Raw genomic sequence first — 88,462 nt, forward strand, 5'->3', positions numbered from 1 at the left:
GCCCTCGGCGGCAAACCACCCATCAGTCGACTGTCACCAACCTGATGGCCGAGTACAACTAGGGCGGCGTTCGGTGCGGCTGCACGTTCCCATCCGGCTGCGCTGGAGCGACCTGGACGCCTACGGCCACGTCAACAACGCCGAGATGCTGCGCCTTCTCGAGGAGGCGCGCATCCAGGCGTTCTGGGTGAACGACGAGAGCGTCGAGGGCGAACGCGCCGCCGGCGCGAGCACAGCGGTGCTCGATGGCCGGCCCGGCGCGTCCACGCTCACGCTCATCGCACGCCAAGAGATCGAGTACCTGGCTCCCGTGCCGTACCTGCGCGAACCCCTCGACGTGCAACTCTGGGTGGGGCGCTTGGGAGGCGCGAGCCTCGAGGTCTGCTACGAGGTGCGCAGCCCGGTGAGCTCACCCGAGGCCGTCGTCTACGCCCGTGCCGCGACGACGATCGTACTCGTCGACGCCGCGAGCGGGCGACCCCGCCGCATCAGCGAGCACGAGCGCTCGGCGTGGACGCCGTACCTCGACGAGCCGGTGCAGTTCGCCAAGCGCAGCTGAGCGCTACTTCTGCACCGGGTCCTCGCTGAACGAGCCCTCCCACACTGCCCGCGAGCCCGACTCCCCGATGACGATCGTGCCGATGATGCCGGCCGGCACGACGACGACGGCGGCGACCGCGAGCACGATCGCGATCACGCGCCGTGCGAGAGGGGACGGCGACTCGTTGTCCCGACGGCGCTCCGCGTACCGGTACCAGCCGTAGACGAGAACGGAGAGGATGCCGAGCGCGAGGGTCCAGGGCCAGAGGGTGTCGCCGAGCGCGGCGTGCGCCTGGATGAGCGGGGCATCGGGAAGCCGGTCCTGCAGCCACGCTCCCGCCTGGGTGACGATCGGCACCAGCGCGGCGGCGAGCAGACCCGCGATCGGGGTGAGGATGCCGAACCAGCGTCGTGCACGTGGCCACACCGCGGCGAGCAGCACGATCACCGCGGCCACCGGAATCAGGATCACCGCAACGTGCACGAGCAGGATGTGCAGCGGCAGCCCCGCGAGAGAGTATCCCTGCATCAGGCGCTCGCGCTCACGTCGTCGCCCGTGACGGTGACGGTGAGCTTCTGCAGCGGCTTCGGGGCGGGACCGCTGAGCACGTCGCCGGTCGCCGCGTCGAAGCTGGACTTGTGGCAGGGGCAGTCCAGGTGCGCGCCGGCGGCCGCGACCACGCAGCCCTGGTGAGTGCAGATCGCGCTGTAGCCCACGACGGTTCCTGCGGTCGGCTGCGCCAGCAGGATGGGCGCGTCCCCGAGCCTGGCGTCGATGCTGCCGCCCACCGGGATGTCGGAGAGCTTGGCGACCGATCCGGTGCCAGAGGGCGTGCCGCCGGGCGTCGCATCCGCCCCGCCGGAATCACCGGAAGAGTCGCCGGAGCCGGTCGGGCTGCTCGGTGCGCAGGCGGCGAGCGCGATGGCAGCCGCTCCCGCACCGCCGATGCTCAGGATTCCGCGGCGGGTGAGGTCGGTGGTTCCGCTCATGGCTCGTCATACCTTTCGTCGTTCTGCCGATCAGCCTTTCAGGCCCACCTATGAACACGACGCAGGGGAGCAGACGGTTCACCGGATCGGGGAGTGAACCCGGGGCGGCCTACCCTCGTGTTAACAACGGAGGAAGCCATGAGCGATCAGCGCGCCGAGCTGCTGCGAGCGCTGCACGACGAGCACGCGCCCGCGCTGTGGCGCTACGTCGTGCGGCTGACGGGAGATCGCGCCCTCGCCGACGACATCGTGCAGGAGGTGCTGTTGCGCGCCTGGCGCCGCCCTGCCGTGCTCGACCAGTCGGAGGGCTCCGCACGGGCGTGGCTGTTCACGGTCACCCGCAACCTCGTCATCGACGACCGCCGCAGTGCCCGGGCCCGCTCCGAGGTGGGGCCGGAGGGCCTGGACGAGATGGCCCAGGCCGACGCCACGGATGCGGCCCTCGACCGCTGGCTCATCGCGGATGCCCTCGGAGACCTGAGCGCCGAGCATCGAGCGGTGCTCGTCACGGTCTACTACGGCGGTCGCTCCATCGCCGAGGCGGCTCACGAGCTCCGCATCCCGGCCGGAACCGTGAAGTCGCGCCTTCACTACGCCATGCACGCGCTGCGGCTCGCGCTGCAGGAGCGGGGGGTGACGCAGCGATGACCGAGAGCGATCGCTACGTCGACTGGGACGCCGCCTACGTGCTCGGGGCGCTCTCGCCCGCCGAGCGCCGTGAATTCGAAGTGCACCTGAGAACGTGTCCGCGCTGCTCGGCCGCGGTCGCCGAGCTGGCCGGCATGCCCGGCCTGCTCGCCCAGGTGCCCGAAGCCGATGCCCGCTCGCTCGATCAACCGGAGCCGGAAGGCCCCTCGCCTGCGGTGCTGTCGGGCGTGCTCCATGTCGCCCGTCGGCGCCGTCGGGTCACGCGCTGGCTCGTTGGGGCACTGGGGGCGACGGCGGCCGCCAGCGTCGCCATCCTCGTGCTCGCGCTGACGGGGGTGCTCGGCGACCTGTCGGGCGGCCTGGGCGGCGGCGGCGCACTGAGGGTTGAGCTCGTGGCCGAGTCGGCGGCGCCGGTCAGCGCGGAGGTCCGCCTCATCGAGCACGACTGGGGCACTGCCGTCTCCGTCGAGTGCCGCACCAAGCGGGCTGGCGGGGGCCCGGCCACGCCGCCGGCGACCACGGGCGGCTCCTATGGCGATGGCGGCGAGTACGGGCTCTACCTCACCGATCGGTCGGGGCGCACGACCATGGTCTCGAGCTGGCGCGCGGCAGCCGGCAAAGACGTGCGCACCAACGGGTCGACGGAGGTTCCGCTCGCCCAGATCGCCCGGCTCGACATCCGCGACATGAGCGGCGGAGACGTGCTGCTCTCGGCATCGGTCGACGGCTGAGGTCGCGCAACCGCCTCGAAGGGTCTTAGCGGTGTGCGCTCGGGATGCGCACCATGCCCTCCTGCGCGACCGTGGCGACCAGGACGCCATCACGGCTGAAGATGCTGCCCTGCGAGAGGCCCCGGCCGCCGCTCGCGCTCGGCGAGGTCTGGGCGTAGAGGAGCCATTCATCGACGCGCGCGGGCCGGTGCCACCACATCGCGTGGTCGAGGCTCGCGATCTTGATGCCGGGGGTGGCCCATGCCACTCCGTGCCGGCGCAGCACGGGCTCCAGGATGGAGTAGTCGGTCGCATAGGCGAGGGCGGCGCGGTGCAGGTTGTCGTCATCGGGAAGGCGCCCCATCGCCTTCATCCAGACCGCCTGCTGGGCCACGTGCGGGCCCTCCACGGCCAGGTAGACGGGCGACTCGACGTGGCGCACGTCGAACGCGCGGCCGTTGGCCCAGTAGCGCGCTGCGGGATGGTCGATGTGGCCGATGAGGTCCGCGGTCGTCGGCAGCGACTCCGGATCGGGGAGGTCGGCGGGCATCTGGATCTGGTGCTCGGCTCCTTCGTCCTGGTCTTGGAACGAGGCGATCATCGAGAGGATCGGCAACCCGTTCTGGTAGGCCTGCGTGCGCCGTGTGGAGAACGATCGCCCGTCGTGGATGCGGTCCACCGAGAAGGTGATCGGGTGGTTGACGTCGCCCGGGCGCAGGAAGTAGCCGTGCATGGAGTGCACCGAGCGGTCCTCTGCGACGGTGCGCTGCGCGGCCACCACGGACTGCGCGAGCACCTGCCCGCCGAAGACCCGGCCGAGCGGCATCCACTGCGATGGCCCCGTGAAGATGTCTTCGCTGGTTCGCGCTCCGGTGTCGCTGAGATCCAGCGTTCGCAGAAGGCCATCGATGGGATCACTCATGCAAACCTCGCTTCGCCCGGAGTGGGGGTCGGGTGCGGTGAGAAGGGCCCGCATCCTTCGGTAGTTTAGAGGGCAGATGCCTGCGTTCTTCCCCCTCATCGATACCCTCGCACTCGAGGACCTCACCACCTACCTCTCCCGTGCCGCGCGCGTGGAAGACGGATCGGTGCGCCTCATCGCGGGTTCCGGCGTACTCGCCGCCTACACCGCCATCCTGTATCCGCGCGGACTGCTCGACGGAACGCCGACCGTGCTCGGCCTGCGCACGTTCGCGCTGACCGAGCCGGTCGAGTTCGACGCGGTCGTGCCCAGCCGCTCCCTGCTCGATCGGCTGGCCCGCGCGAGCAGCGCCGGCACCACCGCGGTCGCGGTACCCCACGAGGTCGGCAGCGTGACGTGGGCCGGCATCTCGCCACCCCGGGGCGGCTGGGTCACGCAGGGGTCGACGGATGCGGCAACCCTCGAGTCCGTGGCCCACGCCGGCATCGCGGAGATCGCCGCGGCCGTTCCCACGGGTACCGGCGAACAGCTCGTGCAGCGGGCCCGCGCCGAGGTCTGGTCCCGTCCCATCGATGGCTTGGACTACGTTCCGGCCGGCGCCGCCTTCGCGGCGATGAGCCTCGGCTTCCTCGCCGCAGACGATCCCGTCAACGTGCTCGAGACGGGTCCGTGGACGCGCCTGAGTACGCGTCGCGGCCACGTGCTCGTGCGTCGCAAGGCATGGTCGCTGCGCGGCTGAGGGCCCGTTACCGCGCGGCCACCGCTCGGCCGGCCTGTCTGCCCGAGAACAGGCATCCGCCGAGGAAGCTGCCCTCGAGAGCCCGATAGCCGTGCATGCCGCCACCGCCGAAGCCGCTCGCCTCGCCCGCCGCGTACAGCCCGGGAATCGGCGATCCGTCCGCCCCCAGCGCGCGGGCGTCCAGGTCGGTCTGGATTCCGCCGAGGCTCTTGCGGGTCAGGATGTGCAGCTTCACCGCGATGAGCGGGCCGGCCTTCGGGTCCAGGATGCGATGCGGCGCCGCCACCCGGATGAGCTTGTCGCCGCGGTAGGAGCGGGCTCCGCGCACCGCGGTCACCTGCGGGTCCTTCGAGAACGGGTTGTCCAGTTCCCGGTCGCGGGCGACGATCTCCGCCTCAAGTGAAGCGAAGTCGATCTCGACGTCGGGGGAGAGGCGCTTCATGCCAACGAAGAGCTCGGGGAGCGTGTCGGCGACGACGAAGTCCTCGCCCTTCTCCTTGAACGCCTCCACCGGGCCCGGAGCGCCCGAGCCAAGGCGCTGGGCGAGCAGGCGCAGGTCCTTCCCGGTCAGGTCGGGGTTCTGTTCGCTGCCCGACAGGGCGAACTCCTTCTCGATGATCTTCTGCGTCAGCACGAACCAGCTGTAGTCGTGCCCCGTCGCCACGATGTGCTCGAGGGTGCCGAGGGTGTCGAATCCCGGGTAGAGCGGCGTCGGCAGCCGCTTGCCGGTGGCGTCGAACCACAGCGACGACGGGCCGGGCAGGATGCGGATGCCGTGCTTGTCCCACACCGGCGCGTAGTTGGTGATGCCCTCGGTGTAGTGCCACATCCGGTCCTCGTTCACCAGGCGTGCGCCGGCCGTCTGCGCGATTCCGAGCATGCGTCCATCGACATGGGCGGGCACGCCGGAGAGCAGCGTTGCGGGCGGCTCGCCCATGCGGGCCGGCCAGTTCTGCCGCACGAGGTCGTGGTTGCCGCCGATGCCGCCCGAGGCGATGATCACGGCGGGCGCCGAGAACGAGAACTCGCCGACGACGTCGCGATTGCTCGGGGCGCCGCGCTCGGCATCGTCGGCGGCGAGCACGCTGCCGCGTACGCCGGTGACGGCGCCATCCGTCACGAGAAGCTCGTCGACGCGATGGCGGTGACGGATGCGCACGAGCCCGGCGGCCTCGCCGGCCCTCGTGCGCCGCGCGAACGGCTCCACCACGCCCGGACCGGTGCCCCACGTGATGTGGAAGCGCGGAACGGAGTTGCCCGGCCCCACGGCACCGGCGCCGCCGCGCTCGGCCCAGCCGACGATGGGAAAGAAGCGCACGCCCATGCCGTGCAGCCAGTCGCGCTTCTCGTAGGCGGCGAAGTCGAGGTAGGCATCCGCCCAGCGGCGCGCCCAGTCGTCCTCGTCACGGTCGAAGCCGGCCGACCCGAACCAGTCCTGCCCGGCCAGTTCCCGGGAGTCCTTGACGCCGAGCCGGCGCTGCTCGGGCGAGTCGATGAAGAACAGCCCGCCGAACGACCACCACGCCTGCCCGCCGAAGGATGCCGCGGGCTCCTGCTCCACGAGCAGCACGCGCTTGCCCGCGCTGACGAGCTCCGCGGTCGCGACGAGTCCGGCCAGTCCTGCCCCGACGACGATGGCGTCAGCGGATTCGGTCGTGGTTGTCATGGAGCTCCTTCACTCCTCGGCCCAGAGGGCAGGCTGTTGTGCGGCGCCGCCGCGGTCTCACTCCTCGAAGGTGTTGACCATCGCGAAAGCGGCGCGTTCGAGATAATCCCACAGGGCCGCCTCCTGCACGGGAGGCAGTGCGAGTGTGTCGAGCGCGTGCCGCATGTGGCGCAGCCAACGGTCGCGGGCGTCGGGGTTCACCTTGAACGGGTTGTGCCGCATCCGCAGCCGCGGATGCCCGCGGGTCTCGCTGTAGGTGCCCGGGCCGCCCCAGTACTGCTCGAGGAACAGGGTGAGCCGGTCGATGGCCGGCTCCAGGTCCTGCTCCGGATACATCGGGCGCAGTACGGGGTCTTCGGCGACGCCGGCGTAGAACGCGCGCACGAGGGCACGGAAGGTCTCGTGACCACCGACCTCCTCGTAGAAGGTGCGCAGCACGGCGTCCCCGTTCTGGCCGGATCGAAGGTGCACGTTGGCTGGATCGCTCATTGGCTGGGCTTCCTCGGTGCGCGCACCTTGCGGGCAAGGCGCGGGGCGGTGTTCTCGGGAACGGGTGTCGGTTTGGTCTTGGGGGCTCGGGCACCGCGCACGCTCGCGGCCCCATCGAATCCGGCCAACACGACGCTGTTGAGCGCCGGAAGCTTCACGTCCATCTCGTCGAGGGCGCGCTTCAACCGCATCCGCAGCTCGCGGCCGACGTCGTCGCGTGCAGAGGTGCGCACCTTCATCACGAGACGCACGACGAGCGCGTCGGCCGAGATCGACTCGAGGCCCCAGACCTCGGGGCGTTCCAGAACCAGGCTGCGCCACTTCGGAGCGGTCGCGAGTTGCTCGGCCGTGCGCAGGATGCGCTCCTGCACGGCGTCGAGATCCGCGTCGTAAGGCACGGCGAGGTCGATGACGATGCGCGCCCAGCCCTGCGACATGTTGCCGACCCGCAGGATCTCGCCGTTGCGCACGTACCAGAGGGTGCCGTTCACGTCGCGGATCTGGGTGACGCGGATGCCGACGGCCTCCACGACTCCGGTGGCCGAGCCGGTGTCGACGACGTCGCCGACACCGAGCTGGTCCTCCATGACCATGAAGATGCCGTTGAAGGTGTCCTTGACGATGTTCTGGGCCCCGAAGCCGAGCCCGGCACCGATCGCGGCGGTCAGCAGCGCGAACGATCCGAGCACGTCGGGGCTGATCGTGTTGATGATCATGAGCACGGCGACGATGAAGATCGTGACGTTCACCACGTTCGTCAGCACGGAGCCGAGCGTGCGCGTGCGCTGAACCACGCGCACCGCGGCGAGCGGCGACGCGGCCGCGATCACCTGGGTGTCGTCGGTCTCCTGGCCCTTCTTGACCCCGCTGACGATGCGGCGCACGACCTTGTCGATGACGACGTGCAGTGCCCACCGAAGTGCGAACGCCAGCAGCACGATGACGATGATGGCCAGCAGCTTGCCCCAGAAGTCCGCCCAGAACTCCGGTCCGAATCGGTTGCCGACCGTGCTCCAGAAATCGTTCCACCACTGCATAGGACTGGGAGTCTACCGAGCGGCCTCGTGCAGAGCCTGAGTATCGCACTCCTGTGCCGCGAGGGCGCGCTCGAGCTCCGAGAGCGCCTCGACGATGACCCGGCGCAGTGCAGGCGGGCCGTCGTTCTCGGCCAGCCAGGCCCGGGTGCGCTCGGCGACGGCGTCGGAGACCAGCGGCGCCGGAAAGAGCCCGTCGACGACGATCTCGGCCATCGTGAAGCTGCGCTGGGCCCAGACCTGCTGCAGCATGGTGAAGTACGGCTCGACATCGGCTGCCAGCAGGTCGGCCGGCACGGCCCGTCGCCAGCCGGTTGCGATCGCCCGGGCCTCATCGTTCGAGAGAGTGGCGTCGGTCGCGACCTGCAGCCAGGCCGCGTGCTTTCCAGCGGCGTCGGGACGGGCGGCACGCGCTGTCGCGGCGTTCAGTCGTCCCTTGGCGGTGTCGTCGGTCGCGAGCACCGCCGCGATGGCCTCGTCGGAGGTGCGGCCGCCGGTCGCCAGGGCGATGAGCAGCTCCCAGCGCAGGTCGGTGTCGATCTCGAGACCCGGCAGGGTGAGCGAGGCATCGAGCAGGCCGGCGAGGAGGTCGAGGTGGGCAGGGGCGATGGCGATGTGGGCGAAGGTTCGCACCAGTTGCAGTTGCAGGTCCGACCCGGCTGCGGCCAGCTCGGTCAGCGCCCAGAGGGCGTCGCCGCTCTCGGTGCGGATGGCGTCCGCGTGTTCGGGGGAGAGGTAGCGCTCGAGCACCAGCTCGAGCTTGGCGAGCGCACCAGCGCGCGCGGCCGACTGCGTCTCATGCGCGACATGGGCGAGTACGAGGCGCGCGAACACCGATGGCGCCACCTCGGCGTGCCTCACCGCATCCCACACCGACCCCCAGATGAGCGCTCGCGCGACCGGGTCGGGGATGCGGTCCAGGCTCTGCAGCGCGGTGGCGAGCGAGCGCTCGTCGAGCCGGATGGTGGCGTAGGTGAGGTCGTCGTCGTTGACCAGAACCAGCGCGGGCCGCCGCAGTCCGACCAGCGCGGGAACCTCGGTCCATTCGCCCGAGACATCCAGCTCGACGCGGTGCTGGCGCGAGAGCTGATCGCCCTCCACGTCGTAGAACCCGATGGCGAGGCGGTGCGCGCGCAGCGTCGGATACTCGGGTGCCGCCGTCTGCTGCACGCGGAACGCCGTGATCACGTCGTCGGCGTCCGTCTCGATGACCGCCCGCAGCGTGTTCACGCCGGCGGTCTCGAGCCACTCCGCGGCCCATCCGGTCAGTTCTCGCCCGCTCGCGGCCTCGAGCTCGTCGAGCAGGTCGCGTAAGGTCGCGTTGCCCTCTCGATGCCTGCGGAGGTACATGCCGATTCCGGCATAGAAGTGCTCGAGCCCGACCCACGCCACGAGCTGCTTGAGCACAGAGGCGCCCTTGTCGTAGGTGATGCCGTCGAAGTTGACCTCGACGTCTTCGAGGTTCTCGATGCTCGCGACGATCGGGTGGGTCGAGGGCAGCTGGTCCTGTTCGGCCGCCTCGGTCTTCTCCACCGTCGTGAACGTCGCCCAGGCATCCGTGTACTCCGTCGCCTCGGCCGTGGCGATCATGGAGGTCCAGGTGGCGAACGACTCGTTCAGCCAGAGGTCGTTCCACCACCGCATGGTCACGAGGTTGCCGAACCACATGTGCGAGAGCTCGTGCAGGATGACGATCGTGCGCTGCTGCTTGCGCGCCTCCGACACCTTGGACCGGAAGAGGTAGCCCTCGTTGAACGTCACGGCGCCGATGTTCTCCATCGCGCCCCAGTTGTACTCGGGAACGAAGATCTGGTCGTACTTCTCGTACGGGAAGGCGACGCCGTAGCTCGCCTCGTAGTAGGCGAGGCCGCGCCGCACGGTCTCGAACATGACGGCGGGCTCGGCGTAGCGCGCGAGCGAAGCACGGGTGAACAGACCGAGCGGAATGCGCCGGCCGTCCACGGATTCCGCTTCGCCCGTCCACTGCACATACGGTCCCGCGATCAGGGCGACGATGTAGCTCGACATGACAGGCCCGGGAGCGAAGGTGAAGCGTGCCTCCCCGGCCCCGAGCGGCTGAGGGGGAGCCCCGACCGTGGTGCTCAGCACCTGCCAGTCGGCGGGAGCCGTCACGGTGATGCGAAAGCTCGCCTTGAGGTCGGGCTGGTCGAACACGGCGAAGACCCGGTTCGCCTCGGCGACGGCCAGCTCCGTGTAGAGGTAGGGCTGCCCGTCCACCGGGTCGACGAAGCGGTGCAGGCCCTCACCGGTGTGCGTGTAGCTGCCGTCGAAGACCACGCGCAGCACGTTCTGCGCCCGTAAGCGCTCCAGGCGGATGCGGGTGCCATCGCTGACGCGAGCGACGTCGAGCCGCTCGCCGTTCAGCTCGATCTGCAGCACTCGATCCGAACAGGCCTCGATGAACGTCGAGCCCTGCTCCTCGGCGTCGAACCGCACCGTCGTCTCACTGCGGAAGTGCTCGTCTCCGCGTGAGAGGTCCAGTGCGATGTCGTAGTCGTGCACGCGCAGGCTCGCCGCCCGCTGCTCGGCTTCGACGCGTGTCAGGTTGGCGGCTGGCATGTCGGCGCGCCCCGTCTACTCGGCGACGGCGTCGCGAGCCTGGGCCCGAACCGCTCGCTGCACTCCCGCCATGCTCTCGATCACGAGCCGGCGCAGGGCCGCCGGCTTGTCGGCGTTCGCGTCGAGCCAGGTCTGGGTGGCGTCGACGAGGGTTTGGCTCGCGAGCGGCGACGGGTAGAGCCCGTCGACGAGCTTCTCGGCGATGGCGTAGCTGCGCGTCTTCCAGACATCCGAGATCATGTCGAAGTACTTCGGCACGAACGGCTCGAGCAGGCTCGTGTCCGCAGCCCGCAGGAACCCGAGCGCCGTGACCCGCACGATCGTGTTCGGGGCGGTGTCGACGTCGACGAGCGACGCCCACGCGCGCTGCTTGCCCTCGGGCGTCGGAATCGCGGCACGGGCCTGGGCGGCGGCCTGTTGGCCCGTCGCCGTGTTGTCGGTGGCCAGCCGGGCATCGATCTCGTCGTCGCCGGCGGCGCCGGCCGCCACGAGGCCGATGAGCAGTTCCCAGCCCAGGTCGGTGTCCACCGCGAGCCCGTCCAGCGCGAGGTCGCCGGCGTAGAGGGCCGCGAGATCTGCGACGTGCGAGGAGTGCTCGGCCAGTGCGGCGAAGTTCTTCACGAACTGGAACTGCGCATCGCTGCCCGCCTCCGCCTGCTGGGCGAGAGACCAGTACGCGTCGGCGAGCGCGGCGATGGTCTCGGGCCGGTGCTCGGGAGCGGTGTAGGCGGATGCCGCGAGCGTCGCGTTGCCGAGAACGATGCGCAGCGTCGTCGACTCCGTCTCGCTCGCGATGTTGCCGAGCACGAGGCGCACGAAGTCGCTCGCCGAGGTCTCGCCGTCGCGCGTCGCATCCCAGATGGCGCTCCAGACGAGCGCACGAGCGAGGGAGTCCTCGATGGAGTGCAGGTCGGCGAGGGCGACGGCCTGCGAGGCCTCGTCGAGCCGGATCTTCGCGTAGGCGAGGTCGTCGTCGTTCACGAGCACGAGGGCCGGGCGCGCCCGTCCGACGAGCTCGGGAACCTCGGTGCGCTCACCGTCCACGTCGAGTTCGATGCGGTGCGTGCGCACGAGCTTCTCGTCCTGCACGTCGTAGAACCCGATCGCGAGGCGATGCGGCCGCAGGGTCGGGTACTCGGCAACGGCGCTCTGCAGCACGCCGAACGCCGTGATGACGCCGGACTCGTCGACCTGGATGTCGGTGCGGAGCGTGTTGACTCCGGCCGTCTCGAGCCAGGTCGCCCCCCCACTGGGAGAGGTCGCGCCCGCTCGCGGTCTCGAGCTCGGCGAGCAGGTCGGCAAGGGTGGTGTTGCCCCAGTTGTGCTTCTTGAAATAGGCCGCGACCCCGGCGAAGAAGGCGTCGATGCCGACCCACGCCACGAGCTGCTTCAGCACCGAGCCGCCCTTGGCGTAGGTGATGCCGTCGAAGTTGACGAGCACGTCCTCGAGGTCGTTGATGGTGGCGACGATGGGGTGCGTGGAGGGCAGCTGGTCCTGGCGGTAGGCCCAGCTCTTCTCCATCGCGTTGAACGTCGTCCAGGCCTCGTGCCACTCCGTGGCCTCGGCCGTCGCGATCGTCGAGGCCCACTCGGCGAACGACTCGTTCAGCCAGAGGTCGTTCCACCACTTCATGGTCACGAGGTCGCCGAACCACATGTGGGCCAGCTCGTGCAGGATGGTGACCACGCGACGCTCGCGGATCGCATCCGTCACCTTGGAGCGGAAGACGTAGGTCTCGGTGAAGGTGACGGCTCCCGCGTTCTCCATGGCACCCGCGTTGTACTCGGGAACGAAGAGCTGGTCGTACTTGTCGAACGGGTAGGCGTAGTCGAACTTCTCCTCGAAGTAGGTGAAGCCCTGCCGCGTCTTCTCGAAGATGTAGTCGGAGTCCAGGTACTCGGCCAGGCTCTTGCGGGCGAAGATGCCGAGGGGGATGGTGCGGCCGTCGCGGCTCGTGAGCTCGCTGCGCACCGCGTGATACGGGCCGGCGATGAGCGCCGTGATGTACGAGGAGATGCGCCGCGTCGGCTCGAACGCCCAGGTGGCGACGCTCCGCTCCTCGTCGAGGTCGCTCGGCTCGGGCGTGGGGGAGTTGGAGACGACCTCCCAGCCGGCAGGCGCGGTCACGGTGAAGCGGAAGGAGGCCTTGAGGTCGGGCTGCTCGAAGACCGCGAACATGCGGCGGGAATCGGGCACCTCGAACTGGCTGTACAGGTAGACCTCGCCGTCGACGGGGTCGACGAAGCGGTGCAGGCCCTCGCCGGTGTTCATGTAGACCATGTCGGCATCCACCGTCAGCTCGTTCTCGGCGGCGAGGTCGTCGAGACGGATGCGCACCCCGTCGTTCACGGCCGCCACGTCGAGCGCCTGACCGTTCAGCGTCACGGCGTGGACGGTGCGGGTGATCGCATCGATGAACGTGGAGGCTCCCGCCGTGGCCGTGAAGCGCACGGTCGTCGTGCTGCGGAAGGTCTCCGGCCCCGTGGTCAGGTCCAATCGCACGTCGTAGCTCTCGACGCTGAGCAGTTCGGCGCGTTCGCCGGCTTCGATGCGGGTGAGGTTCTCTCCGGGCACAACGGCCTCCTGATTCTGTGGGATCGTGTCCAACGTCCCACCCTAGTCGCCCGCCCCACGGGCCGGTCGAGCAGGTCGCCACGACTCCTAGACTGACTTCATGCGCATCCACATCGCGACCGATCACGCCGGACTGGACTTCAGCAGGCACCTCGTGGAACACCTCGGCGCGGCGGGTCATGAGGTCATGGATCACGGGCCGACCAGCTACGACCCCCTCGATGACTATCCGGCGTTCTGCATCAACGCGGCCCTCGCGGTCGTGCGCGACCAGCAGGCCGGCGTACAGGCGCTCGGCATCGTCTTCGGCGGCTCGGGCAACGGCGAGCAGATCGCGGCCAACAAGGTCAAAGGAGTGCGCGCCGCCCTGGTGTGGAACCTGAGCACGGCGCAGCTGGCCCGCCAGCACAACGATGCGAACGTCATCGCGATCGGCGCCCGCCAGCACTCGGTCGAGGACGCGACGAGCTTCATCGACGCCTTCATCGCCGAGCCGTTCAGCTACGAGGAGCGCCACGTGCGCCGCATCGCACAGCTTGCGGAGTTCGAGGCCAGCGGCGACATCGCCGGAAAGGGCGTCGACTCCTCCGCGCGGTCGGATCGGCCCAGCTGAGATGCCCGAGGGCCATTCCGTCCACCGCATCACCCGTCAGTTCGCGGCGAACTTCCTCGGTGAGGCCGTTCGCGTCTCGAGCCCGCAGGGACGGTTCGCGGCGGATGCCGCCCTCATCGACGGCCGCGTGCTGACGCAGGCCCGCGCCGTCGGAAAGCAGATGTTCCTGCAGTTCGACAATGGCCTCTGGCTGCGCGTGCACCTCGGCATGTACGGCGCATGGGACTTCGCGGGCGAGATCGCGTGGGATGCCACGATCGCCTCGGCGAACGGACGCATGGGGCAGACCAACCAGCGCGGAACCCTCCTCACAGACGAGGAGGGCGACGATGCCGCTTCTGCCGAGCCCCGCATCCTGGATTCGGCCGGGGAGAACTCCGTTCACTCCATCGGGGCGCCGCGGCGCACACGCGTGCGCATGGCGGAGTCCGAGAGCCTTCCGCCCGGCCGAGGAGGAGCGGCGGCGGACCAGTGGCCCCCTGAGCCGGTCGGTGCCGTGCGCGCGCGCCTGCTCACCGAGACGGTGTGCGCCGACCTGCGCGGCCCGACCGCCTGCGAGGTGATCGACGAGGCACGCGTCGCCGAGATTCTCGCCCGACTCGGTCCCGACCCCCTGGAGGGGGATTCCCCCGAAATCGAGGAGCGCTTCGTGAGTGCCGTTCGCCGCAAGCCGACGCCGATCGGCCTGCTGCTCATGGACCAGTCGGTGGTGAGCGGCATCGGCAACGTCTACCGCGCGGAGCTGCTCTTCCGCGCCCGGCTGAACCCGCACACTCCGGGCCGGAACGTGCCGGAGGAGACCGTGCAGGCCCTCTGGCGCGACTGGGTGCACCTGCTCGGCATCGGGGTCCAGACGGGCCAGATGATGACCATGGACGGGCTGGACCGCGAGAGCTATCGCGCGGCGATGGCGAACCGCGCCGACCGGCACTGGGTCTACAAGAGGGAAGGGTTGCCGTGCCGCGTCTGCGGAACGCATATCGTTCTCGAGGAGATGGGCGCGCGAAAGCTCTACTGGTGCCCCAACTGCCAGGCCTGAACCACCCGGCCACCTGAGATCAAGGACAGGAACGCATGAGACGCACACCCGGCTTCGCCCTGCAGGACGAGCAGGTCATCCGCCGTCTCATTCGCGAGAACCCGTGGGTCACCATGGTCTCGGCAACGGATGCCGGACTCGTCGCCTCGCACTACCCGGTGATCCTCGATGAGACCTCCGACGACATCGTGCTGCTCAGCCACGTCGGCCGACCGGACGAGCGCCAGCACGAGCTCGGCGAGCACGAGCTGCTCGTGATCGTGCAAGGGCCGCACGGGTACATCTCGCCCGGCTGGTACGACGCGACCCCCAACGTGCCCACGTGGAACTTCATCACCGCGCACCTGTACGGCGTTCCCGAACTGCTGAGCGACGAGAAGAACCTGCTCGTGCTCGAGCGACTCGTCGATCACTTCGAAGACCGTATGCCGCATCCGCGGCGCATGAACGGAACCCTCGAAGACGCCGCCTACGCCGCGCGCATCGTCTCGGGCACCGTCGGGTTCCGCATGCAGGTCCAGCGTTTCGAGGCGAAGATCAAGATGAGCCAGAACAAGCCCGACGAGACCGTCGAGCGCATCATCGCCGAACTCGAGCACGGCACCACCGAGTACGCCAGTCCGGCCCTGGCGCGCGAGATGAGACGCGCACGGGGCGAGACGGCATGAGCCTCGTTCTGGCCGGCGGCCGCCTGCCGGGCCGGGACGTATCGGTCGACATCACGGTGCGGGAGGGCAGGATCGCCGCGATCGCGCCCGCCGACGCGCGGATGAACGGCGACCGCGTCGACCTCGACGGACGCTTCGTGACTCCCGGCCTGTGGGACAACCACGTGCACTTCACCCAGTGGGTGCTGCGTTCCCGGCGCCTCGACCTCGGCTCGGCCCGTTCAGCCGTCGAGGCCGCGGGCCTCGTGGCCGAGCGCGTGAAGGCAGGGGCCGCAGAGGTCGTCGCGGCCGGATTCCGTGACGCGCTCTGGCCCGACGAGCCGCTCCGCCAGGTGCTCGACGCTGCGGCCGGGGACGTTCCCGTCGTCGCGGTGAGCGCAGACCTGCACAGTGCCTGGCTCAATTCGCCCGCGCTGCGCGACCACGGCTTCCCGAGCGATGCCGACGGCCTGCTGCGGGAGCGGGATGCGTTCACCGTCGTCGGCCGGCTCGAATCCGTGTCGACGGAGGTCACCGACGGCTGGGCGATCGAGGCGGCCGCGGCGGCAGCGGAGCGGGGCGTGGTCGGCGTCGTCGACCTCGAAATGGAGTGGAACCTCGAGGCCTGGAGCCGCCGCATGGCGGAGGGCTTCGACGGACTGCGCGTCGAGTTCGGCGTCTACCCGCAGCACCTGCAGCGGGCGATCTCCCTCGGCCTGCAATCGGGACAGGTCATCGAGGCAACGGGCGGCCTGCTCACGGTCGGGCCGTTCAAGGTGATCACCGACGGCTCGCTCAACACCCGAACGGCGTACTGCTTCGATGCCTACCCCGGCCTGGATGGCGAAGACCGCTTCGGCCTGCTGACCGTGAGCCCGGCGGAGCTCGTGCCACTGCTGGAGTCCGCGACCCGCGGCGGACTCCGGGTCGCCGTGCACGCGATCGGCGATCACGCCAACACGCTCGCCCTCGACGCCATCGAGCGCGCAGGAGCGCGCGGATCCATCGAGCATGCACAGTTGCTCTCCCTCTCCGACATCGCGCGGTTCGCCCGCCTCGGCGTGACGGCGAGCGTGCAGCCGGAGCATGCGATGGATGATCGTGACGTGGCCGACCGGTATTGGCCGGGCCGCACGGATCGGGCCTTCCCGCTCGCGGCGCTGCACGCGGCCGGGGTGGCTCTCGCGTTCGGCTCGGACGCTCCGGTCGCGCCGCTCGATCCGTGGGTGAGCATCGCCGCCGCGGTCGGTCGCAGCCGCGACGGGCGGGCGGCGTGGCATCCGGAGCAGGCCATCGACGCCGCGGTGGCGCTGGAGGCGTCCAGCCGGACCCGGGTCGCCGAAGGGGAGCCGGCCGACCTGGCCATCCTCGAGCGCGACCCCCTCTCCGCCGATCCCGAGGGACTTCGCGAGATGCCGGTGGCCGCGACGCTGCTCGGCGGCCGGTTCACGCACCGCGCCCTCTGAGAGCGCTGGGGGGATAACCCCACCGCCGATCCGGATGCCGGCACCATGGGCGCGGCGGCGCCCGGCGACGAATCTGGAGGCATCGAAGAAACGCGTCATCGGGCCGCAGACCGGCTCACGCGCGAGAATGAGCCGAGGAGATCCATCATGAGCATCACCGCCACCGCGGGCGAGAACCTCGCCCCTACGACCCGGCAGGGCTGGAACTACGGCGCCCTCTGGCGCGCTGTTCCCCGCCACCTGGGATTCCTGCTTCTCACCATGCCGATCGCCATCACGGGACTGGTCGTCATGAGCACCCTGTTCTGGACGGGACTGGGAACAATCGTGCTGGTCTTCGGCATCTTCGTGCTCGTGTCCGCGCTCTACGTGGGCCGGGGTTTCGGGACGCTCGAGCTCGTGCGACTCGACTGGAGCGGCAGCCCCGCCATCCGTCGCCCGCACTGGCGAACGGCGCAGGGCGAGGGGTTCTGGCGCCGTTGGGTCTTCGGGCCCTTCGCCGACGGTCACTACTGGCTCTACCAGCTGCACGGCCAGATCATCTCTCCCATCGTGAGCACGGTGACCTGGTCGATCACCGTCGCCTGGGTCGCGACGGGACTCGGCGGCACGACCTTCTGGATCTGGTCGCGCTTCCTTCCCGACCGCAACAACGAGTTCTGGCTCCACCAGGTGGTGCTCAACTGGATGGCGCCGGGGAGCACCGCGGGCCTGGAACCCCACCTGGGCGAGAACCTGTTCGAGCTCGCCGCGGGAGTGCTCTTCCTGCTCACCCTGCCCTACGTGACCCGGGGACTGGTTGTCGCCCACCACGGCATTGCGCGGGGGCTGCTGGGTGCGTGGCCGAGTGAGAGCCTGCAGCGGGAGGTGGCCGCACTCGACGCCTCACGCGGCGCGGCCGTCGCCGCGGAGGACCAGTCGCTGCGACGCCTCGAGCGTGACATCCACGATGGCCCGCAGCAGCGGCTGGTGCGTCTTCAAATGGACCTCGCCGCCGCCGAGCGCCGGCTGGAGAGCGATCCCGACACCGCACGATCCATGCTCGCGGAGGCGCGTGAACAGGCCCGTGACACCCTCGAGGAGCTGCGTGCCCTCTCCCGCGGATTCGCGCCGCCCCTGCTCGAGGACCGGGGTCTTGCCCGTGCAGTGGAGTCCCTCGCCGGGCGCAGTCCTATCCCCGTGGAACTGGAGGACGGCCGCCTGGATGCGGACCTGCGGCTGCCGAACGAGATCGAGCGGAGCGCCTACTTCGTCCTGGCAGAGCTGCTCACCAACGCGGCGAAGCATTCGGGCGCCAGCGCGATCCGGGTGCGGATGGCGATCGACGAGCAGGACGACGCGTCTGCGCTGCAGATCTGGGTCGTCGACAACGGCCGTGGGGGAGCCACCAGCCTCCCCGGACACGGCCTGAGCGGCCTCGCCGAGCGACTTCACGGACTGCGTGGAACCCTGAGCGTGCAGAGTCCGGCCGGCGGGCCGACGACGATCGGCGCCCGCATCCCGATTCCCGGAGCAGCCGTATCCTGAGTGACGTGAGCACCGAGTCCCTCCGCATCGCCATCGCGGAGGACTCGGTCTTGCTGCGCGAAGGGCTGGTCAGGCTCTTCGACGAGGCGGGCTATCGCACGGTGGGAGCCTACGGCGACGCCGAGAGCCTGCTCGCCGGCATCGGCGCGTCGCCGGCCGACGTCGTCGTGCTCGACGTGAGGATGCCGCCCACCTTCCGTGACGAAGGGGTGCAGGCGGCGATCGCTCTGCGCAGCAGGATGCCGCACCTCGGCATCCTGCTGTTGAGCCAGTACGTGGAGGCCACCTACGCGGCCGAGCTGCTGGGTTCCGGCGAGGGCGGCCTCGGTTATCTGCTGAAGGACCGGGTGGCTTCGCTCGACGAGCTGCGCGACGCCGTCGAGCGCGTGAACAGCGGCGGGACGGTGCTGGACCCCCAGGTGGTGCGCGAGCTGCTCGGTCGCCGCTGGGATCCCCGCGCGGCCCTGACACCGCGCGAGGCGGAGGTGCTCGCCCTGATGGCCGAGGGGCGCAGCAATGCGGCGATCGCGCAGCGGCTCTTCATCGGAATCGGGGCCGTCGAGAAGAACGTGACGGCGATCTTCGCCAAGCTCGGCCTCGAGGACTCCGGTTCGGACCACCGCCGCGTGCTCGCGGTCCTCGCGTTCCTGCAGGGCTGAGGCCCGGTCCCGGTGTCAGCGCAGCGCGCTGACACTGGCCACCAGATCGCGGGCGTTCTGCAGCCGACGCTCGTACCGTGCCGCGAGCGCGATGAGGATGATCCCGCCGATTCCCAGCCAGACCCACCATTCGACCGACTCGTAGAGCACCCGGATCCAGGGCCACAACTGGGCGAGGGCGTGCCAGAGCAGTACTCCGGCGCCGAGCAGGAACGGTGCCTGCAGCCGGGCCCGGAGGCCGTACAGCAGCACGAGGAGTGCCGCGACACCGAGGCCGACGACGCGCCAGAGCGGCGTCGTGGCGGCGTAGTCGGCGATGAGCGGTGGCAGGAGCAGGAGGGCGAGACCGGGACCGAGTGCCGGCCAGCTGCCCGTGGTGCTCCGACGCAGCACGAGCCAGCCGTGCACCAGCATCCCGAGCGCGAGCGGAGCGGTCACGAGTTCGAACGGGTCGGCGGCGCGAACCGCGAGCAAGAGCAGGGCCGAGCCGGCCGCGACCACGTAGCCGACCACACCGACCGAGACGGCCAGCGGAGAGCGTCGCACCACGAAGCAGGCGACGGCGAGCGCGGTGGCGCACGCCACGACGAGGGTCGGCCGGGCGGCGTTCTCTGGAGAGTCGAGAATCAGCAGCGATTCGAGCGCGCCGGTCAGAACGCCGGTACCGCCGAGCAGAACCGCGGATGCGCGTTCGAGAGCAGGATGAGAAGTCTCGTCGGCGAGGCGTGCCAGGCCGAATGCGCCCACGCCGAGCACGAGTGCCCCGATCGCGACCCACACGTCTCCCGCTCGGCCATCGACATGACGCGACATGCTCAGCGCCACGCCCACGGCTCCCGCCGCTCCGGCGGCCACGCGCACGCTCGCCCAGAGCGGTGACGGGGCGACGAACGCTCCGAGCACGAGCAGGCCCGCGAGCGCTCCGACGGTCACGGCGCGCACCGACGGCTGGGTGTCCGCGAGACTGAGGGGTGCCAGGGAGATCAGGAGCGCGAGGAACACGAGGGCGCCGACGCCCCATCGATCGGTGGCCTCCGTCGTCCTCCGCCAAGCGAGAAGAGCGGCGATCAGGAGCAGCCCGACGGTCACGGGCAGCAGATACGGCTCGGGTTCGCTCACGCGGTTCGTCGAGAGTGCGCTCCAGAGCCCGAGCGTTCCGAGCGCAACAGCAAGCCAGCCCAGATGACGCCGCCACGACCGCGAGGCGAACAGCCCATCCTCGCTCAGCGCGGCGAACGCGGCCGCGACGGCGTAGAGCAGGAGGGCGACCCAGAGCAACGGATCGCCGAAACGGGTGATCGCGGCCAGACCGAGGACGGCGACGGTCGCGGCGCCGCCGTCGAGCCAGTCCCGGCCGGAGCCCAGTTGCCGTCGCAGGAACAGGCCGAAGGCGCACGTTGCGAGCGCGGCGAGCGCCGGCAGCATCCACGTGGCGCCGACCGCGGCATCCCACCCACGGGCGAGCTGCAGGGCGTCCGCGAGAAGCAGCCACACGGCCGGCGCCGTGCCGAGGGCCGCGACGGACGCGGCGACGCCGGAGCGGTCCTTCGGGTGCAACTGCCAGAGGATCGCGGCAGCCGTGACCGTTGCCGCCGCGACGAGATCGAGCACGGCCGTCTCTCGCGTGGCGGTCCCCCCGAGGCTCGACGCGATCCTCCCGCTGAATGCCGCGGCCGCGAATGCGGCGATGGCGACGACCCAGACGACTTCGCGATCGGCGCGATCCAGCGCGCGTCGCACGGGGAACGCGCTCGCGAGCGCCAGGAGGGCCGCGGAGACGCCGGTCAGGGCATCGGAGCCCGGGCTCTGCACACCGAGAACGGCGAGGGCGCCGGGCAGGAGTGCGACCCCGGCCAGGGCGAGGGCCACCGCTACCCCGAGCAGCACCCGGCCGACGGCGACGGGCGCGCCGCGGCGCAGCACGGTGAGCAGGGCGATCACCCCGACGGATGCCGAACACCAGGTGATCGGCTCGGCCCACGAGAGGGCGTATCCCAGTGCTGCAGCGGTGACCGCGATCCCCAGGGCGAGCCGGCTGTCGGCCGGCCGGGCGGTGAACCGTCGTCCGAGAAGGGCAGCGACGACCACCGCGGCGAGGGCCGCCACGATCGCCGCCGGCGAGCGCAGGAGCGCGGTGCCGCACACGGCGACGTACCCCACGAGCAGCCCGATCGCGACCCGGCGTTCGGTGCCGAGCGGCCGGCGAGCGGCGCGGACGGCTCCGGCGGAGAAGACCGCCGCTGCAAGCGCCACGAACGCCAGGCCCACGAGCGCCGCGACGGAGACGGGCTCGGCGGTGACCAGGGGCGTCCACGGCGAGGCCCGCCATACCGGTGCGACGTTCTGCAGCGCGTCGCTCGCGGGCACGGCCGCCAGAAGCAGGGCGGGAACAGCCGCGAGGCCGGCCGCGACGCCCGCTCCGATGCTCGCACCGCGCAGGGCGGTCCGCGCGGCGCCGGAGCGCCGCTGGACTGCGGCATCCGTCGCCAGTGCGATCAGTGCGGCGGGAACCAGGCTCGCGCTCACCATGGTCACGGGGCTGTAGAGGCGGAAGCCCGTGACCACTCCGGCGAGGGAGGGAAGCAGGCTCACGCCGGCGAGCGTGAACGCGGCGAGCACCTCACCGCCACGCGGACGCAGACGCAGAAGCCCCACGGCATGCACCACGCCGACGACGGCGAGGGCGCAGAGGGTGACCAGGGGTGCCCAGTCGAGGTCGGACGCCACGAGCGGTGAGACGAGGGCGCACGCCGTCGCACTGAGGCCACCCACGACCCACAGGATGATGCGTTCGGCCTGCAGGCCGCCGGGGGCGCCGACGGATCGGGCCAGAGGCAGGGTGAGGGTCCAGAGGAGGGAGACGGTGAGGGCAACGAGAAGCCCGATGGTGAGATCCAACCCCGGAGCGGCCGCCTCGGTGAGGCCGCCCGCCAGCAGACCGGAGCCGACAGGCACCGCTGCCAAGCCCGCGACGGAGCCCGCGCGCAGCCGGGACCAGCGGAACCATGCGACGAGCGGCGAGCCGGTGGCGAGCAGGCCGGCACCCCAGTAGACCGCTCCGTCGATGGCGTCGGCGCCGAACATCCCGTTCGCACGCACCGCCCAGAGGTCGAGGGCGAGCAGCGCCACGCCGAGCGCGCCGATGCCCTCCGCCGTGGAGATCAGTCCTCGCCGGCGCAGCAGCGGCGCGAGCAGGAACATCGCGAGTGTGAGGGCGCCGATCACGATCGATCGGAAGGCGAGGCCGTTCTGCACGAAGGCGATGATGAGGAAGACCACCGCGGCCACGGCGACGAGGCTGACTCCCACGATGAGAAGGATGATCTGCACACTGGAGCGTCGTCGCCCGCTCTCGGCGGGCGGTGGGACGGCGGAAGGCGGGGTCGGCGAGGAGGCAGGGGTCGGTGCGGGGACAGGCGTCGGCGCCGGGACAGCGGCCGGTGCGGGTACAGGGGTCGGTACGGAGACGGGCGCCTGCGACAGTGTGGCGAAGCGCAGCCGACCGATGAGCGACACCCGATCGGCGAGCGCGGTCGCCGCATCCCTCGAGCGCTTCAGGAGCAGGGCAGCAGCCTCGCCCTCGAGAACGAGGCCGCAGGTGCCGCACTGCGCCGACGTGAGTCGCGCGAAGCAAGCAGGGCAGCGGCTCGGGTCACCCAGGGCGGCGATGCCCGTCGGCCAGTCGACCCTCCCTGCGAAGCGCGCGAAACCCGCATCCTCCGTCTGATCACTCACGAAGCCCCCTCGACTCGGCCGACCTTGGCGCTCACGCTAGCCGCCACGGGCGGAACGGGACCCCGGGGCTTCCCCTGATGTGGATGCTCTCGCCCCGAAAGGGGGTCTGCAGGCTCAGAGCAGCCCGAGCGGCTCCAGCTGGGCAGCGAGGCCCGATCCGTCGGGGGCGTACACCCACGGGATCTGCGGATGCTCGGGGCGCTCGTTCTTCGAGCGCCCACCGGCGAGCACGGCTTCACCGGGGGAGAGCTGCCGGATGGCGACCGCCGCGACACGCTGGGGGTTCTCGGCGGCGAACTCCCGGTAGATCTCCTCGTCGCGCTGGCCGTCGTCGCCGATGAGCAGCCAGCGCACGTCGGGGAACTCCCGCGCGAGCCGCTGCAGGTTGTCGTGCTTGTGCGCCCGGCCGCTGCGGAACCACCGGTCGTGCGTGGGCCCCCAATCCGTCAGGAGCAGCGGGCCGGAGGGATAGAGGTTGCGCGAGAGGAAGCGTGTGAGAGCCGGGGCGACATTCCAGGCTCCCGTGGAGAGGTAGACCACTGGCGCGCCGGGGTGGGCCGTCGCCAGCCGCTCCATGAGCACGGCCATGCCGGGGGTGGGTATGCGGGCGTGCTCGTTGAGCACGAAGGTGTTCCAGCCCGCGAGGAAGGGCCGCGGTAGCATCGTGACCATGACAGTGTCGTCGACGTCGGAGACGACACCGAATCGGCAGTCCGCCGGAATGACCTGGACGGGCGCCTGCGAGCTGCGCCCGTCATCGGTGGTGAGCGTCGCGACATGCCAGCCGGGGGTGAGCGAGACGTCGAGCTCGATATCGACGACGCCACCGCGATCGGCGACGACCTCCGTCTCGTGGCCGTCGATCTCGATGCGTACCCGGGCGAAGGCGACCGGGCTCGAGATGAAGCTGCGCCAGCCGCGCAGCTGCTCGCGGCGGATCGCCCGCCGCCGGTCGGCCGCGGTCGGCGGATCGGAGGGCGGCTGCACGGGCTTGACGAGCAGCACCCGGCAGAGCACCCGTACCCGGTCGACCGAGCCGTACCCGGTGTACGGGATGATCGAGGGAACCCGACCGTGCCGGCGGGCGCAGCGCTCGCGATGCCCGTGGAACCAGTCCTCGATGCGGGCCGCGCGATGCGTCGACGCGTCCCGCGCATCGGGGAGGTGCTCGGCGTCGACCATGCGCCCAAGTCTGTCATGTCGCCGTGCGCCGGCCCGACGGGAGCGGCAGGCACCCGCTCTGGGGGTGAGCTTCATTCAGGGCGCCCACAGGTCGCCGCGTAGAATTATTCGGTTCTAGTTCTAGGAGGAACAGTGTCGACCCTCAGCACCATCGACGTGCCCGCATCCACCCTCGTGCGGACGGAGCCGGTGCAGCAACGCAGCGCCGACCGCCTCAACTCGCTGCTCGACGCGGCCGCCGTCGTCGTCGACGAGATCGGCTTCGACCGCATGACGACCGCGATGATCGCCGAGCGCTCCGGTGCCTCGATCGGCACCGTCTACCGGTACTTCCCCGACCGCATCGCCGTGCTCCAGGCACTGCGCGAGCGCGCCACCGAGCGCTTCCGCGCCCGTGCCGAGGAACTGATGCGCACGGAGGAGCCTGCGACGCTGTGGGAGGGCGTGGACTGCGGCATCACCGCCTATGTCGAGCTCTACCGCACCGAGCCCGGCTTCCGCATCATCCACTTCGTCGACAGCGAGCGGATGCCGCTGAGCGCCGCCGAGTCCGAGCCGAAGCTCGCCAAGCGGTTCGCGAGCGTCTTCCGGGAACTCTTCGAGATCCCCGGCGAAGACCTCGACTTCCGCATCGAGATCACCATCGAGATCGCCGACTCGCTGCTCTCGCGGGCGTTCGCATGGGACCGCACGGGCGACGAGCTCTACATCGCCGAGTGCCGCCGCATCCTGCACGGTTACCTCGAGTCCTACTACGGAGAGCTCACCTCCTGAGCCGAGAAGCGCTCCGAGCCGGCGACGGCTGAGGGCCGGGCACCGCTTCCTTCCGGGAATGCGGCGCCCGGCCTTCTTTGTTGGCACGTATGACGGCAGGGGCGTCGCTTTGCGTCACCGGATGCAATCTCCTTTGCCACCGGCACCGAAAGGTGTTTGTGTAGAGGTCGGCGAGGCACGTCGGTCACGAGAGAGGCGCCCATGATCGAGTTCCGTTCAGTCTCCAAGCGCTTTCCCGATGGAACGCTCGCGGTGGGCGAGATCGACCTGGTCATCCCTTCGCGCACCATCACGGTTCTCGTGGGGTCATCCGGCTCGGGCAAGACCACCCTGCTGCGCATGATCAACCGCATGGTCGACCCGTCGCAGGGAAGCGTGCTCATCGACGACGTCGACGTCTCGACCCGCAACCCCGTGGAGCTGCGCCGCAGCATCGGTTACGTGATGCAGAACTCCGGCCTGCTTCCGCACCGAACGGTCATCGACAACGTCGCGACCGTTCCGGTGCTGAACGGGGTTCGGCGCAAGCAGGCGCGAGAGCAGGCACTGGAGCTGCTGGACCGCGTGGGCTTGGACCGCTCTCTCGCGAACCGTTACCCGAGCCAGCTCTCCGGCGGCCAGCAGCAGCGCGTCGGAGTGGCGCGAGGCCTCGCGATCGACCCGAACATCCTGCTCATGGACGAGCCGTTCGGAGCCGTGGACCCGATCGTGCGGTCGGAGCTGCAGCAGGAGCTGCTCACCCTGCAACGCGAGATCGCGAAGACGATCGTGTTCGTGACGCACGACATCGATGAGGCCTTCCTGCTCGGCGACCAGATCGTCATCCTGCGCACGGGGGCCGAGATCGCCCAGATCGGCTCGCCGACCGAGATCCTCGCGCATCCGGCCGACGACTTCGTCGCCGGGTTCATCGGTGCCGACCGCGGACGACGTGCACTGCACCTCAGCGAGGTCGACGGCACACGCGTCGTGCTCGACTCCGAGGGACGCCCGGCCGGGATACTGTCGGCATGACCTGGTTCCTCGCCAACATCGACCTGGTGTGGCGGCTCGCTCTCGTGCACATGGCGATCGCCATCCCGCCGATCGTGCTCGGCTTCGTGATCTCGCTGCCGCTCGGCTGGCTCGCCGCCCGGTACCGCGGCAGCCGCGCCGTGCTGCTGACCCTCGGCACCATCCTCTACACGATCCCCTCGCTCGCGCTCTTCATCGTCATACCGGTGCTGCTCGGCACGACGATCATCAACCCGGTGAACCTCGTGGTGGCCCTGACCATCTACGCCGTCGCCCTGATGGTGCGTGCCACCGCCGATGCCCTCGCCTCCGTCGACGCGGACGTTCGGCAATCGGCCACGGCCGTCGGATTCTCGGGCTGGCAGCGGTTCTGGCGCGTCGAACTGCCGCTCTCGGGACCGGTCATGCTCGCGGGACTGCGGGTGGTGTCGGTGACCACTGTCAGTCTTGTCAGCGTGGGAGCGGTCATCGGCGTCACGAGTCTCGGCTACCTGTTCACGAACGGCTACCAGCGCCGCATCATCGGCGAGGTCGTGACGGGAGTCGTCTCCATCGTGCTCATCGCACTCGTCTTCGACGTGCTGCTCGTGCTGCTCGGCCGGCTTCTGATGCCGTGGACCAGACGGATGCCCCGCAGCGCTCGCGCGCCGCTGCCCACCCTCCCGAGGCTCGACGGAGGCATGGCGTGAACCTCTTCCTCGACGCCCTCCAGTGGATCTTCACCCCGTCCGCGCATTCCGGGGCTGATGACCTGTGGTTGCGCATCGGCCAGCATCTCGCCTACACGTTCGGCGCCACCCTGATCGCCGCCGTGATCGCCGTGCCGCTGGGCTACCTCATCGGCCACACCGGACGCGGGCGCGACCTGGCGGTGTTCATCAGTGGCGGCCTGCGCGCACTGCCGAGCCTGGGCGTGCTCATCCTCATCGCCTTCGGCGTCGGCATCGGCTTCCGGGCGCCGCTCGCGACCTTCGTGATCCTGGCCATCCCGCCGCTGCTCGCGGGCGCCTACTCGGGAGTGCAGGCCGTCGACCCGAAGACGGTGGATGCGGCCCGGGCCATGGGCATGACGCCCTGGCAGGTGCTGACCCGCGTCGAGGTGCCCCTCGGCCTGCCGCTGCTCATCGCCGGCGTCCGCGCCGCGATCCTGCAGGTCGTGGCGACGGCGACCCTCGCCGCCTACGTCAACGGCGGAGCCCTCGGCGCCTACATCTTCCTCGGCGTCGCCACGCGCGACTACACGCAGATGCTCGGCGCCTCGATCGTCGTCACGGTGCTCGCCCTGGTGCTCGAGGGCCTGTTCGCTCTGATCCAGAGACTCGTCGTGCCGCGCGGTGTCGCCGTCGGCCGACCCGCAGATGTCCGCTCGCACCGAACCCGGTCGCGTGCGGTGGTGGGATCCCCCATCGAAGAAGGGAAATAGGAATGTTCGGTTCAGGAAAAGGCCGGCGCTCGCGCATCGCACTGGCGGTGGGCGTCGTCGCGGTCGGGGCGTCAGTGGCCCTGGCAGGGTGCTCGTCCGGTTCGCCGTTGGATACCGGCGGCGATGGCAAGACCAGTGCGGGCGCCGACGGGTCCACTCTCGTCGTCGGGTCGCAGTCGTACTACTCCAACGAGATCATCGCCGAGATCTACGCCCAGGCGCTCGAGGCGAACGGCTTCGAGGTGAAGCGCAGCTTCAACATCGGCCAGCGCGAGGCATACGTGCCCTCGATCGAGAACGGCGACATCGACGTGTTCCCCGAGTACACCGGTGACCTGCTGCAGTTCTACGACAAGGACACCACGGCACGCTCCGAGGATGACGTCTACAGCGCCCTCACCAAGGCGCTGCCCGACGGACTGCGAGCGCTGGACGCGGCGGATGCCTCCGACCAGAACTCCTACGTCGTGACCAAGAAGTTCGCCACCGACAACGACCTGAAGTCGCTGGCCGACCTCGCGAAGGTGTCGACGCCGCTCACCCTGGGAGGCAACGCCGAGCTGAAGACGCGGCCCTACGGGCCCGACGGGCTGAAGAGCACCTACGACGTCACCGTCGGCTTCGCCGAGATCGACGACAGCGGCGGATCCACGACGGTCGACGCGCTGTCCTCGAACCAGATCCAGCTGGCGAACGTCTACACGGCCGACCCCAACATCAAGAAGAACGACCTGGTCGCGCTCGATGACCCGAAGAACCTGTTCCTGGCATCGCACGTCGTGCCGATCGTGAGCAAGAAGGTCAACGAGAAGGCCGTCGGCGTGATCAACTCGGTGCAGGGGGCCCTCTCGGCGAGCGACCTGGTCGACCTGAACGACCAGAGCGTCAACGGGCAGAAGCAGCCCGACGCCATCGCCAAGGCGTGGCTGGCCGACAAGAAGCTGTTCTAGCAGGGCGGCCGTCGGCCGCGGTTCTCAGAACACGAGCGAGAGCATGAACGCCGCCGGAAAGGCGACGAGCAGCGCTGCGATCGCGAGAACCGCGGCCACGGCTGGTGCGGAGAGTGCGGGTGCGTCCGACGCGAGTCGGCGCACCCGCACGCGTATGACCTCCGCATCCGGAGAGGCGACCGTGCTCGCGCCCCCGGAGGCGTCGGGGGCCTCCCACGAGGTGCCGACCTTGAGAATGGCGTTCGACAGGGTCGCCCGGTCGACCCGGCGGCGGGCGTCGTCATCGGCGAGCAGCTCGACGAGCACCGCGACCGCCCGTTCCGCGCGATTGGCGATGGGAAACCACGGCAGCGCGTTCCTCCAGGCCCGAAAAGCCAGCAGCACGAGGTGATGGTACTGGCGCAGGTGGGTCTGCTCGTGGGCGAGCACCGCCTGCAGCTCCTTGGCGTCGAGCAGTCCGATGAGGCCGTTCGAGAGCACGGTCTGGGTGCGCACGCCCGGAAGGCAGTAGGCCATCGGCGCGGGATGGTCGAGCACGTGGGTGCGCGGAGCATCCGCCGATGGCGTGCTGAGCAGCGTCACCAGTTCGCGATGCCGACGACGCTCGCGTTCGGTGCGGATGGCGGTGTCGGCCAGGTTCAGCAGCAGGTCCAGGGCCAGCAGCACCGCCGCGCTGAGCAGGAACAGGTGCAGCGCGCCGAAGGCGACCGGGAGCGGCCCATGCAGGAATCCGGCGGCCAGCGCTCCGAGCGCTGCGGGCAGGTCGCCGCCTGCCGGCGCGAGCCCGAAGCCGAGCAGCGCCCCGATCATCGACAGACCACCGCCGAGCGCGATCGCCTGCCAGAGGGCGAGCGCGACACCGGGGGAGCGGGTGGGCCACTGCGCCCGTGAGAGGGCGACGGGCACGGGCCAGGCCAGGGCGACCGCGAGGGCAGCCAGCACGCCGCTTGCCAGCAGCATGCCTCAGCCGAGCAGGCGACGCAGGGTGGCGGCCTCGCCGGGAGGAACGCTACCGACGAACCGGGCGAGCGCGGCCTCCCGGTCGGTCGAGGACGCGAGCAGCTCCGCCATCAGGTTCGCGGTGTGATCGGCGAGCGTTCCACGGGCACGGAAGGTGCGCGGACGCGTCCCGCGTTCACTCGAGACGAAGTGCTTGGACTCCAGCCGTGAGAGCACGGTCAGCACCGTGGTGAGCGCCAACGGCTTGCGTCCCTCGGTGGCGGCCGCCGCGTTGATCCGCTCGAGCAGTTCCTTGGCGGGCATCCCGTCGGGGGCGCTCCAGAGTTCGTCCATCACGACGCGCTCGAGCTCTCCCAGTGTTGCCATGAGATCAGGATACTCGATTTCCGCACCTGCTCTACATTCCGTAGAGAAATGTTCTACGGTGTGTAGAGAAGTTCTCTACGAGACGTAGAGTGCGATTCGTCCACCGAGAGGAGTCCCATGGACTGGCTCGACCCGCTGCTGCTCTCCCGTTGGCAGTTCGGTCTCACCACCGTGTACCACTTCCTGTTCGTTCCGCTCACGATCGGACTCTCGCTCACGGTCGCTCTCTTCCAGACGGCCTGGGTGCGCAGTGGCAAGCCCCACTACCTGCAACTGACCCGGTTCTTCGGCGGCATCTTCCTCATCAACTTCGCGATGGGAGTGGTGACGGGCATCGTGCAGGAATTCCAGTTCGGCATGAACTGGTCGGACTACTCCCGTTTCGTCGGCGACGTCTTCGGAGCGCCGTTGGCACTGGAGGGCATGCTGGCGTTCTTCTTCGAGGCGACCTTCATCGGCCTCTGGATCTTCGGCTGGGACAGGCTTCCGCGGTGGGCGCACCTCGCCACCATCTGGGCGACCTTCTGCGGGTCGGTGCTCTCGGCGTACTTCATCCTCGCGGCGAACGCCTTCATGCAGAACCCGGTCGGGTACCACATCAACGAGGCGAAGGGCCGCGCCGAGCTCACCGACATCTGGGCGCTGCTCGGCAACAAGGTGGCCCTGGCGGCCTTTCCGCACACGATCTTCGCCTGCTTCATGGTGGCGGCGGGCCTTGTCATCACCGTCGCGGCCTGGCACCTCGCACGCGGGCAGCACCTGGACACCATGCGGCCCGCCCTGAAGCTCGGCCTGTGGATGATGGTGGTCTCCGGCGCCCTCACCACGCTCGCCGGCGACCAGCTGGGCCTTGCCATGGTCTCGACGCAACCGATGAAGATGGCAGCGGCCGAGGCGCTCTACTCCACCTCGACCGGGGCGGATGCGTCGTTCTCGATCTTCACGCTCGGCACGCCCGACGGCGTGCACGAGCTCTTCTCCATCCGAGTGCCCTACCTGCTCTCCTTCCTCTCCACGCACACCTTCGACGGCACGGTCGAAGGCATCAACGACCTGCAGGCGCAGTACAGCACCCTCTACGGGCCCGGCGACTACACGCCGATCATCTGGGTGACCTACTGGGCGTTCCGCTGGATGATCGGTCTCGGACTCGTTCACGTGGCCGTCGCGGTCCTGGGACTCTGGCTGACGCGTCGTGGGCGCCTTCCCCGCAATCGCTGGGTGTGGCGGGCGGCGGTCTGGGCATTCCCGCTCTCGCTCGGTGCGATGATCCTCGGCTGGGTCTTCACCGAGATGGGTCGTCAGCCCTGGCTCGTGTTCGGCCTGCTCAAGACGGCCGACGGGGTCTCTCCGGGGACGACCGGGCTCGAGGTGCTGATCTCGCTCGTCGCGTTCACGCTCGTGTACGGCACGCTCGCGGTAGTGGAGTTCCGCCTGATCGTGCGCGCCGTGCGCAGGGGGCCGGCACCCGCCCCGGTTCCGGATGCCGAGACGGGCGAGGTACGCCCGCTCACGACGGTCTACTAGGAGCAGCGCATGGACCTTCCCACCCTGTGGTTCGCCATCATCGCGTTCCTCTTCATCGGGTACTTCGTCCTCGACGGCTTCGACTTCGGCGTCGGGATGTCGCTGCCGTTCCTCGGTCGCGACGACGTGGACCGGCGCGTGCTGATCAACACGATCGGTCCGGTCTGGGATCTGAACGAGACCTGGGTGATCGTGGCGGGCGCCTGCCTCTTCGCCGCCTTCCCGGAGTGGTACGCGACCCTGTTCAGCGGGTTCTACCTGCCACTGCTGCTCATCCTGCTGGCCCTCATCGTGCGCGGCGTGTCGTTCGAGTACCGGCACCAGCGCGATGACGCCCGCTGGCGTTCGCGCTTCGACGCCATGATCTTCATCGGCTCCGCGGTGCCCGCCGTGCTCTGGGGGGTCGCCTTCGCGAACATGGTGCAGGGCGTGCCCCTGAACGCCCATCACGACTACATCGGCACCGTCTTCGACCTGCTCAACCCCTACGCCCTGGTCGGCGGGCTGACCACCCTGCTGCTGTTCTTCACGCACGGCGTGCTCTTCCTCACCCTCAAGACGGAGGGGGAGCTGCGGTTGCGCGCGCGACGCCTCGCACGGGCAACGGGACTCGCGACGATCCTCGTCGCGGCTCTCTTCCTCACGTGGACGGCCCTGATCACGGCGGCTTCCCCGGTCTTCCTCATCTGCGCCGGCCTCGCCGCCGTCACCCTCGTCGGCTCGTGGTGGGCGAACCGCGATAACCGGGAACGGCTCTCGTTCGGCCTGGGCGCTGGGACCATCGCCCTCGTGGTCATCGCCCTGTTCGTGGCGTTGTTCCCCGCGGTCATGCCGGCCTCGAACGACCCGGCCAACAGCCTCACGATCCAGAACGCCTCGAGTTCTGGCTACACCCTCGGCGTGATGAGCTGGGCGGCGCTGATCTTCCTGCCCCTCATCCTCGTCTACCAGGGCTGGACCTACTGGGTCTTCCGCACGCGCGTCAGCCGCGCCCACGTCGAGGCGGTGACGCACTGAAGCCCCTGGACCCCCGGCTGCTGCGCCGCGCCGGCGCCGCACGCGGCCTGCTGGTCGCCGGAGCGGCCATCGCACTCGTGCGCACGGCGGCCATCGTGGCATCGGCCTACTTCCTCGCCGCACTGGTCAGTACGCTCGCCGCTTCGCGTTCGCTCGCCGGTATGGGGGGCATGCTGGCGGGCTTCGCCGCGGCCGTGCTGATTCGGGCGGCCTGCGGGTGGGCCATGGATGCGGCCTCGGCCGCCGCATCCGCCCGGGTGAAGCAGCAGCTGCGCCTCGCGGCGAGCGCCGCCCTGGAGCGATTGGGACCGGGCGGCGTTCGTGCGCGCACCGCAACCCGGCTCACCACGATCCTCGGCACCGGTCTGGACGCGCTGGACGCCTACTTCGGCAGCTACGTTCCCCAGCTGATCTCGACAGCCGTTGCGACTCCGGTGCTGGTGCTCGCCATGCTGTGGAGCGACCCGCTGAGCGGCGTCATCGTGATTCTCGTGCTGCCGCTCATCCCCGTCTTCATGGTTCTCGTCGGATGGGCGACGCAGTCGGTGCAGACGCGGCAATGGGCGGCGCTGCACTCACTCTCGGGGGCGTTCGTCGAGGTGGTGGGCGGGCTCGCGACCCTCAAGATCTTCGGCCGCGCCGCCCGGCAGCGCGATCGCATCGCGACGGTCACGGAGCAGTACCGCGCCACGACGATGCGCGTGCTGCGGGTGTCCTTCCTCAGCGGATTCGTGCTCGAACTGGCCGCCAGCCTCTCCGTCGCCCTCGTCGCCGTCCAGATCGGCCTGCGCCTTCTCGACGGGTCGCTCGGCCTCGCAGTGGGCCTGTTCATCCTGCTTCTCGCGCCCGAGGCGTTCCTTCCCCTGCGCGGCGTCGGCACGGCGTTCCACGCCGCGGCGGACGGCATCGCCGCGAGCGACGACGTGCTCGCCCTGCTCGAAGACGCCGAGGCGAGGCCGGCACGTGAGGCCGTCGTCGGCGGTTCCCCGCGAGGTTTGGAGCTCGTTCTCGACGAGGTCGGCGTCGAGGTGGGCGGCGACGTGCTGCTGGCTCCGACGAGCGCGCGGCTCGCATCCGGGTGCGTCACGGCGCTGGTCGGAGCAAGCGGGGCAGGCAAGACCACGCTTCTGCGAGCCATCGCCGGGCTCGTGCCGCACTCCGGTGCGGTGCTGCTCGGGGACCGGCCCGTCACGGGCGATCGGATCGCTTGGGTGCCGCAGCAGCCGCACCTGCTCGCCGGCACCGTCGCGGCGAACGTGGCGATCGGCCAGGCACGCGACGACGCGTCCATTCGCGTCGCACTCGCGGATGCGGGGCTGCCCGGCATCGACGTCGAGTGGCCCCTCGGCGCCGAGGGCGCCGGCCTCTCGGGCGGCCAGGCGCAACGTGTCGCCATCGCGCGTGCGCTCTATCGGGCACGCGTACAGGGCTGCGAGGTGCTGCTGCTCGATGAGCCGAGCTCCGCACTGGATGCGCACGCGGAGCAGCATCTGCTGCGCACCCTCCGCAGGTTCGCCGATGACGGCGTGCTCGTGCTGGTCGCGACGCACCGGCCTGCGCTCATCGAGGCGGCGGATGCGATGCTCGCCGTCGGAGAGGCCGTTCATGCCTGACCAACTCTCCGTGCACGATGTTCTCCGGGCGGCGCAACCGCGTGCCGCCCGCTCGCTGCCGGGGCTGCTCGTCGGCGTGCTCGGAGCGGCCAGCGCCGTCGCGCTGCTCGCGACCTCCGCCTGGCTGATCACCCGCGCGTGGGAGCAACCCGCCCTCATGTACCTCTCCGCCGCCGTCGTGGGCGTTCGCGCGTTCGCGATCGGCCGCGCCGCTCTGCGCTACCTCGAGCGCCTGCTCACCCACGATGCCGCCTTCCGTCAGCTGGGATCGCTCCGGGTCGGCATGCTCGAGCGCATCACCCCGCTCGCGCCCGATGGCCTCACAACCAGGGGGAAGGGCGAGCTGCTCAGTCGCTTCGCACGCGACGTGGACGAGCAGCAGGACCTGCCGCTGCGCGTCGTGCAGCCGCTGCTCGTGAGCGCAGTCGTCTCGGTCGGCAGCGTGGCGGCGATCGCGTTCCTGTCCGTTCCGGCCGCGGTTGCCCTGGCATGCTGCCTCCTGCTCGGCGCCGGGCTCGGCACATGGGCGCAGTCGGCGCTCGCCTCTCGCTCCGAGCGCGCGCTCGCGCCGTTGCGGGCACGACAGGGGCAGGCGCTGCTCGAGACCCTCGGCGCGTTCGAAATGCTGACCGCATTCGGCGCCGTCGGCGAGCGGATGCGGGAGCTCGCGCTCATCGACGAGGCCCTCCGACGCGCCGAATGGCGCTCAGCCATCGGTTCCGGGCTCGCGGGCGCCGTCTTCGCCGTCACATCCGGGGCGGCGACGGTGCTCGCGATCGTGCTCGCGGCGCCCGATCTCTCCGCCGGCGTACTCGGCGGCCCGGGTGTCGCCGTGCTCGCGCTCGTTCCTCTGGCCGTTTTCGAGGCCTGCGCCGGACTGCCGGCTGCACTCGGAGCCTGGCGACGCGTGCGGGCCGCTGCCGAGCGCATCGCCGAGGTCGTCCCGGCCGTGCGCCCCGCCGAGATCCCGGCCGAGATCGCGGCCGGGATCTCGATGGAGGAGCCGGGCCTCGAGCCCTCTTGGCTTGCCGGCCACATCCCGGCGATCCACCTGCGCCGCTTCACGGTTGACTGGCCCGGCGGCCGACCCGGAGTGGGTCCGCTCGACCTGGACATCTCTCCGGGCGAGCGCCTGCTCATCACCGGGGAGAGCGGAGCGGGCAAGACGAGCGTCGCCCACGCCCTCGTGCGCTTCCTCGAGCACGGCGGCGACTACCTGCTCGATTCCACGCCGGCGAACTCACTTGCACCGGCCGCCGTGCGCCGTATCGTCGGCCTCACCGAGCAGGTGCCCTGGTTGTTCGACGAGAGCATCCGGCAGAACCTGCTGTTCGCCCGCGACACCGCGGACGATTCGGCGCTGCTCGCCGTGCTCGACCGTGTGGGCCTGGGGGAGTGGGTGCGTCGCCGCGGTGGCCTGGACGCGCCGGTCGGCGAACGCGGCGCGGCCGTCTCGGGCGGTCAGGCGCAACGGCTCGCGCTCGCCCGTGCGCTGCTGGCCGATTTCCCGGTGCTCATCGTCGACGAGCCGACCGCCGGCGTCGACGCCGCCCATGCCGACGCCCTGCTGCGCGAACTGCTCGGCGCTGCCGGGCAACGCACGATCCTCCTCATCTCGCACACGCCGGTGCCTCCCGGCCTCATCGACCGGGTCCTCACGCTTCCCCCGGCACGGAGCCTCGTCGGCTGAGCCCTACGCTGAATCCATGCTCGTTGCCCGTCGCCATCCGCTGCCCGGCTGGCACGATCCCGAGGCGGTGTTCCGTCGCCTGTTCGCCAGGGAGCGCACCGCGTTCTGGCTCGACGGCGGAGCGGATGCGGTCGCCGGCCGCAGCTGGATGGGGTCCAGTCGGGAGTGGCTCACCGCATCCGTCAGCGGCGGCACGGTCACGCACCACGGCCCGGCCGGAGAGCGCTCTCGGCGAGCCGGCATCTTCGAGGCCCTCGCGGACGAGCTCGGCGAGGCGAGCCCGGCCTTGGATGCCGTGATCGGCTGGGTGGGATGGCTCGGCTACGAGGTCGGGCAGCAGAGCGCCGGCGTGCCCCTGCCTGCGTCGCCGTACCCGGACGCCGCTCTTCTGCGCGCGACCCGCGTCATCGGCTTCGACCACGGGCGGCGCATCGTCGAGCTCGTCGGGCTGGACGATGACCCGGGCTTCGAGGCCTGGGCGCTCGAGGTGCAGGCACGGCTCGATGACGAAGACATAGTGTGGGACGCGGAATCGCCGCTTCCCTCGCCGGGTACGCCGGTCGCACGCTGGCGCCACGGGGAGACGGACTACCTCGCGGCCATCGACGCCGCGCAGGCCGCGATCGCGCGCGGCGACGCCTACCAGCTGTGCCTCACGAACTCTGTCACCGTGCCGGGCGTCTTCGACCCGCTCGAGACCTACCGACGTGTGCGCGCGTCAAGCCCCAGCCACCACGGCGGCTTCCTGCGCTTCGGCGAGATCGCACTGCTGAGCGCCTCGCCGGAGCAGTTCCTCCGGGTGGACGCGGGCCGAGGGGTGCGCACGCGGCCGATCAAGGGCACGCGGCCCCGCGGCGGGACCCTCGCGGCCGACATCGCAATGCGCGCCGAGCTCGAGGCCAGTGAGAAGGAGCAGGCCGAGAACCTCATGATCGTCGACCTGATGCGCAACGATCTCGGCCGGGTGGCACGGCTGGGAAGCGTCCGGGTGAGCAGCCTGCTCGCCGTCGAGAGCTATGCCCACGTGCACCAACTGGTCTCGACCGTCGAGGCCGACCTCGCGGACGGCAGGAGCGCCCTCGACGCCGTGCGGGCGTGCTTCCCGGCCGGCTCCATGACGGGGGCTCCCAAGATCAGCGCCATGCGCATCCTGAGCGATCTCGAGAAGGGGCCGCGGGGCGTCTACTCCGGCGCCTTCGGCTATCTCGGCTTCGATGGAACGGCCGACCTGGCCATGGTCATCCGCTCCATCGTGCTGACACCGGATGCCGCAGCGATCGGCACGGGAGGCGGCATCACGGCGCTCTCGGTGCCCCGTGAGGAGGTCGACGAGATGCGCCTGAAGGCGCGTGCGCTCCTCGCCGCCCTGGGTGTGGACGCCGACTGATCGGGTGCGACGGATGCGGGTGGGAGTTCGGTACTCTGGAAGCTCTGGTTACGGCCGTGTTTCGCGCCGTCACCGAGACCGTGAGCAATGACGCTTCCCCGCACCCCGCACGAATGAGAGTCACGTGGCACACGAGCACGATTCCGCCGAGACCGGCGCAGAAGAGGTCTACGACTTCGCTGCCCTGCAGCGCAAGTGGCAGCCGGTCTGGGAAGAGCTGAAGCCGTTCCGCTCCGGCGACCCGGGCGACAAGCGGCCGCGCAAGTACGTGCTCGACATGTTCCCCTACCCCTCCGGCGACCTGCACATGGGGCACGCGGAGGCGTACGCGCTCGGCGACGTGATCGCCCGCTACTGGCGCCAGCAGGGTTTCAACGTGATGCACCCGATCGGCTGGGACTCGTTCGGCCTGCCGGCGGAGAACGCCGCGATCAAGCGCGGGATCGACCCCCGCGGCTGGACCTACGACAACATCGAGCAGCAGAAGCGCAGCATGAAGCTGTACGCGACCTCGTTCGACTGGGATCGCGAGCTGCACACGAGCGACCCCGAGTACTACAAGTGGAACCAGTGGCTGTTCCTGCAGATGTACAAGAAGGGCCTGGCGTACCGTAAGGACAGCTGGGTCAACTGGGACCCGGTGGACCAGACCGTGCTCGCCAACGAGCAGGTGCTCCCCGACGGCACCTCGGAGCGCTCGGGCGCGGTCGTTGTGAAGAAGAAGCTCACACAGTGGTACCTGCGCATCACCGACTACGCCGACCGCCTGCTCGATGACCTCAACCAGCTCGAGGGCCGCTGGCCGGCGAAGGTGCTGCACATGCAGCGCAATTGGATCGGCCGCTCGATCGGCGCCGACGTCGAGTTCGAGATCGAGGGCCGGGAGCAGCGGGTGACGGTCTTCACCACCCGCCCCGACACGCTGTGGGGCGCGACGTTCATGGTGGTCGCACCCGACAGCGATCTCGCGGCCGAGCTCGCAGCCGGCGCGAGTGACGAGGTGCAGCGGCGCTTCTCCGACTACCTCACCGAGGTGCAGAAGAGCACCGAGACGGAGCGCCAGAGCACCGACCGCCCCAAGACCGGTGTCTTCCTGGAGCGCTACGCGGTGAACCCCGTCAACGGCGAGCGCCTCCCCATCTGGGCGGCCGACTACGTGCTCGCCGACTACGGCCACGGCGCCGTCATGGCCGTTCCCGCCCACGACCAGCGCGACCTCGACTTCGCGCGCGCCTTCGACCTGCCCGTGCGCGTCGTCGTCGACGTGCACGCGCCGGTGACGGGCGTGATCCCCGTGATCGAGACGGATGCCGATGGCCTGCCGCTCCTGCCCGAGGAGTCGGTCTCCGATGACCCGGCCTCCACCGGCATCGCCCTCTCCGGTGACGGTCGCCTGATCAACTCGGGGCCGCTGGACGGACTGTCCAAGTCCAATGCCATCAAGCGGGTCGTCGAGCTGCTGCAGGCGCAGGGGCGCGGCCGCGCAGCCAAGAACTACCGCCTGCGCGACTGGCTCATCTCGCGCCAGCGGTACTGGGGAACCCCCATTCCGATCATCCACGCCGAGGACGGCACGGAGATCCCCGTTCCCGAAGACCAGCTGCCCGTGCTGCTGCCTTCGGCCGAGGGCCTGGACCTCAAGCCGAAGGGCACCTCGCCGCTCGGCGCCGCCGAAGACTGGGTCAACGTTCCGAGCCCGATCGACGGCAGTCCTGCCCGGCGCGACGCCGACACCATGGACACGTTCGTCGACAGTTCCTGGTACTGGCTGCGCTTCCTCAACCCCGACGACGACACGAAGGCCTTCGATCCCCGCGAGGCCGAGAAGTGGGCTCCGGTCGACCAGTACGTCGGCGGCGTGACCCACGCCATCCTGCACCTGCTGTACGCGCGCTTCATCACCAAGGTGCTCTTCGACCTCGGCTACCTGAGCTTCACCGAGCCCTTCACGGCGCTGCTGAACCAGGGCATGGTGCTCATGGACGGCTCGGCCATGTCGAAGTCCAAGGGCAACCTCGTCAGGCTCTCCGACCAGCTCGAGGAGCACGGAGTGGATGCGGTGCGCCTCACCATGGCCTTCGCGGGCCCGCCGGAGGACGACATCGACTGGGCCGACGTGTCGCCGGTCGGCAGCGCGAAGTTCCTCGCCCGCGCCTGGCGCCTGGCCAAGGACGTGACGTCCTCTCCCGACGTGGAGTGGAAGAGCGGCGATGTCGCGCTGCGACGCCAGACCCACCGCTTCCTCGCCGATGCCCCTGGCCTGGTCGAGTCGTTCAAGTTCAACGTCGTCGTCGCGCGCCTCATGGAGCTCGTGAACGCCACGCGGAAGGTGATCGACTCGGGCGCCGGCCCCGCAGATGCCGCGGTGCGCGAAGCGGTCGAGGTCACGGCCATGGCCCTGAACCTGTTCGCCCCGTACACGGCGGAGGACATGTGGGCCCGGCTCGGTTACGAGCCGACGGTCGCGCTCGCGCAGTGGCGCAAGCCCGACGCCACGCTGCTCGTCGAGGAGTCCGTCGTGGCGATCGTGCAGGTCGACGGCAAGCTGCGCGACAAGCTGACGGTCTCGCCTCAGGTGAGCGCGACGGACCTCGAGGCGCAGGCCCGCGCATCCGCCGCCGTGCAGCGCGCGGTCGGCGAGCGCGAGATCGTCAACGTGGTCGTGCGCGCTCCGAAGGTCGTCAGCATCACGACGAAGGCCTGAGAGCCGACTCCGACCGGGTCGCGCCTCCTGCACAGCCGAGCACGTCGGCCGGCGGGTTCGAGACCGGGGGAGGTGTCGGTCGCCGGCGCCGCGGCCGCGCCTAACCTGACGGCGTGGCAGGCGGGCAGCACGAGGCGACGCGGGAGCTGCATCCGCGCTCCCAGGCTCCGCCGCGATCGAGGGTGCTCATCTCCGGCGCGATCGTGCTCGTCGTCGCCGCACTGGCCGCAGCCGTGCTGGTGGCCCTGCTCGGCTCCGGGGGTGGCACTCGAGAAGTCACGGGCGGCGCGAGCCTGCCTGCCGAACTGGACCCGGCCGCGACGCCCACCGCATCCGCGTCACCGGCCGTCGAGCTGTTCGTGCACGTGCTCGGCGCCGTCGCTCGTCCGGGACTGTATCGTCTGCCTCCGCAGGCGCGGGTCGTCGATGCGGTGGCCGCGTCCGGCGGGTTCACCGCCGCCGCCGACCAGGGCGGGGTCAACCTGGCTCGGCCCGTGGCCGACGGCGAACAGGTCTACGTTCCGGCCGTGGGCGAGGTGCCCCCACCGGCCGCGGACACCGCGGGTGCGGGCGGCGCGGATTCCGGGGCGCCGATCAACCTCAATACGGCCAGCGCGGAGCAGCTCGAGACGCTGCCCCACATCGGGCCTGCCCTGGCACAGCGCATCCTCGACTGGCGGGCCGCCAACGGACCCTTCGCGAGCGTCGACGACCTGCGCGAGGTGGCCGGCATCGGTGAGAAGACCTTCGCAGACCTCGCGCCCCACGTGACGGTATGACGCGCCTGCCGCTCATGCTCGTGACGGCAGGCGGCGCCTGGCTGGTGTGCTTCGTGCTCGTCGGAGCCCCCGACGCTGCGGCTCCCGTCGCCGCGGCCTGGGGAGGTGTCGCGGTCGTCGCGGCCGTTCTCGCCGCGGGCCGCCGCTCCGTCGCGGGGAAGCGCGCTGCGTCGAGCGCCGCGGCATCCTTCTTTGTCGCCCTCGCGCTCTCGGCGGCCGCCGGCAGCCTCGTCGCCTCGATCGTCGCCGTACAGGCTCCGATGCGGTCGCCGGCCGTGCTCACCGAGGCCGCACGTGCCGGGACCGCCCTCGATGTGGACATCGAGGTGATCGGACGGGCCGAACCTGCCGGGGGAGCCTCCTTCGGTTCCTCCGCCGAGAGGATGCGGTTCGCCGGTGTGCTCGTCAGTGCGTCGGCGGCGGCGGGGCGCACCCTGCGCGCCCCGGCGCTCGTGTTCGCCGACGGGCGGACGGCTCCGCGCATCGGCGAGCGGCTCCGGATGCGGGCCGCCCTGCAACCGGCGGCTGCCGGCGAGGCCAGTGCCTATCTCGTCTTCGGCGACTCACGTCCCGTGCTCGTCTCGGCGCCGCCCTGGTATCTGGCGTGGGCCGATCCGCTGCGCGAAGGCCTTCACGGCGCCGCGCTCGGCTTGCCGGGCGACGGCGGCGACCTTCTGCCGGGGCTGGCGATCGGTGACACGGGTGCCGTGACGGCCGCTCTCGACACGGCGATGAAGCGCAGTTCGCTCAGCCACCTGACGGCCGTCTCGGGGGCGAACTGCGCGGTGGTCGTCGCGGCGATCATGGTGCTCGGAGCGGCGATCGGCCTGCCACGGTTGGTGCGCACTGCCTGCGCCCTGGCGGCGTTGGCCGGGTTCACCGTGCTCGTGACCCCGGAGCCTAGCGTGCTGCGCGCGGCCGTCATGGCCACCGTCCTGCTGCTCGCACTGGCGAGCGGTCGCCTCGGCGAGGGCGTGGCGGCGCTGGGCCTCGCCGTGCTCGTCATCCTCCTGAGCGACCCGTGGCTCTCGCGCAGCTACGGGCTGGCACTGTCCGCCCTGGCGACGGCCGGGTTGCTGTTGTTGTCCCGGCCGCTCACGAAGAGTCTCGCCCGTTGGTTGCCCCATCCGCTGGCCGCAGCCGTCGCCATTCCGCTTGCCGCGCAGCTCGCGTGCCAACCGGTTCTCGTGCTGCTGGATCCGACCCTCCCGCTCTCCGGGGTGCTCGCGAACCTGCTCGCCGAGCCGGCCGCGCCGCTGGCCACCGTGCTCGGACTTCTCGCGTGCCTGCTGCTGCCCGTCGTGCCGCCGCTCGGGGTGCTGTGCCTGCGCCTGGCGTGGGTGCCCTCCGCCTGGATCGCCCAGATCGCGCGCACGGTCGACGCGCTGCCCGTCGGACGGCTGCCGTGGATCGGGGGCCTCGTCGGGCTTCTGGCGACGAGCCTCATCGTGGCAGCGGCTCTGTCGATGATGCTCTCGCGTCGGGGAGCGCGCCGGCGGCCCGTCGCCGGCGCGGCGGTCATCCTCCTGCTCGGAGCGGGAGCGTGGGGCGGGGCGGTCGCGGCATCGGGGCTGTGGCGCGCACTCACCGTGCCGCAGGACTGGATGATCGCCGCCTGCGACATCGGTCAGGGTGATGCCATCGTTCTGCACGACGGAGAGCACTTCGGCCTCATCGACACCGGTCCCGACCCGCGCCCGCTGGCCCGATGCCTCGACGAGCTCGGCATCCGCCATCTCGACCTGCTCGTGCTCACGCACTACGACCTCGACCACGTCGGCGGAGTGGATGCGGTGATCGGCATGGTCGGCACCGCACTCGTCGGCCTGCCCGAGAACGCGGCCGACGCCCGCGTGCCGGCCAAGCTGCTCACCGGCGGCGCCGTCGTGCGTCGCGGTGCGGCCGGTGAGAGCGGGTCGCTCGGCGCGCTCGACTGGAGGGTGCTCTGGCCCGGGAAGCAGAAGAAGGCCATGTCGACGGGCAACGCGGGCAGCATCACCCTGCTCGTGCGGGGCCACGGCCTCGGCGCGCTCTTCCTCGGGGACCTCGGCGAAGAGGCGCAGGACGCCCTGCTGCGCTCCACGCCCGTCCCACCCGTCGACGTGGTCAAGGTGGCGCACCACGGGAGCGCGGACCAGAGCGCCGAGCTCTACCGCCGGCTGCACGCCCGTGTCGGCCTCATCTCCGTCGGCATGGGCAACAGCTACGGTCATCCGACGGCTCGCCTTCTCGGCATCCTGCGCTCCGTCGGCACCTCGGCGGAGCGCACGGACCGTCAGGGAAGGGTGCTCGTCGCCCCCGGCTCCCACGGCGGTCTGCGCATCTGGTCGGAGCGACCGCCGCCGGGCGACGTCGGTGTTGGCGGATAGGCTAGGGGCCGTTCCGAGGAAAGGATGCCCGTGGCCGCTCGCACCGCGTCACCCGCACGCGCCCGTGTCGCCATCGCCCAGCTGGGCTGGAACCAGGTGCGCCCGGCTCCCGTCGTGCTCGTCTCGGGCACGGAGACCTTCCTCGCCGAGCGCGCCATCCGCGACCTGCGCGACTTCCTCAAGTCCGAAGACCCGAGCCTCGAGATCGTCGACATCGCCGCCGACTCCTACGCCCCGGGCGAGCTGCTCACCATGGCGAGCCCGTCCCTCTTCGGCGAGCCCCGGCTCATCCGGGTCAGCGCCGTCGAGAAGTGCTCCGACGCCTTCCTCACCGAGACCCTCGCCTACCTCGAGCAACCCGCCGACAGCACGACGCTCGTGCTGCGACACGGCGGGGGAGTCCGCGGCAAGAAGCTTCTCGACGCCATCCGCTCCGGCGCAGGCGGCGGCATCGAGGTGGTCTGCACCGAGCTGAAGAAGGACGCCGAGAAGTACGACTTCGCGGCCGGTGAGTTCTCGCGCGCGTCCCGGCGCATCTCCGCGGGCGCCCTTCGCGCACTGGTTTCCGCCTTCTCCGACGACATCGCCGAACTCTCGGCCGCGTGCCAGCAGCTGATGAGCGACGCATCCGCCGAGATCACCGAGGCGACCGTGGAGCGCTACTACGGGGGCCGGGTCGAGGTCAACGCCTTCAAGGTCGCGGACGCGGCCATCGCCGGACGTCTCGGCGAGGCGCTCATCGCCCTGCGGCACGCGATCTCGTCTGGAGAAGACCCGGTGCCGATCGTGGCGGCGTTCGCGGGCAAGGTGCGCACCATGGCAAAGGTCTACGGCGCGCGGGGCGGCTCGGGCCAGCTCGCATCGCAGCTCGGACTCGCGCCCTGGCAGGTCGAGCGGGCCCAGCGGGAGGTGCAGGGCTGGAGCGAGGACGGCATCGCGCGGGCGATCACGGTGCTCGCCGAGACGGATGCCGCGGTCAAGGGCGCGCAGCGCGATCCCGTGTTCGCGCTCGAGCGCATGATCTCCGTCATCGCGACGCGCGGCCGCTGAGCAGCGCATCCCGAAGACGCAGAAGACCCCGCCGGTGATACCGACGGGGCCTTCGAGAAGTACTGCTGCTTAGAGCGCGGCGACCTTCTTGGCGAGAGCCGACTTGCGGTTCGCGGCCTGGTTCTTGTGGATGACGCCCTTGCTCACGGCCTTGTCGAGGCGCTTGGACGCCACGGCGAGGGCGGCGATCGCCTTCTCCTTGTCGCCTGCTGCTGCGGCGGTGCGAGCGGAGCGGACGGCGGTCTTGAGCTGGCTCTTGACGGCCTTGTTGCGCTCCTGTGCCTTCTTGTTGGTAGCGATGCGCTTGATCTGCGACTTGATGTTTGCCACGTTGAGTATGTCTTTCGTTTGGTGTGGATCGGATGTTTGCCGCACGGCGGTAGAGGGGCGCCGACACGGCTCAATCGTGTGAGGTGGGACCCACACGCAAGCCAACAGGCCACTTTACCAGCAACGCGCGGGCAGGACCAATTCGCGCGCGGGCGATGCACGCCCGCCGCCGCGCAGGGGCGCCGCGAACTCTCCGGTGCCGGGCATGGGAGAATTGAGCCACAATGTCCCCACGTGCCCTGAAGAGCCTCGAGCCCGCCGCGACCGACCCCTCCTTCATCCGCAACTTCTGCATCATCGCGCACATCGACCACGGCAAGTCCACGCTCGCCGACCGCATGCTGCAGATGACCGGCGTCGTCTCCGACCGCGACATGCGCGCCCAGTACCTCGACCGCATGGACATCGAGCGCGAACGCGGCATCACGATCAAGAGCCAGGCCGTGCGGATGCCGTGGTCGATCGACGGGCAGTCCTACGCCCTCAACATGATCGACACCCCCGGCCACGTCGACTTCACCTACGAGGTCTCGCGCTCGCTCGCCGCCTGCGAGGGTGCCATCCTGCTCGTCGATGCCGCTCAGGGCATCGAGGCGCAGACGCTCGCCAACCTCTACCTCGCCCTCGAGAACGACCTCACCATCATCCCGGTGCTCAACAAGATCGACCTGCCCGCGGCAGATCCCGACAAGTACGCCGCCGAACTCGCAAGCCTGATCGGCGGCTCGCCCGATGACGTGCTGCGCGTCTCGGGCAAGACCGGAGTGGGCGTCGAGGCCCTGCTCGATCGTGTCACCGAGCTCATCCCCGCGCCCCAGGGCTCGAAGGACGCCCCCGCCCGGGCCATGATCTTCGACTCCGTGTACGACAGCTACCGCGGCGTCATCACCTACGTGCGCATGATCGACGGGCAGCTGAACCCGCGCGAGCGCATCCAGATGATGTCGACGAAGGCCACCCACGAGATCCTCGAGATCGGGGTGAGCTCCCCGGAGCCGACGCCGAGCAAGGGCCTCGGAGTCGGCGAGGTGGGCTACCTCATCACCGGTGTGAAGGACGTGCGCCAGTCCAAGGTCGGCGACACCGTCACCACCGCAGCCAAGCCGGCGACGCAGGCCCTGCCCGGATACACCGAGCCGCTCCCGATGGTCTTCTCGGGGCTCTACCCGATCGACGGCAGCGACTACCCCGAGCTGCGCGAGGCGCTCGACAAGCTCAAGCTCTCGGATGCGGCCCTCGTCTACGAGCCCGAGACCTCCGTCGCCCTCGGCTTCGGCTTCCGCTGCGGGTTCCTCGGCCTGCTGCACCTCGAGATCGTCACCGAGCGTCTCGAGCGCGAATTCGGGCTCGACCTCATCACGACCGCGCCGAGCGTGATCTACGAGGTCACGACCGAAGACAAGAAGACCGTCACCGTGACGAACCCGAGCGAGTTCCCGAACGGCAAGATCGTCGCCGTGAGCGAACCCATCGTCAAGGCCGCCATCCTCGCGCCGAAGGACTACGTCGGCGTCATCATGGAGCTCTGCCAGGGCCGGCGCGGCACCCTCCTCGGCATGGAGTACCTCGGCGAGGACCGGGTCGAGATCCGCTACACGATGCCGCTCGGCGAGATCGTCTTCGACTTCTTCGACAACCTCAAGTCCAAGACGGCCGGCTACGCGTCGCTCGACTACGAGCCGGCGGGTGAGCAGGAGGCCGATCTCGTCAAGGTCGACATCCTGCTGCAGGGGGAGCAGGTCGACGCCTTCAGCGCCATCGTGCATCGCGACAAGGCCTACGCGTACGGCGTGCTGATGACGGGCCGGTTGCGCGAGCTCATCCCGCGCCAGCAGTTCGAGGTGCCCATCCAGGCCGCCATCGGCGCGCGCATCATCGCCCGAGAGTCCATCCGCGCCATGCGCAAGGACGTGCTCGCCAAGTGCTACGGCGGTGACATCACCCGTAAGCGCAAGCTGCTCGAGAAGCAGAAGGAGGGCAAGAAGCGCATGAAGATGGTGGGCCGCGTCGAGGTTCCGCAGGAGGCGTTCATCGCCGCGCTCTCGGGTGACACCGAGAAGAAGGAAAAGAAGTAGCGATGCCCCGCTCGACCTTCGTCGGCCAGCCGGTGACCTACGCCGCCATCGGCGGAACGCTCGCGCCCGACCTCATGACCTACCCGCCCGACGGCTTCCGTCCCGAGGAGCACTCCGTGCGCTTGGGCAGCGGCGCCGAGCGGTTCGCGACGGCCTCCGCCTCACTCATGACGTGGGGCGTGCAACGCGGAAGCGGCATCGAGGTCACCGACACCCGCCCGGGAACGGGCATCCAGTACACCGGCCTGTCGTTCAATCCCGACGGCACGCCCCTTCCCGAGCAGCCGCAGCAGCACGCCGAGGAGCGCTTCGGACCCGACGGCTCGCCCTACATCACGCCCGGAATGACCGCCGTGCTCAAGCTGCGCCTCTGGCGGCTGAGCGTCGAGGCGCCCGTGCGGGTCATCTACGTGATCGATGAGCCCGACCGGGCCGGCTTCGCCTACGGCACCATGCCCGGGCATCCGGAGAGCGGCGAGGAGTCGTGGATCCTGGAGCACCGGGAGGATGACTCGGTCTGGCTGCTCATCCGTTCCTTCTCGCGCGGCAGCACGTGGCTCTATCGGCTGGCCTCGCCCGTGCTGCGCGCGGTGCAGAAGCGCTACACCCGGCGCTACCTGCGCGCCCTGCATCCCGTCGCCGCCGCCTCGGCGTAGCTTTCCGATGCCCAGCGCCCTTCCCCTCGCTGATCCCGCACCGGCTGACGGATCGCTGCCCGCCTCGTCGATCGACGGCGCGGGCGAGCGCAGCTTCGGGGTCTACCTGCACGTGCCCTTCTGCCGGGTGCGGTGCGGCTACTGCGACTTCAACACCTACACGGGCACCGAGCTGCGCGGAGTGCGCCAGGCGGACTACGCGGAGCAGGCCGCCCTCGAGGTGGGCCAGGCGCGGCGCATCCTCGACGCCTCCGGTCTTCCTGCCCGCCCGGCGTCCACGGTGTTCTTCGGAGGCGGAACGCCCACCCTGCTTCCCGCCGCCGACCTCGTGCGCATGCTCGACGCCGTCGGCGAGCACCTCGGGCTCGCCGACGGGGCCGAGATCACGACCGAGGCCAACCCCGACTCCGTCGACGCCGCCTACCTGCGCACCCTCGCCGGCGCAGGATTCACGCGGGTCTCCTTCGGCATGCAGTCGGCTGTGTCGCACGTGCTGGCTGCGCTCGAGCGCACCCACGACCCCGAGCGCATCCCGCTCGTGGTGGAGTGGGCCCGCGATGCCGGTCTCGACGTGAGCCTCGACCTCATCTACGGCACTCCCGGCGAGAGTCTCGGGGATTGGGAACGCAGCCTCGAGCATGCGCTCGCACAGCAGCCCGACCACCTCAGCGCCTACTCGCTCATCGTCGAGGACGGCACGAAGCTCGCGCGCCAGATCCGGCGTGGCGAGCTCGTGCAGCCCGATGAGGACCTGCAGGCCGACATGTACGAGCTGGCGGATGCTCTGCTCGCCGACGCTGGCTACGACTGGTACGAGGTGAGCAACTTCGCCCGCTCGGACGAGCACCGCTCCCGGCACAACCTCGCGTACTGGCGTGGCGGGGACTGGTGGGGCGTCGGCCCCGGAGCGCACAGCCACGTCGGCGGAGTGCGCTGGTGGAACGTGAAGCATCCCGCGGCGTACGCCGACCGGGTGCTCGCCGGCGTATCGCCCGGGGCGGGCAGGGAGACCCTCGACCCGGCGACGCGGGAGACCGAACGGGTGCTGCTCTCGGTGCGCATCCGCGAGGGGATCGCGATCGACTCGCTGGAGGCAACCGCCCGCGAGGGCGTCGCCGGACTTCTCGCCGACGGGCTCATCGACGCGAAAGCCGCCCTGTCTGGATCAGTGCGACTGACCCTGACAGGGCGGCTGCTGGCGGATGCCGTGGTGCGGCGTCTGCTGCCCGAGGGCTAGCTGACGAACTTGATCGCGAGCGGGTAGGTGTAGGGCTGGCCCTGGTTCGCCTTCATCGCGGCGATGATGCCGAGCACGATCGAGAGCACCCACGCGGCGAGCAGGATGAACAGCCCGACGACGACCAGCGAGAGGACCCAGCCGACCACGTAGGCGATGACGAGCGTGATCTGGAAGTTCAGCGCCGTCGCGGTGTGCAGGCGGATGAAGGGCCCGCGATCCCTCAGCACGAGGTAGCCGATGAGGGCGGGCAGGAACCCGAACAGGATGCCGCCGATGTGGATCAGCGTCGCCCAGAGCTTCTCATCCGCGGGGCTCAGCGGCGTGGCCCGCTGATACGGGTCTCCGGGCGGAGGGGGAGGAGGTGTTGCGCCAGACATTGTTACTCCTTGTCAAACGTGCCGGACGGGACGGAGATGGTGCAGTGCAGTGCCACCCTACTGTCCGGCTGTCTTCGGCGATGGTGTGTGACGCGGCGTGTGACGCCGGATCACTTGACCAGGCGAACGGCGAACGGATAGCGGTAGCTGCCACCCGCGTTCACACGCACGCCGGCGATGATCGAGAAGACCACGTCGATGATCACGAGTGCCCAGCCGACGAGGGCGAAGAGGAACGAGACGACGAACCAGGCGCCGACGGGAAGCGTCCAGAAGAGCGCGGCAAACAGGATGGCGGAGAGGATGGCCCAGATGATGATGGCTCCCACCATGGTGATCTGGAAGTTCAGCGCCTCCTTGGACTCCTGGCGGGTGTGCGCGCCGCGCTTTCCGTAGACGAGGTAGATCACGAGTGCGGGCACGATCGCGAGCAGGGCGAACCAGCCCACGAAGAACGCCAGGATGGAGATGGCGCCGCCGAAGTGCGCCCATGCCGCCCACTGCTTGTCCTCGCTCGGAGTGAGATCGGCGGGCGGGGTGGCGGTCGGCGTCGTGCCATAGGCCGGCGGCTGCGGAGCGTGCGGCTGCGGTGCTTGCGGCTGACCGCCGTAGCCACCCGCGGCCGGTGCAGCCGGGGGAACGGGCGCGGCTGGCGCTGCCGGGGGCGGCGGCGGGGACGCGGGCTGGCCGCCGCCGGCGGCCGGGTCAGGCGGCAGGGGGGTGTTCGGGTCGCTCACGGCGGGCCCCTTTCGTTGAGAATGAGCCGTCTGCTGCGGCGCGCACGGGCGTCGTCGCCGACGCAGGTGAGATCACGGTAGCGCGTCGAATCACCGGCGGGCAATCATTTCCGGGCAGCGAGTGGCGTTAGAATTGGCACTCGGAAACAGCGAGTGCTAACGGCGGGAGGGTGCGGCCATGGTGTCGGAACGCAGTCTGTCCGTGTTGCGCGCGATCGTGCACGACTACGTCGCCTCGCGCGAGCCCGTCGGTTCCAAGGCGATCGTCGAGCGGCACGCGTTCGGCGTCTCGGCCGCGACCATCCGCAACGACATGGCGCAGCTCGAGGAGGAGGAGCTCATCACGGCTCCGCACACCTCGTCGGGGCGCATTCCGACCGACAAGGGGTACCGCCTCTTCGTCGACGGGCTCGCCGACGTGCGCCCGTTGACGCCGGCCCAGCGTCACGCCATCGAGACGTTCCTCGGTTCCTCGGGCGACCTCGACGACGTGCTGGCCCGATCGGTGCGGCTGCTCTCGCAACTCACCCACCAGGTCGCTCTCGTCCAGTATCCCAGCCTCGGGTCGGCGCGCATCCGTCACATCGAACTCGTACGCCTGAGCGAGACCCGCCTGCTCTCGGTGCTCATCACCGACAACGGCCGGGTCGAGCAGCGACTGGTCGACCTCGACGGCTGGGTCGACGAGGCCGCGCTCACCTCGTTGCGCACCCGGCTGAACGAGTCCCTCGTCTCGCTCTCGATGACGGATGCCGCCGAGCGGCTCGCCGGCATCCGCGACGAGGTGCCCCTGCCGGAGCGCCCCCTGGCCGACGCCGTCACCGCCACGCTCGCCGAGCAGGTGCTCGCCCACCGGCAGGACCGGCTCGTGATGGCCGGCGCCGCCAACCTCGTGCGCACCGAGAGCGACTTCACCGGAAGCATCTTCCCGGTGCTCGAGGCCATCGAAGAGCAGGTGGTGCTGCTGAGGCTGTTCGGCGAGATGGCCTCGGAGCAGCACGGCGTCTCGGTGAGCATCGGGCGCGAGAACGCCGCCTTCGGGCTGGGGGAGACCTCCGTGCTCACGAGCGGCTACTCCGCCGCGCGGGGCGACATCGGTCGGCTCGGCCTGCTCGGTCCGACCCGCATGGACTATTCGAACAACATGGCGGCGGTTCGCGCCGTCGCCCGCTACCTCTCGAAACTGCTCACGGAGAGTTGACGAGACCACGGAAGACCCCTCACGCGCACATCCGGTGAGGGCGGAAAGGAAGCCGCGTGGCTGACCACTACGAAGTCCTCGGCGTGTCGCGAGACGCATCGATCGACGAGATCAAGAAGGCGTACCGCAAGCTGGCGCGCGAGCTGCACCCCGACGTGAACCCGGGAGCGGAGGCGAGCGAGCGCTTCAAGCTCGTCACCCACGCCTACGACGTGCTGAGCGATCCCCGCCAGCGCCAGCAGTACGACCTCGGCGGCCAGGACTCGCCGTTCGGCGGCGCAGGCGGGGCCGACTTCGGCGGCTTCGGCGACATCTTCGAGACCTTCTTCGGGGGCGGAGACGGCTCGGGTCGGCGGGGACCGCGCTCCCGCCGTGAGCGCGGTCAGGACGCCCTGCTGCGCGTGGAGGTCGACCTCGACGAGATCATCTTCGGAACGCACCGCGACATCGAGGTCGACACCGCGGTGCTGTGCGAGACCTGCCACGGCTCGTGCTGTGCGCCGGGGACCGCGCCGGTCACGTGCGACATCTGCCACGGCACCGGCTCCATCCAGCGCTCGGTGCGCTCGCTGCTCGGCAACGTCATGACCTCGAGCCCCTGCGGCACCTGCCGCGGGTACGGCACGGTCATCGCGACGCCGTGCGTCACCTGCCAGGGCCAGGGTCGCGTGCGGGCACGTCGAACCGTGCCGGTCGACATCCCCGCCGGCGTCGACACCGGCGTTCGGCTGCAGATGCCGGGCAGCGGCGAGGCCGGTCCTGCTGGCGGACCCAACGGCGACCTCTACCTCGAGATCAAGGTGCGCCACCACGACGTCTTCAGCCGAAACGGCGACGACCTGCTCTGCACGCTCGAGGTGCCGATGACGGATGCGATCCTCGGCACCACCGCGACCGTGCACGCGCTCGACGGCGACGTCGAGATCGAGCTGCGCCCCGGAACCCAGAGCTCCGAGATCATCACCGTGCGCGATCGCGGCGTGACCAAGCTGCGCGGGTCGGGCCGCGGCGACCTGAAGATCGGCGTGCAGGTGGTCACGCCGATGAAGCTGAACGGTCGTGAGCGCGAGCTCATCCAGCAGTTCGCCAAGAGCCACAAGGCCGGCAAGCCCGAGCTCTCGCACTTCCAGCAGGGACTGTTCGCCAAGCTGCGCGATCGCTTCCTCGGCTAGGTTCGCCCCTATGAGCTCCCTCTACCTTCGCGAGGACCTCGAGGTCGACGACGTCGGGGCCGCGGTCAGCATCCTCGGCGCCGAGGCCCGTCATGCGGTGACCGTCGGTCGTACGCGGGTCGGCGAGACGATTTCCATCGGCAACGGCCGTGGGCTCGTGGTGACCGGGGAGGTCACCGCGGCCGCGCCCGGCGAGCTCACGATTGCCCCGCGCGTCGTCGAGACGGTGGAGGCTCCGCGGCCACGAGTCGTGCTCGCCCAGGCTCTGGCCAAGGGCGATCGCGACGAACTCGCCGTGCAGGCGGCCACCGAGCTGGGCGTCGATGCGGTCATCCCCTGGGCGGCCCGGCGGTCGGTCTCCCGTTGGGAGGGACCGAAGGTGCAGAAGGGCCGCGAACGCTGGGCGCTCATCTCCCGCGAGGCGGCCAAGCAGTCCATCCGGCCGTGGCTTCCCTCGGTGGGCGACCTCGCGACGACGAAGGATCTCGCCCGGCTCGCGGCGACGGCCCGGGTGCTCGTGCTCGAGCCGACCGCATCCGAGGCCCTCACCGAGCTCTCGAGCGATGACGACGAACGTGACATCGTTCTCGTGGTGGGCCCGGAGGGCGGCATCGCCCCCGAGGAACTGGACGCACTGAGGGATGCGGGCGCGTCGCTGCTGCGCCTGGGCACGTCGGTGCTGCGCACCTCGACGGCAGGCCCCGCCGCGATCGCGGTGCTGAACGGCATCCTCGGCCGCTGGTGAGCCGGCACGAGCCCGCACTTTGTGCGGGTCCCCTCGCATCGACCCCGCACTTTCTGTGGGTGGAGGGCCGCTCCCACCCGCAAAATCTGCGGGTTCGACGAGGTGGTGGAGCGGGATGCGCATCCGGCGCTCGCGCCGGCCCCTCACACACCGAGCCCGCACTTTGTGCGGGTCTCCTGGCATCGAACCCGCACCTTTTGTGGGTGGAGGGCCGCTCGCACCCGCAAAATCTGCGGGTTCGAGCCTGCGCCGACGGATGATCGCTCGACCGGCCGAAGCGTCGCGGGCTCGCATTAAGATGGAGGGATGGCAGAGCCCAGCGTCTTCACCCGCATCATCGCGCGGGAAATCCCCGCGACCGTCGTTGCGGAGACCGATCGCGTGATCGCCTTCGACGACATCGCCCCGCAGGCGCCCGTTCATGTCGTGATCGCGCCCAAGACCGAGCAGTACAGCAACGTCGTCGAACTGGCCGCGGCCGACCCGCAACTCCTGGCCGAGATCGTCGACACCGCCCGCTCCATCGCCGAGCAGCGCGGGAACGGCCAGTTCCGCCTCATCTTCAACACGGGCGAGGATGCCGGCCAGACCGTGTTCCACGTGCACGCCCACCTGCTGGCCGGCGGCCTCGAGGAGGGCACCCTTGGCGAGCACTGACAACCAGCCGGCCGAGGCGCGGCTGCACATCGACGGCATCGCGATGGTGCGGTTGCTCGGTCCTCAAGACCGACTGCTCGGCACCATCGAGAAGCAGTACCCCGACGTCGACCTGCTCGTCCGCGGCAACGAGATCACCCTCACCGGCCCGGTCGACCAGGTCGAGGCGGTGCGCCGCCTCATCGAGGAGCTGCAGGCGATGGTGCGCAACGGCCAGGACCTCGGGCCCGTCGAGGTGACCACCTCGGCGCGGATGCTCGATGCCGACGCGAGCGCGAGCCCTTCGGAAGTTCTCGGCCAGGCCATCCTCAGCACGCGCGGGCGCAGCATCCGTCCGAAGACGCTCGGTCAGAAGGAGTACGTCGACGCGATCGACGAGAACACCATCGTGTTCGGCATCGGCCCGGCCGGAACGGGAAAGACCTACCTCGCCATGGCCAAGGCCGTGCAGGCGCTGCAGCGCAAGGAGGTCACCCGCATCATCCTCACGCGTCCCGCGGTGGAGGCGGGGGAGCGGCTCGGCTTCCTTCCGGGAACGCTCACCGACAAGATCGACCCCTACCTGCGCCCGCTCTACGACGCCCTCAACGAGATGATGGATCCCGAGCTCGTGCCCAAGCTGCTCGCGGCCGGCACCGTCGAGGTCGCCCCGCTCGCCTACATGCGCGGCCGCACCCTCAACGACTCCTTCGTCGTGCTCGACGAGGCGCAGAACACCACGCCCGAGCAGATGAAGATGTTCCTGACCCGCCTCGGATTCGGCTCGAAGATGGTCGTCACGGGCGACATCACCCAGGTCGACCTTCCCGCCGGCGCCTCGGGCCTGCGACTCGTGACGCGCGTGCTCAACGACATCGACGACATCCACTTCTCGCGGCTGACGAGTGACGACGTCGTGCGCCACTCGCTCGTCGGTCGCATCGTGGATGCCTACAGCGAGTACGACGAGAAGCGGCAGGCACAGCGCTTCGAGCGCGAACAGGCCAGCGAGTTCGCCAATCGCGCCGAGCGTCGCGCGGCGGCGCCCCGAGACCACCTGCCCCGACGCAGCAACCGATAGGACCTCATGAGCATCGAGATCAACAACGAGTCGGCGATCGAGGTCGACGAACCCGCGTTGCAGCGCCTCGCGGTGTACGCGCTCGACGTCATGCACGTCAACGCCGACGCCGACCTCGCCATCGTGCTCGTCGACGAGGGCGCCATGGAGCAGCTGCACGTGCAGTGGATGGACGAGCCTGGCCCCACGGATGTGCTCAGCTTCCCGATGGACGAGCTGCGACCGGGCACCGAGGAGGATCCGGCGCCCGCGGGGCTCCTGGGCGACATCGTGCTGTGCCCGCAGGTGGCCCAGGGCCAGGCCGAGACGGCCGGTCACTCGCTGACCGACGAGCTGCTCCTGCTCACGGCCCACGGGGTGCTGCACCTTCTCGGCTTCGATCACGCGGAACCCGACGAGGAGAAGGAGATGTTCGGCATCCAGCGCGACATCCTCATCGGCTTCGCAGTACAGGAGCGTCGACACTGACGGAGATGAGCTGGCTGTTCATCGCCGCGGCCATCGCCCTCGTCGCCTTCGGAGGCCTCATGGCCGCCCTCGATTCGGCCATCACAGGGCTCTCGCGGGCCGATATCGCCGAGCTGGCCGATCTCTCCCGCGCCGAGCGCTCGCTGCGCGCCATCAGTGCAGACCCGGGCGCACACCTGAACGCCGTCAACTTCGTGCGCATCATCGCCGAGACGACCTCGGCGGTGCTCGTCACGCTCGTGTTCGCCTTCTCGCTCGACAGCGTCTGGCTGGCACTCCTCCTCTCGGCGCTCATCATGACGGCGGTCTCGTTCGTGCTCGTCGGCTCCTCGCCGCGCAGCGTCGGGCGGGCGAACTCCGCCGTGCTGCTGCGATGGTCGGCGCCGCTCGTCCACGGCATCCGCGTGCTGATCGGGCCGATCGCGAGCGCTCTCGTCGCACTCGGCGATCGGGTCACGCCGGGCCGTCAGCGCCTCTCGAGCTTCTCGTCCGAGGAGCAGCTGCTGAGCATGGTCGACGAGGCAGCCGAGTTCGACGTGCTCGAGGAGGACGACCGCGAACTCATCCACTCCATCTTCGAATTCGGCGACACCCTCGTACGAGAGGTGATGATCCCGCGCACCGACATGGTCTCCATCGACGCGCAGGCAGACCTCAGCACGGCCATGGGCCTCTTCCTCAGCAGCGGCGTGTCACGGATGCCGGTCGTCGCCGGCGAGGTCGACGACATCGTCGGCGTTCTCTACCTGCGGGATGTCGCCCGGTTCGGGTTCGAGCGGCCCCTCGACGAACTGCGCATCGCCGTGGCGGAGCTCGCCCGCCCCGCGGCGTTCGTGCCCGAGTCGAAGAAGGCCGACGAAACCCTGCGCCAGATGCAGGCCGAGTCCAACCACCTCGCGATGGTCGTCGACGAGTACGGCGGCATCGCCGGCCTCGTCACCCTCGAAGACCTCATCGAGGAGCTCGTCGGCGACATCTCCGACGAGTACGACCACGAGGTCGTGCAGGTCGAGACCATCGGCGAGGGCCGCTACCGCGTCAGCGCCCGGTTGCCGGTCGATGAACTGGGCGAGCTGTTCGACCTGGAACTCGACGACGACGACGTCGACTCGGTCGGCGGACTGCTGGCCAAGGCCCTCGGCCGGCTGCCCGTTCCGGGAGCGCAGGCGCGCACGAGCGGGCTCATCCTCACGGCGGATCGCACCGAGGGGCGCCGCAAGCGCATCAGTACAGTGATCGTTGAACGCGACGCAGCGCTCATCGACGCGGAGACGGCATTCGCCGAAGGAGAGAACCATGCCTGAGCAGGACTATCGCGCGGGCTTCGTCTCGTTCGTCGGACGCCCCAACGTGGGCAAGTCCACGTTGACCAACGCCCTCGTCGGCGAGAAGGTCGCCATCACGAGCTCCAAGCCCCAGACCACCCGCCGCGCCATCCGTGGCATCGTCCACCGGCGGAACGGCCAGCTCATCCTCGTCGACACCCCCGGCATCCACCGGCCGCGCACCCTGCTCGGCGAGCGGCTCAACCAGCTCGTGCAGTCCACGCTCGGCGATGTCGACGTGATCGGCATGTGCCTTCCGGCCAATGAGCCCATCGGCCCCGGCGACCGCTTCATCAACCAGCAGCTGGATGACTTCCCGCGCGCGAAGAAGGTCGCCATCGTCACGAAGATCGACGCGTCGTCGAAGCAGAAGGTGGGCGAGCAGCTGCTCGCCGTGAGCGAGCTGCGCGAGTGGGATGCGATCATCCCGCTCTCGGCGCTCACCGGCACGCAGCTCGACGTGCTCGTCGAGGAGTTGCTGAAGCTGCTGCCCACCTCGGAGCAGCCGCTCTACCCCGACGAGGCCGTCACCGACGAGGCGCTCGAGGAGCGCATCGCCGAGTACATCCGCGAGGCAGCCCTCGAGGGAGTCAGCGACGAACTGCCGCACTCGATCGCCGTCACGGTCGACGACATCGTCGAGCGCGACGACAAGGACCTCGTCGAGATCTACGCCAACCTGTTCGTCGAGCGCGACAGCCAGAAGGGCATCATCATCGGCAAGGGCGGGAGTCGGCTGGCGGATGTCGGTACGCGGGCACGCGCGCAGATCGAGCCCCTGATCGGCTCGAAGGTCTTCCTGTCGTTGCGGGTGAAGGTCGCCAAGGACTGGCAGCGCGACCCGAAGCAGCTCGGCCGACTCGGCTTCTGATGGCGGCGCGGGAACGCGCGCCGGCGGGCTGGTTCCGTTCGCTGCGGCGCTACCAGCTCATCGTCGACATCGCGGTCGGCCTGCTGCTGCTCGCGGCCGGTTTCGCGGCCGCGACCGCAGCGAGCGGCGCCGACGTCGCGGTGCTGCTCATCCTGAGCGCTGCCCTCGCGCTGCGCCGCCTGTCGCCGGGCCTGGCCCTCGCCGTGGCCTGGGTCGGCGCGATCGTGCAGTTGCTCGCACTGCGCGATGTGAGCCCCGCCGACCTCGCCATCCTCGGCGTGCTGTACACGACCGCCTGCTACGGGGAGCGACTCGTGAGGTGGCTCGGACTCGTGTCGGCGGGGGTCGGCGCAGTGCTGGCCACCGCCTACCTCGTCTTCATCCTTCCCGCCCTCGCGCCGGCGGACCGCGCCACGGTCGACACGTCGGGCGCACCGGGCCGAGCTCTCATCCTCTGCCTCTTCATCGGCGTGGCGATGCTGGCGGTGCTCGGGCTCTCGTGGACGCTCGGCCTGCTCGCCCGCACCGCCCGTATCGGCCGTGAGACCCGCATCGACGCGCGTATCGCGGCCGAGCGCGCGGACTACGAGGTCGCCGTCGAGCAGGAGCGCACCCGCATCGCGCGCGACATGCACGACGTCGTCGCGCACTCACTCGCCGTGGTCATCGCGCAGGCCGACGGCGCCCGCTACGCCGCTTCGACCGACCCGCGACTGGCGCCGGCCGCACTCGAGACGATCGCCGGAACCGCCCGCACCGCCCTCGCGGACGTGCGCCAGCTGCTCGCTGAGCTGCGCAAGGATGGGCTCGACGGCCCGCAGCCGACCTTCGCCGACATCGACCGGTTACTGGCGCAGATGCAGGAGACCGGCCTCGTCGTGCGGGTGAGCCGGTCGGGGGAGCCGATGCCGCTCAGTGCCGGCTCGGAGATCGCCGCTTACCGCATCGTGCAGGAGGCGCTCACGAACGCCCTGCGGCACGGCGATACCGCCGAGCCCGTCGAGGTCGAGTTCGCCTGGCTCGCGGATGCGCTGCGCATCCGGGCGGTGAACGGCGGGGCTGCGACGGAGCCCTCCGGCGGCCACGGGCTGCCCGGCATGCGGGAGCGGGCGGCACTGGCCGGCGGCATCCTGACCGCGGGGCGGGATGAGCACGGACGCTTCGTCGTCGACGCGACCCTCCCCGCCCTCGGGGAGCGGGGGGAGTGATGGCCGAGCGCATCCGGGTCGCCCTCGTCGACGACCAGGCGCTGTTCCGCGCCGGCGTGCGCATGCTCGTCTCCTCGCAGCCCGACCTCGAATTCGTCGGCGAGGCCGCCGACGGGCGAGAGGCCATCCGGCTCGCGGAGATCGCGGCTCCCGACGTCATGCTGATGGACATCCGGATGCCGGAGCTCGACGGCATCGCCGCCACCGCCGCCATCGTCGCACGGGAGGGCGGCGACGGCCGGCCGCGCATCATCGTGCTGACGACCTTCGACCTGGACGAGAGCGCGGCGCGCGCCATCGAGGCCGGCGCGAGCGGCTTCGTGCTGAAGGACGCCGACCCCGAATTCCTGCTCGCCGCCATCCGCACCGTGCACGCGGGAAACGCGGTCATCGCGGCCTCGGCCACCCGCCGGTTGTTCGCCGAATTCAGCAGGCCGGCTCCGGCCGTGCCCGGTGCCTACGAGAGGCTCACGACACGGGAGCGGGAGATCTTCCTGCTGGCGGCGCGCGGCTTGAGCAATGCTGAGATCGCCGGCGGCGAGTTCCTCAGCGAGGCGACCGTGAAGACCCACATCTCGCGCATCCTCGCCAAGCTCGCGCTGCGCGACCGGGTGCAGCTGGTCGTCTACGCGTACGAGCACGGCCTCGTGGACTGAGACGTCATCCTTGCGATGTACGCGAGACCCGTCCCGCGGCGGACGCCCCCGCGGCGCGCGGACCGTAACGTCGAAGGCATGCAGATCCAGACCTCCGACCTCGGCCTCGTCGCCCGGGTCGCCGACCTCACCAAGTCCTTCGGCACCGGTGCGGGAGCCGTCCGCGCCCTCGACTCCGTCTCCATCGGCATCCGCCGTGGGGAGTTCACCGCCATCATGGGCCCGAGCGGTTCGGGCAAGTCGACCCTGATGCACGTCATGGCCGGACTGGACTCGCCGACGGCGGGCCGGGTCTGGCTCGGCGACACCGAGATCACCGGCCTGGGCGACAGCGAGCTCACGCTGCTGCGCCGTCGCCGGGTCGGCTTCGTCTTCCAGTCCTTCAACCTCGTGCCCACGCTCGACGTGCGCGGCAACGTGATGCTCCCGTTCGAACTCGACGGCCGCAGGCCCACCGTGCAGGAGGGCGAGTGGATCGACGGGCTGCTCGGCTCGCTCGGGCTGCAGTCGCGGCTCACCCACCGCCCGCACGAGCTCTCGGGCGGTCAGCAGCAGCGGGTGGCCATCGCCCGGGCCCTCGCCACGCGTCCCGACCTCGTCTTCGCCGACGAGCCCGCCGGAAGCCTCGACTCCCGCACCGGGCGCGAAGTGCTCGCGCTGCTCGCCACTGCGGCCAGGGAGTACGGCCAGAGCATCGCCATGGTGACGCATGATCCGACGGCGGCGAGCCATGCCGACCGCATCCTCTTCCTCGCTGACGGACGGGTGGTCGATGACCGGCCCGCCGCATCGGCCGATGAGATCTCGCGCATCATGCTCGGAATGGAGGCGGCAGCGTGAGCGCGCGCTCCCTGACGACTCGCCTGCGCGACCACGTCTCGACCATCGTCGTGACGACGGTGAGCGCCCTGTTCGGAGTCGTGCTCGTCGAGGCGACCGGCGTGCTCGCCACGGCCATCGGCTCGGATGCCGCCCTCGAGCAGTCGAACACCGTTCGGATCGTGCTCGGGGCGGTGACGAGCGTGTTCATCCTCATCGCCGTCTACGTCGGCGCCATCGTGACGGCGAACACCTTCTCGACGATCATCGCCGGGCGGGTACGCCAGATCGCCCTGCTCCGCCTGCTCGGTGCCCAGTCGCGGCGGCTTCGCCGTTCGATCGCCGCGGAGGGCCTGATCGTGGGTCTGCTCGGTTCCCTGCTCGGCCTCGTGCTGGGCGTCGCCGTGACCGCCGGCACGGTCGCCATCGGCGTCGCGGGCCGGTGGTTGCCTGAGGCGCCGTACTCGTTCCTGGACCCGGCGACGCTGCTCCCGGTGCTCATCGTCGCGCTCACCACGTGGGCGGCCGCGTGGGTAGGTTCCCGCCGCGTCACCGTGGTAACGCCCCTCGCGGCGACCGGCGCCGCCGTGGAGCAGGCGCACGAGCGGGCGCCCCGACGGCCCGTGCGCACGGCCTTCGCTCTCGTGCTCGGCGTTCTCGGCGTTGGCCTCATGGCGCTCGGCGTCGTCGTCGGCCTGCTGTCGCCGCTCGGTCTGGTCATCGCCTTCTTCGGCGGGGTGTTCTCCTTCACCGGCCTCATCGTCGGTGCGCACGCCGTGATGCCTCCCGTGCTGCGACTGGCCGGTCGAGCGCTCGGGCAGCGTCCGCCCGCACGCCTCGCGGCAGAGAACGCGGTGAGGTTCCCCGAGCGATCCGCCCGCGCCACGATCGGCCTCGTCATCGGCGTCACGCTCGTGACCATGTTCGCCGTTGCCATGGAGAGCTACCGCTCGACGATCCTCGCGAACTTCGACGGCAGCCCGGCCGCGCGTGCCGCCGTCGATCAGTCGCTGACGGCCACGACCGCCATCTTCGGCGCCCTCGTCGGCGTCTCCGCGATCATCGCGGCGATCGGCATGGTGAACAACCTCTCGCTGAGCGTGCTGCAGCGCACGCGGGAACTCGGACTGCTGCGGGCTCTCGGGTTCACCGGGGGCCAGGTGCGTCGCATGATCGTGGCCGAGAGTGCGCAGATGAGCCTCGCCTCCGTCGTGTTCGGCATCGTGCTCGGAGTGCTCTACGGCTGGGTCGCCGCGCAGTCCCTGCTCGGCTCGATCACGCACGGCATCGGGGCGCCGACGCTTCCGTGGCTCTTCCTCGCGGTGCTCGTGGCGTGCGGTGCGGTGCTTGCGATCGCGGCATCGGTCGCCCCGGCGCGACGGGCCACCACGATCTCACCGGTGCTCGCCCTCGCGATCGAGTGAGCGGGAAGGGGGCGCGGGGCCGGGGGAGCGGCGAGTCCGGTTGTCCCTCTTGTGAGGGGTGCTGACGCGGTGATAGCGTCGATGTACCGGGGTTAGTAAAGAGCAGTTACAAATTCGGCAGCGCCGCCATCGTTCAGCATCGAGCTCGGTTTCCCCCGCTCGCCGTTCACCTGGAGCATCCCATGAAGCGCGTCTCACTCTCCCTCGGAATCGGCGCGGTTCTCGCCGCCGCGTCCCTTCTCGCGGCGGTCGCGCCGGCGAGTGCCGCAGACTCGGCGCCAACGGCATCCGTCTCTCCGATAAGTACGCCCAAGCTGCTGCCGCTGCACTTCTCCGCTCCGTTCGTCGATGTCACCTCCGTCGGCAGCATCGCCGACGTGGCGAAGCAGTCGGGCGCGAAGTACCTCACGCTCGCCTTCCTGCAGACCGAGAAGCCGGGTTCGTGCGACCTCTACTGGGCGGGCAACGTGAACGCGCCGGTCTCCGCGGACATCTTCGGCGATGACATCAACGCGATCAGGGCGGCCGGGGGAGACGTCATCCCGTCGTTCGGTGGGTATGCCGCCGATACGACGAACACCGAGATCGCCGACAGCTGCACCGATGTGCACAAGATCGCGCTCGCCTACGAGAAGGTCATCACCACCTACAAGGTGCAGCGGCTCGACTTCGACATCGAGGTCGACGCGATCAGCAACACCGCCGGAATCGACCGGCGCAACAAGGCCATCCACGAGCTGCAGGGCTGGGCGCTGAAGAACCGCATCCCGCTCACCATCGCGTACACGCTGCCCTCGACCCCGCAGGGCCTCGGCGCGACCGGAGTGGCGTTGCTGCAGTCCGCCGCCGACAACCACGCCTACATCGGTGCGGTCAACATCATGACGTTCGACTACTGGGACGGCCAGACCCACGACATGGTCGCGGATGCGAAGACCGCGGCTGCCGGCCTCGTGAACCAGATGAAGGCGACGATCGATCCGTACATCCCGCGTGCCCTGCTCTGGTTCAAGGTCGGCATCATCCAGATGAACGGCATCGATGACTTCGGCCCGCAAGAGACCTTCTCGCCAGCCGAGGCGGCCCCTTTCATCACCTGGGCGAAGTCCAAGCACCTGAACTTCGTGAGCTTCTGGGCGATCGAACGCGACAACGGCGGATGCCCTGGCGTCAAGGGAGCATGGAACTGCTCGGGTGTCGTGCAGGAGCCATGGGCATTCACCCACGCGTTCTCGACCTTCACGGGTTGGTGGATCTGATCGCGCCGCCCCTCGGCGCATAACGAAACGTGCCGACCGTGGCCACGCGCACGGCGGCGATGCTAACCTGAACACGTGTTCCACGGCTTGCTCCTTCTTAGCTGCCGCGACGAGTCCTAGCAGGGGCCTTGCTCGTCGCGGAGTTCGTTGTCGGCTGACACCCATCGCGAAGAGATCGAGAAGACCATGAAGAACACCCAGAAGCCATCGTCGATGCCGGTGCACCGGTATTCGCCCTACCAGGAGCAGTTCCGCATCGAACTGCCCGATCGCACCTGGCCCGCCGCCCGCATCACGACGGCGCCGCGGTGGTGTGCCGTCGACCTGCGCGATGGAAACCAGGCCCTGATCGACCCGATGAGCCCAGAGCGCAAGCGGGTGATGTTCGACCTGCTCGTGCGCATGGGCTACAAGGAGATCGAGGTCGGGTTCCCGAGCGCGAGCCAGACCGACTTCGACTTCGTGCGCAGCCTCATCGAAGAGGACGCCATCCCCGACGACGTCACGATCCAGGTGCTGACGCAGGCGCGTGAGCACCTCATCCGCCGTACCTACGAGTCGCTCGTCGGTGCGAAGCAGGCCATCGTGCATCTCTACAACTCGACGAGCATCCTGCAGCGCGACGTGGTCTTCCGCACCGATGAAGACGGCATCGTCGACATCGCCCTCAGTGGGGCGCGCATCTGCCGCGAGATGGAGAGCCTGGTTCCGGGAACCGTCGTCTACTACGAGTACTCGCCCGAGAGCTACACGGGCACGGAACTCGAGTTCGCCGTGCGCATCTGCAACGAGGTTCTCGAGGTCTTCGAGCCGACGCCGGAGCGCAAGGTGATCATCAACCTGCCTGCGACCGTCGAGATGGCCACCCCCAACGTCTACGCCGACTCCATCGAGTGGATGAGCCGGCACCTGAACCACCGCGAGAACGTCATCCTCTCGCTGCACCCGCACAACGACCGCGGAACCGCGATCGCGGCCGCTGAGCTCGGCTACCTGGCCGGCGCGGACCGCATCGAGGGCTGCCTGTTCGGGAACGGTGAGCGCACGGGCAACGTCGACCTGGTCGCGCTCGGCATCAACCTGTTCACGCAGGGCATCGACCCGCAGATCGACTTCTCGGATCTCGACGAGATCAAGCGCACGGCCGAGTACTGCAACCAGCTGCCAGTGCACGAGCGCAGCCCGTGGGCGGGGGACCTCGTCTACACGGCGTTCAGCGGATCGCACCAGGACGCCATCAAGAAGGGCTTCGAGCGCATGGACGCCGATGCCGAGCATCGCGGCATCCCGGTGGAGCAGCTGGCCTGGGCTGTGCCCTACCTGCCCGTGGATCCCAAGGATCTCGGCCGCAGCTACGAGGCGGTCATCCGGGTGAACTCCCAGTCGGGCAAGGGCGGCGTCGCCTACCTGCTGAAGACCGACCACGCCCTCGACCTGCCGCGCAGGCTGCAGATCGAGTTCTCGGGGGTCGTGCAGGCGAAGACGGATGCCGAGGGCGGCGAGGTCTCGAGCGACGACATCTGGCGCAGCTTCCGCGACGAGTACCTTCCGGCACCGGCGGAGCACCCCGAAGAGAAGTGGGGCCGGTTCGAGCTGCTGTCGGTGCGCACGTCGAGCGAGCTCGACGGCTCGGTGGCGCTCAGCGTGGGCCTGCGAGACGGCGAGGACCGCGTGCAGGTCGAGGGCAGCGGAAACGGCCCCGTCGACGCGTTCCTCGACGTGTTGCGCCGCGAGGGTGCCGATATCCGGCTGCTGGACTACTCGGAGCACGCGCTCTCATCGGGCGGCGACGCACTGGCGGCCGCCTACGTCGAGACGGTGGTCGAGGGTCGCACGCTGTGGGGCGTCGGGATCGATGCCGACATCTCGACGGCGACCCTCAAGGCCGTGATCTCGGCGGTGAACCGGGCCCTGCGCGCCCGCGCGCGCGACCTGGTGGGCGCCGCCTCCGCCTGATCCGCGGTCATCAGCCGCGACGCCACCGCGTCCACGAGCCGATGGCGCGCTGCTCGGGCAGGCTCCACCCGAACCTGACCGCGAGCAGACGCAGCAACGCCGTCACGACGACGCCGGCGATCCCGGCGAGGGTGTTGCTGACGCCCGCCGCTGCGAGCGCGACCACGAGAATCGTGCCCGCCGCGGCCGCGACCGCATAGAGGGAGCCGACGTGCATGAGCGCGATCGGCAGGTTGAGCATCATGTCGCGAAGGATGGATCCGCCGACCGCCGAGACCACCCCGATGAAGACGGCCGGCACCACCGGAACGCCGAACGCGAGCGCCTTCGTCGTTCCGATGGCGCCGAACAGCCCGATCGTCACGGCGTCGAGGGCGATGATGAGCGGCCCGAGACGGTTGAAGGCGCGTTGCAGCAGCATCCCCACGAGCGCGGCGAGGGTCGCCACGATGAGATACCAGTTGTTCTGGGTGAGCGAGAGCGGCGCGTTCAGCAGCACGTCGCGCAGAAGGCCGCCGCCGAGCCCGACGACGACGCCGATGATGCTGACGCCGAGCAGGTCGATGCGGTGCTCCTTCAGCCGGCCCGCGAACATCGCGCCCTGGATGGCCCCGACGGCGACCGCCGTGAGGTCGAGGCCGAGGGGGATCGTGAATAGCGCGACGGGCACTCCTCGGTTCTACCACGCGCCGTCGGCACTGCCCGTGCGCCGACTTCTCTCGGGCCGCACGACGGCGCCTCCCGGATGCGGCGACGGGAACGGGGATAATCGAGGGGTGCCCGTCTACCGTGATGAAGCCGTCGTGCTGCGCACCCACAAGCTGGGCGAAGCCGACCGTATCGTCACCATGCTCACGCGGGAGCACGGCAAGGTGCGCGGTGTCGCGAAGGGTGTGCGGCGCACCGCGTCCAAGTTCGGCGCCCGGCTCGAGCCGTTCATGGTCGCCGACGTTCAGCTATGGGAGGGCCGCAGCCTCGACGTCATCACGCAGGCCGAGACCCTCGGCTCCTACGGTGCGACGATCGCGGGCGACTACGAGCGCTACACCGCAGCAAACGTGATGGTGGAGACCGCCGACAAGGTCACCGAGAGCGAGGGTTCGCTGCAGCAGTACCTGCTGCTCGTCGGCGCGCTGCGCTCGCTCGCCCGCGCGGAGCACGCGGTCGGCCTCACCCTGGACTCCTACCTCTTGCGCGCCCTCTCCGTTGCCGGATGGGCGCCGAGCTTCCAGGACTGCTCCCGTTGCGGCGCGCCGGGCCCACACAACCATGTCGTCGTGCAGCTCGGCGGCGTGGTCTGCGACGCGTGCGCCCCTCCAGGGGCTCCCCGCCTGGACCCGGCGGCGATCACCCTGCTCGGCGCCCTGCTCACCGGCGACTGGGAGCTCGCGGATGCGGCCCCCGACGCCATCCGCTCGCAGGCCAGCGGCGTCGTCGCGGCCTACACCCAGTGGCACCTGGAGCGCGGCCTGCGCTCGCTGCCGCACGTCTCCCGGGAGTCGATCCGCTCGTGACGCCGAAGCCGTACACCCACAGGGATGCCGTTCCCTACCGGCCCATCGACTGGACAGGCCTCTATCCGCCGAAGCTGGGGCGCAAGGCCGTTCCCGACCATGTCGCCATCGTGATGGACGGCAACGGACGCTGGGCCAACGGCCGCGGGCTCACCCGCATCGAAGGTCACAAGGCGGGCGAGGCGGCGCTGCTCGACGTCGTGGCCGGCGCCATCCAGATCGGCGTGAAGCACCTCTCGGTGTACGCATTCTCGACCGAGAACTGGAGCCGCTCGCCCGAGGAGGTGCGCTTCCTCATGGGCTACAACCGCGACGTGCTGCACCGGCGGCGGGACCAGTTGAACGAATGGGGCGTGCGCATCCGCTGGGCCGGTCGAAAGCCGCGACTCTGGAAGAGCGTCATCGAGGAGCTGCAGTTCGCGGAGCAGCTCACGGCCGGCAACAACACCCTCACGCTCACGATGTGCGTCAACTACGGCGGTCGCAACGAGATCACGGATGCGGTGACGCGCATCGCCGAAGACGTCGCAGCGGGACGGTTGAAGGCATCCGCGGTGTCGGAGAAGCAGATCGCCAAGCGGCTCTACGTTCCCGACCTGCCCGACGTCGATCTGTTCGTGCGCAGTTCGGGGGAGCAGCGCACCTCGAACTTCCTGCTCTGGCAGTCCGCCTACGCCGAGATGGTCTTCCTCGACACGCTGTGGCCCGACTTCTCGCGCGAGCAGCTGTGGGAGGCGATCGGCATCTACGCCTCACGCAACCGCCGTTTCGGCGGCGCGGTCGACGCACCCACGACCCCGGCGGTCGACGCCACCGGAATCTGACGCCACGGGCCGCAGGGAATATCGGCTGGTGGGGCTCCGTTCCTCTCAGTGTGAGTGAACCGATCAAGATCGACATCTGGTCCGACGTGGCCTGCCCCTGGTGCTACATCGGAAAGCGCCACCTCGAGAGCGGCATCGCAGCCCTCGGCGAGGACGCACCCGACATCGAGATCGAGTACCACTCCTTCGAGCTCTCGCCCGACACGCCGGTGGACTTCGAGGGCAGCAATGCCGACTTCCTCGCCCAGCACAAGGGCATCCCCCTCACGCAGGTGCACCAGATGCACGAGCGCGTCGCGGGCATCGCCGCGGAGGCCGGGCTGGACTACCACTTCGACGACGTCAAGCAGACCAAGACGCTCAAGGCGCACGAGCTGCTGCACTTCGCGAAGGAGAACGGCAGGCAGCTCGAGCTGAAGGAGCGCCTGCTGAAGGCGTTCTTCGTCGAGGGCGGCCACGTCGGCCATATCGAGGACCTCGTGCGCTACGCCGAGGAGGTCGGGCTCGACGGCGCTGCCGCGCGCGAGGCTCTGGAATCCGGCCGGTACGCCGCGGCCGTGCAACAGGACATCGCACAGGCCGGCGCCTACGGCATCCAGGGCGTTCCCTTCTTCGTCTTCGACGGCACCTACGGCGTCTCGGGCGCCCAGCCGGCCGAAGTCTTCAGCCAGGTCATCACGCAGGTGGCCACGGAGCGCGCGGGAGCGCTCGCGTGAGCGCCGAGGCCGTCGAGACGACGGCCACGGCGACCGTCGCCCAGCCGACGCTGCGTCCGCTGCTGACGCTCACCGGAAACGCCGACGCACCGACCTGCGACGGCGAGACCTGCAGCCTGTAGGACTTTTCGGCAGACCCCGCAACCGGATGGCAGTGCGTTCCAGCGCATGATTGGCTGGAGCCATGAACGATGTGATCGGCATCGACAACGTGCTCTTCCCGGTGGGAGACCTCGACGAGGCGCGCCGGCTGTACGGCGGCACGCTCGCCTTCGACGAGGACTTCGCCTTCCCCGAGATCGGCATGGTCGGCTACAAGGTCGGAGCAGAGACGCCCGGCCTCATCATCCGGGCGGCGGATGCGCCGCGCTCGTCGGTCGCGGCGGGGCCGCGCCTGCTGCTGGAGGTGCCCGACGCCCGCGCCACCTACGAATGGCTCGGCGCGCGCACCGGCCTGCCCGGCCGGGTGTACAGCCTGCGCACCGGTTACGCCTTCGAATTCGTGGACCCGTGGGGCAACGCCATCGGCTTCGCGGACTACGCCCTCGCCCCGCACAAGGCACGCCCGAACTGAGCGGTCATGCCCTGCTCGGACTTACTCCGGCTCGGAGATGTCGGCCACCTGCGCCGCGAACGCCTCGACCATCGCATCCGCGTCGACGAACAGGCTGTAGCCGTGCGCTCCCGCGCCCATCGAGATGCGTCGACCGGCGATGCTCGCGTCGGCGATGACCGGCCACGGATGCGATGAGCCGAACGGGGTGATGGTGCCGCGTTCGTAGCCGGTGGCCTCCAGCGCCTGGCCGGCGTCGGGAAGCTGCAGCCGATTCACGCCGAGCAGCCCACGCAGCTTGGGCCAGGAGATCTTGCGGCCGCCTGGAACGAGGGCGAAGACGAAGCTCTGGTCGGCCTTCTTCACCACGAGCGACTTCACGATGTCCCCGGGCTGCAGCCCCATCAGTTCCGCGGCCTCATGCAGGCTGCGTGCGGCCGCCCGCTCCACGATCTCCACGTCGAGGCCGCGTGCGGCGGCATCGGCCCGGACGCGCTCCACACCCTCGAGGGACCCGGATTGCGGCTCTGCGCTCATCGTTCACCGCCGTCTGAGAGAATCGAGGGACATGTCTACCGCAACCCTAAGCCCCGCACCCCTGAGAATCGGGCCCCTGGCGCTCGACGTCCCCGTCGTGCTCGCGCCCATGGCCGGTATCACCAACACCGCGTTCCGCCGGCTGTGCCGCGAGTTCGGCGCCGGCCTGTACGTGAGCGAGATGATCACCTCCAGGGCCCTCGTCGAGCGCACACCGGAGTCGATGCGGCTCATCACCCACCACGAGTCCGAGACGCCTCGGTCCATCCAGCTCTACGGCGTCGACCCGAAGACGGTCTCCGAGGCCGTCACGATGCTCGTCGCCGAAGACCGCGCCGACCACATCGACTTGAACTTCGGATGCCCGGTTCCCAAGGTCACCCGCAAGGGCGGGGGAGCGGCGCTGCCGTGGAAGCTCGGCCTGTTCCGCCAGATCGTCGAGGGCGCCGTCGCCGCAGCCGGCGACGTGCCGCTGACCGTGAAGATGCGCAAGGGCATCGACTCCGACCACCTCACCTACCTCGAGGCGGGCAAGGCAGCCGAGGGGGCGGGCGTCGCCTCCATCGCCCTGCACGCCCGCACAGCCGCCGAGTTCTACTCCGGACACGCGGACTGGTCGGCGATCGCCCGGCTGAAGGAGAGCATCACGGGCACGCCCGTGCTCGGCAACGGCGACATCTGGTCGGCGGCCGACGCGCTGCGCATGGTCGAGGAGACCGGATGCGACGGCGTGGTCGTCGGCCGAGGATGCCTCGGGCGCCCCTGGCTGTTCGGCGACCTCGCGGCCGCGTTCCGTGGCCAGGAGCACATCGCCCAGCCCTCGCTCGGCGAGGTGGCCGCGACGTTCCGACGCCACGCCGAGCTGCTCGTCGAGTTCTTCGAGAGCGAGGAGCGCGGCTGCCGCGACATCCGCAAGCACGTCGCCTGGTACTTCAAGGGCTACCCGGTGGGCGGCGAGCTGCGCGCGCAGCTGGCCACGGTCGGTTCGCTCGCCGAGCTCGACGACCTGCTCGGCACGCTCGATGCCTCCCAGCCCTACCCCGGCGAAGGCGCCGAGGGGCCGCGCGGACGCGCCGGCACCCCCAAGAAGCCGGCGCTGCCCGACGGGTGGCTCGCATCCCGCGACCTCGAGAGCACCGAGCGCACCACGCTGAACGACGCGGAACTGGACACGAGTGGCGGCTGAGCCGCCTCGCGGCGGTTACGGCGACAGGGACGCCGAGCGCTGGCTGCCCGAGATCCACAGCGCCCCGCGCAGCGATTTCGCGCGCGACCGCGCCCGTCTGCTGCACTCCAGCGCGCTGCGCCGGTTGGCCGCGAAGACGCAGGTGCTGAGCCCCACGGCCGGTCTGGACTTCGCCCGCAATCGGCTCACGCACTCCCTCGAGGTCGCCCAGGTCGGACGCGAGCTGGCCACCAGCCTGGGCCTGGCCCCCGACGTCGTCGACACCGCCTGCCTGGCCCACGACCTCGGCCACCCGCCCTTCGGCCACAACGGCGAACGCGCGCTCAACACCTGGGCGGCCGACATCGGCGGCTTCGAGGGCAACGCCCAGACGCTGCGGCTGCTCACCCGCCTGGAACCGAAGGTCTTCGGACCCGATGGCCGCAGCTACGGCCTCAACCTCACGCGGGCGAGCCTCGACGCGAGCTGCAAGTACCCGTGGCCGACGGATTCGAGCGTCGCCGACCCGAGCGGCCGTCAGAAGTTCGGCTTCTACGCCGACGACGCCGAGGCCTTCCGCTGGCTGCGGGCCGAAGCTCCGCCGCGACGTCCCTGCATCGAGGCCCAGGTCATGGACCTCTCCGACGACATCGCCTACTCGGTCCACGACTTCGAGGATGCAGTCGTCGGCGGATTCATCGACGTGCCGGCCCTCGCCGACCCCGGCACGCATCCGGGGCTCATCACCGCCATGATCGACTGGACCGGGGGAGAGTACGGCGCCGACGAACTCGTCGACGCCTTCGGCCGCCTTCGGGCGCTCGAGCTCTGGTTGAACGACTGGGACGGCGGTCGCGCCCACCAGGGCCGGCTGAAGAACCTCACGAGCGAACTGATCGGCCGGTTCGCCCGGGCGGCGACGGATGCGACGCGCGCCGCCTCCACGGAACGCTCGCTCGCTCGCTTCGGCGCCGATGTCGTCGTCCCGCGCGCCATCCGAGCCGAGATCGCGGTGCTGAAGGGACTGGTGGCCGCCTTCGTGATGGCGACCAACACGCGCCAGCCCATCTACAAGCAGCAGCGCCAGATCCTCCGCAGCCTCGCCGACGCGCTCTACGCCGCCGGAGACCAGCACTTGGACGTCGGGTTCGCCGATGACTGGCGCCGCGCCCCCGACGACGCAACGCGCAAGCGCATCGTCGTCGACCAGGTCGCGAGCCTGACCGATCAGTCCGCCCTCGCCTGGTACGAGCGCCTCGTGCAGAACTGAGTGCTCCGAAAGCCGCGAATCCCACACCCTGAACGTGGGGCCGAGTGCGTCGCCGGGCGCACCTAGGATTGCAGGGTGCCCGGCCGCATCGCTCAATCCGACATCGACGAGGTCAAGTCGCGCACCAACATCGCCGACATCGTGGGCGACTACGTCACGCTGAAGTCGGCGGGCGTGGGCTCCATGAAGGGGCTCTGCCCCTTCCACGACGAGCGCAGCCCCAGCTTCCACGTGCGTCCGCAGGTCGGCTTCTACCACTGCTTCGGATGCGGAGAGTCGGGCGACGTCATCTCGTTCCTGCGCAAGATGGACCACGTCACCTTCACGGAGGCCGTCGAGCGGCTCGCCGGCCGGCTGGGGTACGCGCTGCACTACGAGGATGGCGGGGCCAACCCCGACCAGGGCAATCGCGCACGCCTGCTCGCGGCGAACGACGCCGCAGCCGAGTTCTTCGTGGAGCAGCTGCGCGGCCCCGCCGCGGACCCCGGGCGGCGCTTCCTGGGGGAGCGTGGCTTCGACGCGGCCGCGGCAGCCCGGTTCGGCGTCGGCTTCGCGCCGAAGAGCTGGGACGAGCTCACGAAGCACCTGCGCGGCCGCGGCTTCCGCGATGACGAGCTGGCGGCGGCCGGGCTCGTCTCCACCGGCGATCGCGGGGTGTACGACCGCTTCCGCGGCCGGCTCATCTGGCCGATCCGCGACGTGACCGGACAGACGGTGGGCTTCGGTGCGCGCCGACTGCTCGAGGATGATCCCGGCCCGAAGTACCTGAACACGCCCGAGACGCCGGTCTTCCACAAGGCGCAGGTGCTCTACGGCCTCGACATGGCCAAGCGCGACATCTCCCGTGCCCACCAGGTCGTCGTCGTCGAGGGCTACACCGACGTCATGGCGTGCCACCTCGCGGGCGTCACCACGGCCGTCGCCACGAGCGGCACGTCGTTCGGCATCGACCACATCAAGGTGCTGCGCCGCATCCTCGGCGACGACACCGCAGCCGGCGAGGTGGTGTTCACCTTCGACCCGGATGCCGCTGGACAGAAGGCGGCCATGCGCGCCTTCACCGAGGAGCAGCGCTTCGCGGCCCAGACCTACGTCGCCGTCGCCCCCGGGGGATTGGACCCCTGCGACCTGCGCATCGAGCGCGGGGACGAGGCCGTTCGCCAGCTCGTCGCGACGAAGCGCCCGATGTTCGAATTCGTCATGCGCCAGCGGGTCTCCGCCTTCGACCTCGACACTGTGGAGGGCCGCGTGGCCGCCCTCCGCGCCGCCGCACCCGTGGTCGCCGACATCCGCGACCGTGCGTTGCGCCCCGGCTACACCCGAGAACTGGCCCGCATGCTCGGAACCGACCTGCGCGAGGTCGAACGTGCCGTGACTGCGGCATCCGGCCGTGCCGTCCCCGCGCGCTCCGAGGCGTCCGCGGGGGCCGACGGTGCTGTGCGGGAGCGGGCCTTCTCGATCACCGACCTGCCGGCCGACCCGGTCACACGGCTCGAGCGCGACGCCCTCATGGCGGTGCTGCAGCATCCGGGAACCATCGGAGCGGCACTCGTGCGCCGCAGCATGCAGACCGACTTCCACAACGCCTCGCTCTCACTCGTGCGCGACGCCGTGCTCAGCACCGTCGACCGCATCGAGGCTGCCGACTGGACGATGATCGTCGCCGATGAGGTGCCAGAGCCGATGCGGGGTTTCGTTCAGCAACTCGCGGTGGCCCCCATCCCCGAGCGCAACGAACGCGAGCTCGCCGTGTACGTGCGTGCAATCGCCCGTTCGCTCATCGATCGCGACCTGCTGCACCGCAAGAGCGAGCTGCTGGGCCGGCTGCAGCGCACCGACGCGTCGGACAGCGCGACGTTCGGTGCCATCCAGCGCGCGCTCGTCGACGTGGAGGCCGAACGGAGGGCGTTGCGCGAGGAGTGATGGCGGCGCAGCACATCCGCTGAACCGCCGCGGCGGCACGCAGGATGTTGCAGCTGTGTAACCATCCCGCGCACGGGGGCCCGTTTCGCGTTCCTGCGTCAACCGGGCGTGCTATCTGTAAATACATAGCGGTGTCGATCTGCCCGCATACGGCACGATCGACATCCCCCATCCACAGGAAGAGGTAGACGGATATGGCATCCGCATCCACGAACGGCAAGCGCCTGCTCGTCCTCGCCGCAGGCGCGGCCGCGGTCTCGCTCGCGCTGGCAGGCTGCTCCGGCAACTCCGGCGGCGGCGACTCCGGCAATGGCGGCAGTGGCACGCTGACGGTCGGCACCACCGACAAGATCACCACGCTCGACCCGGCTGGCTCGTACGACAACGGCTCCTTCGCCGTGATGAACCAGGTGTTCCCGTTCCTGCTGAACACCCCGTACGGCAGCCCCGACGTCAAGCCCGACATCGCCGAGAAGGCGGAGTTCACCTCGCCGACGGAGTACACCGTCACCCTGAAGAAGGGCCTGAAGTTCGCCAACGGTCACGCGCTGACCTCGTCCGACGTGAAGTTCACGTTCGACCGCCAGTTGAAGATCGCGGATGAGAACGGCCCGTCCTCGCTGCTCTACAACCTCGACTCGACGGAGGCGAAGGACGACACGACCGTCGTCTTCCACCTGAAGAGCGAGAACGACCAGGTCTTCCCGCAGATCCTCTCCAGCCCCGCCGGTCCCATCGTGGACGAGGACGTGTTCTCGCCCGACAAGCTCACGAGCGATGACGACATCGTCAAGGGCGAGGCGTTCGCCGGTCAGTACACGATCAAGAGCTACGACTTCAACAACCTCATCCAGTACAAGGCGAACCCCGACTACAAGGGCATCCTCGGCAAGCCCAAGACCGGCACCATCAACGTCAAGTACTACACCGACTCCTCGAACCTCAAGCTCGACGCGCAGGAAGGCACCGTGGACGTCGCGTTCCGCAGCCTCTCGGCGACCGACATCGAGAGCCTGCGCAAGAGCGACAAGGTCAAGGTCGTCGACGGACCCGGTGGCGAGCTGCGCTACATCGTCTTCAACTTCGACACCATGCCGTTCGGCGCCAAGACCGCCGAGGCCGACCCGGCCAAGTCCCTCGCGGTGCGCCAGGCGATGGCCGACCTCGTCGACCGCAAGGAGATCGCGGACCAGGTCTACAAGGGCACCTACACGCCCGTGTACTCCTACGTTCCCGAGGGCCTGACCGGCGCGACCGAGTCGCTCAAGAACCTCTACGGCGACGGCGACGGCGGTCCCGACGCCGACAAGGCGAAGGCGACGCTCGCCGCCGCCGGCGTCAGCACTCCGGTCGCCATCAACCTGCAGTACAACACCGACCACTACGGCCCCGGCTCCTCGGACGAGTACGCCATGGTCAAGGACCAGCTCGAAGCGAGCGGCCTCTTCACGGTCAACCTGCAGTCCACCGAGTATGTGCAGTACGTCAAGGACCGCACCGCCGACGTCTACCCCGTCTACCAGCTCGGCTGGTACCCGGACTACTCCGACGCCGACAACTACCTCACCCCGTTCTTCCTCACGGAGAACTTCCTGCACAACCACTACAACGACCAGGAGGTCAACGACCTGATCCTGAAGCAGGCGACCACCGTGGATGCCGGTGAGCGCACGAAGCTCATCGAGGAGATCCAGGACAAGGTGGCAGCCCAGCTCTCCACGCTGCCGCTGCTGCAGGGCGCTCAGGTCGCCGTCGTGGGCAAGGACGTGAAGGGCGCCGAGGACACCCTGGACGCATCCTTCAAGTTCCGCTACGCGGCGCTGTCCAAGTAGCGCATCGCTAGAGTTCTCTCTAGCGTGAAACATCGGGGCGGCCGGCGTGAGCCGGCCGCCCCTCTTCTGCACCGACGTGAGGTATCAATGACCACTGTGGCAACGGAGCCGGAGGCCACGCGGCTTCCCGCCGTGCGCAAACGCTCGTCCGGGGGAGGGCTGGGCCGCTACATCCTCGTGCGGTTCCTGCTGATCATCCCCACCGTCTTCATTCTCGTGACGCTGGTGTTCCTGCTCATGCGCACGACGGGCGATCCCATCACCGCCTCGCTCGGCGGCCGGCTGACACCCGAGCAACTGGCGGAGCGGGTGCACTCGGCCGGCTACGACCGACCCATCCTCGTGCAGTACCTCGAGTACCTTGGGCAGACGTTCACCGGGAACTTCGGCACCACGATCTCGACGAACCGGCCCGTCGTCGAGGTGCTCGCCACGTACGGGCCCGCGACCTTCGAGCTCGCCTTCTACTCGCTGATCGTCGCCTTCGTCGTCGGAATCCCGCTCGGAATGGTGGCCGCCTACTTTCGTGACAAGGCTCCGGATGCCGTCTTCCGCATCCTCGCGATCCTGTTCTACGCCACCCCGGTCTTCTTCGCCGGCCTGCTGCTGAAGCTGGTCTTCTCCGTCTGGCTGGGCTGGCTTCCCGTCGCCGGCCGGGCGACCACGGGGTCCGAGCTCGAGATGGCGTTCCTCTCGAACAAGACCGGCTTCTACACGATCGACGCCATCCAGACCGGCAACCCGGCCGTGCTCGGCGACGTGCTCGCACACGCGGTGCTGCCGGCGATCGCCCTCGGCCTGCTCACCGGAGGCGTGTTCCTCCGTCTCGTGCGAACGAACGTGATCGGCACCCTGTCGACCGACTACGTCGATGCCGCCCGCTCTCGGGGGGTCAGCGAGTTCCGCCTGGTGCGCAAGCACGCCTACCGTCCGGCGCTCATCCCGATCATCACGGTCATCGGCCTCCAGGTTGCACTGCTTCTCGGTGGGGCAGTGCTCACCGAGACGACCTTCGAGTGGAAGGGGCTCGGCTTCCAGCTCGTGCAGTTCATCAAGGCGCGCGACTTCGTCGCCGTCCAGGGCATCGTGGTGCTGCTCGCCGTCATCGTCGCCCTGACGAACTTCATCGTGGACATCATCGCCGCCCTCGTCGATCCTCGAGTGAGGTACTGAGATGACCCAGCTCGCACCTCCCGCCCCTCCGGCCGCACGCGGCGGCATCCTGCACCGCCTGCCCGTCGTCCACCAGCTGCGCCAGAGCGTCGGCCTGCAGCGCGGCATGCTCGTCACCGGCCTGGTGCTCACCGCGGTCTTCGTGCTGACCGCCGTCTTCGCGCCGCTGCTCGCCCCGTACGGGTTCGACCAGCTGCGCGGGCCCGACGGAGCGTTCGGCTCGCAGAACCCGCCGTCAGCGGCTCACTGGTTCGGTACGACCGTCGGCGGCTACGACGTGCTCTCGCGCACCATCTGGGGTGCCCAGACGGCGATCCTCGTCATCATCGTCGCGGTCATCCTCTCCATCTTCATCGGCGTCTTCCTCGGCCTCATCTCCGGGTACTTCGGCGGATGGGCCGACCGGCTGCTCGTGGTGGTCTGCGATGCCATCTACGCGTTCCCGTCTCTGCTGCTGGCGATCGTGATGTCCATCGTCATCTCGGGCGGCCAGTCGAACCTCTTCGGCGGCATCCTCGCGGCGGCGATCTCGATCACCGTGGTGTTCATCCCGCAGTACTTCCGCGTCATCCGTGCCGAGACGGTGCGCATCAAGGCCGAGGCCTTCGTCGAATCGGCCAAGGTGCTCGGGGCGAGCAACTCCCGCATCATGTTCCGTCACGTGCTGCGCAACGCGACCCGCACCCTTCCGCTCATCCTCACGCTGAACTCCTCCGAGGCGATCCTCACGCTCGCCGGCCTCGGCTTCATCGGCTTCGGCATCGAGCCCACGTCGGCCGCCGAGTGGGGCTACGACCTCAACAAGGCGATCTCCGACGTCACCAGCGGTATCTGGTGGACGGCGGTCTTCCCCGGAGTGGCGATCGTGCTGGCCGTGCTCGGCATCACGCTCGTCGGCGAGAGCCTCAACGACCTCGCCGACCCGCGCCTGCGCGGGCGACGCTCGGTCGCGAAGGCATCGGGCAGCGTGGCGGAGACCTCCGTCGTGCCGGGCGGCACGCTGGACGCCGGTCCGGGAGGACTCAGCGGCCTCGAGGACGGGGAGAGTTTCGACGAGCACGGAATCAGGGTGAAGTCATGAGCGACGTCGTCAGCATCGAACGCCTCGGCGTCTCGTTCGCAACGGATGCCGGACCCGTCAAGGCCGTCGATGACGTGAGCCTGTCGGTCGCGCCCGGCGAGGTGCTCGCCATCGTGGGCGAGAGCGGCAGCGGCAAGACCGTCACGGCCAAGACCATCCTGGGCCTGCTTCCCGAGACGGCGACGACCAGCGGAGCGGTCATCCTGACCAGTCGCGACGGCAGCGCGCAGAACGACGTCATCGCGCTCTCCAAGCGCCAGCTGCGCGAGGTGCGCGGCACCGACGTCGCCATGGTGTTCCAGGAGCCCTCCACAGCGCTGAACCCCGTCTACACCGTCGGCTGGCAGATCGCGGAGGGCCTGCGTGCGCACGCGTCGATCTCGAAGCTCGAGGCCAAGAAGCGCGCCGTCGAGATCCTCGGCCGGGTCGGCATCCCCGAGCCCGAGAAGCGCGTGGACTACTACCCCCATCAGTTCTCGGGCGGACAGAAGCAGCGCGTGATCATCGCGATGGCGCTCGTGCTCAATGCCGGCCTCATCGTCGCCGACGAGCCCACCACGGCGCTCGACGTGACGGTGCAGGCCGAGATCCTCGACCTGCTGCGGCGCTGCCGCGACGAGTTCGGCGCGGCGATCGTGCTCATCACCCACAACATGGGCGTCGTTGCCGACCTCGCCGATCGCGTGGCCGTGATGTACCAGGGCAACGTGGTGGAGCAGGCCGATGTGCAGCAGCTGTTCGCGCATCCGCAGGCGGACTACACCAAGCGCCTGCTCGCGGCGGTGCCGCACGTCGGCCAGGGAACGAGCTCGGCAGCCGTTCGCGCCGAGGCGCGCAGCATGGACTGGAAGACCGCGACGCCCGTCGTCGTCGCCAAGGACCTGCGCATCCAGTACCCCGGTCGCTTCGGCCGCCCCGGATTCACGGCGGTCGACGGCATCAGCTTCGAGATCCGTGCGGGCGAGGTGCTCGGCCTCGTCGGGGAATCCGGTTCGGGCAAGACCACGACCGGCCGCGCGATCGCCGGCCTGACGAGGGTGACCGACGGCTCGCTGCAGGTTCTCGGCACGGAGATGAACGGAGTGCGCGAACGCGACTTCCGTTCCTCCCGCTCGCAGATCGGATTCGTCTTTCAAGACCCGGCGGGCAGCTTCAACCCGCTGCTGAGCATCGCCGACGCCGTTGCTGAACCGCTCGTGATCCACGGCCGAGCCGAATCCGCGCGGGACGCCCGGCGTCGCGTCGACGAGCTGCTCGAGGCCGTGCAGCTTCCCCGGGCCTACGGCGACCGCTACCCGCACGAGCTCTCGGGCGGCCAGCGTCAGCGGGCGAGCCTGGCCAGGGCGCTCGCGCTCGCGCCCACGCTGCTCATCGCCGATGAGCCGACGAGCGCCCTCGACGTATCCGTTCAGGCGCGCGTGCTCGAGCTGTTCGCCGAGCTCCAGCGCGAGTTCGGCTTCGCGGCCCTCTTCATCAGCCACGACCTGGCCGTCGTCGACCTGCTCGCCGACCGCATCGCGGTGCTCTACAAGGGCAGGCTCGTCGAAGAGGGGACCGGCGCCGAGGTGCTCGGCGCTCCGCAGGACCCCTACACCCAGCGGTTGCTGACCTCGTTGCCGGTTCCCGATCCGATCGAGCAGGCGAAGCGACGGGATGCACTGCACGCGCTCCAGGCGGCAGAGTAGACACCATGGTGGGTAACGCCCTGCACGGCTATCCGATCGTCGCGAGCGACCTCACGGTCGAATACCCGGCGCACGGACCGAGTCCGGCCTACGTGGCGGTGCGCGGCCTGAATCTCACGGTGCACCCCGGCGAGGTGCTGGGGCTGCTCGGTCGCAGCGGTTCGGGCAAGAGCACGGTGGCACGGGTGCTGGCCGGACGCTTCATGCAGGCCGCGCGCGGCGAGGTGCATCCGGTGATCACCGGGGGCGACGCCCAGGTCTTCGGCGAATCGCTGCGCCGTCTCAGCAGGCGGCGCGCCGATCGGCTCATGTTCGAGGTGGGGTATGTCGCCCAGGATGCCGCGGCGAACCTGCGCGGCGACCTGACCGTCGCAGAGGTGGTGGGCGAGCCGATCCTGCTCCGCGACAGGCACTACAACCGAAAGGCGCTCGAGGCGCGCGTCGTCACTCTCGTCGACGCGGTGCGGCTGCCGCTCGGCGTGCTCTCGAAGTACCCGTACGAACTCAGTTCGGGGCAGCGACAGCGGTTGGCGATCGCCCGGGCCCTCGTGCTCGACCCGGCATTGCTCATCGCCGACGAGCCGACGGCGGCGCTGGATGCCACCGTGCGCCACGCCATCATCGACCTCGTCGGCGAGCTGCAGCAGCACAGCGCCTTCGCGGCGCTCGTGATCAGCCACGACTTGGCGATCCTGCGACGGGTCGCCGATCGCATCGCCGTGCTCGACGGCGGAATGCTCGTCGGCCTCGGGCCGATCGACGAGGTGCTCGCGAACCCCTTGCATCCCTACGTCGAACGCCTCGCCGCCGAGCTTCCGCTCGGAGAGGTCGGCCCGGCACGCGCGCCGCAGGCGCCGGCGCCGGGATTGTGACGGGCGCCCACCGCGCCGTGCTGCCGGCCGGCGCCGACGGCGTACCCGCACGGCGTCCCGCGCCCGGGCCGATCGCGGTGCTCCCGGAGGGGGAGCCGCGCTTCTCGGCAGCGGTCGAGCAGGGCGGCGGTACCGTCGGCCCGCTCGGATCGGACACCCGGGGCGTCGTCTGGCTCGCGAACGATCGTCCGCACGACCTCGACGCCGTCCTGGCTGCGCGTCCGGGCGTGGGCTGGGTGCAGCTCCCGTGGGCCGGCGTCGACGCCTTCTCGAACCTCATCGGACGGCACCGCGGCGTGCTGTGGACGAGCGCGAAGGGCGCCTTCGCCCAGCCCGTCGCCGAGCACGCGCTCGGTCTCGCCCTCGCGCTTCTGCGCTACCTGCCCCAGCGGGCACGGGCACGGGAATGGGATGACCGCCCGCTCGGCGTCTCGCTGTACGGCCGTCGCGTTCTGATCGTCGGCGCCGGCGGCATCTGCCTCGAACTCATCCGCCTGCTGGCACCTTTCGGCGTGCACGTGGATGTGGTGCGGCAGCGGCCGGACCCCGTGCCGGGAGCAGAGCGCACGCTCTCGCCCGAGCGGCTGGGCGAGGTGCTTGCCGAGGCCGACCTCGTCATCCTCGCCGCTGCGCTCACGCCGGAGACGACATCGCTCTTCGGTGCGGCGGAGTTCGAGCGTATGCGCGCTTCGGCATACCTCGTGAACGTGGGACGTGGGCGTTTGGTCGATACGGATGCCCTGGTGCTCGCGCTCAGCTCCGGAGCCATCGCGGGTGCCGCGCTCGACGTGACCGATCCGGAGCCGCTTCCGGCGGGGCATCCGCTGTGGAGCGTTCCAACCGCGCTCATCACCCCGCACATGGCCGACACGCCCGCGATGACGGCGCCGCTGCTCGAGGAGCGCATCCGCGTCAACGTCGCGGGGTTCGTCGGTGATGGGCGATTCCTTGGAATCGTCGACCCGGATCTCGGGTACTGACGTGCGGCGAGTCAGTCGAGCGGCGCTCGATTTTGCGGCGGTGAATCCTTTGCTAAAGTAGCTATGCGCACACGCGCTGATCCTCGATAGCTCAATTGGCAGAGCAATCGGCTGTTAACCGATAGGTTCTTGGTTCGAGTCCAAGTCGGGGAGCGAAGGACCGGATGGGCTCCACCCCTCCGGTCCTTTCTCATTTCCCAGTCACCGTGCTCAGCCCAGGTCGAGGGCGTCCAGGTTCCCGAGCAGCGCTGCCGGGTCGTCGAACACGCGCACTGCGCCGGCGTCGACGAGCTCCGCCTCCGAGACGCCTCCGGAACGCACCCCGAAGGGCCGGACACCGGCCGCGACCGCGGCCTTCATGTCCCAGACCGAGTCGCCGATGAAGACGGCGTTCTGGGCTGTTGCGCCCGCCTTGTCGAGGGCCACCGCCACGATGTCGGGCTCGGGCTTGGCTGCGTCGACGTCGTCGGCGGAGGTCGTCGCGTGGATGGCGGCGTCGGCGTCGAGCGCCTTCAGCAGGATCTCCAATTCATCGTCGGGGGCGGAGGTTGCGAGCACCACGTGCACACCGCGGTCGGCGAGCGCCTGGAGCAGGCCCGCGGCATCCGTGAAGGGGTACAGCCGGCTGGTCAGCTGCTTGTAGTAGGTCGAGTGCAGGTCTTTGGCCTGCTCGAGCCACTCGTCGTCGCGGTCGCCGACGAGCGAGCTCAGCAGACGTGCGGAGTCCTGTCCGATTCCGCGGTGGATGCGCCAGGCATCCACCCGCACGCCCATGTCTTCGAAGGCGTGGTGCCATGCCTCGACGTGCAGGTAGTTGGAGTCGGCCAGAGTGCCATCGATGTCGAAAAGGGCGGCGGAGACAGGGGTGTCGGTCATGAAACGCAGTTCTAACAGCATCACCCGGCTTGTGCCAGCCCCTTGCCGGCGGCGCAGACCGGCCGCAGAGTGCTGGCATGGAATTCTCACCGCGCACCGCGATCGTCACCGGCTCGGACTCGGGAATCGGCCGTGCGACGGCCGTCGCACTCGCCCAGGGCGGCATGGACGTCGGCATCACCTGGCACTCCGACGAGGACGGCGCACGCGAGACCGCACGGCTCGTCGAAGCCGAGGGGCGCCGTGCCGTGGTCACGCGGCTGGATGCGACCGACGTACCGGCGTGCGGAGACGTGGTCGACCGGCTCGCCGAGGACCTCTGAGGTCTCGACGTCTTCATCAACAACGCCGGCCTCGGCGGCGGCACGCCGTTCCTCGAGACCTCGTGGGACGAGTGGCGCCAGGACGCTCGCCGGAGACCTCGACGGCCCGTTCGTGCTCCTGCAGCGCGCCGCTCGTCGCATGGTGGATGCCGGCACCGGCGGGCGCATCGTCGGCGTCACGAGCGTTCACGAGCACCAGCCGCGCGTGGGCTCGGTCGCCTACGACGCCGCCAAGCACGGACTCGTCGGCCTTTTGAAGACCCTGGCGCTGGAGCTCGGCGAACACGGCATCACGGTCAACGCCGTCGCGCCGGGCGAGATCGCGACGCCCATGACCGACCAGGAGGATGAGGACCCGCGCGGCACTCACCGCCCCGGCATCCCGCTCGGTCGTCCGGGCGACGCCCGCGAGATCGCGGCGGTCACCGCCTTCCTGGCCTCTCCCGACGCAGCCTACGTGACCGGCGCATCCTGGGTCGTCGACGGCGGAATGCTGCAGATGGGGCCGCAGGCGGGCTCTCACCTCACGAGCGACGACTGGCGTCGCGCCTGAGCGCGGAGCCGCCGCTCAGCCTGCGTGCATTGGGCGCCCAGCAGCAGGCGTTAACATTCTGTTCATGTCCTCTGCATCGTCTCGTTCCCTGCCGGTCAGGGAGCACGGAGAGGGCCACAGCAGGTCGTGGGCTCTCCCGGCTCGGGGTACCGGACGGCGACGGGTGGTGATCCTCGTGCTGATCCAGCTGCTCCAGCTTCTGTTCGTGCTGTGGGCGCTGTTCACCCTTCCGCTCGAGCCGCAACTCGTGGTGCTCCTGCTCCTGCTCGTGGCCGGGCTCGGGATCGGCGTCTATCTCGCCTTCAGCGTGCGCCGTGATCGTGCCGCCTGGCTGCGTGCCGTGGCGAATCGCCGCCGGGAACGCGAGGTCGAGCAGGAACGACGTCGCATCGTCGTGGCTCTCGCGGACACCGTGACCCGATCCTTGAGCATCATCAATGAATCCGCTGCATCGGGGGCGGCCTCGCTCGATAGCGATCCCTCCGCGGTGCACGATGCCCTCGCCGTGATCCAGTCCCGATCCGCGGCGACACTGGATGAGGTCCGCTCCGGTTTCGGGTTCATCAACAGCGACTCGGAGGCGGGTCGGCCGTAGCCGTTTCGCCCGGCTCGCCTTTCCCGCCTAGGCTCAGTGGTCGGGGGAGTACGCGCAGAAGGAGCATCGCATGAACCCCTGGCTGGGTCTGGCCGCCGTTCTGGCAGTCACCACCGTCGTCTTCTTCGCGTTGTGGCTCCTCGCGCTCGGCGCTCGACGGCGCAGCGAACGGGACTGGACGAGCGCGGAGCGGGTGCGCATCGGGCTCGAGCTCTCGCTCGCCGAGCAGACGGGTCGACTCGGCATCGTGCGCGACCTGCAGGATGTCGCCGTGCACTCGATCTCGCGGCTCGTCTCGCAGGCCGAGGGTGCGCGGTACACCGCCGAGGGCGATCCTGACGCCGCCGTGCGTGCGGTGACGGGAGTGGCCGAGGCGGGCCGTGAGGCCCTGGCCGACATGCGACGGGTGCTCACCGTCGCCCGGGAGGGCGAGGCGCTCTCCGCGCCCCAGCCGGGGCTGCAGTCGGCGGCGAACCTCTTCCGGGTGATGCGCGACGCCGGGCTCGAGATCGACTTCGAGGAGTCGGGCGAGCGTTACGAGTTGAAGCCCGGCGCGGAGTTGGCGATCTATCGCATCCTGCAGAGCGCCCTCTCGAACGCGCTCACGCACGGCGGCCCGGGAACCACGGCCCGAGTCAGCTTCACCTGGACGGGTGACGGGCTGCAACTCGCGATCGACGACGACGGCGTTCGGGCGAGCGCCCGGCGACGCCGGGACGGCGCCGTCGCCCCCACGACCATCGAGCAGGACGCCCGCGCGCTGACCGACGAGGTGACCGGTGCATCCATCTCGCAGATGCGCCAGCGCACGGAGCTCTTCGGTGGCGTCTTCAGCGCGAAGCCCGTTCCGGGCGTTGGCTTCTCGGTCGCCGCCGCGTTCCCGTCGCTGCGCTTCCACAACGGCGTGCACGGGGTCGCCCTCTCTCGATGAGCACGACGGATGCCGCCGGACAGGACCGGCGAGGCCCCGCCGAGCGCGCCGCACTGCGCTCGGGCATCGCCGTCGGCCTGGCCACGGCGGCGTACGGCGTCTCCTTCGGCGCACTCGCCGTCGCATCCGGTCTCGATCTCTGGCAGACGAGCTTTCTCAGCCTCGTGATGTTCACCGGCGGATCGCAGTTCGCCCTCATCGGCGTCGTCGCGACCGGCGGCGTCGCAGCGGGCGCATCGGGCATCGCCACGGCCGCGCTTTTCGGGCTGCGCAACGCCATCTACGGCATGCGCATGGCGCCTCTCGTGGGCGAGGGCCCCTGGTGGCAGCGCATCGCGGCAGCGTGGGGCACCATCGACGAGTCCACGGCCGTAGCACTCGCACAGCCCACCCCTCGTGCCCGGCGCTGGGGCTTCTGGTCGACCGCCGTCGCGGTCTTCATCGGGTGGAACCTCACCACCGTCGCGGGAGCCCTCATCGGCGACGCACTCGGAGACCCGCGGGCGTGGGGGTTGGATGCCGCCGCTGCCGCCGCCTTCCTCGGCCTTCTCTGGCCTCGGCTGAAGAGCCTTCAGACGGGAGCCGTCGCCGTGGGTGCGGCCGTCGTCGCCACCGCCTTCACGCCCGTGCTCATGCCCGGGCTGCCGGTTCTCGTGGCCGCGGTGGTCGGGCTCGTCGTCGGCGCCTTCAACCTGCTCGGCCGGAAGGCGGCATCGGCATGACGATGTGGCAGATCGTGATCCTGGCGTCTATGGCCTGCGTGGCGATCAAGCTGGGGGGCTACCTCGTGCCGCCGAGAGTGCTGCACCCTCCGACGCCATCGCGCATCGCCGACATGCTCACGGTGGCGTTGCTCGCCGGGCTCACGGCCGTGCAGAGCTTCGCGAGCGGCCACGACATCGTGCTCGATGCACGGGTGCCGGCGCTCATCGTGGCGGCAGCACTGTACGCCCTGCGGGTGCCGTTCGTCGTGGTGGTGCTCGTGGCGGCGGCCCTCGCCGCGGGCATCCGGCTTCTCGTCTGAGGCGCGCCGCTCACGCGTCGAGGTCGTCGACCCCCGGAAGCCAGGACGAGCCCGGAGTTCCCCAGCCCCGCTTGCGAGTGATCTTGGCAACGACCTTCTGGTCGTCGGCGTCGAGCCGGTCGGTGTACAGCGTTCCGTTCAGGTGGTCGAACTCGTGCTGGAAGATGCGGGCCAGCCATCCGGAGGCCTCCACTTCGAAGGGCCTGCCCTCCAGATCGATGGCACGCAGGAGCGCCCGGTCCGCACGGCGCAGCGCGAACCGTTCGCCCGGGAACGACAGGCAGCCCTCCGATTCCTCCTCGGGATCGGGAACGCCCGGCTCCGGCGGTGAGATCCAGAGTTCGGGGTTGATGGCGACGCCGCGTTGCTTGTCGGCGCCCTCACCCCACGTGTAGGTGAAGACGCGCAGCGGCACGCCCACCTGCGGCGCGGCGAGGCCGACGCCGGGCGCCGCATCCATCGTCTCGAAGAGGTCCGCCACCAGTCGGCGCAGATCGTCGTCGAAGCGCGTGACGGGCTGCGCGGGGGAGTGCAGAACAGGGTCACCGGTGATTCGGATGGATCGGACGGCCATTCGGCAAGGATATCGGCGGCCGTCGCGTTAGGGTCGAGAGGTGGTCGGTGGCGAGGGGTTCGAAGGCGTGACGGAGGTCTTCACCCAGAATCCGAAGCAGGTTCTGGGTATCTTCATCGCGCTCATCGGCGCGGTGTTCATGTCGGTAGGTGCGCAACTGCAGCATCGCGGGGTCGGCAAGGTGGAGCGCACGACGGCCCACAGCGACGGCGGCCTGAGTGTTCGCCAACTCGCCCTGCTGCTCGGCCGGCCCTCGTGGGTGCTCGGCACCGTCATGCTCGGGCTCGCCATCGCGCTGCAGCTGATCAGCCTGTCGCTGGCGCCGCTCATCGTCGTGCAGCCTCTCGGGGCGGTCGCCCTCGTGATCACGTCGATCATCAACGCACGGGTCTCGCACGTTCGGCTGAATCGCGCCTCGGTCATCGCCATCGTCATGTGCGTGGGCGGCGTGGCCCTGTTCGTCACGATCGCCGCCTTCACCGCCGTCGACAAGCCGGTCTCGGATGAGGACCTCATCACGATCCTCATCATCCTCGCCGTCGTGCTCGCCGTCTTCGGGGCGGCATTCGCCTGGCTGCGGCGCAGGTTCAAGGCGCTGTTCTACATCATCGGTGCCGGCGTGCTCTACGGCTTCGTCGCGACGCTCGCGAAGGTGGTCATCAGCCGGGTGCAGCACGGCAGCTTCGAGTGGCTGACCTTCGTCTGCCTGCTCGGCCTGCTGCTCGCAGCGGCGCTCGGCGCCTACTTCGTGCAGAACGCCTACTCGTCTGGCCCGCCCGACCTGGTCATCGCCGGGCTGACCGTCATCGACCCGCTCGTCGCCGTCACCATCGGCATCGTCGTGCTCGACGAGGCCTCGCAGGCTCCGCTGTGGGCGGTCATCGCGTTCGTCATCGCGGGTGCCGTCGCCATCTGGGGCGTCTTCCTGCTCTCGAAGCACCATCCGCAGACCGGACTGGCCGACCCCGATCTCGTGCCGAGCCTCCGACGGCCCGGCGACACATCGGTTTAGAATAGGCTGCCAGCACGCGCCGCCTGTGGCGCGGGTCACGCTCCAGCCGGATGTGATTCCCGGCCGAGAAACGTAGGGAACTCCCACTTGACTGACAATCCCGGTTCGCATGCCCCCGCGCACACGGGCGACGAGAAGGCGGCGACGAAGCCGTTGCGCGTCCTGATCGGTGCAGATACCTTCGCCCCCGACGTGAACGGCGCCGCCCGGTTCGCGGAGCGCCTCGCCGCCGGCCTCGTGGCTCGGGGCCACGAGGTGCACGTCATGGCCCCCGCGGCATCCCGAGTGCGCGGAACCTGGGTCGAGGAGCACGACGGCCAGAAGATCGTCGCGCACCGGCTCTACAGCTGGCGCTGGTACCCGCACGACTGGCTGCGTTTCGCGCTTCCCTGGCGCATCAAGCAGAACAGCGCCCGCATCCTCGATGAGGTGAAGCCCGACGTGGTGCACTTCCAGTCGCACATCGTCGTCGGTCGCGGTCTCTCGGTCGAGGCCGAGAAACGCGGCATCCGCATCATCGGCACCAACCACTTCATGCCCGAGAACATGCTCGAGTTCACGCTCATCCCGAAGGCGTGGCAGGAATGGGCGATCGGGCTGGCGTGGAAGGCCGCCCGGCGCTCCTTCAGCCGAGCCGAGGCCGTGACCACGCCGACCCGTCGTGCCGCCGAGTTCCTCGAGCGCTCCACGGGCCTGCGCGGCGTGCACGCGATCTCCTGCGGAATCGACGCGGACCAGTACGTGCCCAGCTGGGAGCCCCGTACCGGCAATCGGATCCTGTTCGTCGGTCGCGTCACCGGTGAGAAGCAGATCGACGTGCTGATCAAGGCCATCGCAGCCCTGCCCGAGACCCTCGACGCCACGCTCGAAATCGTCGGTGGCGGAGACCAGCTGAAGAACCTCCAGCACCTCTCGGAGGAGCTCGGTCTCGGCGAACGGGTCACCTTCCGGGGCTACGTCACCGAGGAGGAACTGCGCGAGGCCTACACGCGCGCATCCGTCTTCGCCATGCCGTCGATCGCGGAGCTGCAGTCGATCGCGACCATGGAGGCCATGGCCTCTGCGCTGCCCATCGTGGCGGCGGATGCGATGGCCCTGCCGCACCTGGTGCACGACGGGGTCAACGGCTTCCTCTTCGAACCGGGCAACGTCGGCGACCTCGCCGCCAAGCTCGAGCAGGTGCTCACCGCCGCGCCCGAGGTGTACGAGGCCCTGAAGCGCGAGTCCATCCGCCTCATCGCGGCGCACGACATCCAGCGCACCATCTCCACGTTCGAGAGCCTGTATCGTGGTGAGCCGGTGGTGGACCCCGTCACGGATGCCACCACAGCAGCGACGCCAGAATAGGCCTCGCTCACGGGGCGGTAGCTCAGCCGGTTAGAGCAGCGGACTCATAATCCGTCGGTCATGGGTTCAAGTCCCATCCGCCCTACGTCGCGTCACGTCTTCACCGCACGGGTTCGCCTGACGGCACGACGACGGCGTCGGGCAGACGTACTCAGGACCGCTGATCGTCGTAGGCCGCGGTTGCATCGAGCAGCTCGGGGCTGTGAGCGCCGAACCAGGCGATCAGGGCGGTCAACGGCCCCGCAAGGCTGGTTCCCAAGTCGGTCAAGCTGTACGTGACCTTCGGCGGCACACTGGCCTCGACGACCCGGTCGACGAGGCCGACACGCACCAAGGCCTTCAAATTCTGCGACAACATCTTCTGGCTGATCCCGCCGATCCGCGCGCTCAGCGCGGAGAAGCGATGCGGCTCGATCAGCAACGCCGCGACGATCAATTGTGCCCATCGGCTCGTCACCTGATCCATGATCGGCCGGAATTCGCACGTGCTGGCGAAAGCCTCGAGACCGAGGAGCCGATGTGCAGTGGCAAGCTGCTCTGTTTCCGTCACGCAAGCAGCTTACAAAAAAGTGCCTACTTCCCACCAGTAACTGGCTCTCCTACAGTGAGCGAAGAGCCCGCCACTGCAGAAGGAACCCGATGAACACCCTCACGAACCGAACAGCCATCGTCACTGGAGCATCGAAGGGCATCGGCGCCGGTATCGCCGCGGAACTCGGCAAGGCCGGTGCCGCCGTGGTCGTGAACTATCGCACCGACGCCGCCGGTGCAGAACGCGTTGCCCGAGCAATCACGGCGAACGGCGGGCGCGCCGTGGCCGTCCAGGGCGATGTCGGGCAGGAGGCCGAGGTCAGCCGACTCTTCCACGCGGCCCGTGCCGAGTTCGGCCCGGTCGACATCCTCGTGAACAACGCCGGCGTCGCCACTTTCGGGCCGCTGACCGCGATCACCCGCGAGGAATTCAATCGCCAGATCACCACGAACCTCTACGGCACGATCCTCGCCACGCAGGCATTGGCTGGCCAGGAAGACATCGACCGCGCCTCGATCATCAATGTCTCCACCGGCGGAACGCTGCAGTTCCCCGCCTACGGCAGCCTGTACGTCGCCACGAAAAGCGCGGTCGAGGCCTTCACCGTCATTTCGGCCAAGGAGCTCGGCCCTCGAGGCATCCGCGTCAACGGAATCGCTCCCGGGCCATCCGACACCGAAGGCACGCGATCCAGTGGCTTCGTCGGATCGGACCTGGAAGCCGCTTCGCTGGCAGCCACACCACTGGGCCGCACCGGGACGCCCGATGACTACGGTCCCGTGGTCGCGTTCTTGGCCTCTGACGATGCCCGCTGGATCACCGGCGACATCATCCTCGTCTCCGGCGGCCAGCGCTGACGGTCTGGTGCGCCCACATCGAGAACCGCGACCTCGGCCGCGCCTAGGTGTGATGTCCAGGCAGGTTGTTGAGTCTGCTGATGGGTGGGGCTC

Annotated in this window: 81 protein-coding genes, 2 tRNA genes and 2 pseudogenes; 65 read left to right on the forward strand and 20 right to left on the reverse strand. The window is 69.7% G+C overall.

Annotated features, from left to right (window positions below; genetic code table 11):
* Positions 1-73 precede the first annotated feature (73 nt).
* The gene (locus tag WDJ51_RS00085) at positions 74-559 is read left to right on the forward strand and encodes an acyl-CoA thioesterase (RefSeq protein WP_337850379.1); all 486 of its coding nucleotides are present in this window, start codon (positions 74-76) and stop codon (positions 557-559) included.
* Between the two features lie 3 nt (positions 560-562).
* Here the strand turns inward: WDJ51_RS00085 and WDJ51_RS00090 are convergent, their stop codons facing one another.
* A complete protein-coding gene (locus tag WDJ51_RS00090) occupies positions 563-1,069 on the reverse strand; it encodes a DUF2231 domain-containing protein (protein ID WP_337850380.1) in 507 nt (168 codons plus the stop codon).
* Positions 1,069-1,530 carry a Rieske (2Fe-2S) protein gene (locus tag WDJ51_RS00095; protein ID WP_337850381.1) on the reverse strand — a complete coding sequence of 154 codons (462 nt, stop codon included), beginning with the start codon at positions 1,528-1,530 and terminating at the stop codon, positions 1,069-1,071. Before WDJ51_RS00095 ends, WDJ51_RS00090 begins: the two co-directional genes overlap by 1 nt.
* Positions 1,531-1,668: 138 nt before the next feature.
* Here WDJ51_RS00095 and WDJ51_RS00100 point away from each other — a divergent pair, with 138 nt between their 5' ends.
* Positions 1,669-2,178, forward strand: a complete 510-nt coding sequence (locus WDJ51_RS00100) for a sigma-70 family RNA polymerase sigma factor (protein WP_337850382.1) — start codon at positions 1,669-1,671, stop codon at positions 2,176-2,178.
* The gene (locus WDJ51_RS00105) at positions 2,175-2,909 is read left to right on the forward strand and encodes a zf-HC2 domain-containing protein (RefSeq protein ID WP_337850383.1); all 735 of its coding nucleotides are present in this window, start codon (positions 2,175-2,177) and stop codon (positions 2,907-2,909) included. The genes WDJ51_RS00100 and WDJ51_RS00105 overlap by 4 nt, the downstream gene beginning before the upstream one ends.
* 25 nt (positions 2,910-2,934) lie before the next feature.
* Here WDJ51_RS00105 and WDJ51_RS00110 read toward each other — a convergent pair whose 3' ends face one another.
* Entirely contained in the window at positions 2,935-3,810 is an 876-nt protein-coding gene (locus tag WDJ51_RS00110; protein ID WP_337850384.1) for an acyl-CoA thioesterase, read from the reverse strand.
* A gap of 76 nt (positions 3,811-3,886) precedes the next feature.
* Between WDJ51_RS00110 and WDJ51_RS00115 the strand changes: the two genes are divergently transcribed.
* On the forward strand, positions 3,887-4,549 hold the full coding sequence (locus tag WDJ51_RS00115) for a hypothetical protein (protein ID WP_337850385.1): 663 nt from the start codon (positions 3,887-3,889) through the stop codon (positions 4,547-4,549).
* 7 nt (positions 4,550-4,556) lie between these two features.
* On the opposite strand, the gene WDJ51_RS00120 is transcribed toward WDJ51_RS00115, so the two are convergent.
* From WDJ51_RS00120 to pepN (WDJ51_RS00140), 5 genes and pseudogenes are all read right to left on the reverse strand, one after another.
* On the reverse strand, positions 4,557-6,215 hold the full coding sequence (locus WDJ51_RS00120) for an FAD-binding dehydrogenase (RefSeq protein WP_337850386.1): 1,659 nt from the start codon (positions 6,213-6,215) through the stop codon (positions 4,557-4,559).
* 57 nt (positions 6,216-6,272) lie between these two features.
* Positions 6,273-6,704, reverse strand: coding sequence for a globin (locus tag WDJ51_RS00125; protein WP_337850387.1), 432 nt, complete (start codon positions 6,702-6,704; stop codon positions 6,273-6,275).
* Positions 6,701-7,741 (reverse strand): mechanosensitive ion channel family protein, encoded by a 1,041-nt coding sequence (locus WDJ51_RS00130; protein ID WP_337850388.1) that lies wholly within the window; start codon positions 7,739-7,741, stop codon positions 6,701-6,703. Before WDJ51_RS00130 ends, WDJ51_RS00125 begins: the two co-directional genes overlap by 4 nt.
* Positions 7,742-7,753: 12 nt before the next feature.
* A complete protein-coding gene (gene pepN, locus WDJ51_RS00135; RefSeq protein WP_337850389.1) occupies positions 7,754-10,318 on the reverse strand; it encodes an aminopeptidase N in 2,565 nt (854 codons plus the stop codon).
* A gap of 15 nt (positions 10,319-10,333) precedes the next feature.
* Positions 10,334-12,893 (reverse strand): annotated as a pseudogene (pepN, locus tag WDJ51_RS00140) (aminopeptidase N).
* Between the two features lie 100 nt (positions 12,894-12,993).
* Between pepN (WDJ51_RS00140) and WDJ51_RS00145 the strand changes: the two are divergent.
* The 6 genes from WDJ51_RS00145 to WDJ51_RS00170 all read left to right on the forward strand — a co-directional run bounded on the left by WDJ51_RS00145 (position 12,994) and on the right by WDJ51_RS00170 (position 18,844).
* A complete protein-coding gene (locus WDJ51_RS00145) occupies positions 12,994-13,506 on the forward strand; it encodes a ribose-5-phosphate isomerase (protein ID WP_337850390.1) in 513 nt (170 codons plus the stop codon).
* 1 nt (position 13,507) lies between these two features.
* Positions 13,508-14,545, forward strand: coding sequence for an Fpg/Nei family DNA glycosylase (locus WDJ51_RS00150; RefSeq protein ID WP_337850391.1), 1,038 nt, complete (start codon positions 13,508-13,510; stop codon positions 14,543-14,545).
* 35 nt (positions 14,546-14,580) lie between these two features.
* Complete coding sequence (locus tag WDJ51_RS00155; RefSeq protein WP_337850392.1) at positions 14,581-15,213, forward strand: FMN-binding negative transcriptional regulator; 633 nt, start codon at positions 14,581-14,583, stop codon at positions 15,211-15,213.
* Positions 15,210-16,658 (forward strand): amidohydrolase, encoded by a 1,449-nt coding sequence (locus WDJ51_RS00160; protein ID WP_337850393.1) that lies wholly within the window; start codon positions 15,210-15,212, stop codon positions 16,656-16,658. The genes WDJ51_RS00155 and WDJ51_RS00160 overlap by 4 nt, the downstream gene beginning before the upstream one ends.
* A 147-nt stretch (positions 16,659-16,805) precedes the next feature.
* Positions 16,806-18,185, forward strand: coding sequence for a sensor histidine kinase (locus WDJ51_RS00165; RefSeq protein WP_337850394.1), 1,380 nt, complete (start codon positions 16,806-16,808; stop codon positions 18,183-18,185).
* A gap of 5 nt (positions 18,186-18,190) precedes the next feature.
* Positions 18,191-18,844 (forward strand): response regulator transcription factor, encoded by a 654-nt coding sequence (locus tag WDJ51_RS00170; RefSeq protein WP_337850395.1) that lies wholly within the window; start codon positions 18,191-18,193, stop codon positions 18,842-18,844.
* A gap of 15 nt (positions 18,845-18,859) precedes the next feature.
* On the opposite strand, the gene WDJ51_RS00175 is transcribed toward WDJ51_RS00170, so the two are convergent.
* The gene (locus tag WDJ51_RS00175; protein WP_337850396.1) at positions 18,860-22,579 is read right to left on the reverse strand and encodes an SCO7613 C-terminal domain-containing membrane protein; all 3,720 of its coding nucleotides are present in this window, start codon (positions 22,577-22,579) and stop codon (positions 18,860-18,862) included.
* Positions 22,580-22,693: 114 nt separating this feature from the next.
* Positions 22,694-23,761 (reverse strand): App1 family protein, encoded by a 1,068-nt coding sequence (locus tag WDJ51_RS00180; protein WP_337850397.1) that lies wholly within the window; start codon positions 23,759-23,761, stop codon positions 22,694-22,696.
* A gap of 132 nt (positions 23,762-23,893) precedes the next feature.
* Here WDJ51_RS00180 and WDJ51_RS00185 point away from each other — a divergent pair, with 132 nt between their 5' ends.
* The 5 genes from WDJ51_RS00185 (at position 23,894) to WDJ51_RS00205 (ending at position 27,922) form a co-directional block, all read left to right on the forward strand.
* A complete protein-coding gene (locus WDJ51_RS00185) occupies positions 23,894-24,535 on the forward strand; it encodes a TetR/AcrR family transcriptional regulator (RefSeq protein WP_337850398.1) in 642 nt (213 codons plus the stop codon).
* Between the two features lie 201 nt (positions 24,536-24,736).
* The gene (locus tag WDJ51_RS00190) at positions 24,737-25,549 is read left to right on the forward strand and encodes an ABC transporter ATP-binding protein (RefSeq protein WP_337850399.1); all 813 of its coding nucleotides are present in this window, start codon (positions 24,737-24,739) and stop codon (positions 25,547-25,549) included.
* Positions 25,546-26,238 (forward strand): ABC transporter permease, encoded by a 693-nt coding sequence (locus tag WDJ51_RS00195; protein ID WP_337850400.1) that lies wholly within the window; start codon positions 25,546-25,548, stop codon positions 26,236-26,238. Before WDJ51_RS00190 ends, WDJ51_RS00195 begins: the two co-directional genes overlap by 4 nt.
* Complete coding sequence (locus WDJ51_RS00200) at positions 26,235-26,972, forward strand: ABC transporter permease (RefSeq protein WP_337850401.1); 738 nt, start codon at positions 26,235-26,237, stop codon at positions 26,970-26,972. Before WDJ51_RS00195 ends, WDJ51_RS00200 begins: the two co-directional genes overlap by 4 nt.
* 2 nt (positions 26,973-26,974) lie before the next feature.
* Positions 26,975-27,922, forward strand: coding sequence for an ABC transporter substrate-binding protein (locus WDJ51_RS00205; protein WP_337850402.1), 948 nt, complete (start codon positions 26,975-26,977; stop codon positions 27,920-27,922).
* Between the two features lie 24 nt (positions 27,923-27,946).
* On the opposite strand, the gene WDJ51_RS00210 is transcribed toward WDJ51_RS00205, so the two are convergent.
* The gene (locus tag WDJ51_RS00210; protein WP_337850403.1) at positions 27,947-28,882 is read right to left on the reverse strand and encodes a M56 family metallopeptidase; all 936 of its coding nucleotides are present in this window, start codon (positions 28,880-28,882) and stop codon (positions 27,947-27,949) included.
* Between the two features lie 3 nt (positions 28,883-28,885).
* On the reverse strand, positions 28,886-29,248 hold the full coding sequence (locus tag WDJ51_RS00215; RefSeq protein WP_337850404.1) for a BlaI/MecI/CopY family transcriptional regulator: 363 nt from the start codon (positions 29,246-29,248) through the stop codon (positions 28,886-28,888).
* A 117-nt stretch (positions 29,249-29,365) separates the two neighbouring features.
* Here WDJ51_RS00215 and WDJ51_RS00220 point away from each other — a divergent pair, with 117 nt between their 5' ends.
* The 9 genes from WDJ51_RS00220 to holA all read left to right on the forward strand — a co-directional run bounded on the left by WDJ51_RS00220 (position 29,366) and on the right by holA (position 43,384).
* Positions 29,366-30,775 carry a cytochrome ubiquinol oxidase subunit I gene (locus tag WDJ51_RS00220; protein WP_337850405.1) on the forward strand — a complete coding sequence of 470 codons (1,410 nt, stop codon included), beginning with the start codon at positions 29,366-29,368 and terminating at the stop codon, positions 30,773-30,775.
* Positions 30,776-30,784: 9 nt separating this feature from the next.
* A complete protein-coding gene (cydB, locus tag WDJ51_RS00225; RefSeq protein WP_337850406.1) occupies positions 30,785-31,792 on the forward strand; it encodes a cytochrome d ubiquinol oxidase subunit II in 1,008 nt (335 codons plus the stop codon).
* Positions 31,793-31,842: 50 nt separating this feature from the next.
* A complete protein-coding gene (gene cydD, locus WDJ51_RS00230) occupies positions 31,843-33,405 on the forward strand; it encodes a thiol reductant ABC exporter subunit CydD (protein ID WP_337850458.1) in 1,563 nt (520 codons plus the stop codon).
* Positions 33,398-35,095 carry a thiol reductant ABC exporter subunit CydC gene (gene cydC / locus WDJ51_RS00235; RefSeq protein WP_337850407.1) on the forward strand — a complete coding sequence of 566 codons (1,698 nt, stop codon included), beginning with the start codon at positions 33,398-33,400 and terminating at the stop codon, positions 35,093-35,095. The genes cydD and cydC overlap by 8 nt, the downstream gene beginning before the upstream one ends.
* A 16-nt stretch (positions 35,096-35,111) precedes the next feature.
* Complete coding sequence (locus tag WDJ51_RS00240; protein ID WP_337850408.1) at positions 35,112-36,482, forward strand: anthranilate synthase component I family protein; 1,371 nt, start codon at positions 35,112-35,114, stop codon at positions 36,480-36,482.
* Positions 36,483-36,606: 124 nt separating this feature from the next.
* Positions 36,607-39,186 (forward strand): leucine--tRNA ligase, encoded by a 2,580-nt coding sequence (gene leuS / locus WDJ51_RS00245; protein ID WP_337850409.1) that lies wholly within the window; start codon positions 36,607-36,609, stop codon positions 39,184-39,186.
* Between the two features lie 113 nt (positions 39,187-39,299).
* The gene (locus tag WDJ51_RS00250) at positions 39,300-39,965 is read left to right on the forward strand and encodes a ComEA family DNA-binding protein (protein ID WP_337850410.1); all 666 of its coding nucleotides are present in this window, start codon (positions 39,300-39,302) and stop codon (positions 39,963-39,965) included.
* Positions 39,962-42,334: a ComEC/Rec2 family competence protein gene (locus WDJ51_RS00255; RefSeq protein ID WP_337850411.1), complete on the forward strand. Its 2,373-nt coding sequence runs from the start codon at positions 39,962-39,964 to the stop codon at positions 42,332-42,334. Before WDJ51_RS00250 ends, WDJ51_RS00255 begins: the two co-directional genes overlap by 4 nt.
* Before the next feature lie 24 nt (positions 42,335-42,358).
* Complete coding sequence (gene holA, locus WDJ51_RS00260; protein ID WP_337850412.1) at positions 42,359-43,384, forward strand: DNA polymerase III subunit delta; 1,026 nt, start codon at positions 42,359-42,361, stop codon at positions 43,382-43,384.
* Positions 43,385-43,453: 69 nt separating this feature from the next.
* On the opposite strand, the gene rpsT is transcribed toward holA, so the two are convergent.
* Complete coding sequence (rpsT, locus tag WDJ51_RS00265; protein ID WP_337850413.1) at positions 43,454-43,714, reverse strand: 30S ribosomal protein S20; 261 nt, start codon at positions 43,712-43,714, stop codon at positions 43,454-43,456.
* 224 nt (positions 43,715-43,938) lie between these two features.
* On the opposite strand from rpsT, the gene lepA reads away from it, so the two are divergent.
* Genes lepA through hemW form a run of 3 tightly spaced genes read left to right on the forward strand, consistent with a single transcriptional unit; the run spans position 43,939 to position 47,682 of the window.
* Positions 43,939-45,789: a translation elongation factor 4 gene (gene lepA / locus WDJ51_RS00270; protein ID WP_337850414.1), complete on the forward strand. Its 1,851-nt coding sequence runs from the start codon at positions 43,939-43,941 to the stop codon at positions 45,787-45,789.
* Positions 45,790-45,791: 2 nt separating this feature from the next.
* A complete protein-coding gene (locus tag WDJ51_RS00275) occupies positions 45,792-46,445 on the forward strand; it encodes a DUF1990 family protein (protein WP_337850415.1) in 654 nt (217 codons plus the stop codon).
* Between the two features lie 7 nt (positions 46,446-46,452).
* Positions 46,453-47,682, forward strand: a complete 1,230-nt coding sequence (hemW, locus tag WDJ51_RS00280; protein ID WP_337850416.1) for a radical SAM family heme chaperone HemW — start codon at positions 46,453-46,455, stop codon at positions 47,680-47,682.
* Here hemW and WDJ51_RS00285 read toward each other — a convergent pair.
* Both WDJ51_RS00285 and WDJ51_RS00290 read right to left on the reverse strand, forming a co-directional pair.
* The gene (locus WDJ51_RS00285) at positions 47,679-48,062 is read right to left on the reverse strand and encodes a DUF4870 domain-containing protein (protein WP_337850417.1); all 384 of its coding nucleotides are present in this window, start codon (positions 48,060-48,062) and stop codon (positions 47,679-47,681) included. The genes hemW and WDJ51_RS00285 overlap by 4 nt on opposite strands.
* Positions 48,063-48,172: 110 nt before the next feature.
* Positions 48,173-48,799, reverse strand: a complete 627-nt coding sequence (locus WDJ51_RS00290) for a DUF4870 domain-containing protein (protein WP_337850418.1) — start codon at positions 48,797-48,799, stop codon at positions 48,173-48,175.
* Between the two features lie 178 nt (positions 48,800-48,977).
* On the opposite strand from WDJ51_RS00290, the gene hrcA reads away from it, so the two are divergent.
* The 14 genes from hrcA (at position 48,978) to leuA (ending at position 63,620) form a co-directional block, all read left to right on the forward strand.
* Positions 48,978-50,000, forward strand: a complete 1,023-nt coding sequence (hrcA, locus tag WDJ51_RS00295; RefSeq protein ID WP_337850419.1) for a heat-inducible transcriptional repressor HrcA — start codon at positions 48,978-48,980, stop codon at positions 49,998-50,000.
* Positions 50,001-50,056: 56 nt separating this feature from the next.
* Positions 50,057-51,172 (forward strand): molecular chaperone DnaJ, encoded by a 1,116-nt coding sequence (dnaJ, locus tag WDJ51_RS00300; RefSeq protein ID WP_337850420.1) that lies wholly within the window; start codon positions 50,057-50,059, stop codon positions 51,170-51,172.
* 10 nt (positions 51,173-51,182) lie between these two features.
* Entirely contained in the window at positions 51,183-51,917 is a 735-nt protein-coding gene (locus tag WDJ51_RS00305; protein ID WP_337850421.1) for a 16S rRNA (uracil(1498)-N(3))-methyltransferase, read from the forward strand.
* A gap of 306 nt (positions 51,918-52,223) precedes the next feature.
* Entirely contained in the window at positions 52,224-52,574 is a 351-nt protein-coding gene (locus tag WDJ51_RS00310) for an HIT domain-containing protein (RefSeq protein WP_337850422.1), read from the forward strand.
* Between the two features lie 43 nt (positions 52,575-52,617).
* On the forward strand, positions 52,618-53,634 hold the full coding sequence (locus WDJ51_RS00315; protein ID WP_337850459.1) for a PhoH family protein: 1,017 nt from the start codon (positions 52,618-52,620) through the stop codon (positions 53,632-53,634).
* Between the two features lie 6 nt (positions 53,635-53,640).
* Complete coding sequence (gene ybeY, locus WDJ51_RS00320) at positions 53,641-54,102, forward strand: rRNA maturation RNase YbeY (RefSeq protein ID WP_337850423.1); 462 nt, start codon at positions 53,641-53,643, stop codon at positions 54,100-54,102.
* A 5-nt stretch (positions 54,103-54,107) separates the two neighbouring features.
* Positions 54,108-55,406 carry a hemolysin family protein gene (locus WDJ51_RS00325; RefSeq protein WP_337850424.1) on the forward strand — a complete coding sequence of 433 codons (1,299 nt, stop codon included), beginning with the start codon at positions 54,108-54,110 and terminating at the stop codon, positions 55,404-55,406.
* Positions 55,399-56,298: a GTPase Era gene (gene era / locus WDJ51_RS00330; protein WP_337850425.1), complete on the forward strand. Its 900-nt coding sequence runs from the start codon at positions 55,399-55,401 to the stop codon at positions 56,296-56,298. Before WDJ51_RS00325 ends, era begins: the two co-directional genes overlap by 8 nt.
* A complete protein-coding gene (locus WDJ51_RS00335) occupies positions 56,298-57,506 on the forward strand; it encodes a sensor histidine kinase (protein ID WP_337850426.1) in 1,209 nt (402 codons plus the stop codon). The genes era and WDJ51_RS00335 overlap by 1 nt, the downstream gene beginning before the upstream one ends.
* A complete protein-coding gene (locus WDJ51_RS00340; protein ID WP_337850427.1) occupies positions 57,506-58,162 on the forward strand; it encodes a response regulator transcription factor in 657 nt (218 codons plus the stop codon). The genes WDJ51_RS00335 and WDJ51_RS00340 overlap by 1 nt, the downstream gene beginning before the upstream one ends.
* Positions 58,163-58,240: 78 nt before the next feature.
* Positions 58,241-59,002 carry an ABC transporter ATP-binding protein gene (locus WDJ51_RS00345; RefSeq protein ID WP_337850428.1) on the forward strand — a complete coding sequence of 254 codons (762 nt, stop codon included), beginning with the start codon at positions 58,241-58,243 and terminating at the stop codon, positions 59,000-59,002.
* On the forward strand, positions 58,999-60,405 hold the full coding sequence (locus WDJ51_RS00350; protein WP_337850429.1) for an ABC transporter permease: 1,407 nt from the start codon (positions 58,999-59,001) through the stop codon (positions 60,403-60,405). The genes WDJ51_RS00345 and WDJ51_RS00350 overlap by 4 nt, the downstream gene beginning before the upstream one ends.
* A 182-nt stretch (positions 60,406-60,587) precedes the next feature.
* On the forward strand, positions 60,588-61,664 hold the full coding sequence (locus tag WDJ51_RS00355) for a chitinase (protein ID WP_337850430.1): 1,077 nt from the start codon (positions 60,588-60,590) through the stop codon (positions 61,662-61,664).
* Positions 61,665-61,850: 186 nt separating this feature from the next.
* Complete coding sequence (leuA, locus tag WDJ51_RS00360; protein WP_337850431.1) at positions 61,851-63,620, forward strand: 2-isopropylmalate synthase; 1,770 nt, start codon at positions 61,851-61,853, stop codon at positions 63,618-63,620.
* Positions 63,621-63,630: 10 nt separating this feature from the next.
* Here the strand turns inward: leuA and WDJ51_RS00365 are convergent, their stop codons facing one another.
* A complete protein-coding gene (locus WDJ51_RS00365; RefSeq protein WP_337850432.1) occupies positions 63,631-64,290 on the reverse strand; it encodes a trimeric intracellular cation channel family protein in 660 nt (219 codons plus the stop codon).
* A 106-nt stretch (positions 64,291-64,396) separates the two neighbouring features.
* Between WDJ51_RS00365 and recO the strand changes: the two genes are divergently transcribed.
* The 5 genes from recO (at position 64,397) to WDJ51_RS00390 (ending at position 67,248) form a co-directional block, all read left to right on the forward strand.
* Positions 64,397-65,134 (forward strand): DNA repair protein RecO, encoded by a 738-nt coding sequence (gene recO, locus WDJ51_RS00370; protein ID WP_337850433.1) that lies wholly within the window; start codon positions 64,397-64,399, stop codon positions 65,132-65,134.
* Positions 65,131-65,958, forward strand: a complete 828-nt coding sequence (locus WDJ51_RS00375; protein WP_337850434.1) for an isoprenyl transferase — start codon at positions 65,131-65,133, stop codon at positions 65,956-65,958. The genes recO and WDJ51_RS00375 overlap by 4 nt, the downstream gene beginning before the upstream one ends.
* A 50-nt stretch (positions 65,959-66,008) precedes the next feature.
* A complete protein-coding gene (locus WDJ51_RS00380; protein ID WP_337850435.1) occupies positions 66,009-66,674 on the forward strand; it encodes a DsbA family oxidoreductase in 666 nt (221 codons plus the stop codon).
* A complete protein-coding gene (locus WDJ51_RS00385; RefSeq protein WP_337850436.1) occupies positions 66,671-66,796 on the forward strand; it encodes a hypothetical protein in 126 nt (41 codons plus the stop codon). Before WDJ51_RS00380 ends, WDJ51_RS00385 begins: the two co-directional genes overlap by 4 nt.
* A 62-nt stretch (positions 66,797-66,858) precedes the next feature.
* Complete coding sequence (locus WDJ51_RS00390; protein WP_337850437.1) at positions 66,859-67,248, forward strand: VOC family protein; 390 nt, start codon at positions 66,859-66,861, stop codon at positions 67,246-67,248.
* 21 nt (positions 67,249-67,269) lie between these two features.
* Here the strand turns inward: WDJ51_RS00390 and WDJ51_RS00395 are convergent, their stop codons facing one another.
* On the reverse strand, positions 67,270-67,764 hold the full coding sequence (locus WDJ51_RS00395) for an aminoacyl-tRNA deacylase (protein WP_337850438.1): 495 nt from the start codon (positions 67,762-67,764) through the stop codon (positions 67,270-67,272).
* Between the two features lie 31 nt (positions 67,765-67,795).
* Here WDJ51_RS00395 and dusB point away from each other — a divergent pair, with 31 nt between their 5' ends.
* The 10 genes from dusB (at position 67,796) to WDJ51_RS00445 (ending at position 79,898) form a co-directional block, all read left to right on the forward strand.
* Entirely contained in the window at positions 67,796-68,950 is a 1,155-nt protein-coding gene (dusB, locus tag WDJ51_RS00400; RefSeq protein ID WP_337850439.1) for a tRNA dihydrouridine synthase DusB, read from the forward strand.
* Positions 68,940-70,199 (forward strand): deoxyguanosinetriphosphate triphosphohydrolase, encoded by a 1,260-nt coding sequence (locus tag WDJ51_RS00405; protein ID WP_337850440.1) that lies wholly within the window; start codon positions 68,940-68,942, stop codon positions 70,197-70,199. The genes dusB and WDJ51_RS00405 overlap by 11 nt, the downstream gene beginning before the upstream one ends.
* Before the next feature lie 75 nt (positions 70,200-70,274).
* Entirely contained in the window at positions 70,275-72,122 is a 1,848-nt protein-coding gene (dnaG, locus tag WDJ51_RS00410; RefSeq protein WP_337850441.1) for a DNA primase, read from the forward strand.
* Positions 72,123-72,316: 194 nt separating this feature from the next.
* A complete protein-coding gene (locus tag WDJ51_RS00415; RefSeq protein WP_337850442.1) occupies positions 72,317-73,954 on the forward strand; it encodes an ABC transporter substrate-binding protein in 1,638 nt (545 codons plus the stop codon).
* 87 nt (positions 73,955-74,041) lie between these two features.
* Positions 74,042-75,127, forward strand: a complete 1,086-nt coding sequence (locus WDJ51_RS00420; RefSeq protein ID WP_337850443.1) for an ABC transporter permease — start codon at positions 74,042-74,044, stop codon at positions 75,125-75,127.
* Position 75,128: 1 nt separating this feature from the next.
* Complete coding sequence (locus WDJ51_RS00425; protein ID WP_337850444.1) at positions 75,129-76,208, forward strand: ABC transporter permease; 1,080 nt, start codon at positions 75,129-75,131, stop codon at positions 76,206-76,208.
* Positions 76,205-77,893 (forward strand): ABC transporter ATP-binding protein, encoded by a 1,689-nt coding sequence (locus WDJ51_RS00430; protein ID WP_337850445.1) that lies wholly within the window; start codon positions 76,205-76,207, stop codon positions 77,891-77,893. The genes WDJ51_RS00425 and WDJ51_RS00430 overlap by 4 nt, the downstream gene beginning before the upstream one ends.
* A gap of 5 nt (positions 77,894-77,898) precedes the next feature.
* Complete coding sequence (locus tag WDJ51_RS00435; RefSeq protein ID WP_337850446.1) at positions 77,899-78,765, forward strand: ABC transporter ATP-binding protein; 867 nt, start codon at positions 77,899-77,901, stop codon at positions 78,763-78,765.
* A complete protein-coding gene (locus WDJ51_RS00440; RefSeq protein ID WP_337850447.1) occupies positions 78,762-79,745 on the forward strand; it encodes a D-isomer specific 2-hydroxyacid dehydrogenase family protein in 984 nt (327 codons plus the stop codon). Before WDJ51_RS00435 ends, WDJ51_RS00440 begins: the two co-directional genes overlap by 4 nt.
* Positions 79,746-79,825: 80 nt before the next feature.
* A tRNA-Asn gene (locus tag WDJ51_RS00445) sits at positions 79,826-79,898 on the forward strand.
* 57 nt (positions 79,899-79,955) lie between these two features.
* Here the strand turns inward: WDJ51_RS00445 and WDJ51_RS00450 are convergent.
* Positions 79,956-80,621: an HAD family hydrolase gene (locus tag WDJ51_RS00450; protein ID WP_337850448.1), complete on the reverse strand. Its 666-nt coding sequence runs from the start codon at positions 80,619-80,621 to the stop codon at positions 79,956-79,958.
* A gap of 77 nt (positions 80,622-80,698) precedes the next feature.
* Between WDJ51_RS00450 and WDJ51_RS00455 the strand changes: the two are divergent.
* The 5 genes and pseudogenes from WDJ51_RS00455 (at position 80,699) to WDJ51_RS00475 (ending at position 84,047) form a co-directional block, all read left to right on the forward strand.
* Positions 80,699-81,497: pseudogene (locus WDJ51_RS00455) on the forward strand (SDR family oxidoreductase).
* A 64-nt stretch (positions 81,498-81,561) separates the two neighbouring features.
* Complete coding sequence (locus WDJ51_RS00460) at positions 81,562-82,092, forward strand: hypothetical protein (protein ID WP_337850449.1); 531 nt, start codon at positions 81,562-81,564, stop codon at positions 82,090-82,092.
* Positions 82,093-82,162: 70 nt separating this feature from the next.
* Positions 82,163-83,023 carry a sensor histidine kinase gene (locus WDJ51_RS00465; RefSeq protein ID WP_337850450.1) on the forward strand — a complete coding sequence of 287 codons (861 nt, stop codon included), beginning with the start codon at positions 82,163-82,165 and terminating at the stop codon, positions 83,021-83,023.
* Positions 83,020-83,745, forward strand: coding sequence for an AzlC family ABC transporter permease (locus WDJ51_RS00470; RefSeq protein ID WP_337850451.1), 726 nt, complete (start codon positions 83,020-83,022; stop codon positions 83,743-83,745). Before WDJ51_RS00465 ends, WDJ51_RS00470 begins: the two co-directional genes overlap by 4 nt.
* The gene (locus WDJ51_RS00475; RefSeq protein WP_337850452.1) at positions 83,742-84,047 is read left to right on the forward strand and encodes an AzlD domain-containing protein; all 306 of its coding nucleotides are present in this window, start codon (positions 83,742-83,744) and stop codon (positions 84,045-84,047) included. The genes WDJ51_RS00470 and WDJ51_RS00475 overlap by 4 nt, the downstream gene beginning before the upstream one ends.
* 10 nt (positions 84,048-84,057) lie before the next feature.
* Here WDJ51_RS00475 and def read toward each other — a convergent pair whose 3' ends face one another.
* Positions 84,058-84,621: a peptide deformylase gene (gene def / locus WDJ51_RS00480; RefSeq protein WP_337850453.1), complete on the reverse strand. Its 564-nt coding sequence runs from the start codon at positions 84,619-84,621 to the stop codon at positions 84,058-84,060.
* Between the two features lie 40 nt (positions 84,622-84,661).
* On the opposite strand from def, the gene WDJ51_RS00485 reads away from it, so the two are divergent.
* The 3 genes from WDJ51_RS00485 (at position 84,662) to WDJ51_RS00495 (ending at position 87,065) form a co-directional block, all read left to right on the forward strand.
* Positions 84,662-85,633 carry a DMT family transporter gene (locus WDJ51_RS00485; RefSeq protein WP_337850454.1) on the forward strand — a complete coding sequence of 324 codons (972 nt, stop codon included), beginning with the start codon at positions 84,662-84,664 and terminating at the stop codon, positions 85,631-85,633.
* An 87-nt stretch (positions 85,634-85,720) separates the two neighbouring features.
* Positions 85,721-86,980 (forward strand): glycosyltransferase, encoded by a 1,260-nt coding sequence (locus tag WDJ51_RS00490; RefSeq protein ID WP_337850455.1) that lies wholly within the window; start codon positions 85,721-85,723, stop codon positions 86,978-86,980.
* Positions 86,981-86,991: 11 nt separating this feature from the next.
* Positions 86,992-87,065, forward strand: a tRNA-Ile gene (locus WDJ51_RS00495).
* A gap of 66 nt (positions 87,066-87,131) precedes the next feature.
* Here the strand turns inward: WDJ51_RS00495 and WDJ51_RS00500 are convergent.
* Complete coding sequence (locus WDJ51_RS00500) at positions 87,132-87,530, reverse strand: winged helix-turn-helix transcriptional regulator (RefSeq protein WP_337850456.1); 399 nt, start codon at positions 87,528-87,530, stop codon at positions 87,132-87,134.
* Between WDJ51_RS00500 and WDJ51_RS00505 the strand changes: the two genes are divergently transcribed.
* Positions 87,500-88,369 (forward strand): SDR family NAD(P)-dependent oxidoreductase, encoded by an 870-nt coding sequence (locus tag WDJ51_RS00505; protein WP_337850457.1) that lies wholly within the window; start codon positions 87,500-87,502, stop codon positions 88,367-88,369. The two genes, WDJ51_RS00500 and WDJ51_RS00505, sit on opposite strands and share 31 nt — an antisense overlap.
* The last annotated feature ends 93 nt before the right edge of the window (positions 88,370-88,462 follow it).

Origin of the sequence: Rathayibacter sp. YIM 133350 (genome assembly GCF_037404875.1) — a bacterium.
Taxonomy (GTDB): domain Bacteria; phylum Actinomycetota; class Actinomycetes; order Actinomycetales; family Microbacteriaceae; genus Orlajensenia.

What these genes read in the sequence shown, in the direction of transcription:
- WDJ51_RS00335 (WP_337850426.1), top strand. Translation starts at nt 56,298, where the DNA reads ATGGCGGCGCGGGAACGCGCGCCGGCGGGCTGGTTCCGTTCGCTGCGG.
- WDJ51_RS00215 (WP_337850404.1), bottom strand. Translation starts at nt 29,248, where the DNA reads ATGGCAACACTGGGAGAGCTCGAGCGCGTCGTGATGGACGAACTCTGG.
- era (WP_337850425.1), top strand. Translation starts at nt 55,399, where the DNA reads ATGCCTGAGCAGGACTATCGCGCGGGCTTCGTCTCGTTCGTCGGACGC.
- WDJ51_RS00220 (WP_337850405.1), top strand. Translation starts at nt 29,366, where the DNA reads ATGGACTGGCTCGACCCGCTGCTGCTCTCCCGTTGGCAGTTCGGTCTC.
- WDJ51_RS00415 (WP_337850442.1), top strand. Translation starts at nt 72,317, where the DNA reads ATGGCATCCGCATCCACGAACGGCAAGCGCCTGCTCGTCCTCGCCGCA.
- WDJ51_RS00210 (WP_337850403.1), bottom strand. Translation starts at nt 28,882, where the DNA reads ATGCTGCTGGCAAGCGGCGTGCTGGCTGCCCTCGCGGTCGCCCTGGCC.
- WDJ51_RS00390 (WP_337850437.1), top strand. Translation starts at nt 66,859, where the DNA reads ATGAACGATGTGATCGGCATCGACAACGTGCTCTTCCCGGTGGGAGAC.
- cydC (WP_337850407.1), top strand. Translation starts at nt 33,398, where the DNA reads ATGCCTGACCAACTCTCCGTGCACGATGTTCTCCGGGCGGCGCAACCG.
- hrcA (WP_337850419.1), top strand. Translation starts at nt 48,978, where the DNA reads ATGGTGTCGGAACGCAGTCTGTCCGTGTTGCGCGCGATCGTGCACGAC.
- WDJ51_RS00125 (WP_337850387.1), bottom strand. Translation starts at nt 6,704, where the DNA reads ATGAGCGATCCAGCCAACGTGCACCTTCGATCCGGCCAGAACGGGGAC.
- WDJ51_RS00255 (WP_337850411.1), top strand. Translation starts at nt 39,962, where the DNA reads ATGACGCGCCTGCCGCTCATGCTCGTGACGGCAGGCGGCGCCTGGCTG.
- WDJ51_RS00240 (WP_337850408.1), top strand. Translation starts at nt 35,112, where the DNA reads ATGCTCGTTGCCCGTCGCCATCCGCTGCCCGGCTGGCACGATCCCGAG.
- WDJ51_RS00105 (WP_337850383.1), top strand. Translation starts at nt 2,175, where the DNA reads ATGACCGAGAGCGATCGCTACGTCGACTGGGACGCCGCCTACGTGCTC.
- WDJ51_RS00190 (WP_337850399.1), top strand. Translation starts at nt 24,737, where the DNA reads ATGATCGAGTTCCGTTCAGTCTCCAAGCGCTTTCCCGATGGAACGCTC.
- WDJ51_RS00435 (WP_337850446.1), top strand. Translation starts at nt 77,899, where the DNA reads ATGGTGGGTAACGCCCTGCACGGCTATCCGATCGTCGCGAGCGACCTC.
- WDJ51_RS00430 (WP_337850445.1), top strand. Translation starts at nt 76,205, where the DNA reads ATGAGCGACGTCGTCAGCATCGAACGCCTCGGCGTCTCGTTCGCAACG.
- WDJ51_RS00355 (WP_337850430.1), top strand. Translation starts at nt 60,588, where the DNA reads ATGAAGCGCGTCTCACTCTCCCTCGGAATCGGCGCGGTTCTCGCCGCC.
- lepA (WP_337850414.1), top strand. Translation starts at nt 43,939, where the DNA reads ATGTCCCCACGTGCCCTGAAGAGCCTCGAGCCCGCCGCGACCGACCCC.
- WDJ51_RS00325 (WP_337850424.1), top strand. Translation starts at nt 54,108, where the DNA reads ATGAGCTGGCTGTTCATCGCCGCGGCCATCGCCCTCGTCGCCTTCGGA.
- WDJ51_RS00115 (WP_337850385.1), top strand. Translation starts at nt 3,887, where the DNA reads ATGCCTGCGTTCTTCCCCCTCATCGATACCCTCGCACTCGAGGACCTC.
- WDJ51_RS00100 (WP_337850382.1), top strand. Translation starts at nt 1,669, where the DNA reads ATGAGCGATCAGCGCGCCGAGCTGCTGCGAGCGCTGCACGACGAGCAC.
- WDJ51_RS00420 (WP_337850443.1), top strand. Translation starts at nt 74,042, where the DNA reads ATGACCACTGTGGCAACGGAGCCGGAGGCCACGCGGCTTCCCGCCGTG.
- WDJ51_RS00345 (WP_337850428.1), top strand. Translation starts at nt 58,241, where the DNA reads ATGCAGATCCAGACCTCCGACCTCGGCCTCGTCGCCCGGGTCGCCGAC.
- WDJ51_RS00305 (WP_337850421.1), top strand. Translation starts at nt 51,183, where the DNA reads ATGAGCTCCCTCTACCTTCGCGAGGACCTCGAGGTCGACGACGTCGGG.
- dusB (WP_337850439.1), top strand. Translation starts at nt 67,796, where the DNA reads ATGTCTACCGCAACCCTAAGCCCCGCACCCCTGAGAATCGGGCCCCTG.
- WDJ51_RS00310 (WP_337850422.1), top strand. Translation starts at nt 52,224, where the DNA reads ATGGCAGAGCCCAGCGTCTTCACCCGCATCATCGCGCGGGAAATCCCC.
- WDJ51_RS00160 (WP_337850393.1), top strand. Translation starts at nt 15,210, where the DNA reads ATGAGCCTCGTTCTGGCCGGCGGCCGCCTGCCGGGCCGGGACGTATCG.
- WDJ51_RS00120 (WP_337850386.1), bottom strand. Translation starts at nt 6,215, where the DNA reads ATGACAACCACGACCGAATCCGCTGACGCCATCGTCGTCGGGGCAGGA.
- WDJ51_RS00195 (WP_337850400.1), top strand. Translation starts at nt 25,546, where the DNA reads ATGACCTGGTTCCTCGCCAACATCGACCTGGTGTGGCGGCTCGCTCTC.
- WDJ51_RS00110 (WP_337850384.1), bottom strand. Translation starts at nt 3,810, where the DNA reads ATGAGTGATCCCATCGATGGCCTTCTGCGAACGCTGGATCTCAGCGAC.
- WDJ51_RS00450 (WP_337850448.1), bottom strand. Translation starts at nt 80,621, where the DNA reads ATGACCGACACCCCTGTCTCCGCCGCCCTTTTCGACATCGATGGCACT.
- WDJ51_RS00275 (WP_337850415.1), top strand. Translation starts at nt 45,792, where the DNA reads ATGCCCCGCTCGACCTTCGTCGGCCAGCCGGTGACCTACGCCGCCATC.
- WDJ51_RS00475 (WP_337850452.1), top strand. Translation starts at nt 83,742, where the DNA reads ATGACGATGTGGCAGATCGTGATCCTGGCGTCTATGGCCTGCGTGGCG.
- WDJ51_RS00315 (WP_337850459.1), top strand. Translation starts at nt 52,618, where the DNA reads ATGGTGCGGTTGCTCGGTCCTCAAGACCGACTGCTCGGCACCATCGAG.
- WDJ51_RS00425 (WP_337850444.1), top strand. Translation starts at nt 75,129, where the DNA reads ATGACCCAGCTCGCACCTCCCGCCCCTCCGGCCGCACGCGGCGGCATC.
- WDJ51_RS00205 (WP_337850402.1), top strand. Translation starts at nt 26,975, where the DNA reads ATGTTCGGTTCAGGAAAAGGCCGGCGCTCGCGCATCGCACTGGCGGTG.
- WDJ51_RS00145 (WP_337850390.1), top strand. Translation starts at nt 12,994, where the DNA reads ATGCGCATCCACATCGCGACCGATCACGCCGGACTGGACTTCAGCAGG.
- WDJ51_RS00150 (WP_337850391.1), top strand. Translation starts at nt 13,508, where the DNA reads ATGCCCGAGGGCCATTCCGTCCACCGCATCACCCGTCAGTTCGCGGCG.
- WDJ51_RS00180 (WP_337850397.1), bottom strand. Translation starts at nt 23,761, where the DNA reads ATGGTCGACGCCGAGCACCTCCCCGATGCGCGGGACGCGTCGACGCAT.
- WDJ51_RS00460 (WP_337850449.1), top strand. Translation starts at nt 81,562, where the DNA reads ATGTCCTCTGCATCGTCTCGTTCCCTGCCGGTCAGGGAGCACGGAGAG.
- cydB (WP_337850406.1), top strand. Translation starts at nt 30,785, where the DNA reads ATGGACCTTCCCACCCTGTGGTTCGCCATCATCGCGTTCCTCTTCATC.
- WDJ51_RS00395 (WP_337850438.1), bottom strand. Translation starts at nt 67,764, where the DNA reads ATGAGCGCAGAGCCGCAATCCGGGTCCCTCGAGGGTGTGGAGCGCGTC.
- WDJ51_RS00155 (WP_337850392.1), top strand. Translation starts at nt 14,581, where the DNA reads ATGAGACGCACACCCGGCTTCGCCCTGCAGGACGAGCAGGTCATCCGC.
- def (WP_337850453.1), bottom strand. Translation starts at nt 84,621, where the DNA reads ATGGCCGTCCGATCCATCCGAATCACCGGTGACCCTGTTCTGCACTCC.
- ybeY (WP_337850423.1), top strand. Translation starts at nt 53,641, where the DNA reads ATGAGCATCGAGATCAACAACGAGTCGGCGATCGAGGTCGACGAACCC.
- hemW (WP_337850416.1), top strand. Translation starts at nt 46,453, where the DNA reads ATGCCCAGCGCCCTTCCCCTCGCTGATCCCGCACCGGCTGACGGATCG.
- WDJ51_RS00340 (WP_337850427.1), top strand. Translation starts at nt 57,506, where the DNA reads ATGGCCGAGCGCATCCGGGTCGCCCTCGTCGACGACCAGGCGCTGTTC.
- pepN (WP_337850389.1), bottom strand. Translation starts at nt 10,318, where the DNA reads ATGCCAGCCGCCAACCTGACACGCGTCGAAGCCGAGCAGCGGGCGGCG.
- WDJ51_RS00470 (WP_337850451.1), top strand. Translation starts at nt 83,020, where the DNA reads ATGAGCACGACGGATGCCGCCGGACAGGACCGGCGAGGCCCCGCCGAG.
- WDJ51_RS00465 (WP_337850450.1), top strand. Translation starts at nt 82,163, where the DNA reads ATGAACCCCTGGCTGGGTCTGGCCGCCGTTCTGGCAGTCACCACCGTC.
- WDJ51_RS00285 (WP_337850417.1), bottom strand. Translation starts at nt 48,062, where the DNA reads ATGTCTGGCGCAACACCTCCTCCCCCTCCGCCCGGAGACCCGTATCAG.
- WDJ51_RS00095 (WP_337850381.1), bottom strand. Translation starts at nt 1,530, where the DNA reads ATGAGCGGAACCACCGACCTCACCCGCCGCGGAATCCTGAGCATCGGC.
- WDJ51_RS00130 (WP_337850388.1), bottom strand. Translation starts at nt 7,741, where the DNA reads ATGCAGTGGTGGAACGATTTCTGGAGCACGGTCGGCAACCGATTCGGA.
- holA (WP_337850412.1), top strand. Translation starts at nt 42,359, where the DNA reads ATGCCCGTGGCCGCTCGCACCGCGTCACCCGCACGCGCCCGTGTCGCC.
- WDJ51_RS00090 (WP_337850380.1), bottom strand. Translation starts at nt 1,069, where the DNA reads ATGCAGGGATACTCTCTCGCGGGGCTGCCGCTGCACATCCTGCTCGTG.
- leuA (WP_337850431.1), top strand. Translation starts at nt 61,851, where the DNA reads ATGAAGAACACCCAGAAGCCATCGTCGATGCCGGTGCACCGGTATTCG.
- WDJ51_RS00165 (WP_337850394.1), top strand. Translation starts at nt 16,806, where the DNA reads ATGAGCATCACCGCCACCGCGGGCGAGAACCTCGCCCCTACGACCCGG.